This window comes from Nocardia sputi, from assembly GCF_023501985.1.
On sequence record NZ_JAMFLC010000002.1, the window covers coordinates 230687 to 345354 of the forward strand.

The 114668-nt window shown below is 68.0% G+C and carries 113 protein-coding genes, 1 tRNA gene, 1 other RNA gene and 2 pseudogenes (1 of these 117 cut by a window edge); 43 read left to right on the plus strand and 74 right to left on the minus strand.

Going from position 1 to position 114668, the window contains the following annotated elements; genetic code table 11:
• The 3 genes in view from lspA to M8859_RS03630 are tightly spaced (each overlapping or abutting the next) and all read right to left on the minus strand, a layout consistent with a single transcriptional unit that may run on beyond the window.
• Positions 1-130, minus strand: the start of a protein-coding gene (gene lspA / locus M8859_RS03620; protein WP_249643811.1) for a signal peptidase II. The gene continues 365 nt to the left of window position 1, outside the view; the window shows 130 of its 495 coding nt (coding positions 1-130); its start codon is at positions 128-130; its stop codon lies beyond the left edge, outside the window.
• Positions 127-2097 carry a heavy metal translocating P-type ATPase gene (locus tag M8859_RS03625; RefSeq protein ID WP_249643812.1) on the minus strand — a complete coding sequence of 657 codons (1971 nt, stop codon included), beginning with the start codon at positions 2095-2097 and terminating at the stop codon, positions 127-129. Before M8859_RS03625 ends, lspA begins: the two co-directional genes overlap by 4 nt.
• Entirely contained in the window at positions 2097-2510 is a 414-nt protein-coding gene (locus M8859_RS03630; protein WP_249643813.1) for an ArsR/SmtB family transcription factor, read from the minus strand. Before M8859_RS03630 ends, M8859_RS03625 begins: the two co-directional genes overlap by 1 nt.
• An 87-nt stretch (positions 2511-2597) precedes the next feature.
• On the opposite strand from M8859_RS03630, the gene M8859_RS03635 reads away from it, so the two are divergent.
• The 4 genes from M8859_RS03635 to M8859_RS03650 all read left to right on the plus strand — a co-directional run bounded on the left by M8859_RS03635 (position 2598) and on the right by M8859_RS03650 (position 8740).
• Positions 2598-4118 carry a DHA2 family efflux MFS transporter permease subunit gene (locus M8859_RS03635; protein WP_249643814.1) on the plus strand — a complete coding sequence of 507 codons (1521 nt, stop codon included), beginning with the start codon at positions 2598-2600 and terminating at the stop codon, positions 4116-4118.
• 54 nt (positions 4119-4172) lie between these two features.
• A complete protein-coding gene (locus M8859_RS03640) occupies positions 4173-6395 on the plus strand; it encodes an MMPL family transporter (RefSeq protein WP_249643815.1) in 2223 nt (740 codons plus the stop codon).
• A 205-nt stretch (positions 6396-6600) separates the two neighbouring features.
• Positions 6601-8520, plus strand: a complete 1920-nt coding sequence (locus M8859_RS03645) for an N-acetylmuramoyl-L-alanine amidase (protein WP_249643816.1) — start codon at positions 6601-6603, stop codon at positions 8518-8520.
• A 37-nt stretch (positions 8521-8557) separates the two neighbouring features.
• The gene (locus tag M8859_RS03650; protein ID WP_249643817.1) at positions 8558-8740 is read left to right on the plus strand and encodes a hypothetical protein; all 183 of its coding nucleotides are present in this window, start codon (positions 8558-8560) and stop codon (positions 8738-8740) included.
• A 19-nt stretch (positions 8741-8759) separates the two neighbouring features.
• Here the strand turns inward: M8859_RS03650 and M8859_RS03655 are convergent, their stop codons facing one another.
• From M8859_RS03655 to M8859_RS03675, 5 genes are all read right to left on the minus strand, one after another.
• The gene (locus tag M8859_RS03655) at positions 8760-9566 is read right to left on the minus strand and encodes a cytochrome c biogenesis CcdA family protein (RefSeq protein ID WP_249643818.1); all 807 of its coding nucleotides are present in this window, start codon (positions 9564-9566) and stop codon (positions 8760-8762) included.
• The gene (locus M8859_RS03660; protein ID WP_372492840.1) at positions 9563-10216 is read right to left on the minus strand and encodes a TlpA disulfide reductase family protein; all 654 of its coding nucleotides are present in this window, start codon (positions 10214-10216) and stop codon (positions 9563-9565) included. The genes M8859_RS03655 and M8859_RS03660 overlap by 4 nt, the downstream gene beginning before the upstream one ends.
• Complete coding sequence (locus M8859_RS03665) at positions 10213-10707, minus strand: TlpA family protein disulfide reductase (RefSeq protein ID WP_308221161.1); 495 nt, start codon at positions 10705-10707, stop codon at positions 10213-10215. The genes M8859_RS03660 and M8859_RS03665 overlap by 4 nt, the downstream gene beginning before the upstream one ends.
• A gap of 368 nt (positions 10708-11075) precedes the next feature.
• The gene (locus M8859_RS03670; RefSeq protein ID WP_249643910.1) at positions 11076-11750 is read right to left on the minus strand and encodes a DsbA family protein; all 675 of its coding nucleotides are present in this window, start codon (positions 11748-11750) and stop codon (positions 11076-11078) included.
• Between the two features lie 412 nt (positions 11751-12162).
• Positions 12163-12780 (minus strand): methyltransferase family protein, encoded by a 618-nt coding sequence (locus tag M8859_RS03675; protein WP_249643821.1) that lies wholly within the window; start codon positions 12778-12780, stop codon positions 12163-12165.
• 128 nt (positions 12781-12908) lie between these two features.
• On the opposite strand from M8859_RS03675, the gene M8859_RS03680 reads away from it, so the two are divergent.
• The 13 genes from M8859_RS03680 (at position 12909) to M8859_RS03740 (ending at position 22818) form a co-directional block, all read left to right on the plus strand.
• Positions 12909-13298 (plus strand): ArsR/SmtB family transcription factor, encoded by a 390-nt coding sequence (locus tag M8859_RS03680; RefSeq protein WP_249643822.1) that lies wholly within the window; start codon positions 12909-12911, stop codon positions 13296-13298.
• A complete protein-coding gene (locus M8859_RS03685) occupies positions 13295-15259 on the plus strand; it encodes a heavy metal translocating P-type ATPase (protein ID WP_249643823.1) in 1965 nt (654 codons plus the stop codon). The genes M8859_RS03680 and M8859_RS03685 overlap by 4 nt, the downstream gene beginning before the upstream one ends.
• On the plus strand, positions 15256-16017 hold the full coding sequence (locus M8859_RS03690; RefSeq protein WP_249643824.1) for a helix-turn-helix transcriptional regulator: 762 nt from the start codon (positions 15256-15258) through the stop codon (positions 16015-16017). The genes M8859_RS03685 and M8859_RS03690 overlap by 4 nt, the downstream gene beginning before the upstream one ends.
• A 43-nt stretch (positions 16018-16060) precedes the next feature.
• Positions 16061-16981 carry a sterol desaturase family protein gene (locus M8859_RS03695; RefSeq protein ID WP_249643825.1) on the plus strand — a complete coding sequence of 307 codons (921 nt, stop codon included), beginning with the start codon at positions 16061-16063 and terminating at the stop codon, positions 16979-16981.
• A gap of 45 nt (positions 16982-17026) precedes the next feature.
• Positions 17027-17374: a DUF3703 domain-containing protein gene (locus tag M8859_RS03700; RefSeq protein WP_308221154.1), complete on the plus strand. Its 348-nt coding sequence runs from the start codon at positions 17027-17029 to the stop codon at positions 17372-17374.
• A gap of 72 nt (positions 17375-17446) precedes the next feature.
• The gene (locus tag M8859_RS03705) at positions 17447-17848 is read left to right on the plus strand and encodes a MerR family transcriptional regulator (protein WP_249643826.1); all 402 of its coding nucleotides are present in this window, start codon (positions 17447-17449) and stop codon (positions 17846-17848) included.
• The gene (locus M8859_RS03710; protein WP_249643827.1) at positions 17845-18885 is read left to right on the plus strand and encodes an alkylmercury lyase family protein; all 1041 of its coding nucleotides are present in this window, start codon (positions 17845-17847) and stop codon (positions 18883-18885) included. The genes M8859_RS03705 and M8859_RS03710 overlap by 4 nt, the downstream gene beginning before the upstream one ends.
• Positions 18886-19013: 128 nt before the next feature.
• Positions 19014-19391, plus strand: coding sequence for an ArsR/SmtB family transcription factor (locus M8859_RS03715; protein ID WP_249643912.1), 378 nt, complete (start codon positions 19014-19016; stop codon positions 19389-19391).
• The gene (arsB, locus tag M8859_RS03720; RefSeq protein WP_249643828.1) at positions 19388-20488 is read left to right on the plus strand and encodes an ACR3 family arsenite efflux transporter; all 1101 of its coding nucleotides are present in this window, start codon (positions 19388-19390) and stop codon (positions 20486-20488) included. Before M8859_RS03715 ends, arsB begins: the two co-directional genes overlap by 4 nt.
• On the plus strand, positions 20485-20907 hold the full coding sequence (locus tag M8859_RS03725) for an arsenate-mycothiol transferase ArsC (RefSeq protein WP_249643829.1): 423 nt from the start codon (positions 20485-20487) through the stop codon (positions 20905-20907). The genes arsB and M8859_RS03725 overlap by 4 nt, the downstream gene beginning before the upstream one ends.
• 30 nt (positions 20908-20937) lie before the next feature.
• Positions 20938-21606, plus strand: coding sequence for an arsenate reductase ArsC (locus M8859_RS03730; RefSeq protein WP_249643830.1), 669 nt, complete (start codon positions 20938-20940; stop codon positions 21604-21606).
• Between the two features lie 13 nt (positions 21607-21619).
• The gene (locus tag M8859_RS03735) at positions 21620-22030 is read left to right on the plus strand and encodes an arsenate reductase ArsC (RefSeq protein ID WP_249643831.1); all 411 of its coding nucleotides are present in this window, start codon (positions 21620-21622) and stop codon (positions 22028-22030) included.
• Between the two features lie 35 nt (positions 22031-22065).
• On the plus strand, positions 22066-22818 hold the full coding sequence (locus tag M8859_RS03740; protein WP_249643832.1) for a hypothetical protein: 753 nt from the start codon (positions 22066-22068) through the stop codon (positions 22816-22818).
• Between the two features lie 25 nt (positions 22819-22843).
• On the opposite strand, the gene M8859_RS03745 is transcribed toward M8859_RS03740, so the two are convergent.
• Positions 22844-24817: a heavy metal translocating P-type ATPase gene (locus M8859_RS03745; protein ID WP_308221155.1), complete on the minus strand. Its 1974-nt coding sequence runs from the start codon at positions 24815-24817 to the stop codon at positions 22844-22846.
• Positions 24818-24910: 93 nt separating this feature from the next.
• Between M8859_RS03745 and M8859_RS03750 the strand changes: the two genes are divergently transcribed.
• Entirely contained in the window at positions 24911-25273 is a 363-nt protein-coding gene (locus tag M8859_RS03750) for an ArsR/SmtB family transcription factor (RefSeq protein ID WP_249643833.1), read from the plus strand.
• 97 nt (positions 25274-25370) lie between these two features.
• Here M8859_RS03750 and M8859_RS03755 read toward each other — a convergent pair whose 3' ends face one another.
• The 3 genes from M8859_RS03755 to M8859_RS03765 are packed head-to-tail and all read right to left on the minus strand — an operon-like array spanning position 25371 to position 28201.
• Complete coding sequence (locus M8859_RS03755) at positions 25371-26453, minus strand: flavin-containing monooxygenase (RefSeq protein WP_249643834.1); 1083 nt, start codon at positions 26451-26453, stop codon at positions 25371-25373.
• Positions 26450-27679 (minus strand): MFS transporter, encoded by a 1230-nt coding sequence (locus M8859_RS03760; RefSeq protein ID WP_372492841.1) that lies wholly within the window; start codon positions 27677-27679, stop codon positions 26450-26452. The genes M8859_RS03755 and M8859_RS03760 overlap by 4 nt, the downstream gene beginning before the upstream one ends.
• A gap of 15 nt (positions 27680-27694) precedes the next feature.
• A complete protein-coding gene (locus M8859_RS03765; protein WP_249643915.1) occupies positions 27695-28201 on the minus strand; it encodes an ArsI/CadI family heavy metal resistance metalloenzyme in 507 nt (168 codons plus the stop codon).
• Between the two features lie 96 nt (positions 28202-28297).
• Between M8859_RS03765 and M8859_RS03770 the strand changes: the two genes are divergently transcribed.
• A complete protein-coding gene (locus tag M8859_RS03770) occupies positions 28298-28657 on the plus strand; it encodes an Rv2640c family ArsR-like transcriptional regulator (protein ID WP_249643835.1) in 360 nt (119 codons plus the stop codon).
• Positions 28658-28725: 68 nt separating this feature from the next.
• On the opposite strand, the gene M8859_RS03775 is transcribed toward M8859_RS03770, so the two are convergent.
• The 30 genes and pseudogenes from M8859_RS03775 to M8859_RS03915 all read right to left on the minus strand — a co-directional run bounded on the left by M8859_RS03775 (position 28726) and on the right by M8859_RS03915 (position 56520).
• On the minus strand, positions 28726-29136 hold the full coding sequence (locus M8859_RS03775) for a GNAT family N-acetyltransferase (protein WP_249643836.1): 411 nt from the start codon (positions 29134-29136) through the stop codon (positions 28726-28728).
• A gap of 76 nt (positions 29137-29212) precedes the next feature.
• A pseudogene (locus M8859_RS37495) lies at positions 29213-29341 on the minus strand (GNAT family N-acetyltransferase); the annotation flags it as partial.
• Positions 29342-29587 carry a hypothetical protein gene (locus M8859_RS03780; protein ID WP_249643837.1) on the minus strand — a complete coding sequence of 82 codons (246 nt, stop codon included), beginning with the start codon at positions 29585-29587 and terminating at the stop codon, positions 29342-29344.
• Positions 29588-29656: 69 nt separating this feature from the next.
• Positions 29657-30157, minus strand: a complete 501-nt coding sequence (locus M8859_RS03785) for an AAA family ATPase (RefSeq protein WP_249643838.1) — start codon at positions 30155-30157, stop codon at positions 29657-29659.
• Positions 30154-30729 carry an NUDIX domain-containing protein gene (locus M8859_RS03790; RefSeq protein ID WP_249643839.1) on the minus strand — a complete coding sequence of 192 codons (576 nt, stop codon included), beginning with the start codon at positions 30727-30729 and terminating at the stop codon, positions 30154-30156. Before M8859_RS03790 ends, M8859_RS03785 begins: the two co-directional genes overlap by 4 nt.
• A gap of 420 nt (positions 30730-31149) precedes the next feature.
• Positions 31150-32079, minus strand: a complete 930-nt coding sequence (locus tag M8859_RS03795) for a hypothetical protein (RefSeq protein WP_249643840.1) — start codon at positions 32077-32079, stop codon at positions 31150-31152.
• Positions 32080-32094: 15 nt separating this feature from the next.
• Entirely contained in the window at positions 32095-32940 is an 846-nt protein-coding gene (locus M8859_RS37190) for a DUF4913 domain-containing protein (RefSeq protein WP_249643841.1), read from the minus strand.
• Entirely contained in the window at positions 32937-34790 is a 1854-nt protein-coding gene (locus M8859_RS37195; RefSeq protein ID WP_249643842.1) for a type IV secretory system conjugative DNA transfer family protein, read from the minus strand. The genes M8859_RS37190 and M8859_RS37195 overlap by 4 nt, the downstream gene beginning before the upstream one ends.
• 40 nt (positions 34791-34830) lie before the next feature.
• On the minus strand, positions 34831-36075 hold the full coding sequence (locus M8859_RS03810) for a hypothetical protein (RefSeq protein ID WP_249643843.1): 1245 nt from the start codon (positions 36073-36075) through the stop codon (positions 34831-34833).
• A 23-nt stretch (positions 36076-36098) separates the two neighbouring features.
• Positions 36099-36932 (minus strand): hypothetical protein, encoded by an 834-nt coding sequence (locus M8859_RS03815; RefSeq protein WP_249643844.1) that lies wholly within the window; start codon positions 36930-36932, stop codon positions 36099-36101.
• A gap of 204 nt (positions 36933-37136) precedes the next feature.
• Positions 37137-38072: a hypothetical protein gene (locus M8859_RS03820; protein ID WP_249643845.1), complete on the minus strand. Its 936-nt coding sequence runs from the start codon at positions 38070-38072 to the stop codon at positions 37137-37139.
• A 48-nt stretch (positions 38073-38120) separates the two neighbouring features.
• A complete protein-coding gene (locus M8859_RS03825; RefSeq protein WP_249643846.1) occupies positions 38121-39422 on the minus strand; it encodes a hypothetical protein in 1302 nt (433 codons plus the stop codon).
• Complete coding sequence (locus tag M8859_RS03830) at positions 39419-39958, minus strand: hypothetical protein (RefSeq protein WP_249643847.1); 540 nt, start codon at positions 39956-39958, stop codon at positions 39419-39421. The genes M8859_RS03825 and M8859_RS03830 overlap by 4 nt, the downstream gene beginning before the upstream one ends.
• The gene (locus M8859_RS03835; protein ID WP_249643848.1) at positions 39955-40620 is read right to left on the minus strand and encodes a hypothetical protein; all 666 of its coding nucleotides are present in this window, start codon (positions 40618-40620) and stop codon (positions 39955-39957) included. Before M8859_RS03835 ends, M8859_RS03830 begins: the two co-directional genes overlap by 4 nt.
• The gene (locus M8859_RS03840; RefSeq protein WP_249643849.1) at positions 40617-41765 is read right to left on the minus strand and encodes a C40 family peptidase; all 1149 of its coding nucleotides are present in this window, start codon (positions 41763-41765) and stop codon (positions 40617-40619) included. Before M8859_RS03840 ends, M8859_RS03835 begins: the two co-directional genes overlap by 4 nt.
• 68 nt (positions 41766-41833) lie before the next feature.
• Entirely contained in the window at positions 41834-42394 is a 561-nt protein-coding gene (locus M8859_RS03845) for a hypothetical protein (protein WP_249643850.1), read from the minus strand.
• Between the two features lie 364 nt (positions 42395-42758).
• Positions 42759-44462, minus strand: a complete 1704-nt coding sequence (locus M8859_RS03850; protein WP_249643851.1) for a putative type IV secretion/conjugal transfer ATPase — start codon at positions 44460-44462, stop codon at positions 42759-42761.
• Positions 44459-45931: an SCO6880 family protein gene (locus tag M8859_RS03855; protein WP_249643852.1), complete on the minus strand. Its 1473-nt coding sequence runs from the start codon at positions 45929-45931 to the stop codon at positions 44459-44461. The genes M8859_RS03850 and M8859_RS03855 overlap by 4 nt, the downstream gene beginning before the upstream one ends.
• The gene (locus M8859_RS03860; protein ID WP_249643918.1) at positions 45928-47385 is read right to left on the minus strand and encodes a TrbL/VirB6 family protein; all 1458 of its coding nucleotides are present in this window, start codon (positions 47383-47385) and stop codon (positions 45928-45930) included. The genes M8859_RS03855 and M8859_RS03860 overlap by 4 nt, the downstream gene beginning before the upstream one ends.
• Entirely contained in the window at positions 47382-48191 is an 810-nt protein-coding gene (locus M8859_RS03865) for a DUF8175 domain-containg protein (protein ID WP_249643853.1), read from the minus strand. Before M8859_RS03865 ends, M8859_RS03860 begins: the two co-directional genes overlap by 4 nt.
• Before the next feature lie 13 nt (positions 48192-48204).
• Positions 48205-48822 (minus strand): DUF8175 domain-containg protein, encoded by a 618-nt coding sequence (locus M8859_RS03870; RefSeq protein ID WP_249643854.1) that lies wholly within the window; start codon positions 48820-48822, stop codon positions 48205-48207.
• A 12-nt stretch (positions 48823-48834) separates the two neighbouring features.
• Positions 48835-49071, minus strand: a complete 237-nt coding sequence (locus M8859_RS03875) for a hypothetical protein (protein ID WP_249643855.1) — start codon at positions 49069-49071, stop codon at positions 48835-48837.
• Positions 49065-49895: an alpha/beta hydrolase gene (locus M8859_RS03880; protein WP_249643856.1), complete on the minus strand. Its 831-nt coding sequence runs from the start codon at positions 49893-49895 to the stop codon at positions 49065-49067. Before M8859_RS03880 ends, M8859_RS03875 begins: the two co-directional genes overlap by 7 nt.
• Before the next feature lie 101 nt (positions 49896-49996).
• The gene (locus M8859_RS03885) at positions 49997-50284 is read right to left on the minus strand and encodes a hypothetical protein (protein WP_249643857.1); all 288 of its coding nucleotides are present in this window, start codon (positions 50282-50284) and stop codon (positions 49997-49999) included.
• Positions 50281-50943 (minus strand): CpaE/TadZ family protein, encoded by a 663-nt coding sequence (locus tag M8859_RS03890; RefSeq protein ID WP_249643858.1) that lies wholly within the window; start codon positions 50941-50943, stop codon positions 50281-50283. The genes M8859_RS03885 and M8859_RS03890 overlap by 4 nt, the downstream gene beginning before the upstream one ends.
• Positions 50944-50948: 5 nt before the next feature.
• Positions 50949-51674 (minus strand): DUF8176 domain-containing protein, encoded by a 726-nt coding sequence (locus M8859_RS03895; RefSeq protein WP_249643859.1) that lies wholly within the window; start codon positions 51672-51674, stop codon positions 50949-50951.
• Between the two features lie 108 nt (positions 51675-51782).
• Positions 51783-53258, minus strand: a complete 1476-nt coding sequence (locus M8859_RS03900; RefSeq protein WP_249643860.1) for a cutinase family protein — start codon at positions 53256-53258, stop codon at positions 51783-51785.
• A gap of 24 nt (positions 53259-53282) precedes the next feature.
• Entirely contained in the window at positions 53283-54404 is a 1122-nt protein-coding gene (locus M8859_RS03905) for a lipase family protein (RefSeq protein ID WP_249643861.1), read from the minus strand.
• Positions 54401-55639: a cutinase family protein gene (locus M8859_RS03910; protein WP_249643862.1), complete on the minus strand. Its 1239-nt coding sequence runs from the start codon at positions 55637-55639 to the stop codon at positions 54401-54403. The genes M8859_RS03905 and M8859_RS03910 overlap by 4 nt, the downstream gene beginning before the upstream one ends.
• Positions 55636-56520 (minus strand): hypothetical protein, encoded by an 885-nt coding sequence (locus tag M8859_RS03915; RefSeq protein WP_249643863.1) that lies wholly within the window; start codon positions 56518-56520, stop codon positions 55636-55638. Before M8859_RS03915 ends, M8859_RS03910 begins: the two co-directional genes overlap by 4 nt.
• Positions 56521-57190: 670 nt before the next feature.
• Here M8859_RS03915 and M8859_RS03920 point away from each other — a divergent pair.
• A complete protein-coding gene (locus tag M8859_RS03920) occupies positions 57191-57931 on the plus strand; it encodes an MmyB family transcriptional regulator (RefSeq protein ID WP_249643864.1) in 741 nt (246 codons plus the stop codon).
• Between the two features lie 985 nt (positions 57932-58916).
• Here the strand turns inward: M8859_RS03920 and M8859_RS03925 are convergent.
• Together M8859_RS03925 and M8859_RS37200 are read right to left on the minus strand one after the other, a co-directional pair.
• Positions 58917-59540, minus strand: coding sequence for a GNAT family N-acetyltransferase (locus M8859_RS03925; protein WP_249643865.1), 624 nt, complete (start codon positions 59538-59540; stop codon positions 58917-58919).
• 294 nt (positions 59541-59834) lie between these two features.
• Positions 59835-60428: a restriction endonuclease gene (locus M8859_RS37200; protein WP_249643866.1), complete on the minus strand. Its 594-nt coding sequence runs from the start codon at positions 60426-60428 to the stop codon at positions 59835-59837.
• Positions 60429-61154: 726 nt separating this feature from the next.
• On the opposite strand from M8859_RS37200, the gene M8859_RS03935 reads away from it, so the two are divergent.
• The 4 genes from M8859_RS03935 to M8859_RS03950 all read left to right on the plus strand — a co-directional run bounded on the left by M8859_RS03935 (position 61155) and on the right by M8859_RS03950 (position 65391).
• Positions 61155-61727 carry a hypothetical protein gene (locus tag M8859_RS03935; protein ID WP_249643867.1) on the plus strand — a complete coding sequence of 191 codons (573 nt, stop codon included), beginning with the start codon at positions 61155-61157 and terminating at the stop codon, positions 61725-61727.
• Between the two features lie 430 nt (positions 61728-62157).
• Complete coding sequence (locus M8859_RS03940) at positions 62158-63219, plus strand: CHAT domain-containing protein (RefSeq protein WP_249643868.1); 1062 nt, start codon at positions 62158-62160, stop codon at positions 63217-63219.
• A gap of 721 nt (positions 63220-63940) precedes the next feature.
• A complete protein-coding gene (locus M8859_RS03945; protein WP_249643869.1) occupies positions 63941-64123 on the plus strand; it encodes a helix-turn-helix domain-containing protein in 183 nt (60 codons plus the stop codon).
• A complete protein-coding gene (locus M8859_RS03950) occupies positions 64123-65391 on the plus strand; it encodes a tyrosine-type recombinase/integrase (RefSeq protein ID WP_249643870.1) in 1269 nt (422 codons plus the stop codon). The genes M8859_RS03945 and M8859_RS03950 overlap by 1 nt, the downstream gene beginning before the upstream one ends.
• 74 nt (positions 65392-65465) lie before the next feature.
• Here M8859_RS03950 and M8859_RS03955 read toward each other — a convergent pair.
• The 9 genes and pseudogenes from M8859_RS03955 to M8859_RS03995 form a co-directional block, all read right to left on the minus strand.
• A tRNA-Ala gene (locus tag M8859_RS03955) sits at positions 65466-65541 on the minus strand.
• Between the two features lie 515 nt (positions 65542-66056).
• A complete protein-coding gene (locus M8859_RS03960) occupies positions 66057-66758 on the minus strand; it encodes a DsbA family protein (protein WP_159921079.1) in 702 nt (233 codons plus the stop codon).
• A 433-nt stretch (positions 66759-67191) separates the two neighbouring features.
• Complete coding sequence (locus tag M8859_RS03965; protein ID WP_159921077.1) at positions 67192-67692, minus strand: type VII secretion system-associated protein; 501 nt, start codon at positions 67690-67692, stop codon at positions 67192-67194.
• 38 nt (positions 67693-67730) lie between these two features.
• Complete coding sequence (locus tag M8859_RS03970) at positions 67731-68678, minus strand: hypothetical protein (protein WP_159921075.1); 948 nt, start codon at positions 68676-68678, stop codon at positions 67731-67733.
• Positions 68679-69281: 603 nt separating this feature from the next.
• Positions 69282-70523, minus strand: a pseudogene (locus M8859_RS03975) (MFS transporter); the annotation flags it as partial.
• Positions 70513-72156: a phosphoglucomutase (alpha-D-glucose-1,6-bisphosphate-dependent) gene (gene pgm / locus M8859_RS03980; RefSeq protein WP_159921071.1), complete on the minus strand. Its 1644-nt coding sequence runs from the start codon at positions 72154-72156 to the stop codon at positions 70513-70515. The gene pgm and the pseudogene M8859_RS03975, both read right to left, overlap by 11 nt.
• A gap of 47 nt (positions 72157-72203) precedes the next feature.
• On the minus strand, positions 72204-72503 hold the full coding sequence (locus M8859_RS03985) for a fluoride efflux transporter CrcB (RefSeq protein WP_159921069.1): 300 nt from the start codon (positions 72501-72503) through the stop codon (positions 72204-72206).
• Complete coding sequence (locus M8859_RS03990; protein ID WP_249643871.1) at positions 72500-72862, minus strand: DUF190 domain-containing protein; 363 nt, start codon at positions 72860-72862, stop codon at positions 72500-72502. Before M8859_RS03990 ends, M8859_RS03985 begins: the two co-directional genes overlap by 4 nt.
• A gap of 745 nt (positions 72863-73607) precedes the next feature.
• Positions 73608-75107, minus strand: coding sequence for an MFS transporter (locus M8859_RS03995; RefSeq protein WP_195069393.1), 1500 nt, complete (start codon positions 75105-75107; stop codon positions 73608-73610).
• 117 nt (positions 75108-75224) lie between these two features.
• On the opposite strand from M8859_RS03995, the gene M8859_RS04000 reads away from it, so the two are divergent.
• Both M8859_RS04000 and M8859_RS04005 read left to right on the plus strand, forming a co-directional pair.
• Positions 75225-75905, plus strand: coding sequence for a TetR/AcrR family transcriptional regulator (locus tag M8859_RS04000; RefSeq protein WP_159921063.1), 681 nt, complete (start codon positions 75225-75227; stop codon positions 75903-75905).
• A 54-nt stretch (positions 75906-75959) separates the two neighbouring features.
• Positions 75960-77258, plus strand: a complete 1299-nt coding sequence (locus tag M8859_RS04005; RefSeq protein ID WP_159921061.1) for a D-arabinono-1,4-lactone oxidase — start codon at positions 75960-75962, stop codon at positions 77256-77258.
• Positions 77259-77285: 27 nt separating this feature from the next.
• Here M8859_RS04005 and M8859_RS04010 read toward each other — a convergent pair whose 3' ends face one another.
• On the minus strand, positions 77286-78032 hold the full coding sequence (locus M8859_RS04010) for an SIR2 family NAD-dependent protein deacylase (RefSeq protein WP_159921059.1): 747 nt from the start codon (positions 78030-78032) through the stop codon (positions 77286-77288).
• 111 nt (positions 78033-78143) lie between these two features.
• Here M8859_RS04010 and M8859_RS04015 point away from each other — a divergent pair, with 111 nt between their 5' ends.
• The 3 genes from M8859_RS04015 (at position 78144) to M8859_RS04025 (ending at position 80342) form a co-directional block, all read left to right on the plus strand.
• Positions 78144-79055, plus strand: coding sequence for an oxygenase MpaB family protein (locus tag M8859_RS04015; protein WP_159921057.1), 912 nt, complete (start codon positions 78144-78146; stop codon positions 79053-79055).
• A gap of 414 nt (positions 79056-79469) precedes the next feature.
• Positions 79470-79883 (plus strand): arsenate reductase ArsC, encoded by a 414-nt coding sequence (locus tag M8859_RS04020; protein ID WP_159921055.1) that lies wholly within the window; start codon positions 79470-79472, stop codon positions 79881-79883.
• Positions 79884-79937: 54 nt separating this feature from the next.
• Positions 79938-80342, plus strand: coding sequence for a VOC family protein (locus M8859_RS04025; RefSeq protein ID WP_159921053.1), 405 nt, complete (start codon positions 79938-79940; stop codon positions 80340-80342).
• On the opposite strand, the gene M8859_RS04030 is transcribed toward M8859_RS04025, so the two are convergent.
• The gene (locus M8859_RS04030; protein WP_249643872.1) at positions 80270-81097 is read right to left on the minus strand and encodes a helix-turn-helix domain-containing protein; all 828 of its coding nucleotides are present in this window, start codon (positions 81095-81097) and stop codon (positions 80270-80272) included. The genes M8859_RS04025 and M8859_RS04030 overlap by 73 nt on opposite strands.
• A 90-nt stretch (positions 81098-81187) precedes the next feature.
• On the minus strand, positions 81188-81682 hold the full coding sequence (locus tag M8859_RS04035) for a hypothetical protein (RefSeq protein WP_159921049.1): 495 nt from the start codon (positions 81680-81682) through the stop codon (positions 81188-81190).
• A gap of 562 nt (positions 81683-82244) precedes the next feature.
• Between M8859_RS04035 and M8859_RS04040 the strand changes: the two genes are divergently transcribed.
• A complete protein-coding gene (locus M8859_RS04040; RefSeq protein WP_159921047.1) occupies positions 82245-83183 on the plus strand; it encodes a threonine/serine dehydratase in 939 nt (312 codons plus the stop codon).
• A 105-nt stretch (positions 83184-83288) separates the two neighbouring features.
• Positions 83289-83837, plus strand: coding sequence for a thioredoxin family protein (locus tag M8859_RS04045; protein ID WP_159921045.1), 549 nt, complete (start codon positions 83289-83291; stop codon positions 83835-83837).
• Here the strand turns inward: M8859_RS04045 and M8859_RS04050 are convergent.
• Positions 83818-84573, minus strand: a complete 756-nt coding sequence (locus M8859_RS04050) for a DJ-1/PfpI family protein (RefSeq protein WP_443678223.1) — start codon at positions 84571-84573, stop codon at positions 83818-83820. The two genes, M8859_RS04045 and M8859_RS04050, sit on opposite strands and share 20 nt — an antisense overlap.
• A gap of 165 nt (positions 84574-84738) precedes the next feature.
• On the opposite strand from M8859_RS04050, the gene M8859_RS04055 reads away from it, so the two are divergent.
• A complete protein-coding gene (locus M8859_RS04055; RefSeq protein WP_195069396.1) occupies positions 84739-85254 on the plus strand; it encodes an ester cyclase in 516 nt (171 codons plus the stop codon).
• 62 nt (positions 85255-85316) lie between these two features.
• Positions 85317-86246, plus strand: a complete 930-nt coding sequence (locus M8859_RS04060; RefSeq protein WP_249643873.1) for a hypothetical protein — start codon at positions 85317-85319, stop codon at positions 86244-86246.
• Positions 86247-86257: 11 nt separating this feature from the next.
• Here M8859_RS04060 and M8859_RS04065 read toward each other — a convergent pair whose 3' ends face one another.
• Positions 86258-87436, minus strand: coding sequence for an MFS transporter (locus tag M8859_RS04065; RefSeq protein WP_159921037.1), 1179 nt, complete (start codon positions 87434-87436; stop codon positions 86258-86260).
• 83 nt (positions 87437-87519) lie between these two features.
• Here M8859_RS04065 and M8859_RS36765 point away from each other — a divergent pair, with 83 nt between their 5' ends.
• Complete coding sequence (locus M8859_RS36765; protein ID WP_159921035.1) at positions 87520-87960, plus strand: MarR family winged helix-turn-helix transcriptional regulator; 441 nt, start codon at positions 87520-87522, stop codon at positions 87958-87960.
• A gap of 20 nt (positions 87961-87980) precedes the next feature.
• Here M8859_RS36765 and M8859_RS04075 read toward each other — a convergent pair whose 3' ends face one another.
• Both M8859_RS04075 and M8859_RS04080 read right to left on the minus strand, forming a co-directional pair.
• The gene (locus M8859_RS04075; RefSeq protein ID WP_195069398.1) at positions 87981-88595 is read right to left on the minus strand and encodes a dihydrofolate reductase family protein; all 615 of its coding nucleotides are present in this window, start codon (positions 88593-88595) and stop codon (positions 87981-87983) included.
• Positions 88596-88676: 81 nt separating this feature from the next.
• Positions 88677-89639 (minus strand): GlxA family transcriptional regulator, encoded by a 963-nt coding sequence (locus M8859_RS04080; RefSeq protein WP_159921031.1) that lies wholly within the window; start codon positions 89637-89639, stop codon positions 88677-88679.
• Between the two features lie 154 nt (positions 89640-89793).
• Here M8859_RS04080 and M8859_RS04085 point away from each other — a divergent pair, with 154 nt between their 5' ends.
• On the plus strand, positions 89794-90249 hold the full coding sequence (locus M8859_RS04085) for a hypothetical protein (RefSeq protein ID WP_249643874.1): 456 nt from the start codon (positions 89794-89796) through the stop codon (positions 90247-90249).
• Positions 90250-90252: 3 nt separating this feature from the next.
• On the opposite strand, the gene M8859_RS04090 is transcribed toward M8859_RS04085, so the two are convergent.
• The gene (locus M8859_RS04090) at positions 90253-91158 is read right to left on the minus strand and encodes a universal stress protein (RefSeq protein ID WP_195069399.1); all 906 of its coding nucleotides are present in this window, start codon (positions 91156-91158) and stop codon (positions 90253-90255) included.
• 84 nt (positions 91159-91242) lie between these two features.
• A complete protein-coding gene (locus M8859_RS04095; protein WP_159921025.1) occupies positions 91243-91638 on the minus strand; it encodes a hypothetical protein in 396 nt (131 codons plus the stop codon).
• A 282-nt stretch (positions 91639-91920) separates the two neighbouring features.
• On the opposite strand from M8859_RS04095, the gene M8859_RS04100 reads away from it, so the two are divergent.
• The gene (locus M8859_RS04100) at positions 91921-92829 is read left to right on the plus strand and encodes an EamA family transporter (RefSeq protein ID WP_249643875.1); all 909 of its coding nucleotides are present in this window, start codon (positions 91921-91923) and stop codon (positions 92827-92829) included.
• A 19-nt stretch (positions 92830-92848) separates the two neighbouring features.
• Here M8859_RS04100 and M8859_RS04105 read toward each other — a convergent pair whose 3' ends face one another.
• Positions 92849-93736, minus strand: coding sequence for a helix-turn-helix transcriptional regulator (locus M8859_RS04105; RefSeq protein ID WP_159921023.1), 888 nt, complete (start codon positions 93734-93736; stop codon positions 92849-92851).
• Between the two features lie 101 nt (positions 93737-93837).
• Here M8859_RS04105 and M8859_RS04110 point away from each other — a divergent pair, with 101 nt between their 5' ends.
• A complete protein-coding gene (locus M8859_RS04110; protein ID WP_159921021.1) occupies positions 93838-94587 on the plus strand; it encodes an SDR family oxidoreductase in 750 nt (249 codons plus the stop codon).
• A gap of 118 nt (positions 94588-94705) precedes the next feature.
• Here M8859_RS04110 and M8859_RS04115 read toward each other — a convergent pair whose 3' ends face one another.
• The 5 genes from M8859_RS04115 to ssrA all read right to left on the minus strand — a co-directional run bounded on the left by M8859_RS04115 (position 94706) and on the right by ssrA (position 100768).
• On the minus strand, positions 94706-95572 hold the full coding sequence (locus M8859_RS04115) for an alpha/beta fold hydrolase (protein ID WP_159921019.1): 867 nt from the start codon (positions 95570-95572) through the stop codon (positions 94706-94708).
• Between the two features lie 106 nt (positions 95573-95678).
• Entirely contained in the window at positions 95679-96860 is a 1182-nt protein-coding gene (locus tag M8859_RS04120) for an MFS transporter (RefSeq protein WP_159921017.1), read from the minus strand.
• A gap of 287 nt (positions 96861-97147) precedes the next feature.
• Positions 97148-98041, minus strand: coding sequence for an aminoglycoside phosphotransferase family protein (locus M8859_RS04125; protein ID WP_249643876.1), 894 nt, complete (start codon positions 98039-98041; stop codon positions 97148-97150).
• 342 nt (positions 98042-98383) lie between these two features.
• The gene (locus M8859_RS04130) at positions 98384-99571 is read right to left on the minus strand and encodes a helix-turn-helix domain-containing protein (RefSeq protein ID WP_195069401.1); all 1188 of its coding nucleotides are present in this window, start codon (positions 99569-99571) and stop codon (positions 98384-98386) included.
• Positions 99572-100397: 826 nt separating this feature from the next.
• Positions 100398-100768, minus strand: a transfer-messenger RNA (tmRNA) gene (gene ssrA / locus M8859_RS04140).
• 433 nt (positions 100769-101201) lie between these two features.
• Here ssrA and M8859_RS04145 point away from each other — a divergent pair.
• Positions 101202-102515: an ABC transporter substrate-binding protein gene (locus M8859_RS04145; RefSeq protein WP_159921009.1), complete on the plus strand. Its 1314-nt coding sequence runs from the start codon at positions 101202-101204 to the stop codon at positions 102513-102515.
• Positions 102516-102525: 10 nt separating this feature from the next.
• Positions 102526-103824, plus strand: coding sequence for an ABC transporter substrate-binding protein (locus tag M8859_RS04150; protein WP_159921007.1), 1299 nt, complete (start codon positions 102526-102528; stop codon positions 103822-103824).
• A gap of 230 nt (positions 103825-104054) precedes the next feature.
• On the opposite strand, the gene smpB is transcribed toward M8859_RS04150, so the two are convergent.
• From smpB to recQ, 4 genes are all read right to left on the minus strand, one after another.
• Positions 104055-104528 (minus strand): SsrA-binding protein SmpB, encoded by a 474-nt coding sequence (smpB, locus tag M8859_RS04155; protein WP_159921005.1) that lies wholly within the window; start codon positions 104526-104528, stop codon positions 104055-104057.
• 56 nt (positions 104529-104584) lie between these two features.
• Positions 104585-104827, minus strand: a complete 243-nt coding sequence (locus M8859_RS04160) for a WLR motif membrane protein (protein WP_159921003.1) — start codon at positions 104825-104827, stop codon at positions 104585-104587.
• Positions 104828-104894: 67 nt separating this feature from the next.
• Positions 104895-105974: a metallophosphoesterase gene (locus M8859_RS04165; RefSeq protein WP_159921001.1), complete on the minus strand. Its 1080-nt coding sequence runs from the start codon at positions 105972-105974 to the stop codon at positions 104895-104897.
• Between the two features lie 73 nt (positions 105975-106047).
• Positions 106048-107922, minus strand: coding sequence for a DNA helicase RecQ (gene recQ / locus M8859_RS04170; RefSeq protein ID WP_240679451.1), 1875 nt, complete (start codon positions 107920-107922; stop codon positions 106048-106050).
• Between the two features lie 197 nt (positions 107923-108119).
• On the opposite strand from recQ, the gene M8859_RS04175 reads away from it, so the two are divergent.
• The 3 genes from M8859_RS04175 to M8859_RS04185 all read left to right on the plus strand — a co-directional run bounded on the left by M8859_RS04175 (position 108120) and on the right by M8859_RS04185 (position 111762).
• The gene (locus M8859_RS04175; protein WP_249643877.1) at positions 108120-109106 is read left to right on the plus strand and encodes an NHL repeat-containing protein; all 987 of its coding nucleotides are present in this window, start codon (positions 108120-108122) and stop codon (positions 109104-109106) included.
• A gap of 517 nt (positions 109107-109623) precedes the next feature.
• Positions 109624-110511 (plus strand): hypothetical protein, encoded by an 888-nt coding sequence (locus M8859_RS04180; protein WP_500797148.1) that lies wholly within the window; start codon positions 109624-109626, stop codon positions 110509-110511.
• 366 nt (positions 110512-110877) lie between these two features.
• On the plus strand, positions 110878-111762 hold the full coding sequence (locus M8859_RS04185; RefSeq protein ID WP_195069405.1) for an alpha/beta fold hydrolase: 885 nt from the start codon (positions 110878-110880) through the stop codon (positions 111760-111762).
• Between the two features lie 357 nt (positions 111763-112119).
• Here M8859_RS04185 and hisN read toward each other — a convergent pair whose 3' ends face one another.
• Together hisN and M8859_RS04195 are read right to left on the minus strand one after the other, a co-directional pair.
• Complete coding sequence (gene hisN, locus M8859_RS04190) at positions 112120-112905, minus strand: histidinol-phosphatase (protein ID WP_159920991.1); 786 nt, start codon at positions 112903-112905, stop codon at positions 112120-112122.
• 58 nt (positions 112906-112963) lie between these two features.
• Positions 112964-113560, minus strand: coding sequence for an NADPH-dependent FMN reductase (locus M8859_RS04195; protein WP_159920989.1), 597 nt, complete (start codon positions 113558-113560; stop codon positions 112964-112966).
• Positions 113561-113703: 143 nt separating this feature from the next.
• On the opposite strand from M8859_RS04195, the gene M8859_RS04200 reads away from it, so the two are divergent.
• Positions 113704-114564 (plus strand): helix-turn-helix transcriptional regulator, encoded by an 861-nt coding sequence (locus M8859_RS04200; RefSeq protein ID WP_195069406.1) that lies wholly within the window; start codon positions 113704-113706, stop codon positions 114562-114564.
• The last annotated feature ends 104 nt before the right edge of the window (positions 114565-114668 follow it).

The window sequence follows — 114668 nt, forward strand, 5'->3', positions numbered from 1 at the left end:
TGCGGTCCCCGGTGAGGCCGCGCTCGGCCCAGGCTTTCAGGCCCAGGTCGAGCGCGGCCAGCACCGCCACCACGGCGGCCGCCGCGGTCAGGCGCGTTCGAGCCGTCAGTGTTCGCGCGGCCGTTGTCACGCCGATGTTCCCGCCGTCGCAGGCTCTGGCAAGGGTGCCGACCGGCCGGCGGGAGTTGTTGCCAGTTGCTTCGTGCGTCCGGCGCGCACGCCGTTGGCGATGACGACGATCTCGGCGAGTTCGTGCACCAGCACCACGGCGGCCAGGCCCAGGATGCCGAACAGGGCCAGCGGGATGAGGATAATGATCAACCCCAACGACAGGCCGACGTTCTGCAGCATGATGGCTCGGGCGTGGCGGGCGTGACCGAACGCTTGGGGCAGGTGGCGCAGGTCTTCGCCCATGAGCGCGACATCGGCGGTTTCGATGGCGACGTCGGTGCCCATGGCGCCCATGGCGATACCGAGGTCGGCGGTGGCCAGGGCCGGGGCGTCGTTGACGCCGTCGCCGACCATGGCGGTCGGGCGCTGGGCGCGCAGTTTCTCGATCAAGCGTGCCTTGTCCTCGGGGCGCAGTTCGGCATATACGTCGTCGATGCCGACCTCGGTGGCCAACGCTGTTGCGGTGGTGTGGTTGTCACCGGTGAGCATGGCGACCTGGTAGCCGTCGCCACGCAGCCGGGAGATGACCTCAGCGGCTTCGGGGCGCAGTTCGTCACGCACAGCGACCGCCCCGATGACACGGCCGTCGTCCTCGACCAAGACGGCCGTCGCCCCGGCGGCCTGCATACGGGTCACCTCGGCGGCCAGCGTGCCCGCGTCCAGCCAGCCCGGACGGCCCAGCCGGACCGAGCGGTCGTCGAGGCGACCGGTGAGTCCGGCGCCGGTGACTGCCTCGACGTCGGTGGCAGCGTCGACGTCGTCGACGGCGGCGAGGATCGCTGCGGCGAGAGGATGTTCGCTGCGCGCCTCCAATGCGGCGGCGACAGTGAGCACGTGCTCGCGGGTGACGCCGTCGATGGTGGCGACGTCGATGACCACCGGCCGGTTGGCGGTCAGTGTGCCGGTCTTATCGAGCGCGACGGTACGGACCGCGCCGAGCGCTTCCAGCGCCGCACCGCCCTTGATGAGCACACCGAGCTTGCTGGCCGCGCCGATCGCGGCCACGACGGTCACCGGTACGGAGATTGCCAGCGCGCACGGGGAGGCGGCCACCAGGACGACCAGCGCGCGTTCGATCCACACCACGGGATCCCCGAGCAGGGCGCCGATTCCGGCGATGAGCGCGGCGGCGATCATGATGCCGGGCACCAACGGTTTGGCGATACGGTCGGCCAGGCGTTGGCCCGCGCCCTTGCGGGACTGCTCGGCCTCGACGATCTTCACGATCCGCGCCAGGGAGTTGTCGGCGGCGGTGGTGGTGACCTCGACCTCGAGCACGCCGGTGCCGTTGATGGAACCGGCGAACACCTCATCACCGGGTCCGGCCTCGGTGGGCACGGACTCACCGGTGATCGCGGAAACGTCCAGCGCGGTGCGCCCGGAGGTGATGAGGCCGTCGGTGGCGAGGCGTTCACCGGGTTTGACCAGCATCCGGTCCCCGATGCGCAATTCGCTGGGATGGACGGTGGTTTCGGTGCCCCCGCGCAGCACGGTCGCGGTGTCGGGGACGAGCCCGAGCAAGGCGCGCAGCCCGCGGCGGGTCCGCGCGATCGAGTACTCCTCGAGGCCCTCGCTGACCGAGAACAGGAACGCCAGCATCGCGGCCTCGCCGACCTCACCCAGCGCGACGGCACCGATCGCGGCGATGGTCATCAGGGTGCCGACACCGATCTTGCCCCGGGCCAGTCGTTTGAGAGTGTTCGGGACGAAGGTGTAGGCGCCGGCCAGCAGTGCCGCCCACTGCAGCACGGTCGCCGCGAGGTCGGGTCCGCCGGTCCAGCCGAGGATCCAGGACGCCACCAGGAACACACCGGACACAGCCGCCCAGCGCAGTTCGTCGACCTGCCAGAACTTTTCGGGTTCGTGTTCTTCGGCGTCTTCGCCGGTGGTCGGTTCGTCGTGGCCGCAGCCACAGGCGTCGCTCATCAGGCGTTCTCCTTCGAATCAATGCTCGTCATCGGGGTCTCGATCGCGGGGGTGGTCGGGGCGGGGGTGCCGTAGTTGGGGCACAGCGCGACCGCCTCGCCCGTGGCGGCCAGCAGGGTCTCGGCCGCGGCGAACAGGTCCAGCAGTTCCGGGCGCGCCAGGGCGTAGAAGACCTGGCGGCCTTCGGGGCGTCCGGTGATCAGCTGACAGTCACGCAGACAGGCCAGGTGCGAGGACACCGTGGACTGCGGCAGCTCGAGCGCACGGGTCAGATCGACCACGCGGGCCTCACCGTGGGCAAGGTGGCGCGCGATCGCCAGCCGGGTGGGGTCGGACAGGCTGTGGAACAGGGCCACCGCACCGGCGAGCTCGTGGCGCGCCGACGCGTCGACCGAAGGGCTTTTCATCGACATGACCCGATGATAGCCTACGAACCAGATTGATCGGCAATAGTTGATGACAACGATCACAATCGATTCTTTTTCACTCGGGAGGACACCATGGACGGGTCGCGTAATCACCGATGGTGGGCACTGGGAGGCCTGCTCATCGCGGTACTGACGGTCGGATTCGACATCACGATCATGAACGTGGCCCTGCCCACGATCGCCACCGAACTACAGGCCGACACCGCGCAGCTGCAGTGGATGGTCAACGCCTACGTGCTGGTCCTGGCCGGGCTGATGCTGGTGTGCGGAGCCCTGGGCGACCGGTACGGCCGAAAACGGCTACTGCTGGTCGGGCTGGCACTGTTCGCGGCCCCCTCCGCAGCCGCAGCATGGGCCGATACCGCAGGACTGGTGATCGCGGCGCGGGCGGTGATGGGTGTCGGGGCGGCGATCCTGCTGCCGGTCGTGTTCGCCGTGCTGCCAGTGCTTTTCCCACCCCACGAACGCGGCCGGGCGGTATCGCTGACGGTGATGGGCGTCGGAATCGGTATCCCGCTGGGCCCGATCCTGGGTGGCTGGTTGCTCGACCACTTCTGGTGGGGATCGATCTTCCTGATCAACGTGCCCATGGCGGTACTCGCCATGGCCGCCCTTGCGGTGCTCTTGCCCGAATCCAAGGACTCGACACCGCGGCGGCCCGACCTGCTCGGCGCGGGGCTGTCCACTGCCGGTTTGCTCGGCCTGGCCTACGGGCTGATCGAGGCCCCCGGACGTGGCTGGAGCGATCCGATCGTGGTCACGGCACTGATCGCCGGGATCGTGCTGCTGGCCGGGTTCATCGTATGGGAACGACGAGCACGTGACCCGATGATCGCATTGGGCCTGTTCGGGCAGCGCCGCTTCCTCGGCGGCAGCCTCGCCGGAGCCCTGGTCACCTTCGGCATGCTGGGCCTGCTGTTCGTAATCCCGCAATACCTGCAACTTGTCGGCGGCAACGACGCGTTCGGCACCGGGTTGCGGCTGCTGCCGATGATCGTCGGGCTGGTCCTGGGCGCACCGCTGGGCGAGCGAGCCGCCGCGGCCCTCGGCTACCGGGTGCCGGTGCCCGCCGGACTGGTAATTCTCGCTGCCGCGCTGGCCATCGGCGCGAGCACCGGCATCGCCACCGGGTACGGCTTCGTCGCCGCCTGGCTCGCCGCGGCCGGGTTCGGCATCGGCCTGGCGCTCTCACCGGCCATGGACGCCGTGCTCGCCGACCTGCCGCCCGAACACGCCGGGTCGGGCACCGCGATCACCATGACCCTGCGCCAAGTCGGCGGGGTGCTCGGCGTCGCGCTACTGGGAAGCGTGCTCGCCCAGGGCTACACCGACCGACTCGATGTCACCGCGCTGCCAGCTCCCGCCGCCGACGCCGCCCGCGAGTCCCTCGCCGCCGGCCTCGCCGTCGCCGCGCGACTGGGCCGCCCCGAGCTCGCCGACGCCGCCCACCTGGCCTATCTGCACGGTATGAGCCTGGTCCTGCTCACGACCGCGGCGGTCGCCGTCCTGTCTGCTGTCGTGGTCGCCGTGGTCCTGCCCCGACGACCCGCATCCGACACCGCACAGGCCAGCCGCGCCTCGGCGGCCGGCTGAACACACTCACCGACCCGGGCCCCGCTCCCACGACAGAAAGAGTCGAACATGCGCATGAGCGAATTGGTGGAGTCGGTCGGCTCCACCACGCCCCCACAGCCGGTCTCGCTGCTGCATCGTTGGGGGGTGGCGATGGCCCGTCACCGGCGCCCGGTCCTGATCGGATGGGCGATCGTGCTGGTGGTGTGCGCGCTGGCCTACCCCGCCCTCGAAAGCCGCCTGACCGGCATGGATTTCACCGTACCCGGGTCGGAATCGGCGCACGTGGACCAGATCATGGCCGCCCACTTTCCCCAGTTCGGTGCCGAACAGGACGTGATCGTGTTCGACTCCCCGGACAGTACGGTCGACAGCCCGGAGTTCCGGAGCACGGTCGAACGCACCATCGCTGCGGTGCATCAGATTCCGGGTGTGCGCGGCGTGATCGACCCCTACAGCGGACTCGGCCAGATCGCCCCGAACAACCGGGTGGCCATCGCACTGGTCGGCATCGACGGCGACATGGCCCAACGCGCCGCCATCGCCAAGGACCTGCAACAAGCGATCACCGCCACCGACACCGGCGGGATCAACGCTGCGATGACCGGGTACTCCCCGGTCCAAAACGACGTCACCGACATCCAGAAGTCCGATATGACGCGCGCGGAGATGATCGGTATCCCGGTGGCGCTGATCCTGCTCGTCCTCGCACTCGGCGCCCTGGTCGCCGCGCTCGTCCCGGTAGCGGTGGCCTTGGCAGGGCTGCTGCTCGCCGCCGGAGCCATGTTCGCCCTGACCGGCGTCACATCCTTCGACGCCCTGGTCTCGGCGATGGCGACCATGATCGGGGTCGGCGTCGGGATCGACTACGCCATGTTCATCGTCAGCCGCTTCCGCGAAGAACTCGCCCACACCGGTGTGACCGGCCGCGACCAGCACACCGCAATCGCTGACGCGGCCGGCCGGGCATTGGGCACCGCCGGGAAGACCGTCCTCGCCTCCGGCGTCATCGTCATGATCTCACTGTGCTCGCTGATCATCATCGACGCCCCGGTCTTTCGCGGCATCACCCTCGGCGTCGCACTCGCGGTCATCGCCACACTCCTGGTCGGGCTGACCCTGTTGCCCGCGCTGCTGGCCGAACTCGGACCCGCCGTCAACCGCGGGGCGTTGCCCGCACGGTGGCGGCCCGCCGAAACCCTCGGCGACAATCGCTTCACCACCAGCGCATGGGCGCGATGGGCGCGCACGGTGATGCGACGACCAATCATCTTCGGTGGTGTCGCCGTAGCGATCCTGGCGCTGGCGGCCGCGCCGCTACTCGGCATCCGCTACGGCCTGGACATGGGCACCAGCGCGCTCGCAGACACCCCCTCCGGCCGCGCCAACACCGCCCTGACCGCCAACTTCCCCGCTGGAGCGCTGGCACCGGTCGACCTTGTGGCCACCTCCGTCGATGACGGGCCCCTGACACCGGCCCAGACCGCCCGGGTCGGGCAGTACCTGGCCGAGATCGGTCGCGATGACCGCGTCGAGGCCGTCTTGCCACCACAGCTTGCCGACGGACGCCTGCTGGCCGCCGTGGTGCCCGCCGTCGCGTTCGACTCCGCCGAGGCCGACGCCCTGGTGCGCGACCTACGCGACACATCTGTCGGATACGCAAGCGCCGACGGTCCGGTCATCCGCGTCGGCGGCCCCACCGCCGAATTCGTCGACTTGTCCGAGGAGATGAACCGCAAACTGCCCTTCGTCGTCGCCGGGGTACTCGCCGCCTCGCTGGTGTTCTTGCTGGCCGCTTTCCGCAGCATCGCCCTGCCGGTCAAAGCGATCCTGATGAACCTGCTCGCCACCGGCGCCGCCCTCGGCATCACGGTCGCGGTATTCCAATGGGGTATCGGCGAAACTGTCCTCGGCTTCACCAGCACCGGCTTCCTGCAGGTGTATCTGCCCACCGTCGTGTTCGCCGTGCTGTTCGGGCTGTCGATGGACTACGAGGTCTTCCTCATCCGCCGCATGCGCGAATACTGGGACACCACAGGCGACAACACCCACGCCGTAGCCGCCGGTATCACCCACACCGCCCGCCCCATCACCGCCGCCGCGGCCATCATGATCGCAGTCTTCGGCAGCTTCATCACCGCCGACGTCCTCGAACTCAAACAAATCGGTTTCGCCCTGGCCCTGGCCGTCGCAATCGACGCGATCCTCGTCCGCCTGATCCTCGTCCCCGCCCTGATGCGGCTGTTCGGTCGCTGGAACTGGTGGCTTCCTACCCGCAGGCCCGTGAATCGCATTTGATGGCTCGTCGGGGCCGTTCGACCATCAAGAGGGGCCTGACACAGTCGTGAGGTAGCCACAGCACAGTTCCGGCTACCTCACGACAGGCCGTCACGAAGATTCACATCCGTGATGGAAGTTACTAAAGTGGCTGGTGGTGTGGGCGGTGTCCCGCATGGAGTTCTCAAGCTGTTCGTAGGTCGACCTGCTGAGAAGGAATGGCTACATGCCGGATCACCGCCCGAAAAAGTCGTACCTGCTGCCGGTGGTCGTGACGCTGGCCGTCGCCGCGCCGTTCGCGGCCCTTGCGCCCGGGGACCGAAGCGACCACCCAGCAACGTTGCGCAATCATACGGCCACACCTGTCCAGCTGGCCGAGGTCGGTCTCGCCGCCACCGCCGAGGTCGTCGTTCCCGTGCGCGATCTCACCGGCCTGGACCTGCCCGACCTCCGCGAGCTACCCATGCCCGCGTCGATCCCCCTACCGATCCCATTACCGCTCCCACCGGACATATCACTGCCTGACCAGAACGCTGGCGCACCTTCGGCGTCCGGCACCGTGCCCGGCGACCCGGGGCCAGGATCTATCGCAGACCCGACAGACAACACCCCAGAGGCAGCGCCGGTACCCGCTGACCAGGCCGACCGGTTCGGTGCACCGGTCAGAGAAATCACGCGCGACGAACCTTTCAGCATGGTCGCGCTCACCGCTGCTGACCTGCAGGCCACCACCGCTAAGATCAGAGCTCGCCACGCCGACGGTAGCTGGGGACCCTGGTACGACGTCGAACCCGGCGAATCCCGACGCCGCGACCACACACCGGAGACCAAAACCGGCAGCATGCCCGTCTACGTCGGCCACACCAACGCCATCCAGATCCTGCTCACACCGCCACCAGGCGCCACCGAGCCCATAGCCAGCGCACCGGCCGGTCCCGACCAGTCCCCGCAGCCGGGACCGGTCGCGCCACCATATGCTGCCGATCCGCTCCAGCTCTCGGACATCTCGGCGGTATTGATGGACCCGGGCCACGCCCCCAGTGACGCCACCCTCACCGCCACAGCCATCGCAGCCCCCCACGGCACGAGCCCCAAGGTCATCACCCGCCAGCAGTGGGGTGCCGACGAATCGCTGCGCTGCGAAGACCCCACCTACGACGACATGCTCGGCGGCATCGTCGTCCACCACACCGCCGGCAGCAACGACTACACCCGCGAAGAATCCGCGGGCATAGTCCGCGCCATCTACACCTACCACGCCCAAACCCTCGGCTGGTGCGACATCGGCTACAACGCCCTGGTCGACAAATACGGACAAGTCTTCGAAGGCCGCTTCGGCGGACTCGACCGCCCCGTCCAAGGCGCCCACACCGGCGGATTCAACGAAAACACCTCCGGTATCGCGTTGATGGGCAACCACGAATCCGAAGCGCCCACCGACGCAGGCATCCAAGCCCTCGGCACATTCATCGGCTGGCGCGCCCGCATCGCCGGCCTGGACCCCCTCGGCCACACCACCATGTACTCCGAGGGCACCGAATTCACCGACTACGCACTCGGCGAAGCCGTTGAGCTGCCGGTCGTGTTCGCCCACCGCGACGTCGGCAACACCACCTGCTCCGGCGACGCCGCCTACGCCCTCATGGACCGCATCCGCACCATCGCCGCCGACACCCACACCCCCGCACCAACGAACCAGGCCCCCAACGACAGCCGATACGACACCGGCACCCCACCCCCAGACACCACCCCACAGGCCGAGTCCGGCCTCAGCACGCTCGCCGCCCTGACCGCCCACCTGCTGGGCATGGTCGACAACAACGACATCGCCCGCCACTGGTCCAGCGAAGGCGGAGCCGACGGGCCCCTCGGCGCCGCCATCTCCCCACCACTGCCCACCCGCGACGGCCAGCAATACGTCCGCTTCGTCCACGGCCACGCCTACACCGCCCCCGGCAATCACGTCTACGAAATCACCCCACCCTTCCTCGACCACTACCTCCAGCTCGGCGGACACAACGGACCATTGGGCCTGCCGCTCAGCAACGCCTACCCAACACCCGAAGGCCAACGCATCGACTTCCAGCACGGAACCCTCGTCCACAACGACACCGGCGACATCGCCACCACCGTAGGTCCCCGATGAGGCATCACGCCGCGGCATCCAGCCACCCGACCATCCCGTGACGATCGCCGATACCACGCTCCACCGCCGGCCCTGTCGGGAAAAGGATGTCGCGCGCCCGCATTCGACACCGGTCTGTGGCGACGATTTCCACGAATACACCGGCCTCACCGAACAGTATTCCGACGGGCACACCCTCATCGAGCAGATCTGCGACTACGCGCCGACCTCGGATGGCTGACCTCACTGCGATGCCCAGGTCATATCGGGAGTACCACCGCGGTGACGAATTCGTTGCGCAACCAGCCGATGAAAAGTGCCCAGGCGCCGCTGATCAGGGCTGCGCCCACCAAGACGAGCATGACTCCGCCAGCGATCTGGATCGTCCGGGCGTGCCGACGCAACCAGCCGATTCCACGCAGTGCTTTCGCAGAGCCGAAGCCGAGGACGATGAACGGCAATCCGAGTCCGAGGCAGTAGGCGATGATCAGCACCACGCCCCGTGCGGCAGTCGTACCTCCGGTTCCCGCAGCGACCGAGAGCACCCCGGCGAGTGTAGGTCCCAGACACGGGGTCCAACCCAACCCGAACACTCCGCCCAGCAGCGGCGCTCCCGCGAGCGAGGAAACCCGCATCGGGGCGGGGCGGGTGTCTTTCTGCAATGCCGGGATGAACCCGACGAACACCAGCCCCATCACGATCGTGATCACCCCACCGATCCGCTGGAGCAAGCCCTCGTGGAGTCGCAGCACTCCGATCACGCCGAACACGGAGGCGGTGGCCAAGACGAAGACCACGGTGAAACCGGCGACGAACAACGCTGCCGCCCCTGCGACCCGCCACCGGTCTCCGAAGGAGTCCCGCTCACATGAGGGGACGTTCGGAGCGGTACTGGCGCCGGAGACACCAGCGAGATAAGACAGATAACCGGGTACCAGTGGCACCACACATGGTGAGGCGAACGAGACCAGACCGGCAAGCATGCAGGCGGCGAGCGCCAGTAATAGCGGCCCGGTCGCGGCGGCGGTCTGGAAACTGGCACCGAGTCCCTGAGCGAGTGCCGTCATTGTTCCGCCGCCACGCGTTCGATCACCGGTTGCAGATCCTCGGCCAGCAGGGCACGCAGGAATACCGCTGCCACCCGGTGCTGTCGATCCAGGATCAGAGTGGAGGGGATGACGCTGGTGGGATAGCCGCCGCCGAGTGCGATCAGCGTACGCATCGAGGGGTCATAGATCGACGGATAGCCGACCTTGTAGGAGATGACGAAATCCTGCGCTTTTTCACGCTGGAGGTCGCGGACATTTATCCCCAGAAACTGAACTCCCATGTTTTTCGTGGCCGCATATACGCGTTCGAGGTCGTCGGCCTCCGCGCGGCATGGCCCACACCATTGGCCCCACAGGTTGATCACCACAACCTGCCCGGCGTAGTCGGCTACCGACACCGTCTTGTCCTCGGCCATGAGATCGGGCCCCGACAGGATCCCGATCTTGCCGCGACTGGCCGGCGGGTCGTAGAAAATATCGGTCTGCCCACCCGGTGATACGAACTCGAATGTACCGCCACCGGTGGCGACCGAATCCGAACCGGAAGCGCAACCGGACACAGCGATCACCAAGCATGCACACAACGCGAGCACGGTGCCCCATCGGGGTTGCCGAAGACGTGTGCGAATCGACTGTGGAGGTACTCGGCCGCCAGGCTGCTGGATCATCGGGTCACCTCACTGATCGCGGCACGAACCTGAGAGGGATCGCCGAACACAGCCGGTGTGGTGATACGCGTGACCGAACCATCCGGCTGGACAAGGAAACTCAGCGGCAACACCGCGGGCGCGGACAACGCCCTTCGTACATCACCGGTATCGATGAACGACGCATATCCGACGCCCAGACCGGTCAACAGCCCGAGGGCAGCGACAGGGTCGTCTTGCACGTTGATCCCCACCACACGGACCGAATCGGGCTCGTTCGCGTACGCATCGAGCGCAGGGATCTCTTCCCGGCATGGCCCGCACCACGACGCCCACAAATTGATCAGGGTCGGCTTCCCGCTCAGCGCGGCTGCCAGATCGACCGATGCCGCCGATCCCAGGCACCGCACCGGGGCGCCACGCAGGGGCGCCTCAGCGGGTGGCGGCGCAGCGGGAGTAGGGCACGGCCTCAGGCGCTCAGCGCCTGCAAGGCCGGCCTCGGGAGCATCCATGAGAGTGGCTGCACTCGACGTCACACCCGGTTCCGGAGACTGGGTCCCGGACGAGGTCGACTGCGGCCAGACCGCCACGAGCAGCGCCCCGATCACGACTACGGCAATGACCAGCCATCGAGACGCAGACCGCACGGGTGATTCCTTCTTCGCGGTTGGGCAGGAGCAACGACCAATCTACTACACATCGTAGTAGTACGCTCCTGCCGCCCCTTGTCGCTGTGGTCTACATCGGACAGCCGCGCTGCGCCTTCACTGCACGCCGCGCACCTTCAGGCCTCGATGCCATCTGCTCAAACGCTGCCCCACGGAAAAACCACGTCTACCTGCCCGCAGCGGGTGGACCGCCCCGCCCGGCCGGACCCTCGTCAGCCGAGCGCGGCGTCGAGGGCCTCGGCGAGATCTTCGTAGCTGTTCGCGGTAACCATTTCGTCATTGACAAAGAAGGTGGGGGTGCCTTGCACACCCAGGGCGATACCGTCGTCGAAGTCGCTGCGTACTCGATCCAGGGTGGCAGGGTCGTTGTAGGCGGCGTCGTAGGCAGCCGGGTCGAGTCCGAGGTCGGCAGCGAAGCCGCGGAAGACCTCGTCTGCGGGGACACGTTGCTCTCCCCATCCGGCCTGCGTCTCGTACATGCGCTGATACATCTGCTCGAAACGGCCCTGTTGGGCAGCAGCTTCCACCGACCGCGCGGCGCGTTCGGCGTTGAAATGTGAGGGAATCGGGAAGTAACGCACCACAAAACTGACGCGGTCACCGTATTCTTCGCGCAGCCGCTCGACCAGCGGATAGGCCGCCCGGCAGGCTTCGCATTCGAAGTCGAGGAACTCGACCAGCGTCACCCGGCCGTCTGGGGCGGTCGATAGCCGATGACTGTCCGGGCGCACGGCCGACACCGGCGCGGCACTCGACTCACGATCAGGCCTCGCGCCCTCGTCGTCGCGGGCGGCGGTGACAAGTACCGCGGTCACGACTACTACGAACACGGCGGCGATCGTGGTCAGGATCCGCAGTTTGCGCCGGGAGCGCACCGGAGAAGTCATGGCGTCACATTCCAGCTGAAGAGGACAAAACGGATAGCACGCCCACACGGTACCCGCACTGGCTCGACCGCCCAATCGGGGCAGTGGTGACTCGGCGGCCATTTCATCGGACAGGTCCACGAATTCGGCGGTGCTGCCACCGATGCGGATTTCGGTTCCCGCCTCGGAAATCGGTGGCGGCGCCAGCGAGAAGGTCACGGATGAGGTTGGTGACATCTTTTGTCACCTTGCCCGGCTGACCTGGTGTTCGTGGAACCCCGGGTGCCACCGGGATCCGGCGGACCGGTCGGGCCGGCGGCGGCGTTGTCCACGCCGGCGCGCTGAGCCCGACAGGACATCCACCGCGGGTGCGCGACAACCTTTTCTGACAAGCCCCACGCCCGAGCGTGGTCGTCGCCGTGACCGGCGGCGGTCACTGCCGGATCGGTCGTTTGCGACCCACGCTGGGCAGGAATCGGCCCACTCGGGCCGTGTAGTCGGTGTAGGAACTGCCGTGGACCTGGTGCAGGTAGGGTTCTTCGACTGCGCGGACCTGCGCCTGCACACCTGTCAGCAGCAGCGCGTAGCCGGCGACCGCGACCGGGTTGGGCACCATCAGCGCCAGCCCGGCGAAGGTGACGAGCATGGCGGTGAAGATCGGGTTGCGCATGTAGGCGAACACCCCGGTGGTGACCAAGTGGGTGTGTTCGGTGTCGTCGACGCCGATGCGCCACGAGGTGCCCATCGCCAGCTGCGCGGCGAAGGTCGCCGCCACACCCGCCACGGCCACGACCACACCGGTGACAGTGACGGCGACCCGGTCGGCGAGCGGGATCGGCGCCAGCCCGGCCAGGTCGGCCAGCGGTCCGGCCAGGCCGGTGATCAGGCCACCGGTGACGAATCCCCAGTGCGCCCACCACTGCACCGATCCGGGTGTCGGGCGGAACTGCCGGATTCCGGTGTCGCCGGTGCGGCGGCGCTGGATCAAAACCCGTGCGCCTCCGGCTACCAGCGCGAACATCGCGAATACGAGGAGTGCGGCGATGGCCATCACCGTTCACCCCGCCCGCTCGTGTCGGTCTGCGCGGTTGCTGCTCGTCCATCCATCATCGGTATCGCTTTCTCTCGATGGGATCGCCGAAACACGATTGATCCCGGATTTCACGCTATCATCGTCTTATGGCGATGAGTAGTGGTGATGGATGCCTGGCCGGTGTGGAAGGCCTGGATCCGGCGGTGGCGTTGTTCCACAGCCTCTCCGACGGCACACGGTTGGCGATCGTGCATCGGCTGGCCGCCGGTGAGGCGCGGGTGTCGGATCTGATGGCCGGCTTGGGGTTGGCGCAGTCCACGGTGTCGGCGCACGTGGCCTGCCTGCGCGACTGCGGTCTCGTTGTAGGCCGTCCGCAGGGCAGGCAGGTGTTCTACAGCCTGGCCCGCCCGGAGTTGATGGACCTGCTGGCCTCCGCCGAGACGCTGCTGGCCGCGACCGGGAACGCGGTGGCGTTGTGCCCGAACTACGGCACCGACTCCACCCCTGCGGATACGAATGCGGAGGTGCGGGCATGAGTGACGCGTGTGGCTGCGGCGACGACGAACCCCCCGGCAACGGTGACGCGGAGGAACGCGAACCCGAAAAGCTCTGGGAGGTCGGCGAACTGCGTGCGGCCGCAGTGGCCGGGGTGCTGCTGGTCGCGGCGCTTGTCGTCGGCTGGAACGGCGGCCCGCACCCGGTCGAACTGGGCCTGGAGATCGCCGCCCTGGCCGTCGGCGCCTACACCTTCGTCCCGTCCACGCTGAAACGTTTGGCGAAGGGCAAGATCGGGGTCGGGACGCTGATGACGATCGCCGCGATCGGTGCGGTGATCCTCGGCGAGGTCGGCGAAGCCGCGATGCTGGCGCTCCTGTTCTCCATCAGCGAAGGCCTGGAAGAGTACGCGGTCGCCCGCACCCGCCGCGGCCTACGCGCCCTGCTGAACCTGGTACCCGACCGGGCCACCGTGCTGCGCGACGGCACCGAAACCGTCGTCGCACCGTCCGAATTGCGGATCGGGGACCGGATGCTGGTCCGCCCCGGCGAGCGGCTGGCCACCGACGGTGTGATCACCGAAGGCCGCAGCGCGCTGGATGTTTCGGCGATCACCGGCGAATCCGTGCCGGTGGAAGCCGGGCCGGGTGCGGAGGTGTTCGCCGGGTCGATCAACGGCACCGGCGCCCTGACCGTGGAGGCCACCACGACCGCTGAGGACAACTCCCTGGCCCGGATCGTTCGGATCGTGGAAGCCGAGCAGGCCCGCAAGGGCGAAGCCCAGCGCCTCGCGGACAAGATCGCCAAACCACTGGTCCCCGGGATCATGGTCGCCGCGGCCGCGATCGCGGTGATCGGTGCGGTGTTCGGGGATCCGGTGGTGTGGATCGAACGGGCGCTGGTGGTGCTGGTCGCGGCGTCGCCGTGTGCGCTGGCGATCTCGGTGCCGGTCACCGTCGTCGCGGCGATCGGTGCGGCGAGCAAGCTGGGTGTGCTGGTCAAGGGCGGCGCCGCCCTGGAAGCGATGGGCAAAGTCCGCCAAGTCGCACTAGACAAGACCGGAACCCTGACCGCGAACAACCCCGCCGTCGTCGAGATCGCCGCGGTCGACGGCGTCGAGCGGGAGCGGGTGCTGGCGGTCGCGGCCGCGCTGGAATCGCGCAGCGAGCACCCCCTCGCCCGGGCGATCCTCGCCACCGCCGGCACCGTCACCCCGGCCACCGAGGTCGAAGCCGTGACCGGCGCCGGTCTCACCGGCCTCATCGACGGCCGCCCGGTGCGGTTGGGCCGTCCGGGCTGGATCGAGGCCGGGCCACTTGCGGCGGACGTGGAACGCATGCAGCACGCCGGTGCGACCGCGGTCCTGATCGAAGACGATTCCCGGGTGACCGGGGCGATCGCGGTCCGCGACGAACTGCGCCCCGAAGCCCGCGAGGTCATCGCACGCCTGCACGCCGGCGGAGCGCGGGTGTCGATGCTGACCGGCGACAACACCCGCACCGCCCAGGCCCTGGCCACCGAGGCCGGGATCGATACCGTGCATGCGGATCTGCGGCCGGAGGACAAGGCTCGTATCGTCGGCGAGCTTCGGCAGGGTCGGTTTACCGCGATGGTTGGGGACGGCGTCAACGATGCCCCTGCCCTGGCGACCGCGGATCTGGGGATCGCGATGGGTGCGATGGGCACCGATGTGGCCATCGAAACCGCCGATGTCGCGTTGATGGGTGAAGACCTGCGGCATCTGCCGCGTGCGCTGGATCATGCGCGTCGGGCTCGGTCGATCATGTTGCAGAACGTGGGCTTGTCGCTGGCGTTGATCACCGTGCTGATCCCGCTGGCATTATTCGGTGTTCTCGGGTTGGCGGCGGTGGTGCTGGTGCACGAGCTCGCCGAGATCGTCGTCATCGCCAACGGCGTCCGCGCCGGCCGCACCACACCCCTTCCCCCGGCACCGAGCCCGGCGGCGAAAACCGCACCCGCGCTCGCCGGATCACCGTCATGACCACCGCCACCGCGTCACCGGCCAGCCCTGCCGTGGCGCGGTGGCGTGGCGGGGTGATGTTCACACCGGGGTTGATGGCGTTCACCGGCCGCATCGGGGACGCCGCCGCCCACGCGCACGCCGCGGTGCAGGTACTGTTCGTCGCCCACGGCGCACTCACCCTCACCGACACCGCCGGCCGCACCGCGGCCGCCGGTGCGGCGATCATCCCGCCCGGCGTCAGCCACCAGGTCAGCGCCGAACCCGGCACCACCGGATTCATCGCGTTCCTCGATCCCGACAGCACCACCGCGCACGCCGCGGTCTCACGGCTGCGCGGTCTGCCCGCTGATCAGGCCGACAGCTGGGTGGCCGCCGCCCGACCGTGCCCACCGATGCCGCCGGTCGTCGCGGTGCGGCGGCGAGCGCATCCGGTGGTGGCCGACGCGCTGCGGGCTGCGGCCGAGTGGCCGGGCGGTCCACCCACCCTGGGTGAACTCGCTGCCCGGGTGGGGATCTCGGGCAGCCGTCTGTCGCATGTGTTCACCGCACAGGTTGGTTTGCCGTATGCAGCGTGGCGGCGCTGGACCCGCCTGCACCAGGCATTCGGTGTCGTGCGCGCCGGTGGTTCGCTGACCGAGGCCGCCCACAGCGCCGGGTTCGCCGACAGCGCACACCTCACCCGCACCTGCCGCGAACTGATCGGCATCACCCCCACCGAAGCGCTGATCGCCACCGGCTGGCGCCCCGAACCCGCGGACCACACGAAAGTCGGCTGATTTCTTCAAGCCCACACCCCGGCCCGGGCGCGAGGCTGAACCCATGTCCACGCTCGCCCGTCCACTCATCCGCTACGGCTATGCGCCGTTCATGCTGCTCGGCATCAACGGCATTGGGATCGCCCTGGCCGCCACCGGCGCCAACAAAGCCTGGCTGATCGCACTGCTCGCCATCGCGGTCGCAGTGTCGTTCACCGCCGAACGCCTCCTGCCCTACCAGGACTCCTGGAACACCTCCCACGGCGACGCCGGCCGCGACACCGCCCACACCTTCGTCAACGAAACCCTCATCCTTGCCAGCGTCGCCGCCATCCCCGCACTGGCCGCCCTGGTCCCCGGGGACGGGATCTGGCCGAGCGGTTGGCCGTTCGTCATGCAGGTACTGGTTGCGGTCCTGGTCGCCGACCTCGGGATCACCCTGGCCCACTACGCCAGCCACAAAATCGGGGTCCTGTGGCGGTTCCACGCCGTGCACCACAGCGTCACCCGCTTCTACGGGCTCAACGGCCTGATGAAACACCCCCTGCACCAAACCATCGAAATGACCGCCGGCGTCACCCCACTGCTACTCGCCGGAATACCGGTCCCGGTCGCCGCGGCCCTGTCGCTGGCCGTGGCGGTGCAACTGCTGTTGCAGCACTCCAACGCCGACTACCGCGTCGGACCGTTCAAGTACGTGCTGGCGCTCAACGAGGGCCACCGCTTCCACCACCTGAAATGGGCCGGCATCGGCGACGTCAACTTCGGGCTGTTCACCCTGATCTGGGACCACCTGCTACGCACCTACAGCTACGACCCGCACCGCCGCTTCTCCAGCGCTGATCTCGGCATGGCGGCCAAACCCAACTATCCCGTGGCCTATCTGGCCCAGCTCGCCGAACCCTTCACCCGCCACGGCGCCTGCGACTTCACCCCCGACACGATCAGCACGTCGGATACCGCCGCACAGGTCAAATCAGTCTGACCACCGATCTCACCGGACACTTCAACCATTCGAAAGGAACCTGCCGTGCCGACCATCCCGCCCGCAGCCCGCGCCCGCTACCACGAGGAAATGCACGCGGCGAAGACCACACCCGACACCGAACAGCGCTGGGTCCATCTGGAACGCGCACATATCCTGTCCCAGCCCGACCCGTGGCTGCACACCCGCAACCACCTCGCCATGCTCGCCCTCGCCGTGCGCCAGCGCGACCGCCGCGAAGCCCTCGGCCAGGTCGTCCGGATCATCGTCGCCGCACCCGGATCCCTGGCCGGCCTCGCCCCCGAAGGCAACACCGGCCGTGCCCGGGTCGGATTGCGCGAGACCATGCCGATCCCGCCGGAGCTGGCCGACCTGCTGCGAGCGGGCGCATAAATAGCCGGAAAACGGTTGCATCCAGGACGAACCTTGACTCTGTATGTAGGTACAGGGTCGAGAATAAGGAGCATGCGAACTGGTGAGCTGGCCTCTCGGGCCGGTGTCAATGTTCAGACCCTGCGCTACTACGAACGGCGTGGACTCCTGGCGCAACCGGAGCGGTCACCTGCGGGTTACCGCCGCTACCCCGAGAACGCCGTGGACGTGGTCAGGTTCGTCAAACGGGCCCAGGAGCTGGGCTTCACGCTCGATGAGATCGTCGAACTGTTACGGCTGGCCGACGGCGGTCCCGACGACTGCGACACTGTCCGCGCACTCGCCGAATCAAGGGTCGCCGAGATGCGACGACGGATCACAGACCTGCACAACATGCAGCGCGCACTGACCGAACTCATCGCAACGTGCGAGTTGCCCCGCGCTCACCGATCCTGTCCCGTACTGACCGCACTACACGAAGGACCACACTCGTGAGGCTCGATATCCTCCAGGTCCCAGACTGCCCCAATGTGGCGGTGCTCGAACAACGCCTTCACGAGGCCACCGCCGGTCAACCGATCACGCCGGAGATCACCCACCACATCATCGACGACCCCGAGCAGGCCGCTTCGGCCGGCATGACAGGCTCACCCACCCTGCTGATCGACGACCGCGACCCTTTCGCCACACCGGGCTATGCCCCCAGCTTGTCCTGCCGCCTCTACCCCCAAGAGGACGGCGGACTCGACGGAGCACCCTCGGTCACGGCGCTCCGCGCCGCTTTGAGGTCGAACTCGGCCGACGGTGGGCAACCCACGGACGATGCACAAACCGGGTGCTGCTCCCCGTCCGCCGCGGACTCCGCCGCCGCGCTGAGCATCTGGCGTGCGGCCGCACAACCGGCAGACCCTACGGAAAAGGCGGTGCATCAGGACATCCTGCGGTTCTTCGCAACCAGCGGCCGCGCACCGACCGCCGCCCAATTGGCCGAGACCCGCGCTGTGCACGCCGTGCCGATCGAGCAGGTTCTGCGCCACCTCCACGACGCCGATGTCATCCGTACCGACACCGACGGGCTCATCGTGGCGGCGTATCCGTTCTCCGCCGCTCCCACCCCTCATCGGGTCAGAATCGCCGGCGGCCCCACCGTCTCCGCGATGTGCGCCGTAGACGCACTCGGTATCGGCGCGATGCTCGGCACGCAGGTCATAATCACCACCACCGACCCGGTAACCTCCGACCCGATCACCATCACCGCCGACAACCAACTCGCCACCGCGCAGCCGGCCACCACGGTCGTGTTCGTCGGCGCACAAGCCGGCCTGGGCCCGTCTGCCGAAACCTGCTGCAGTCACCTCAACTTCTTCACCGAACGCCGCACCGCCCAGAAGTGGGCGGACGATCACCCCGGCGTCGACGGCGATATCGTCGAACTTCCTGACGCCCACCACCTCGGCACCGCGATCTTCGGCCACCTCCTCGAGCCCTCGAGCAGTCCGAGGTTGCCGCACACACCCGACACACCGATCTGACGGCAGCAGTGGCCGGAGACCGGCACAGTGCGATATCGCCGCGCGGCGAAGCGATAGACGGTTGACCACGCATGACGTTCACCCAGACTTCACTTGCCTTCGGGATAGATATTCGTCAATATCGATGTATGTCTAAACCGCAGTTGCCGGTGATACCGGTCGAATCCTGCCACCCCGCCCCACGGGTGCGGGAACCTCTGACAGCGGAGGCCGCAGTCGAGCTGGCGGCGGTGTTCAAGGCACTGTCGGACCCGATACGTCTGCGGCTGTTGAGCTCGATCGCGTCGCGATCCGGGATGGAAGCCTGCGTGTGTGACCTGTCCGAGGGCATCGACCTCACCCAGCCGACCATCTCCCACCACCTGAAAGTGCTGCGCGAAGCAGGGCTGCTGACCAGCGAACGCCGCGCATCCTGGGTGTACTACCGGGTTGTCCCGCAGGCGTTGGCACGGGTCTCCGATGCGCTGCTGCTGGAAAGCGGCGAGGCCGCCGAGGTCACCGCATGAGTACCACCGACACCACCACGGCCGCCGAGCAGGGCGTGGTCGGCAAACTCTCGACGTTGGATCGGTTCCTGCCGGTGTGGATCGGCGTGGCCATGGCCGCCGGCTTGTTGCTGGGCCGACTCATCCCCGGCCTCGGCGACGCCCTCGCCGCAGTGGAGATCGACGGAATCTCGCTGCCGATCGCGATCGGCCTGCTGATCATGATGTACCCGGTGCTGGCCAAGGTCCGCTACGACCGCCTCGACACCGTCACCGGCGACCGCCGCCTCCTCATCGGGTCGCTGGTGCTGAACTGGCTGCTCGGTCCGGCGTTGATGTTCGCGCTGGCATGGCTGCTGCTGTCCGACCTCCCGGAGTACCGCACCGGACTGATCATCGTCGGCCTGGCCCGCTGTATCGCCATGGTGATCATCTGGAACGACCTCGCCTGCGGAGACCGCGAAGCCGCCGCCGTGCTCGTGGCGTTGAACTCGATCTTCCAGGTCATCATGTTCGCCGTGCTGGGCTGGTTCTACCTCTCGGTGCTACCCGGATGGCTCGGCCTGGAACAGACCACGATCGAAGCCTCACCCTGGCAGATCGCGAAATCGGTACTGATCTTCCTCGGCATCCCGCTGCTGGCCGGATACCTCACCCGCCGATTCGGCGAACGCGCGAAGGGCCGCGACTGGTACGAGACCAGGCTGATTCCGCAGATCGGGCCGTGGGCGCTCTACGGGCTGCTGTTCACCATCGTGCTGCTGTTCGCCCTGCAAGGCGACCGCATCACCTCCCAACCCCTCGACGTGGTCCGCATCGCGGTACCGCTACTGGCCTATTTCGCCATCATGTGGGGCGGCGGCTACCTCCTCGGCGCTGTCATGGGCCTCGGATACAAGCGAACGACCACACTGGCGTTCACCGCGGCGGGCAACAACTTCGAACTCGCCATCGCGGTCGCGATCGCCACCTACGGCGCCACCTCCGGGCAAGCCCTGGCCGGTGTGGTGGGTCCGTTGATCGAGGTCCCCGTCCTGGTCGCGCTCGTGTACGTGTCGCTGGCGCTGCGGAACCGGTTCCGTACCTCCGCAGCGGTAACCGAAGTGGAGTCGCGATGACCACGGCCCCGACTGTGTTGTTCGTCTGTGTCCGCAACAGCGGAAAATCGCAGGTGGCGGCCGGGCTGATGCATCAGGCTGTCGGCGGCCAGGTCGTCGCGCTCTCGGCGGGCACCGACCCGGGCACGAAGCTCAACGCATTATCGGTAGCCGCACTCGCCGAAGTCGGGGTCGACATCAGCGGCGAAGTCCCGAAACCGGTCGACGCCGAGCTTCTCGCTGCCGCCGGACTCGTGGTCATCCTGGGCCGCGAAGCCCAACTCGACGTCGCGCCCAGGGTGCGGATGCTGCGGTGGGAGACCGACGAGCCCTCGCAGCGTGGGATCGAGGGGATCCAGCGGATGCGGCTGGTCCGCGATGATATCGCCGCCCGCGTCCAGGCCCTGGCCGCCGAACTCAGCTCACCCGTCCAATCCTGATTCATCCTTCTCGAGTATCGGACAACGGATATGACCGAATCGCCCCTCCCCGCTACCGCGTTGCGTGCGGATTTGAGTATCGACCAGCATGTGGCGTTGAAAACCGCTGCGACCCGGCTGCAGCGGGAGTTCGACGGTACCTTCGGTGTGGAAACGATCGAACGGTTCCTGCATTCCTCCTACGAGCAGTTCGCCGGCCGCGCCACCATCGTCAACTTCCTACCCCTGCTGGCTGAACGGTTCGCCCGCCAGCGCCTTCAGGCTCTGGCGAAGGTGGAAGGGCTGACCCATACCGGCACCCCGACCGTGTTGTTTCTGTGCACCCACAACGCCGGCCGCTCCCAGATGGCGCTCGGCCTGTTCACCCACCTCGCCGGCGACCACGCCATCGCTTGGTCCGGGGGCAGCGAACCCGGCGACGAAATCAATCCGGCCGCGGTCGCGGCGATGGCCGAGATCGGGATCGACATCACCGGCGAGTACCCGAAGCCGTGGACCGAAGAAATCCTGAAAGCCGCCGACGTCATCATCACCATGGGCTGCGGCGACGCCTGCCCTGTCTATCCCGGCCGCCGGTACGAGGACTGGGACCTGCCCGACCCCGCCGGCCTCGACGTCGCCGCGATCCGCCCGATCCGCGCCGAGATCGAAACCCGCGTGCGTGCGCTGCTCGCCGAACTCGACGTCCCCACCGCCTGAAAGGCCCCTTGCTGTGACCGATAAGCCGAGTGTGTTGTTCGTCTGCGTCCACAATGCCGGACGCTCCCAGATGGCTGCCGGATTCCTCACCCACCTCGCGAGCGGGGCGATAGAAGTCCGGTCGGCAGGCAGCGCGCCCGCCGAACACCTGAATCCCGCCGCAGTGGAAGCTATGCGCGAGGTCGGGATCGATATCACCTCCCAGGCCCCGAAAATCCTGACACCGGATGCGGTGCAGTCCTCGGATGTGGTGATCACCATGGGCTGTGGCGATGCCTGTCCGGTGTTCCCGGGCATCAGTTACCGCGACTGGGATCTGGAGGATCCGGCCGGTAAAGGTGTTGAAGCGGTGCGCCCGATCCGCGACGAAATCCGCGCCCGGGTCGAGGCACTCATCGCCGAGCTGCTGCCCGCCCACGCCTGAACCACATCCAGCCGACCACGGTCGAGGTAGAAGCGATGGCCGCCGCCAGGTTCGCACCAAGTCTCGGTGCTCGGGCGGCAACGCGATATCGCGCGGAGTTGCTCGGCACCGGGGTGGTGATGGCTGCGCCGGTGACGGGCTGGTGGGTGGCGCAGCTGGCCGGTCCAGGCCATGCCCCGGGCCGCGCTGGGCTCACTGCGGTCGTGGCAATCGCGGTCCTGGCCCTTGGCACCGGTTTGTTCCGGAGCCGGGCGCCGCAGTGGAATCCGCTGCTGACGGTGGCCGATGCCCTACTGGAACGCCGCCACAGTCTCACCGGCCCCCAGCTCGGCGGTCATCTCCTCGCCCAGGTAGGGGCAGCGGCTGCCGAGGCCGGTGTGGTGGTCGCGGGGTGCCTGGTGGTCGGGATCACCCCACCGGCGGTTCCCGCCCCGAACGGTGCGAACGCCGTGAGCGAGATGACCGCCGCCGCTGCGGCGGTCATCTGCTTCTTCGGCACCACCCGCACGCCTACGCTGAGAATGTCCGCAGCCGGTGCCAGCGCACTGGCTGCCGCGGTGTTCTTGGTGTCGGGGGCGGGTTTCCTCGGCAACCCGGCTGTAGTCGCGGGCGCGGTCGTACTCGGACTCGGTCCGGCGCCGGCGTTGGTAATCGTGGTCTGTCAGCTGGGTGGCTGCCTCGTCGGCTACCGGGTCGCCATCGCACTATGGCCCGAAACCGGCCAGCGCCTCGACGCCCTCACTTCTCCACCCGGGCGGGCCGCTACGAGTTCTCGGCCGGGGCAATGATCGGGACGAGAGTTTCGGGGCGGGGTTATCGCATTGCGTCGGCGCGCTGCCACGCTGCTGAGCGCAGCAGGCGTAGCCCGTTGAGTCCGACTATGACGGTAGAACCTTCGTGTCCGGCCACACCGAGAGGCAGCGGGAGATGCCCGAGCAGATCCCAGAGCACCAGGACGGTCATAAAGGATGCGGCGACGATCAGGTTGGCGATCACGATCCGGCGGGCCCGGCGCGAGAGTGCGATCACCGCCGGGATCGTGGTGAGGTCATCGCGCACGACCACAGCGTCGGCGGTCTGTAAGGCGAGGTCTGACCCGGCGCCGCCCATCGCGATTCCCACGTGCGCCGTGGCCAGTGCGGGCGCGTCGTTGATACCGTCGCCGACCATGGCGATCCGGGACCCGTCAGCTTCGAGGTCCCGGACCGCTGACACCTTGTCGCCGGGCAGCAGGCCCGCACGCACCTCGGTGATCCCGGCCTGTGCGGCGAGCCGGGTGGCGGTGGCAGGGTTGTCGCCGGTGAGCAACACCGGTGTGGTGCCGGTTATTTCGGTGAGCGCGGTGATGGTGGGGGCGGCTTCGGGACGTATCTGATCGGTGAGGCCCAAGACCGCGATCGGTGTGTGTTCGCAGAGCATGACGACCGCGGTTCGCCCGCCCGCGTGGATCTCCTCGGCGGCTGTCGCCGCGGCTTGTTCTGCGGAGGTGCGCCGCGAAGTCAGCAACGCCGCCGGAGACCCCACACGCACAAAATGGCCCTCTACCAGCGCGGACACACCGCGACCGGGTTGGGCGGTGAATTCGTCGGCGACCGGCAGCGACAGGGCGCGGGAGCGCGCGGCGCGCACGATCGCGGTGGCCAGGGGGTGTTCGCTGGGATACTCGGCGGCCGCGGCCAGCCGCACGATGTCCTCTACGGTGAAGTGTGTGTCTATGGTGCGGACCTCGGTGAGTTCGGGGGCGCCGCGGGTTAGGGTGCCGGTCTTGTCGAATGCGACACGGGTCGTGCTGCCGAGTTTTTCCATCACCACCGCCGACTTCACCAGGACACCGTGGCGTCCGGCGTTGGCGATCGCGGCCAGCAGCGGCGGCATCGTCGCCAACACCACCGCGCAGGGGGAGGCGACGATCATGAACGTCATCGCCCGCAGCAGCGAATCCCGTAACTCCGCACCCCACAGCAGCGGGATCACGAACACCGCGATCGTGGCCGCGACCATACCCACCGAGTAGCGCTGCTCGATTTTCTCGATGAACAATTGAGTCCGGGCTTTGGTGCGGCCGGCTTCCTCGACCAGGCCCGCGATGCGGGCGACGACGGAGTCCTGCGCGCGGCGCTCCACCCGTACCCGTAGTGCGCCGGTCCCGTTGAGGGTTCCGGCGAACACCTCGTCACCGGCGAGTTTGTCCACCGGCAGAGGTTCGCCGGTGATGGTGGCCTGGTCGACCTCGCTCGCCCCGCCCACGACACAGCCGTCGGCGGCGATCCGGTCACCGGGCCGGACCAGGATCACAGCACCGACCGCCAGGTCGGCGGCGGCGACGGTCTGCTCACCTCCCTCGGGAGTGAGCAGGGTCGCGGTATCCGGCGCCAGGTCCAGCAGCCCACGCACGGAGTCCTCGGTGCGGGCGGTGGCCAAGGCTTCCAGCGCGCCGGAGGTGGCGAAGATGACGATCAGCAGGCCACCGTCGAGTACCTGGCCGATCGCCGCGGCGCCGATCGCGGCGACGACCATCAGCAGATCGACATCCAAGGTCTTGTCCCGCAACGCCCGCAGACCCGCCAGCCCCGGCTCCCAGCCGCCGGTGGCATAGCACGCCAGATACAACGCCCACCACAACCATGACGGTGTATTCGCCAACTGTGCCGTCAATCCCAGCAGGAACAGCACCAATGATGCTGCTGCCCACCGTATTTCCGGAAGGTCGAACAGCCGGGTCCGGCGTGCCGCCACCGGGCCGGGGCCGATGGCGGGGCGGCTGGGCGCGGCGATGGAGGAAGTCACAGGGAGCCTCCGGAGATCGGGGAAGGAACCACCCGACAATAACAGAACATATGAAGACGTCTTCATGAACGCCTGTGGGATACACTCCACGACATGGGACACGGTGTCGAAGGCCGCGACCGGCCGGTCGCACGGTTGCAGCCCGACGCCGCCGCCCATGTGGCCACCACCTTGCAGGCGCTGGCCACCCCGAGCCGGTTGTTGATCCTCACCGAGTTGCGGCAGGGGCCGCGCCCGGTCACCGAGCTCGCCGAAGCCGTCGGCATGGAGCAATCCCTGGTCTCACACCAACTACGACTGCTACGCAATCTCGGCCTGGTCACCGGCACCCGCGCCGGGCGAAGCGTCATCTACAGCCTCTACGACAACCACGTCGCCCAACTCCTCGACGAAGCGATCTACCACAGCGAACACCTGCGCCTGGGCATTGCGGATCGCCCTGAAACCGCAGGGTAAACCTCGCCCGATATCTCTCTGCGCCGCAACGACTACGCGCGGCACTCGATCCAGAACACGCCCGCCCGGCGCAGCGTACCGGCGGGCGCATCCACCCTCAGCGCACGTACTCACCTCGTCTTCCGGGCGCAGGAGACAGTCGCCGCACCAGATACGCCGCGTCCCGGCCGACGCCGCGCAGCGAGTTCGACGACGGAGTGCGCTGCCACTCCACCCCGAGGAACCCCAGCCCCGGATGCGTGAGCGACAGTCCCCGGCATTGCTGCGGGATCCCGGTGTCGGTGAGCGCGCCGGTTCCGGCGAGGTAGGGCAGGTGCGGGCGGTAGCCGGTGGCAAAAATGACCGCGTCCACCGGGGTGCGGGTGCCGTCCGGCCACACCACCCCTTCGGAGGTGAAAGTGGTGAACACCTCCCGCTGTTCCGGCTTCCCGGCGGCGAGGGCGGCACGGTAGCGGCCTGCGTCGAGCACCGGCTGCGTCGGCGCGTCCTTCACGATCCGGCCCAGCGGAGCTGCGTCGAATCCGGTGACGGTGAACCAGAAATGCACATCCCGGCCCAGCGGACGTTGCGGCACGAACTTCACCGGCGCCCTACTGGCCAGCACGACCTCGGCATGTTCGGCGAGTTCGGCGGCGATCTGGACCGCGGAGTTCCCGGCCCCCACCACGATCACCCGCTGGTCGGTGAACTCGGCTGGGCGGCGGTACTCGCTGGCGTGCAGTATCCGGCCACCGAACTCGTCTCGGCCGGGCACGGTGGGCACGTGTGGGGAGCCGAACGATCCCGTTGCCGCGATCACCCGAGGCGCGGTGAACACCGCACCGGACGCGGTGGTGACCGCGAATCCCTCACCATCGGTGGAGGCGACGGCCTCGACGGGTGTGCTGGTGCGGATATCGACATCCAGGGCTGCGGCGTAGGAGCGCAGGTAGTCGATCACCTCGTCGCGGTGGGGATACCGGTCCGGGCCACCGGGGAACCGGCGCCCGGGCAGGGCGCTGTAGCGGGCCGGGGAGAACAGGGTCAGGCTGTCGTAATACCGCGGCCACGACCCGGCCGCCTCCGGCGAGGCTTCCAGGATCGCGGTGGTCAGGCCCGCGGCGGTGAGGTGGTGGGCTGCGGCGAGGCCGGATTGGCCGCCGCCGACGATGACCGCGTCGTAGGCGTATTCGCTTGTCACAACATTTCTTTCTTCGAAATAGGGATTCCGGTGAGTGGCGCGATCATCGCCGCGACGGCGGCGACGGCGCCGAGGATCAGGTAGGCGTGGGCGTAGCTGCCGGTCCATGCCGAGAGCACGGTGCCCGCCCACGGGGCGAGCGCGGACACGATCACTACCGGCGCGGACAGCAGGCCGTTGAGGCGGCCGTAATGGGTGGCGCCCCAGCGGTCGGTGATCGCGGTGGCCTGGATCAGCGTGAAGATCCCGCGCACCAGCCCGGCGCCGATCGCGACCGCGACCAGCACGATCACCGCCGACACCACTCCGAGCAGCGCGGTCGAGGCGGCGAGCGCGACCAGCACCAACACAGTGCGGGTGGTGACACCGGTGTAGCGGGCCAGTGGTAGATACCCGATCCGTCCCAGCACCTGTCCGGCGCCGCCGAGCCCGAGCGCGGTCGCGGCCAAGCCGGGGCTGAAGCCCTGCTCCTGGAGCAGGGCGACGAGGTTGAAGATGCCGGCGAAGCTTGCGAACGCGGCCAGGCACATGGTGACGACCAGCGCGGCGAAGCGCGGACTGCGCGCGATCTGCGAGTGGTCGGCATGCGCGGCCTCGGTCGGCGCCGGTGGTTGCGGCCATACCACCCGCAACCCGAACCAGTGTGCCGGGATCGTCAGCACCGCGAGGACCACGGCGAGAACGAGATAGGTGGCGCGCCAATCGGTGTGCGCGTCCAGGGCGGCGGTGAGCGGCGCGAACACCGTGGACGCCAGCCCGCCGGCCAGGGTGAGGATCATCAGCGCAGTCACGCTCTGCGGCCCCCACCAGCGGGTCAGCGCCGCGAACGCCGGCGGATACAACACCGCACCCATCGCCACCCCCGCCGCGAGCCAGCCGAGATAGAACACGGCCAGGTTCGGTGCCGCCGCGATCGCGACCAGCGCTGATACACCGAGAACCGATCCGGCGGCCATCACCCGCCGCGGTCCGGTCCGGTCGATGAACGCGCCGACCGGGATCCCGGTGAGCGCGGTCGCGAGCTGGCCGAGCGAGAACGCGGCGGTGATCACCGGCGCGGACCAGCCGGTATCGGTGGTGATCGATACCGACAACACCGGGAACGCGTAATACAGGATTCCCCAGCTCGATATCTGGGTCAGGCACAACACCGCCAGCACCCGGCGGCGCCCCGCCCGCGACAACTCACCTACCGTTGCCGCGGGCGCGGTCTCCACATCCGTCACGCCGAAACCGGGCCTCTACTGAGCGGCAGCGGCCGGGGCGCAACACGCCACGTCCGACTCGATCTCGGCCTCCGAGGTGGAAACGTCGGTGCCGCAGCACGCCTGCACCGCCTCGCCGTCGTCCTTGCCTGCGAAGCGGGGTTCGGTGCCGAAGTGCTCGGTATCGGCCAGCACGGTGTAGACCTCCCACCGCTCCTGATTCGGTCCGGTTACCCAGACTTTGTCCTGGGTGGCGAAGCAACACGTGGTCGCGATCTGCTCCTCGGTGAACAGACCGGCGTCCGACAAGCGCGCGATCTCGGCGTGCACTTTTTCCGAGGACTCCACCTCGACACCGAGATGGTTCACGCTGCCGCCCTGGCCCGGGTTCTCGATGAGCACCAGCTTCAGCGGCGGCTGCTCGACGGCGAAGTTCGCGTAGCCGGGCTTGCGCTTGGCCGGCTCGACTCCGAACAGGGTCGAGTAGAACTCGACGGCCTGCTCCAGATCGTCGACGTTGAGTGCGAGCTGAACACGTGACATCATGACCACCACCTGTGTGACATATATCGAAGAGTTGACAGCGCCCAGTGTGCCACCTTTTCGACATAAGTCAACATCGTAGGTAGGATGGATTTCATGCCCAAAGCACTGCCCGTCATCGACATGACAACACCCCTGTGCTGCCCACCGGTGGCCGCCGGCCCGGTCGACGACGAAGCCGCCCTGCACGTCGCACTCCGGCTCAAAGCACTGGCAGACCCGGTCCGGGTGAAACTGATGTCACTACTGCTGACCAGCCCCGAGGACGGACGCAACGGCGGCGAACTCGCCGACGCGGTCGGGCTATCCGAATCGACGGTCAGCCACCATCTCGGCCAACTTCGCAAAGCCGGGCTCGTGAACTCCGAACGCCAAGGCATGAACGTCATCCACCGCGTCCACCGCGACGCACTCTCCGCACTCTGCGTCGTCCTCGACCCCAATTGCTGCCGATAGCCAGCACCAACACCGCTATTGCAGTAGCAAGCCGAGACTGGCCTGTCCACAACACCTGTGGCGAACTGCTACAGTCCAGCCAAAGCTGCTGAGCTGCGGAAAGATACCTCCAAGGTACGGAACCACCCCGCGACCCCCAGAGAAGCCACGGCATACCCGATATGCCCACCCCAGCCCGCCAGCTCATCGGTCAGGACATGGCGAATATCACTGCTGCCGACCAGCGCACCGGCGGCGTCCTCGGCGATGAAGAACGAGAACGGCACCCGACCGTCGCCGGTGCCGACCGTGCGGGCGGCCTCGAGCCAGTCTAAATAGTCCTGCCAGGGCATGTCTTCCTGGTAGTCCTTCGCGAAGGTGAATCCGCCGCGATGAAACGCGCGGCGGAGCGTGCGGAACGCCTGTTCGTCTCCCTTGTACAGAGGTCGCAGCCGCAGCGCCGGGCGGGGGCCGGTGACCGACCGAAGCGGCACTGTCATCTCTATCAGCACTTTCCCGCGCGCGGTGTCGATCGACCGGGTGCCCAGTTTCGACGAGCTGATTGCGCCGGTATAGGTTTCGTGCGGGTTCGTTGTCGTCGAGGACTGACAACCGCAGGTTCGGGTGCCCGTCGACGCGCGCCCAGTCGAACGCGGCGCTCAGCAACCGGTCCGAGATCCCGGTTCCGCGGGCAGCCGGAGAAATTCATACCGAGACGACTTCCGCACCAGCCTCACCGCCGCGCACGGCGGCGGGTCCGAGCACAGTGTCGTGCTCCTCGGCGACGAACATCACCCGAGTCCGGGTCCAGCACTTCCACTGGTCGTCGCTCCACGCCAGTGCCTGCTCGTAGGTGCTGGAGAAGGTGTCTGCAGGGCTACCGGCGAGTGCGTCGAGCCGCGCTGTCCGGGCTGTCGGCCAGTCGTCGGCAGTAAGGCGGCGCACGATCATGTACAGAATGATCAGGACTCACTGCACCAGCGGCAATTCAATATTGCCTGCAACCCCGGTGTGTGACCGTCAGTCGGTGGCGAGGATGTCGGTGTGGATCCGCTCGATGATGGAATCGCGGCTCCAGCTGGAGTCGATGCGGACCTCCTCAACGTGGGACAGGGGTTGCCAGCCGTGATACCACTCGGCCATCTGGTCAGGAGGAATCGTTGCGGCCTGCGGCCGGCCCGCATGGCGAGCGAGCGTTTCGTCGAAGGCGAGGTCGAAGCCATAGTGCAGTGCACAGCCGGCGGCGTCGGCGAGGCGGTGCAGCATCGACCCGTATCGATCGGCGTCGAGGATGCCTTCCACGATCGTCACCATCCCACGGGCCAGGCACAGGGTCGCGATGTGTTCGATCAGCTCGATATTCCACCCGCCTGGCGCGTCGCGCTCACGGACTATCTGCCGCCGCACTACATCCTGACCGACGACCGCGCAGTGGCCGTGCTCGAAGCGACGTTGGAGGCCGGCGGCGACGGTCGATTTGCCCGACGCTGAATTACCGCGGATGACGACCAGCGTGGTCATCGAGCGGCAGCGGGTTGGATGGCGCTGTCGAGCTTGCGGATGAAGCGTGGGAGGTGGGGATCGGTGCCCGGCAGGCCGTGGGGGTCGAGGTCCCACCAGCGGCCCCCGTCGAACTCGGCGGGATCGAGGTCGTAGTTCCGGGCCCGGTCACCCCGAGCGACATGCCACAGAGAGATATCAACATGGCCAGCGGTGGGGCCGACGGTGGGAGTCACGGTCAGGAACAGGGGCTGATCCCCGACGACATCGAATCTCGGGTCGAACCCGAGTTCCTCGCGCGCTTCCCGCCGCGCCGCAGTGCACGGGTCTTCGCCGAGTGCCAGGTGCCCACCCATCGGGAGTTCGAGACCGGATTTGCGGTGTCTACCGAGGTAGATGCCGCGCTCGGCGGGGTCGACCAAGACCACGTACGCGACCAAGTGCTGCGGTGGAGTCGCCGGTGGAACCCGCCGGAAGATGTCATCGGTTTGGGCGAGCCAGGCCAGTGCCTGCTCGATGTGTTGCTGTTCGACCTCGTCGATCGACGTGATCGCGGCAACAAGATCAGCGATGGCTGCGGTGGCGGGCTCCATGTCCCGCGAGCATAACGACACCTTGCGACATCTGAGAAGAACCTCCCTTTTCGAAGCTTCCAGCCTCCGTTCACAACCTCGGGCCAGCCAGCCGATGCACGGCCGGGGCAGGTGGCCCGATCGCCCGGCAGAGCCGTCACGTGCCGGGCGATCGTCGCTCCCTCCGATCGCATCCGCGCGCGCCATCGGTGTGGAACCCTTGCGCGGTGCCGCCGCCATGCCGACAGTGTTGCCGGTTTCTCGAGACACCGACGAGCGCGCACGGTCGCCGGTTAGTGCGGGGCCGTCCGCGTCAGGATTAGTATTCACGTTGCGATTCAGCATGTGCCGCGCCTGCCTGGGTGGGGTCGGCCCAGGTGATGGTGCGGTGCGTAACACGCTGCGGGGCGCGCGGGTCCGTGTGACGGGTCCGGCTGGCGATCACGGTTCGTGTCCGGCATCGAGGGTGGGTGAGCCCGCAGGGCGGGGGGCAGGTTCGGTGTTGGTGAGCCAGGCGCCGGGTTCGTGGGGCCGGTCGGTGGCCGAGGCCTGGTGGGGCTCGTCCACGCCGGGCGAGTCCATGGCGTCGATTGCGGCGTCCATCGCACGCCCGGGGTACTGGCCCTGGTTCTGGGACAGGAGTTGTTCACAGTGGTGGAGGGTGCGGAGTTGGGGTATCAGGGTCGCGGGGGCCGGGATCGGCTGGTTGTCGGTAGTGATGCCGGCGGCGGCTAGGACTTCGGCTTGCTGTTTGTAGCTGCTGGTGTCTTCGCGGGCGAGGCTGCGCCAGCGTTGGGCGAGGATCTCGGGGCCGGTGGAGGCGAGGGTGGAGGCGACGGCGGTTTTCCAGTCGGGTGTGCGGCCCCAGACGCGGCGGATTTCTGTGGTGTCGCTGGTGAGCAGTGCGGTGACGGCGGCGGTGCGGGTCCACAGGGCGCGCAGGTTGCGGTCGAATGCGGTGGCGGTGCCGGCTTCGCGGACGGCGCCGATGTGGCCGTAGCCGACCGCGGTGGCGATGTGCTGGCGGAGCCGGAGCGCGTCGGTGGTGAGGGCGGCCAGTAGGTGGTCGCGGTCGACGGGTGGTTCGGGCATGCGCAGGTACAGGTCCGGACTCCATCGGCGGCCTTTCCCGGCGCGTTCGCGGACGTGATCGAGCCAGGTTTGGGGGACACCGCCGGCGAGGGCGGCGTTTTGGAGTTCGTGGCGTAGGACGGCGTTGCGGTGCATCTTCTGATACATCCGCGGTGCGGGTGGTTCACCGAATCGTTCGCGTTCGGTTTCTCGCATCCGCATCTGTCGCGCGGTCACGGTCTGGTTCTGTAACCAGCGCAGGACTTTCGCCTGTGCGGGGGTGGGCAGGATCGGGGGCATCGCGAGCACTCCGGGTCATGGCCGTAGGGCGCGGAAGTCGGGGCCGAAGCCGAGCCGGTCGATGGTGGTGTCGGTGGCGAACCAGGCCGGCGGGATCGGTGCGGCGGACAGGGTGCCGGGGTCGTTGTGGCGGGTGGGTGTGCAGCGGTGCAGGGGGCCGGTGGCGGCGTCGAGGATGTATTTCATGTGGGGGTCGATGTGGCGGACGAACAGGGTGCTCATGGTGGTTCCGTCCGGGGCGGTGAGGGCGGCTTCGAAGGCTTTGTGCAGGGCGGCGAAGCGGACCACGACCGCCTGGTGGCGCCACCATTGCCGGCACCAGGTGTAGTGGCCTTCGCGGTGGTCGGCGGCGATCCGCAGGGCGGTGACCGGTAGCAGCCAGTCCTCGACGAAGTCACTGTGGTGCGGGTAGCGAGGTGGCTTCTTCCTCTCCTGCTCCCCGCTCTCGTCGCCCGTCGTTGGGGGGAGGGCGGATCGGTGGAACCATCGGTCGGGGACGGGGTCGAAGGCCAGTGTCAGGGTGTCGAGGTGGCGGGCGCGGGTGCAGCGGTGCAGGGGCCCGTTGGCGGCGTCGAGGATGTAGTTCATGTGCGGGTCGATGTGGGCGGTCAGCAGGGTGCTGACGCCGTTACCAGCGCCGGAGCGGCGGGTGGCTTCGAACGCGGCGTGCAGGTGCGCGATGCGGACGGCGACGGGGCGATGTGCCCACCATTGCCGGCACCAGGTGTAGGTGCCCTCGCGGTTGGCTTCGGCCAGCCGCACACTGATGGTGGGAAACAGCCACCGGTGGGCGAAGTCGGTGAAATGCCCGAACACCGGCGGCACCGGCCGTTTTCCGGTGCCCGTGCTCGATGCGCTCACCGGGAGTCACTCCCACCTTCGGGCAGCACCGCGGCCTCGGCGGCTTTCTCGAACAAGGCCAGAGAGGTCCGGATGTCAGGGGCGTATTCGGTGTCCTGCCACCAGATCTTGCGGACCAGGACGGGGCCGTGGCCGGGAAGCCGTACCAAGGCGCGGTCTTTGGGGAGTGCAGCGAGCAGGGAGATGTCGAGGATGGGTTCGGAGCGCCAGGACAGGCTGCGCTGCACGCCTTGGTAGCCGTGGCTTCGGGAGCGGTCGGCAACATCGTGCGGGCCGGCCATCTGCGACCAGTGCTGTAGGTAGTCGACCGCGGCGATCCCGCCGCCGTAGACCTCGATGGACTGGGCGCGCATCGTCGCCAAACCGTTCACGCCCCACAGGTCTTCACCCTGTTCCAGAACCTGGAGGATGGTGATGAGGATAATGCCGCAGCCGCCGGCGTAGGTGTAATAGGAGGGGAGTTCACCGATGCGGGCGCAGTTGGCGGCCTCGTCCAGTACGGCCAGCAGCGGTACCGCGAGGCGTCCGTCGGTGCGGGCACGGGCGGTGTCGAGGGCGGCTTCCAGGATTTGACCGACGAGCGCGGAGGTAAGCGGGGTGGCGCTGTCGTGACCGGCCATCGACAGCGCATACAGGGTGTCGGTGGAGCTGACGAACTGTCGCGGTGAGAATTCCGGCAGCAGGTGGGTGGGGGCGAGCTCGATGCGTTCGACCGCGGTCACCGTCTCCCCGGTCTGTGGATCAGCGTGTTCGGTGGCTTTGATGTCGTGGCGGCGTGGTGGCGTGACCATCTGCGCGTATCCCATGTCCGACAAGACGTTGAGGAACCGGCGGGCCATGTCGTAGAGACCGTCACGCTGGCGGGCGTAGAGGCCTTGGCATTCGGTGATGCGGTCGGCGGGGCGGTGATGGCCGTGGTGGCGCAGGATGACGATGGGGGTCTCGTCCTGGTCGTGGCCGAGCCATTCGGCGACATGCAACAGATCCCCGCCAGCGATGGCGGCGGCGAACATATACAAGGCGAGGAGTTCTTGGGCGCCGCCGTCGAAGTAGGAGTCGACCCGCGCGTTCGCAGCTTGGGCGGCGGTGCCGGTGGAGGCCGAGACGAAGAATCCGGCCAGTTTGCGGGCAGCGGGCAGACTGGTCACCTCGGCCAGCAGGTTGACCCAGAACCCGCAGACGACTTGCCCGGTGACCGCTTGCAGGTCGCTGACCCAGATCTGGCCGCGATGTCGGCGCCCGTGGACGGTGTGCCGGTACAGGTCGGGCTTGTTGCTGGTTGCCAGACACGGGCCCCATGCGGCCAGCACCGCGGGGATCGCCCACGCCATGGTTTTACCGGTGCGGGTGCCCGCGGCGATGGTAACGCCTAGTTCAGCGGGCACATGCAATCCGATGCCGCTGATAACCGTCCGCCCCAACGGGGGCCCGGGCAGTGCGCGGGTGTGCTCGTCGGCGTCGCGCAGCAGTCGTTGGTTCGCGTCCAGGTTGTCCTGGATACGGGCCATGCGGATCTCACTGGGACGCTGCATGGTGCGGGCCGCGGCGTCGATTTCGCTACCGCCTGCCCAGATCCGTCGCGCCACGATCACGGCCATGACGACGAGGGCGGTGAAGAGCGCGGCGGGGACGGTGGCTTGCCACGGCCACGACCGTTGCCCGAACACGACTTCGGCCAGCGCGGTGACGGGGTTGGCGGTGACCGGACGCCCGGCAACCGCGTTGCCGATGCTCAGTGCTGCCCAGGCGGCCAGACCGGCGAGCAGCCCGGCCAAGGCCAGGGCGAGCAGGGTGGTTTCTTCTCCCATGCCGCGGGTGGTGCGGCGGCGGGTTTCTCTTGTCGCGAACACGGATGAACCTCCAGTCGGTGAGGCGCCGGCGAACGGCCGGCTAGAGGTGGAGGTCGACATCGCGGCCCAGCGACGGCACCGGGGAAGTCGCGGGGGTGTCGGTGTCGTCCCAGAACTCGGCACCGAGTTCGGTGCCGGGGAAGGCCGCGTCAACGGCGTCGCTGATCGCCGCCCCTCCCCCGTCCGCGCCGCCGACCGTGAGCCCCTGCGCGGTACCGGGTGCGGGCGCCTGCTCGACAGCGAGGTCGTGAGACAGGTCGCTGCTGCCGACGCGCGGGCCGACGCTTTCGGCGCGGGCGTGATCGCGTTCCTGGATCAGGTAGGCGAGGCGACCCATCCCGGGACTGCCCGGCCGATCGCTCCAGTAGGTGCCGTCCAAGCCGGCGTGGTAGGCCCCGTCGATGTCGGCATCTGCGGCGCCGGTGCCTGCGGCCGCGGTCCGCGCCGAGCGCATAGCGGCTATCAATGATTCCAGGCGCCCGATCTGGTCCTGGTCGGCGTCGAGGGTTCCTTCCCAGCGGCCGACCAGGCGGGTGTGTTCGGCGGTCAGGTCCTGCAGTTGCCGCAGCGCGGCGATCTGGCGGCTCAGGGTCTCGATGTCGCCGCTGTAGTCGTAGCCGATGGGTGCGGTACGCCGATCCGCCGGCAGCAGCGCGGCGCGGGCCTCGGCGCCGGTATCGAGATCCCCACGCGCCCACTCCTCACCGAGCAGCACGTCGGTCCGGGCGATGACCGCTTCGACCTCGACCATGCTCGCCAGATTCTTCGCCCGCCCGCCCAGGGCCCGATCGAACGCCGTCGCCCGCTCGGAGGCCTCAGCGGCCGGCGCATGCCTGCGCTCCCTAGTTGCGCCGCGATCCCGCCATGGGGCCGGGTCTTGCGGGTACCAGCGAGCCTGGTCCCGGCCGGACCCGGTGATCCCGGCCTCGAGGCGTTCGGTGATCAGGCCGGTGTCGCGGAGTGTCCGCCAGGTCGGGTCGTTCTCGTGGCTGCCGGGTGGCAGGGCGGCGGTGAGCTGCTCGTAGGTTCTGCGGGTGACTTCGGGCCGGTGTTTCCATCGGTCCGCGGTGGTTTGCAGTTGCTGCCATACTGCCCGCCACTGGGGTTTGGGGTGGGTTTTCCATTTCGCGGCCAGCCCTTCGGCGGTCGCGGTCCGTTCGGCGGCGATCTCCGGGGTGGCGCTGTCGGGAATGACATCGCGTGTGAGCCAGTAGTAGTGGGCGAAGTCAGCGCGTAGCCGGGCTTGAGCGCTTCCCAGTCCGGCGTAGTGGTCGGGGTTTGTCATCCCTGTCGCTCGGGAGAGCCGGCTCACGGTCCCACCTCCGGACCGGCCTCGGAACCTGGGGCCCGGCCGGGTGCCGGGGTCCCGTCGTGGGGGGCCCATGCACCGGTGCCGTCATCGAGCGCCTCGATCGCCGCGCCCATCTCCTGCCCGGACTCGGCACCGGTCCCCGCGGAGGCAGGGTCGGTGTCGATGTGGTTTTCGGCGGCCTGGTCGCGGAGGGCGTTCATCCAGTGCGGCAGCGGTGCCGGGGTGCGGTCGACGCCGGTTTCCCACCGGTAGTCCTCCACCACCGACCATGCCTGGGCGAGGTGGCTGTGCTCGCGGTCGAGGCGTTGTTCGAGGTCGCTGATCCGTCGGGCGTCGCGGCTGGTTTGGGTGCCGAGTTCGGCGATCGTCTGTTTCTGGGCGTCGATCAGGTCGTGAGCCTGCCGAAGTTCCTCGGCGAGTTGTTCGATCCGACCCAGATAATGGTGGCCGGGACCGTGGATCCACGGAGTGCCGGTTTTCCCGGCAGTCTCGGCGGCATCGATGTCGGCGAGAGGGACTCCTTCGCGGTCGGCATCAAAGCGTGCCCCGTTCAGCGCGTTGAAGGTCAGGTCGAGGCGCGCTTGTTCGACCTCGGTCAATGCCAGATACGACCGGCCTCGGCTCAAGCGGGCGGACAGCGCGGACAGGTTCTGGACCTCGCGCAAGCACGATGCGTGGATGCTGTCCTGACGCGCCTGCAGGCGGTAGTCGTGGTCGATGGGGCCGCGCCGCAGCGCATAGGGGATCGCGGCCGCCTGATACAGCTCGCGCAGCTGCTGTTCCCGGTCCGGTCCGGCCGGTGGCGGGTTGTCGAAAGGAGTGTCGGACATCGTTTCTCGTTCCTCGTGGTCATGAGGTGCGGTCCACCGGCCCGTGCAAGGTGTTGCGGCCGGGGATTGTTCGGATGTCCCCTGAAAAATGTGGTTGAGGGTTGACCATCGTGGCCGGTACCCGCGGCCACAAACGGTGATGGTCACCGCATTCGCAAATTAATGGAGTTCGTAGAAGTGCGTTGCCGCTGTGTCGTCAGCGGGTCAATAGCCGAGGCCGTGCTCGGGTCCCGGCGTGGCCGGTGCGGATGCGGTGGGGTCGGTGTCCCATTCCGACCCGCTCCCTTCCGGCATCATCGCTTCGACCGCGGCACCGATCTGCGCGCCGCCGCCATCGGGCGCCAGATGCTCGACGGCCGGGTCGCTGAATTCGGCGCGCATCATCAACGTTGCGCGGTCCACCATCTGCTGTGGCAGTGGGGGCCGCGCCCACTGCACCGACGCGTCTGCCGGGCGCTGCGGTAGATACGGCGGCTTGCCAACAGGATCGGCGGCGGCCCACCGATGCCAAAAGGTCGCCAGTTCGTGATCGGTGAGGCCGCTGACCGTGGCAGCGTGGAAGCGGTGCACGTCCATCGAACTCCACAGTTGTGCGCCTTCGTCGCGGGTGAGCGCGGCGGCCTCGGACAGGGCGGTGATCCGCTCGTGCAAAGCGTTCATGTTCTCCGAAAACCGTCCCACCGCAGCCGGGTTCACCTGGTAGGGCCACCGGCCACCGGCGACCCGGTCGGCGTGTGCCGCGGACAGGGCGGCCATATGCTGCATCTGCCACAGGTCGGGGGCGAGCATGTCCACGCACCATTGCTGGAGCTGGTTGGCGCGGGCCGGCATATCCGGGGCCGGGATCTTATCCCTGGGCAGCGCCCCGGTGGCGCCGAGTTCGCGGGCCGCGGCGATCCACCGCAGCGGCACCCCTGCGGTCCAGGCAGCATGTTCGGCTTGCTCACGCTGCGTGGTCAATTCGTCGAGACGGGTGCGCCACGCTTCCACTGGAGGGCCGTCGATCTCGGGCCGGTCGAAAACCCGCTCACCGGCTTTCTCGATGCGGGCGTGCTCGGTCGCCAGCCGCTGCACGCGTCTGAGCATGCTCGCCTGCCACGCCCCTACCCGGTCCGGGACCGGCCGATCAGGTGTCGTCACTTCTCTTCCTTCCTCTTCTCTTGTGATGTGGTTGCGGCCGTGGGATGTTCACCGCCCCGGCCCCACGTCCGGTCCCGGGGCCGGCCCCGCAGAGGGGGGAGGTTCGGGACCGAGATCGAATCGGAGTTCGCCCGCGGAGACATCGGTCAAGCCCGCGGCGTCGAGGACGTCGGCCACCGGCACCGATCCCGGCGTCACCGGTTCCGGGCCGAGTCCGGCGGCGTGTTCGAGGTAGGCCCCGGTGGTCAGTTCCTTGGTCAACGCGAACACCGCGTCGGTACCCACACCGGCGGACCCGACGCCGGGACCGGTGATCTCGGTGTCGGTGACGACGACATCCGCGGGATCGATATCGATCACAATCGGCTCACCCGCCTTCGCCCCCTCGTGGAGGCTGCGCGGTTCCGCGCCGGTGTCTGCGATGAATCGCTGCTGGTAGGCGTCGGCGTGGGCGGCATGCTGGTCCGAGAGGCCGGCGGCTCCGGTGGCCGCGGCGTACGCCGCGCTCGACGCAGCGGCAGCACCGACATCCACTACGTCGATGAGCAAGCCGGTCAGCCACGCCGTCCGCCGATACACCTCTGCCAGAACCCGCAGATACCAGCCATCCTGATCCTGCGCGGCCCGGGCAGCGCCACCTCCCCCGACACCGGCGGAGGTCGCACCCGGGCCCCCGCCAGCACCGACGTCGGAAGTCTCGGAAGCCTCCGCGGTCCCCATCCTCCTGCCACCGGAGGCGGTGTCGGTGTCACCCGCCTCCCCGGTGGGGTCGGCGGCCCTGCCGCTGGAGGACTCGCCGGGGCCGGAGCCATCGATATCGGTGAGAGTGTCGGTGAATCCGGCAGTGCGGCGGCGGATGTCGATGAGCAGTTGTTTGTATTCGACATCCAGGTCGTGCAGGGTGTTGTCGTGGGTCTCGCGGCGGGTGTAGCCTCCCATCCGCGCCTGATGCAGTTCGCGGTTCTGGTCGCCGGCGACGCGCTCGGACTCTTCCCGATTGCGTTGATTGGTTCTCGCACGCTCGATCTGCTCGCTTTTGAACTTGGCTTCCAGGTCGAACAGATCTTCGGCACGGCTGTTGCGGTCCTGGACCTCGGTGAGCCGGGCCTGGTTCAGTGCATGCTCGTCGGCGGCCTTCTCCACACCGGTGTTCACCCGCACCTGGTGCTCGATGGATGAGCGGTATTCCTTGGCCTCGGCCTGGCGGACGCGTTGCTCGAATTCGGTGCGGGAGCGGGCTTCACCGCCGCGGCGTTGCAACAGGTTCGTCATCATCGCCGCGGTTTGCATCGACTGGATGAATCCGGTGCGGATCGCTTGACTCGATTCCTCCACCGGATCGCCGCTCACGCCCGCACCCCCAGCCCTGAGAGCAGCCACGGTCCGCCCGAGATGCGGGTGGCGCCGGCGTAGACGGTGAACGCGACCGCCGGCTCCTGGGCCGAGTGTATGCGGACCGCGAGGACACGATCGGCTGTTGCGGCGGTGTCGGCGGGGTGGTCGTCACTGGTGACCAAAACGTTCGTGGTGATCGGCGTCTGCTGGTTACGCCATCGTTGCCATTGGCTGGTGGTGATCGTCGCCCATGCTGCGGCCGCCGGTTCGGCCTCTGTCGCGAAGCGATCGTGCAGAAGGGGACGGGCACGGGTGAACGCGGCGCGGGGGCCGGTGTCGCCGGCGGGCCGGTAGTCGAAGATCGCAGCCACCGCGGCCTGCAATACCGCTTCCGCCGAGCACGGGTCGATGTGCTCGTAGGGGGTGGCGAACCCGGCGGCCGGGCATACGTCGTCGCGTTCGGTTTGGTCGTGGGCCGGGATCGTGCTGCATCCGGTGGCGGCGAACGCGGCCACGACTACCGCGGCGGCGATGAAGGTGGTGGGGTTCATAGCGGGTCCTGGTGTTGGTGGAGGGTTGACAGGTCGCAGGTGTGCCAGTCGACGACGTCGGTGTCGTGGCTGTGTTCGGCGGCGGGATTGTGCAGCGCGGTCACCGTCGTTTCGAGCAGGAGCGCGGCGGCCAGTGCTTCGCGGTGCAGGGCTTGCTCGTCGAGGCCGCGGCCCCGCGCCAAGCGGAGATCCACGGTCGCTGCGTCGGCACCGAGGTGTTCGCGGGCGCGGCCGGCGAGCCAGATCGCGTGCTGCGCCGAGATCTGGGCGGCGTCGATCCCACCGAGCCGGCTGGGGAACCGGTCACGCCAGATGACCTGCCCGTCACCACGGCACACGGTGAACCCGGTCAGCGTCGCTGCCGACCACACCCTCAAACGGGGCCCGCACCGTGCCGCGGCAGCTACCCGCTGTGCTGTGTCGCGGTCGGCGTCCTCGACCTGGCGCAGGCCGTCGTAGTCGATGCCGCCGATATTGAGCAGCGCGTCGACGAACCGGTCGAAGCTGTGGGCATCGGTGAACCGGTGCGCGGCCGCGACCCGGTCGAATTGGTCAGTGTGGGTGAAGGTGTGCAACTCGCGGAGCCGGACCCGCACCACCATCTCCGGGGTCACCGCCGCCCGAGGGATATACCGGCGCAGACGATTCGGGGTATCGTTCATGCTTGCCGTCCCCTCGGTCCCGGCTCCGGGCTCTGCCCGCGTTCACCGCCGCCGGGTGGGGTATAGCGGCGCACGTCCATCTGCTCTCCCGCCCACCCCGACAGTGGTGTCACAGTGACGTTCTGACCTGTGGTGGGGGCATGGAGGAGGAGATCTTCCCCATACTCGTCACGGCCGTAGTAGATCCCGACATGATGGGAGTCCGAGCTCCCGGGTGAGGTGAGAAAGATGAGGTCGCCGGGTGCCTTCCGGTCGAACGGGATCGCCTGTGCGCTGGGGTGGTCCTGCTGAGCTTGGGTGTAGTGCGGGAGCCAGATCTGGCCCTGGGAGGCGTGGTAGATCGCATACAGGGTGAGCCCTGAGCAGTCGAATCCACCGTCGGTGGGGCCGTGGGTGTCCCCGCCGCCCCACACATACGGGAAGCCGAGCCAGCGCTCGGCGTGCTCGATGACCGCTCGCCCGAACTCCGAGTCCTGCGCGGTCAGCGGGGCCCCCGACCCGGACGCCCCGCACCCCGGCGCCGCGCCGCCCTGCGGCCCGGGTGCTACCGGGCCCGGGTCGATATCGGCGAACATCGCATACAGGTGCCGGGCCAGATCCAGCTGTGTGACATAAGCGTTCGGGGCAGAACGTTCGATCGTTTGCGCCAGTTCCGCCGGTGACATCTGTGTCACGGCAGCCCCCAAGGCCGCGGCGCGGTCGTAGAACCAATTGATCTGGTACACCGGGTTCATCAGCGTCGCGATGCCGACCTCACCCCAGATGCTGACCCGCATTTGATGGGGTCCGACCGAGTCGTGGTCGGCGCCGATCCCGTCGTTGGCGTAGTTCAACGACTCCGGAACATTGGCATTGGCGAGGTTACGGAAACTCGATTCAGTGGCCTGGGCGGCCAACTCGGCCACAATCACCGTCTCGGGCATCCCCCGCCGGATACCGATGACGACACCGTCGCGGGCCAGCCGCAGCTGCGATTCCGACAGCCCGGCCACCGACGCGCCCGTCTCCCCACCCATTCCGGCCGCGGCGGAGGGGGCCATGGCGCAGGTGACCGGGTCGTCGACGGCGACCAAGAGGATCAGCAGCAGAAGCACCACCACCGGGATCCCGATCGTGGTGGCAGCCACCGTTTTCGTCGCGTCCATCGGCTACCGTCTCGCCGCATCGTTTCGCCACGAACCTCCATCACCTGCGGGTGCACGCACCACCGGGTTCATAGCTCGGGTCCGTACTCCGTGCTCGGCCCCGGCGGCAGCAGCAACGGATCATCGGCGGGATCAACGGTTCGGGAGTCTGAGCCCTGCCCGGTGACCGTGTCCGCGATCAGCTGGTCCATCCCCGCTCCGCCGCGGAACTCCGGCGTGTCTGCGGTGTGCTGGCGCGCCCCCGCTGGGTGTATGGCGGGCGTGCCCGGGTGGCTGCCGCTTCCACGCATCCTCGCGTGCAGTTCCTCGATCGTGGCCCGGACGTCGGGTTCCAGCAGTGCGATACTGCCCGCGGCGTCTTCTTCCATGGTCACCGCCACCGGCCCGTACCAGCCGCTCGGGTGCCGGTAGCCCAGCCAGGCGAAGACCTGATACGCGAGCGGGTTCGGGGGCAACTCCGGGTCTGAGAAGGTGTCGGCGAACCAGGCACGCGCCCGTCCCATACCTTGCGTGCCCAAGTCGGGCACATGAGCCCGGATGGCTGCCCGCACCCCCTCGCCGGGAGCGAAGGAACCGTAGACGACCGTGCCATCCGGGTGCAGTACGACAAAGTCGGCATCGCGGCTCATCGACTCACCCCCTGCGCAGCAGACACGTGACCGGACTGCCTCCCGGCAGGCATCACAGGAACCGATCCCTCGGGCACGACATTGCAACCGGAGACACCGACCAGGCCGGCTCGTGTCGGCTCGGGTTCCCGAGTTGCACTGCAGGGTCGGTGATGACCGCGTCGATGGTTCACGATGTATCTCATCGGAGAGTCCCTTCCGGTAAGGTTGCTTGGGCCCGCACGCAGTACTGCGCGATGGACCCCGGGGCCCAAACGCACGAGAAGCGCTGCTGTCGCGCCGGACGGGTTCTGTCCCGCCTCCGCGACACCGGCAGCCGGGGTGCGCACGGCGGGACAGGCACGAAGATCTGCCGCATGCCGATTCACCCGCCTCCGCTGCCGGGCAGGTTGTCGAACCGCCGGTTGGTGTTGTGGATGTCAGCGCTGCGCTCGGCGGGGGTGAATTCCAGGCGGAACGGCAGTCCGGGTTCACCGGATTCCCCGGTTTTCAGCAGGAAACAGCCCACCCCGGGCGGGGTGTCAGCCCGGGTGGGGTCCAGATCATCGTCGCTGGGCGGACGGGGCGCGGCCCAGGAAGTGACCAGAAGCTTTTCGGTGTCGGTGATGCCGACCGCGCCCCGGAGGCGGTCGATCTCGTCAGGACCGACGGGACCGATGATCTTGGCGCGGGCGCGTTCGAAGAAACCCAGCGCTTTGGCTTGCGCGGCCGGTGAATCGAACGCGGACAGGTCTTTGACGGTGTGCGAGCACATGATCAGCCCGGTGCCCAAAGGCCGGTTCAGCCGAGTCAGGGCATCGACGCGATCGACCATGAACTCCCCCGCGCCCAGTACTCGCCAGATCTCGTCCATAACGACCTCGAACACTCGCGGTGCCGCGAGGCCGGCGTCGGTAAGAGCATGGGCGGCGGCGACCGCGCCGAACCCGTCGGACCAGCACACCATCAACACAGCGGCGAGCAGTTTGGTGTCGCCTTCGGGGATACGCGACACATCCACACACACCGCCGGCGACGCCAGATCCAGACGGGTGGCGGTCGGTCCGTTGAACACCGCCCCGAACGGACCCTCGACCAGAGCCCGCAGCGACCGCCGCAACGTTTTGGTGCTTACCCGGTAGGCGGCGGTGTCGTCTTCCTCGGCGAACCGCAGCAGCCGCTCGGCCCCGGCGGAGATCACCTCGAGGAGATCGGCCAGCAGCGGCGGCCGGTCGTAGGTGAAACCGCCAGCGGGGCTGTAGAGTTCGCGGAGCCCGGCGGCGAGCAGGGTTTCTTCGTAATCGGCGACCCGTGAACCGCGGACCAGTTCGATCAGTCCGGCCACAATCTGGACCTGCCCGGCTTCCACTCGCGCGGCGATGCGGCGCCGCTGATCGGGATCGGACAGTTGGTCGAGAATCTGGCCGAGCGCTCCGACATCGAGGGGGTTGATCGTGCCGTGCCCGTAGCCGAGTTCGACCACCTGACCGCCGAGACGCTCCACCAGATCGCGGTAGTCGGGTTTGGTGTCGCCCAGACACAGCACGGTCTCTCCCGCAGCGACCGCACCGGTCACCAGCCTCCGGATCAGCGAAGACTTACCAAAACCGTTCAACGCCAGCACGAACGCGATCGGGGAAGTGATGAACCCTTTCAAGAACCACGACATCGGGTCGAAATGCACCGGGGCGCCGGTGATGTAATGCGCGCCGACCGGGGTTCCGACGGTCGGGGCACTCGCCCCAACAGCGAACGGCCACAACCCGGCGACCTGCACCGTGGTCGACCGCCATTCCGGCATCCGCGACACCACCGACGCGCGGCCCCCACCGACACCGACATACCCACGGTCGGACGCCGAGGCCAACGGCCGCTCGAAACCATCATCGGCAGCGCGCAGATCGCGGCCAGTGGCATTGGCCCGGCGGTGATCATCACTCGACAGCCTCAACCGAGCCCACCACCCGCCGATCCCCGGCCGTGATGCGGCGGTTTCGGTCTCGGCGCGCGCTGTCGCGGTGAGCACCCGCACCCCCGCAACGACTTCGGTGCGAGCCGGCCGCGCCGTCTTCGCTTTTCCGCTGGTCACATCGATACCCCCTTGGAGACCGACGCGTGCTCGGGCAAAATTAGCCCGATCCCCAGCGATGCCGCGAACGCCGCGGCCTGGCTGCCGTAGCAGCGGCGCACCCCCAGTCGGGAAGCCGCGGCCATGCCCTGCACCGAGGCCTCGATACCGGGCAAGTCGGCGTCGAGGTGGTCGGTGACGGTGACCAATAGTCCGAACCGGGTCAGCCCGGCGCCGCGGGCCTGCTCGTCGCGGGCAGCGCTGGTGTTACCGACCCGGATCCGTGCTGCGGCCGAGGAGATACCGCGTTCGGTTTGCTCGGCGGCGACCGCGTCCCGGAAATCGGAATCGACCAAAGTGGTGGCCTCAGCAGCCGAATGCAACCGGTAGATGATCGCGACCCGTTTACGTGGCACGTCCGCACGTGCGCGCAGCAGCTCCTCGAGGACGTTCTCCATCGCCGCCCCGCGCGGGGCGGCGTCCATCTCCCAGGTAATCGACCGCGCCCCGTCGTGCACGTAATGGTCCCACCGGTCGACGTGGGCGAGCGGGCCCACACTGTCCCAGGACTGGGTGTCTGTGATCGAGGGGCCGGCGGTTTCCACGTCGCGCTGGGCGGCCAAGTCGTAGCGGGTGCGTACCAAACCCAGCACTTCCCACGCCCGCAGCGGGGTCGCCGGCAGCCCGGCACGCGCCAGCTGGGACAGCACTCCCTGGAGGCGTTGCCCGATTTCGCGGGCCTGTTCGGCGGTGTCGCGGCGGATGCGGCCCCGCCCGATCGCTCGGTAGGTGACCGCGACTCGGGCCTCGATCCGCACCCCGACCCCGCCGGTGTCGGCGGCGGCCTCTCGCATCACCGCCCGCGCGTACTCCGGAGCGTTCGGCCGCACCAGCCGCGCGACTTCCCGGGCTTGTTTGAGCCGGGTCTCGACCACGTTCTCCAGGACCGCGGTCACGGCAACGACTTCCCCTCCGCGGGACTGTGCGGCCAGGAATTGGCCGTAGCCTTCCACCCAGGCGTCGATCCGGTCCTGATCGACCAGTTCCTTGCCGCGTGGCACCACCCGCAGCACTACCGTGTAGTGGTCGCTGCGCGCGATGTGCAGCATCGCAAACCGTTTCCCGCCCGGGGTCTCATACTCGGCTAGTCGTGAATCAGCCAGCAGCCCGGGCAGTTTGGCGATACCTGGGATTTTCGCGAAGCGACCGGCCCGGTAGATGTGCTCGCCGCGGGCGCGGGCGGCAGCGAACTGGGCCCGCAACAGCAGCAGTTCCCAGCCGGTGCGCCCACCCCGGGTGACTGCGAGCGGGGTGAACACCACCGCTGCGATCGCCAGCAGTGTCCCCGCGACCGGCAGCGAGCGAGTGAGCATGAACGTGACCATTACCGTGATGATCAAGCCCAGCCCGAGCAGTGAAACACCCCAGGTGAGCCCGAAAAACCCTGCTGATCGCGGTTTCTCCCACCGCCCGTAGACGCGTGTCGTCACCGTCGCACCTCCCCCGGTCCCAGCGCATTCGGATCCCACTGATCCGCTGCCGCGTCGCGGGTGTGGGAATCGATCGCCGATACACCGCGCTGTGCGGCATCGGTCGCTGCTTGGGCGGCCATGACCGCGGCACCCGCCGCGCCGGCACCGGCGCTCGCGCCACCCGCACCACCCGCGGACCCGGCCGTGCCTGCTCGTTGCGCACCTGGGGCTTTCGCTCCACTACCGGAGCGCGCGCCACCGGTGGTCCCGGCGGAGGGCGGCGCGCCGCCCGAGCCTCCGCCGCCACCGGCTCTTCCCCCGCCCGATCCCGGGCCGCCGGAGCCACCTCCGTCGCCTATCGGGCGTCCCCCGCCGCCGCCTCCACCGGAGGGGCCGGGCGCCGAGCCGCCGGACTGTGTTCTCCCGGGAGAGTTCTCGCCTTCAGTGACCTTGCGGCCGTTGGAACGGCTTCCGGTGGAGGACATCGCGATGCCGACGGCGCCACCGGCAAACGCTGCGGCGGCGCCGCCCCCTCCGCCGAGGACCGAGACTGCGGGTGCGACCAGCCGGATCAGCGCCGGTAGTACGATCACCGACAGGATCATCAGCAGCAGCCCGAGAAGAATCAGATGGGGATCTTCGCTGCGGCCGGCGGCGGTGAACGCGATCGCATACACCAGAGCTCCGACCGGTTTCCACAGCACGAACGCCAGCGACCAGCTCAGCAGCTTCTTATAGGACTGCGACCCGGGTCCCGTACCTGACGCCGCGGCAGCCAGTGGGATCACCGCCACGGTCACGATCAGCAGTACCTGGCGGGTCACGAGCATGACCAGTTGCACCAGCATGCTGATAATGCCCAACAGAGCGAGAACCAGCATGACACCGATGCTGATCGTGCCCAATCCAGCACTACCGGTCGTCATCTGTATCTCGGTCAGCCGCTTCATGGCACCGTCGAAATCGCCGCGGGTGGAAGTGAAGATGACCCAATTGGAGAACTCGTCTCCGGCCCGGGTTCCGGCCGTGATCACCGCAGCGAACAACATCGATGCGAATACCGCACGCACCAGCATCACGAAGGTCTCCTGCGCCTCACCGGCCACACCACCGCGTTTCGCCAACGCCAAACGTGCTGCGGCAAACAGGACTCCCGCGGTCAGGAGCAGCACCTGTAGTTCGGTGGTGTAGCCGCGGATATCGGCCAGCACCGTGCCGGGTCCGCCTCCGGCAGTCGTCAATTCCGGTGACGGGAACGCCGTCCACCAGGTCAGCACCACCCGCGCCACCTGAGCGAACCCCTCGACGAACTCCCCGGCCAACTTCTCCATCGCCGAGGTGGCGACCTCGGGTAGTACCGCGCCGCCGACGTCGCACGCCACCGACGGGAGCCCGGGCAGGTCGCAGACATCGGGTACCGGAAGCTGTGTCCGCCCCACACCGACCGCGGCAGTTCCTGTGAGCGAGGTCATGGCGACACCTTCCAGGACCCGAATCCGGTGAGTGTGTAGACCGGTGCCGGTGGGCCCCATAGTGTTTCGAGGTTGTCGACGCGCACTTTCCAGTCGCCGTCGACCCAGACCATCGGCCAAGTGGAGACGGCGTAGCCGTCGCGGCTTTCGAGGGCGAATTCGACGACGGCGAGGTCGGGTTGGTAGCCGGGCCGGATACGGACGCCGTCTGGCACGGTGACATAGTGGGCAGCCTCAGGCGTGCCGGCGCGGGATCGTGCGAAGCGGTCGAGCAGGGGTTGTCCGCCGCCGTAGAAGCGGTCCGACACGGCTCGCTGCCAGATTCCTTCCGGTGCGGCCAGGGCGCGTGCGAGTGCGTCCGCCGCCGATAGCGCTGCGCCTTGCGGGGTCCGGCTGAATCCGGTGGCGATGCCATCGGTGATCTGAGCAGGGCCGTCGCTGCTCGATATCGGGGCCGCCGCGCCACCCCAGATCCGCTGCCACCGCAACCCTGCCGGAGCGGCGGTCAGATAGTCGGTCCCGACCGGATCCGGGCGCGCCGCTGGGTTCTGGGCCACCACAACTCCGGCGGAATGGGCCGGGACTTCGAGGCGATTGCCGAACAGGTCGGTTGTCGGAGGCTCAGTGGATGGCGTCGCCGGTTCAGGGGTGCCCGAAGGTGCCGGCGCGGTCGCATCAGGCTCGGTGGAGGCGGTGTCGGTGCGGGCCTTGTGTGGATGGTCGTAGGTGAGGGTCCAGGTGAAGGCGCCGATCACGACGAGTGCGAGGAAACTCGACAGTGCGATCAACAGGCGCTTCGATGTCACAGCGTGGTTCTCCTCATCGGCGTGGGGTGAGGGTGGTCAGGTCGTGGGGCGGGGCGGTGATGGCGGTGACCGGGCTTTCGGTCGGGTTGTGGGGTACTTCGAGCCGCCAGTCGCCGGTGTGCCACACGACCCGGGTGCTGTGGCGGGTGGCGGAGTTGTCCGGATGGATCGCGTAGATCTGCACGTCGGCGGCGGTGTCGGTGTAACCGTTAATCCGGTAGCCGAGGATCTTCGGCGGTCCCTCGGTGATCGGGGCAGTGATCGAGATCTGTGCCCGGGTAGTGGCCCAGGCGTCGCGTCCCGATCCGGGTGCCAGCATCTGCTGCCCCACGCGTGGCCACTGGGTATCGGTGGCCAGCGTCATCCGCACGCTGGCGTGGATCGCCGCGAGCGCGGCTCCGGCGGGGTTTCGGTCGAAGCCGGCCGCGGCCGCGCCGTCGATGCGGTCCGGTCCCTGGTCGGCGATCGGCAGGTCGACGCCGTGGAATATCTCCCAGCGCAGGCCGCTCGGTGACTGCACCTCCGAGGTCGGTGGTGCGGTCACCGGCCCGGGATCAGGGCCACTGCAGGCGGCCAGTGTTGCCGCGCACAGCATGCCGGTGATCAGAGCTAGCAACGATCGGCGTTTCATCGTGGCGTGTTCCTATCCGTTGGGCAGGACGGCGACCGCGATGGCGCTGGCCGACCCGATGAGTGCGGCTCCGAGCAAGGAACCGAGGAGTCCTTCGATGCCTTCCTCCCGGTACAGGCGCACGCAGAGCTGGCCACCGACCCAGATCAGGCGGGCGATACACGCCAGCAGCACGCACCAGGCCAGCCAGCCCAGCAGCTGAGTGATCGGGGTGAGCACCTGTGGAGGTAGCGGTTTCGCGGTCACCATGGCTCGCCTCCGTCCTGGAGGTGAGTGCGGTAGGCGACCTCAAGGGCAGCCAGGATCGGCTGGCTCGCCCGACGCGGGTCGACGTAGGGCAGGGAGTGCCCGGCGCCTGGCACGCAGTCGTAGTCGGCCCATACCCGCTCGGCCAGGGCTTGGCACCGGCGCGGGGGCATCAAGGGGTCCAAGGTGCCGGTGAGCATCCAGGTCGAAATGCAGCGCCACACGCTGACCGTGGTGTCGGTCAACGCAGGGATGCCGTAGGTTGCCGCCACCGACGCCCCATGGCTGACGTGGATACGGTCGGCGACCGGGTCGTTCGCTCCACGCCACGGCCGCCCGGAGGTCCTGGGGGTCCGATAGAAGTGGTTCAGCAGTTCGTCGTGCACCCGCCGTGCGGGATCGACAGGGATCGTGGGGAATTCGAGCGCTGGGTTGAGCAGCACAATGCCCGCGACGGTGCGTGCCCGGCGTGGATATTCCCCCATCCACGACAGAACCAGCCGGGCCGCGGCCGAGTGTGCGACCACAACAATCGTTCCTCCGACCTGGTGCAGGACCGCATCGAGGTCGCCAGTACCGCTCACTGTGAGGGAGCCGCTAGTGGTGTGACCGGCTGGGCGTTGGTGGTAGGTGACTTGGCTGATGCGTCCGTCGAACTGGGTGTGCAGGTGGGCGGTCAGCGGCCCCCAGTAGCCAGGACTGGTGAACGGGTTGTGTAGGTAGACGATCGTGGCCGGACCGGTTTCTGGTCCCAGGCGTAAGACCGAGAGGCGGGCGCCGCCCGCCGTGGTGATGGCAGCCCGGTGCAGGTCGGGGTGGGTGATCATGCGAGTCCTTGGAAGATCAACGCTTACGTCCGAGGCCGAGGGCGCGCTGACCGACCTGTGACGCAGTGAGGAAGCGATAACTGGGACGGTGCGGGAGAGTCTCATCCGCCGCCTCCGTTGACGACGGCGTTCATGATGGTCCCCGCGCTCGTGGCGATGATTCCGCCGACAAGCGCGGCGAGGATGATCTTGGGGGATTCGACCGCGCCGCCGTGGAAGCGTTCCCACCCGAATTTGCCGCCGGCATAAATCAGGGCGGCGATCCCGGCGAGCATGACTAGCCACGACAGGTAGTTGACGAGGTTGACCAGCTGCAGCGAGCCCGGTGGGGTGACCGGGGTGATATGGATCTCTTGAGCGAATACTGCGACCGCAGCGATCGTGGTCATATCTGGTGCTCCTGGTCATCACGAGGCGGATGCGATGCGTCGGCGCGGGTGGCGGCGAGCCGGCTGATCAGGTCGGCCCCCACCCGATGGACGTCGGCGGGCACGGTGTCGATCAACCGGGCCCGCCGCGACGGAGCCGGGTCGAACGGGGTGTAGGAGGCGAGTTCGTCCAGTTCGCGGACGATCAGTTCGTCGTGCCAGCCGATGCGATACACCTGGGGAACCAGGTCGGTGACGGTGGCGGCATAGCGACGCACCGCGGCCGGTGTGGCACCTGGCCGGGCGGCGGTGAGCACCAGCCCGAGTACTGAGATCCCGTCGGGGGCGAATCCGGCGTGCCATTCACGCAGCCGATCCGCCGCGGCGGTCAGGCCCGGGATGCACAGGCGGGCGGCGAGGACGACCTGCTGGGTGGTGCGCGGGCTGGCAGGCCACGCCAGGCCGGTGTCGGCCGCGGGTGCCCACCAGCGGGCCAGGGTCGACGTACCGGCGCCGCCGTGGGCACCGAGCACGGCGAACAGGGGCGCGTGGGGGCCTGTGGTCGGCAACGGTTTCTCGCGCAACGGCGCCCGCCGCTGCGGGGGTGGGGCTGTGACGGTGCCCGGGTCCATGCCGCGGCCGGAACCGCGGGGCGGGCGGGGTTGCAGGGCGCCGGTCATGGTTGTCAGGCCCGCTTCTGGATGTTGGTGATGAGCATCCGGTTCTCGTCGCGGCGGACGTTGATGACCTGCAGGTAGTCGCGGCGCTGCCCGCTGGGGTGTATCTCGACCAGGTGCACGTCGGCGGCAGTGTCGGCGATGGGGGTGATCGCGACGCAGTGGCGGGTACCGGCCGGGATGGAGGCGATCCCGGCGGCCAGCATGTGCGGGTCCAACCCGGCCTCTGGGCCGGTCAGGCGCAGCGCCGCCGCCGCGTCGCGCGTGGTGTAGTAGGCGTGTTCGAACGCCGCGATTACCCCAGTCACCGTGGCGGCGTCACCGTCGTTGTCGGTGACGAGATCGCCGGTCAGTCCACGACATGCCTCAGAGCGCGCGAAGGCCGTGGAGGGTGTCGCAGAGGTGAGCGTGGGTGGCGCAGCGGCGGTCATGATGGGCAGTTCCGGGGTGGTGGTGCCGCCGTGCAGCGTGAGCACCCCGCCGCCGATCAGGATCGCCGATCCGATCAGGCTGGCCGCCAGCGCAATCCGGGCCCGGACCGGCATGCCGTGTCCTGAGCCGGCGACCGTTTCGGGTTCGGGTGGTGAGACCGGGATGTGTGGTTCGGCCACGGCCGTATCGAGTGCGTTGTCCGGGTTCTCTTCGTGCCGGCGGGTGAGCGGGATGGGGTCGGTGGTGTCGAGCCAGTCCCACCCGTGGTCGGTGCAGGGCTCGGTGTGGCTGTTGGTGGGCATCGTGTTCACCTCCTTGCGATGTCGGGTAGGGCCCTCCGGAAGGACGTCAGGGGACAGGTCAGTGGATCGGGTACCAACTCCACTCGGGTTGCGTCCTTCCGAAGGGGTTCAGGGGCCGCCGCTGCGTCCGGGTGCCGCCGGCGTCGAGGGCACCGACGTGGTGGTGGGAGCGGGGGCTTGGGGTGTGGGTGTTGCCGCGGCGAGGTCGGTGGCCAGGGCTGTGAACCAGTTGGCGACGGCAGTGAGAGGGGATGCTCCGTCTGCCGTGGCTGTGGGGCTCTGGTAGGAGCCGTGGCGGCCGACGGTGTCGCTGTAGCCGGCGGTGCTGGCGACCTGGTAGAGCTCGCTTTGGTCGGTGATGTTGGTGGTGATTGCGTCAAAGGCTTCGTTGGCCCACCGGCTCGCGGTCTGCGGGGGTATGAGTTGCACGACCGCGCCGGTGAGTTTGGCGCCCAGAACCGCGGCTGCCGCCCACGGGTTGGCCATCCCGACGGTGGCCAGTTCGGCGATGGTGGCCGGGGTGAACACCGTCCTCGCTACGGTGATCACCGCGTTGAGGCCGATGCCGCCGAGTTTGAGTAGTGCGGTCAGCGCCTCGTGTGGTCCGGGCAGTTGCGCGCCGGGGGCCGACGCTTCGGCCAGGCGTTGCCCGATCGTTTTTTGCGGGGAGTAGGACAGTGTGTCGAGGGTGGTGCCGGTCAGGTCCTCATTGATCACGTCCACCGCGGTGGTGAATACCGTGGCCGAGAGTGCTTGTGCGATCGTGGATATCGCGGCGATCGGGTCGCGCAGGTCCGAGCGGGCAGCGATGTTGGCGATCGTGGTGGCCAGGGTTCCGCCGACCGGGGTGTCGCACGTGGCGTCGCCGGGGACGCACAGGTCGGCGACCCGCCCCGTTAATGCGCCGTAATCGCTGGCCGGGCTGGCGGTGCCGATGCCGCCGCCGGTCAGGTTCGGGTTGTGCAGGGAGATCTGCGTGACCGCCTGGCCGGTCGTGCCCGGCGCCGCCGCCGGGTGGGTGTCGCCGGGGCGGCCCGGCAGGGTCGAGGTGCCCGGGGCGCGGCCGGGGTGGGCCAGCAGTGCGATGCCGGCAACCCGGTCGGCGGGCACGCCTGCGTCGCCGCGGCCGATGCGGTGGGCGAATTCCGAGACCGCGACCGCGCCTTGGGCATAACCGGCTGCGGCGATCTGGGTGTCCGGGCATCGGTCCAGGACGTCACTCGCCCGGGTGAGCAGGTTCTCGGTCGCGGCGGTGATGGCCTGTTCGTATGGCAGGGCAGTGCCGTGGGAGTCGTCACCGTACGGGATGTAGGCACGCTGGACGGTGTCGCCGGAGTCGGCGAGCAATGGCCCGAACACCCGTCCCAGCGCCCCGCTGTCGCTGTCGGTCGGCGCGGCCGGCGAGGATTCCTCGCCGCCTTGCACTCCGAACACATACAGGTTCGGGCACCGTGCGCCGACCGCGTTGGGGTCAGTGGGGGCTGCCGACACCGTCGCCGTGGTTGCGGCAACAGCGGCCACCACGACCAGGACCGTGCGCAGCAGCATCCTGGACACGGCCGAGGAGAGGGTGGCGGGACTCATCAGGTGTCACCTCTTTCGCAGGGGTCAGGCTGAGGGAAGGCGGGGCTGTCCGGGCAGGTGGTTGAGGTCGTCGGCGAGCTGGTCGAGGGCATCACCGGAGCCGGCTGCGGCAGCGCCGATATGCCCGGTGTCGTAGTCCCGCCAGGTCGCTTCCGCACCCATGAGGCGATACTCGGCGTAGAGCTGCTGTCCCATCTCCACTGGGATCAGCCCGTCGCTGCTGCCGTGATAGAGATGCACGGGCACTGTGGGGACTTCGACGCCGGTAGATTCGGCGGTCAGCACGAACTGCCACTGCGCGTCGTTCCACGGGTCCGGGCGCATGCACCAAGCCGTCACACGCTGGTCGCGGAAGCCCTCGAGGATCGCGCCGGCATTCGAACCGGAGGCATTCGCCATCGCGGTCGTCCCGGCGCTGGTGAATACGCGGTCGACATCCAGGTACGAGTAGGCGTGTCTCAGCCCGGTCAGCCCGGCCAGTACCAGGCCGGACCAGGGTCCGCCGTCGAGGCGGGCTGCCAGACTGCCGGGGTCGGTGACGACTGCTCCGGCGGCGACCCCGCGCAGGTCCAATGTGGGGGCGTAGCGGGGCTGGGTTTCCGCGGCCCACACTGCGGCCCGTCCGCCGTCGGCGTATCCCCAGATCACGCACGGCGCTCCGGCGGCGTCCAGGTCCGGGATCGTGCGCGCGGCGCGGGCGAGGTCGAGCACGTTGTGGGCGGCGTCGGTACCGGCCAGGAATGTGTGAGGTCCCAGACCGGTCAAGCCCAGGCCCAGGCCGTCGGGCACCGCGACGATCCAGCCCCGCTCCAGCGCTGCGGCCACGGCCCGTAGATCCGGGTCCGGTTGCGGATCGGTGAACAGCTGCGAGGGCGCGCATCCGCCCCCCAGCCCACGGAACGGTGGGCAGTACACCGCGACCGCCGGATCCGCGCCAGGTCTCGGCGGCGCGATGACAATGCCCGAAGCCGGGATCGGGGCATGGCGCCCGGTATGGGTCGCATACACCACCTGCCAGGCCTGATGGGGCCTGCCGAGCGTGGGCACGATAGTGGAGCGGTAGCGCAAGATCGCACCGGGCCGCACGTCGAATCCGACAGCGGGGGCGGCGTAGAACGCGTCAACAGGACGGTCGTCGAAGGTCATGCTCGGCTCCCATGCAGATCCTGGGCCAGGGCGGTCAGCCACGCGATGCCGGAATTCAGATGCCCGCCGACCGCGTAGTCGGTGTGGCGGGACACGGTGTCGCCGTATCGGATCCACACCGCGGGGTCGAGCAGGGCTGCGTTGTCGGCGATCAGCTGTCCCCACGCCGCCGACAGATCGGCGGCCAGCCCGGGCAAGGTGGCGACCGGGTTCGCCGCCACCGTGGCCACGACCGCACCCCAGCGGGTATTCGCCGCCGCGGTATCGGCCGGCGCCGGCTCACGCTGGCGCGGGTCGGCGGCGTCGATCAGCCGCTTCGCCAACGTCTTTTCCGGCCGGTAGCTCACGGTGCCATCGGCGAGGCGGATGTCGTGCACCAGCACAGTGGTCCACGCCTGTCCCAGCGCAGCGGACAGGACCGCGCCCACGGAGTCCACCGCGGCGATCGGGTCGCGCAGGTCGGCTTGGGCCGCGATCAACGCGCCGAGCCTCAGTAGCGCCGCGTGGTCGGGGGCCGAGCACGCCAGGTCTCCCTCGACGCAGATGTCGGCGACCCGGCCCGTCAAGGCACCGTAATGCGTTTCTCCGCCCGCGATCCCGCCACCGTGTGGCTCGGCGGACGCCAGCCGTACCCCTGCCACCGCGGCACCTGCGGTCCCCGGGGCGGGATCGGGCGCGGTTTGCCCGGGCCGTCCCGGGAACACCGGTGACCCGGGCGCGCGGTCGGGGTGGGCATACAGTGCGATCCCGGCGATCCGGTTCGCGTGCACCGGGCCCGCTCCCGCGCCGATATCGTGCGCCAGCCACGACAGGGCTTGCGCGCCTTGGGAATATCCGGCTCCGGCGAACATTGTGTCCGGGCAGGCGGCAGTGATCCGGCCGATCTCGGTGTCCAGGCGCTGGCGGGCCTCGGTCACCGACACCGCATACGGAGCGGTGCCGCCGCCGGGTACCGCGCCCCCGAACCCGGCCGAGTACGGGATGTAGGTGCGGTCCGCCGCCCCGGGGGCTGCGGCCAGGACGGGCGCAATCAGCGCCCCGATCACACCGGTATCGGTTTCCGGGTCCGCGGCCGGGGCGGATTGGCCGGTTCCTTGCACCCCGAGGACATGCAATGGTGCACAACCGCCGGCGGGTTGCGCGGAAGCCGCGCCGGTGGCGTTGAGGGCGGTGCACACCGCCACCGCTACGGCCGCCGCGGTCGCGGCGCGGGCCTTGGTTGTCACGGCGGTCACGGCTGCCCGACCCCCACACCAGCACCGAACCCGGCGCCCACCGTGCCGGCCGCGACGGCACCGACCGCGGCAGCGGGGACACCGGCGACCACCGCGCCAACCGCCGCGCCGACGGCGGTGCCGAGGGCGGTGCCGGCGACGCCGGAGGTGACCGTGCCGACCACTGGGACCGGCACCACCGTGCCGAGCGCGGCGCCGGCGATCCCGCCGATCGTGCCGCCGATCAGCCCGCCGACCACGGCACCGGCCGCGGCGGCGGGCACGCCCGCAGCGACGGCTCCGGCGGCGCCGCCGACCGCGGCACCGGCCATGGTTGCGCCGGCTACCCGGTCCGAGCGGCCCGCGGGGATGCCGACCGAGTCCAGCGCGGTCGCGACCTGGGCTTCGGCGTTCGCGGCGACGTCGTTAATGGTGTCGCGGGCTTCCGGCGGCAGCCATTGTGGGCTCGGCGCCTGCCATTGCCCGATGCGGATCGTGTTCTCCGGCGGTTCGATCGGCGCGACCGTCGGCACGGGTTCGGGCAGATGCAGGCCCTCGACCCGCACCGGCGCTACTGGCTCCTGCGGTGGTGGCGCGGGCCGCGAGGGCGCGTTGCGCACTTCCGGTGGCTGCTCGTAGTACACCGGCGGCTCCGGAGCTGGCGGGGGTGGAGGTGGGGGTGGGGGTGGGGGTGGGGCGGAGGTGCCGGGCTGGTCGGGGCTGGTCACCCCGGGCTGGTCGGTGATCGCCGCGGGTCCGACACCGGCGTGGGCGGTGCCGGTGGCGGCCAACGCCATCGCGATCGGGATCGCTCCGGCGAGCATGATCAGGCCGCCGCGGTGTGCTCGACCTGGACCGGGCCGGTATTCGAGATGATCGGTGATTTTCACGGTTTCGGGCATGCCGAATGCACCCTTCGTCATGAAGGAAGAAAGAACGGGGAAAGGAATGGATGCGGGGAATGTCCCGCTCCGGTGCCTCCCGGCCGGGGAAAAGCCGGGAGGCCGTTACTCGGGGAGTTTTCCGATCAGACGAATGACAGGACGAGCCACAATGCTTGCGAGGCGACGGTAAGAAAATTCGACGCCAAGATCAGTCCGTCGTTTATCCAGCCCATCACAATGTTCGGATCCAATGCAGTTTTCCTTTCTGGATGTCGTACTGGCATCACCATCCAAACCACTGAACATGTTGGTGCGCTATAGGTCGGGGTCCCTCTTTTTTGCGTTAACGCAGGCCCGCGCGACTCGGTCCGCCATGAACACATGGGGTTTCGGGAAAATTTCCCACAACTCGAGGGAAATACAATTTTCGAATAGCCACAGCAGGTCCGAACAACCGGCGCAGGCACCGCCAGCACCTGGCGGCTATCTCACCGCGAACGAACGTCAAAAATCCCACTTGCCGGTGTATACCGTGTCTGGTAGGAACAAAATCGACTCGGGGGCTACATTCAAGCGCGACTCCGCGCATCATGGTGCGCGGGCGCGAGAAGGGGGGGTTTCCGCTTTGCCCCGGAATCCCGCACGTCCATTTTCGTCCACACCGACACTACGAATCCTTCCGCCCACATTGGGTGGCACATGCCTGGCCTTTCGCAAGGCACGCAACCTCAGTCGCAGCGACGCCTACGACATCCACGGGGTCAGCCAGTCCTATTTGTACGATATCGAACACGACAAACGCATCCCTACCCCTGCAACATTGGACCGGCTGATCGACGCCTACGACCTCGACAGCAGACAATCGCAGTACCTGCACGAACTGCGCCAACCCGCACAAGACCTACCCGGACTCGACCAACTCGCCCACCGGCTACGAGGTCACCCTGGCCTGATGCACCACCTCGAGCACCTCACCGCCGGCGACGTGCTCGGCGCCTATGTTGATCCGCTGCACCATATCTTGGCCTGCAACGACCTCTTCCGCACCGCGTGGCCGGGGCTGGGAGAGACCGATTCGATACTGTCCTGGATCTTCGGGGAAGCCGCAGCACCGTCGGCACCCGACCGCACTCGGGAAGCCACTAAGACCGTCGCCATCACCAGAATGCTGACCGGCCGCTACCGCACCAGCACCCAAACCAATACGCTGCTGCACCAACTCAGCGACCACGGCGAATTCACCCGCCGATGGCGCTCGTCCATCGACGTCGCCGACGGCCGATCCCCCGACGACCTGCTGTACCGTCGCCATCCCGACACCGGCGACCCGCTCTCGTTCGCCATGACCATGAGCAAAGTCCACATCATCGACCACGTCTGGCTGCTCACCCTGCTGCCTATCCCCCGCTCGGGACCGGCGAACACCTGACCGTCACCGACTGCTGTTGTGCGCCAGGCCTCACTGCCTGGGGCACAACGCTTTCGGCCGGGCTGGCGGGCTGCCGCACACGCTCGTTTCGATTCCCGACCTCGCATCTCTGCGCTAACGCTCCGGACACACGCAGGCACTATGCGGCGGGGACGCGCCCATCCCCGCCGCGCTGCTGTGTCGATCATCGGCGCAACCGGAACCGGCGCCGCACCGTAACCACCCTTCCACTACCACCACCCGAACTGGCATACAGAACCCGCCGCTCAGCCGCTTCCGGCCCGGCACTCCCAGGGGAATCACAGCCATCGATCAGCTAACCCACGCACTGCCGCACGATCCAACTCGGTCCTGACCGGCATCCCAGGATCAGCCCTCACCTCAGGGCAGATCGATCGGCTTCCCGCCCATGAGGCGATACTCGACCAGACGGCAGATTGTTCAGGCTGTCCATAGGACACCGACCGAAATATCGGCCTGCCCGCTCCTCCAGGGCACACATATCAATGTGAACGCAATTCCTCGATCGCACCATTGCGTCAGTTCCACGAGAGTTTCTAGCGGACCTCTACCGCCCTACGGCGGCTGACAATCCCCAGGCCTCGACAACCCCACAACAACGATCCCGCCGACGTGCACAACGGAATTCGATGCCGCGGTCTTCGGCCCGTCTCCGGCAGTCTGTTCCCAGCGCCGGTTCTCGCCGGGCTCATCTCGACGAAGGCTCGGGTATTCCCGTGGCTGTTTCTGGTTCCTCGGCGACCCATCCAGACTGAGTGATCCGGATACCTGGCCGCGAGGTCGCGGAGCCGCTGGAAAGCCCATTCGTCGAGTGCGTCGCTGAGTACGAACAAGAGATCGTCGTCGGCCGGGTCGCTGAGGTTGATGGTGATGCGGTATCGGCACTGAGCATTGAGCATTGAGCATTGAGCATTGAGCATTGAGCACGATCCACGCCGCGTGGGCGGCCCGGATCCGCGGCTCACTACACGAGCGGACAGCGCATCATCAATGCCGCGCACCGGCACAGTGTGCCGCACACAACGCACGACATTCCCGATGAGGATTCGTCCGGTAGCCAATAATCGGCGATAGTGCCGACAGGCACGAACCCGTTGCGAGCCAGGACCCCGGCGGACTGGTGGGGTGTTCCCGACAGCCAGGAGGCAGCATAGATCGCGGTCCATCGCCGGCGTCGACCGAACTGCACGCATGCACGAACCAAGGCGTTGCCGATCCCGTCCCTGCGGACTCCGGGAGCGACCACCACCGATCCTAGGCAGCCGACGGATTCACCATCGGCGTAGACGAACCCAAGCGTGGCAAAGGTTCGGCGGAAGTGCTGTCGCATACCGTCATCGGCGCACGACACGGTCGCCACCCCGGACAGGAGCGACTCGTCACGGTGCACGATGAACACCGCAGATGTCGGCGCCGCCGCCACCACACGCAATTCGCTTTCAGCGATATAGCCGGTGCCGAACTCGGTGTCGAACAACTCCACCGCCGGCGCCACCCACCATGACGACCGGTCCAGCATGCCTCGCTCGATCCCGACCGCGTGCATCGGTTCACCAGCACCGCTCATCGCAACCGGGTCATCGACCATCGCCGAGCGAACCTCCTCTGCGCCTTCATTCTCCGACGCTACCCACTACCCGCTCCCCGACGCGACAGATTCGGTATCCGCAGACACTGCGGGAGCCGGGGAACCGCTCACCACAAAACCTGACGGCGCCGAGCCCGAAAGCACAGAGAAGGACCGCGGCCTCGACCATGCGTCACCGCCAGGGAACACGGTGGCCGTGCCCTGCACAGCCACGTCCGTCGAAAGACAGGCTCGCGTCGTCATGGTCGACCATCAGCGTTCTCGCAGTGCCGGAGTGGGTCACACACCCAGGGCTCAAGTCCACGGCGCGGGGATCGTGCCCGCATGCCATTGCGCCAGCGTGACGTTGTCCACCAACCGGATGCCGGTACGGTCGGCGGTCTGGCGGGCCGAGCGTGTGAAACGCGATGTCGTGACCAGTACTGCGACGTCGTAGGTGTGCCAGGTGCTGATACCACCGACGAACTGCTGCATTTCCCGGTCACCTACCGCACGGTCTATGTAGTAGCGCTTGGCCTGCACGATCAGCCGCCGTCCATCGGCGGTGACCGCAACGACATCGGCGCCACGGTCTCCCGCACCTCCGCTGACCTCGACATCCGTGCACCCCGCAGCCCGGCACAGCGAGGCCAGCGCATGCTCGAACTGTTTGTCGTCCATCGAGTGGAACGGCAGCACCGCACGCAGATGATCCTGGTCGCGCTCCAACCGGCGACGCCGCAACCGATGCCGAGCGTAAAACGCGGCGCCCACTCCAGCGATCACCATGATCACCGCAGCGATGATGACCGCAATGTTGTCGCGAGCGAACTGTACGGCCGGCACCCCGACGATGCCTGCCATGCCCACTGCGCCGGAATTGAGCGAGCGGCGACGACGTCTACCCACCTGCACTCCCCTGATTCCACGGACCCCTGCGGTGATCGATCAGGATGACTGTAAGCCAGGACACTGACAAAGGCCGGTGAAACTGGTCGCGTCCCTCCGGTTTTCAGCCATCCTCGATTCCTGGGCATGTCCGGCACCGGCACGTGTGCCACCTCAACCACCACGGCCGCGGACGCGACCGCCGCTTGACCTGGCCAGCGCCGTCGAAATCACCCAAACCCGCTTCGATCTCGCGCACGACTGCGCCGCCGACATCGTGCCTGATCAAGGTCATGTGCGGTCCGTAAAAGGCGCGAATCAATCCTGCCCACGGTCAGCATCCCATGGGTTGATGGCTGGCCCGATGTCAAGGACAGGAGTATGCCGTGTCAATTTCTCTCGGCGTTATTCGTCGCTGGTTGAGCTATGTGCCCGACGATGCCCACATCGCTGTCGACGAGGGCGGGCTCACCCTGATCGCGTTCGCTCCGACCAGGCACGAGCATCCGGCGTACACGGAGGTCGGCAGCCACGACGAAGGCGGTGACTGCTGCTACCGCCGGACAGAGTCGGCGACAGCCGATCGGTACCCCCGGGACGCCCAGAGGTTGAGCGGGGCCCTGCGCGCCGGGGAAGGCGGCAGCTCACCGCTGACTGTGAGCGCTGTCAATGTGAAAAGTATGGGCGGGCAACCTATTACGGTGCTCGCTCTCCTTGTTGGGAGGGTAAATCTCGATGGAAAGCACCATGGCCTCTGCCCTGTCGTCGGTAGAGAAGCTGCTGCCGGGGACGGACGAAATACTGGGCTGGCTGGGGGAGGTATTCGAACGCATCGACTGGGCCGAGGAAGAGATCCAGGCCGCGCAGAAACGCCACCCTGGACAGGCAGCGCGGGTATGGCACGGGTTCTCGCTGTTGCAGCCCACTCATCAGCGGGTGGAGTACCAACTCCTGTTCCGGGCGCACTGCCGCGAAATCCTGGATCGGATCGCGGCCAGCAAACCGACGCAGCCGGGGACGGCGGCGGAAGTGTTGGCGGCATTGTCGGAGGCGTCGATGCAGGCCCCGTTGAACACCGAATCGGTGGGCTTGTACTTCCGGATGTGGCGGGCGGCGGGGCTGCCGCCGCTGGAGGACAACGCCCGCCAGCTCGGGCATTACGAGGCGATCGCCGGTTCCCGGATCGATGACCTCGAGGCGGAGTCGCGGCGTCGGTTGACCGCGCCGGATCGCAGGTTGGGGGCGATCACGTGCGAGGGCCGGCATCATGGGGAGCCGGTAGTGTGTGAGTTCGCGCTGGCAGTAATCGAGGCAGCCTGAACCGGCCAGCAAGGAGCTCGGTCCTGCATCGCGGTGCGAGACCCTGCCGAGTGCTGGATGTAATCAATGCCGTGACCGCTCTTCGTCCTGCCACCCCCGGCCGCGCGAATCAGATTACTGGTAACCCTGACTTCCTCCGCAACATCGGATTCCCCGGGGGCCAGCTCGGCGCATTCGTCCAAACTTTCTGACCTTCGCTGCCAATTCACGGCTTCGGACGTGCGCGCCATCGAATTGCACATGTAGCCGACGCGGCAGCCGCAATGTTTGCGAATCGTTAGCGAAACGAAGTTTCGAGGCGATTGTTCATGCTTGCAACCAAGCCCCAGAAGGGCTGCACTGCCAGGTGACGAGCGTGTCGGAGCCGTGGAGTAGCGTCGCGTCGCCCGGATGTTGCCGGGCGTGACATCTCGGGCGAGGAGCCATTCGAATGAGCGCTAGTCAGTATCGGAACCAGCTCAATACCAAGCGGAAGCAGCGAATCGACGCTGAGAAGAAGGCAGGAGAGTTCCGGACGAAAGAGTCGAGGAAGCGGGCCGAGGCCGCATCGGCGCGTCTGTCGGCATCGAAGGCCAACAGCGAGTCGACGGCGAAGCTCCGGGTCCGCGAGGCAGAGCGCAAGGACAAAGAGGCCGAAACTGCTGGTAAAGAGGCTGGCCGTTGGCAAGAACGGGCCATCACCTATGCCAAGGGCGAGGCCGATCTTCAGGGCAAACTGGCGAAGGCCGAGAAATCGGAGGCCGATGCCGCCGAGCTCAGACGCAAGAGAGAGGAGCAGCGCGCTCAGCGTCTGGCCGCCGGACGACAGGCTGAGCTCGAAACCCGGCTCGCCGACACGGAATCGGCGGTCGATTATGTCCTTCGGCAGCTGCCCGCTCCCAAACCGGAGAAGCTGCGCCTGCTCATTCTCGGGGCAGCGTCAGCTGGTGACCTTCGGGTGGGTCGTGAAGCAAAGCGCATCCGGGTGGCGGTCGAATCGGCTCTTCACCGCGATCAGATCGAATTCGACCTCCGCCCTGCTGCGACGACCGCTGACCTGCTGGACGGGATCACCAAGTTCCGTCCTCACGTCGTCCACTTCTCCGGTCACAGCAGCGAAGACTTCCTCGTGTTCGAAAAGGACCGGGATGAACTTCATTCCGGGTTGGGAGTTACTGCCGGAGCGTTTTCCCGGGCGATCCAGGCAACCGACACTCCACCGCTGCTCGTGCTGTTGAACTCCTGCAAGTCCGCCGCCCAGATCGACGACCTCGTTGCCGACGTCGTGCCATTCGCGATCGGAATGGCGGACGAAATCGATGACGGCGACGCGATCAACTATGCCGCGCAGTTCTATGCGGCGATCGCGAACGGTCAGTCGGTCAATGCAGCCCATCTGTCCGGGCGGGCCGCGCTCGAACTCGCGGGTTTGGATGGGGCCGACCTGCCGACGCTTGCGTTCGCGACCGATGTCGACCCGAGCGTGACGATCCTGGTCGAATCCATGGAATAGCGCGCCTGTGAGCCGCCAGCTGCCCGGTCATTTTCCGCGGTCCTCCGGCCGGGCGAACCCGCCGAGTCGGGGGTAGGGCGGCGCGGTCGATGTCCGGCAACGAACCGCAGCCGCCTGCCGCCGCTCACCCACTGACCGTGACTTCGACGTGCTCGGGTCGCGAGCACTGAGCCACCGCCACCGGCCTGCGTCGCCATCAGATGTCGACTGGCGCCCCTCACACGACACGCCGTGTCGCCGGAAAATTCTGCACGGATCACCGGAGCTTTACGCATCGTGTGTGACCTGCGATGACCGCATCGCCAGCGGGGCATTCGCGGCGATGTGCGCGCACGGGAGTCGCGTCGGTATCGCGGTTCGGCTTTCATGGAATCGGGACAGGTCAGTGGACAGCACGCAAAGGCGGCTGCCGCATGCAGATGATCCTGATTCCTTCTACCCACCGGCTCCGGGGCGCCGATTCCCACCCGTGGTATCGAGTTCTTCGATCGCACCGCGAGACCCGCTCCGTGACGGCCGGTCTGACCGACGGCGTTCGCGGTGTCGGTCGTCTCGCTCACCATGGTGACGGCCTCATCCGGCCACTGGCTGCGCCGCCGCCTCAGCCGGTGCACCTGGCGTCGCCCGCCACGATGCCTGGACACCCACAGTCGTGTAATCCATTCACTACCGGGAACTTTCGGCAGGGCGCAGCCCAGACGAACTCGGTAGGCGGTCCGCGATGACCGAGCATCCGTTCATGACCGTCCAGGAAGCCGCGGACGTGCTGCGGGTCTCCCGCTACAGCATCTACCAGCTGATCTGGTCGAACAAGCTGCACTCGGTCACCGTCGGCCGCTCGCGCCGGATCGTCCGCGCATCCTTCGACTCCTACCTCGCCGAACTGATCGAAAGGGAACAGTAATGTCCAAGAAGAACACCGCCCGCCGCCGGAAGAACCCGAATGGCTCCGGCAACATCAGTGCCCGCCGCGACGGCCTCTACGAGCTGAAACTGTTCGTCACCGCCGCCGACGGCACCCGCAAACGCATCAGTGTCTACGGCGATACCTGGGAAGAGGCCGATGCCGAACGCACTCGTCTCAAGGAGATGGAGCGGCGCGGTATCCCGGTGGAGGTCACCGCCATGACCGTCGCCGAGTACATGTCCCACTGGCTGAACGAGATCGTCGGGCCCTCGATCCGGCGCACCACCTACGCCACCTATCGAGGCGACATCCGTCTGCACATCACCCCGGCCTTGGGCAAACGCAAGCTCAAGGCGCTCACCGTCCAGCATGTCCGCGGATTCATCAACGGCCTGCGGACGAAGTGCCAGTGCTGCTTCCAGGGCAAGGACGCCGCCCGCCGCAAGCCCCGCTGCTGCGCCAAGAAAAATCCCGAATGCTGCGGTGATGTGCTCTCGATCAGTTCGATCCGCCACGTCCTGCGGGTACTGCGCGCCGCGCTGCAGGACGCGGTCGACGACGAGGTCCTCGCCCGCAACGTGGCTCGCTCGGTCCACGTTTCCGGCAGCGACAAATCCACGGTTCGCCGGTTCACCCGGGCCGAGGCCACCCGCTTCCTCGCCGCCGCCGAAGACCATCGCCTGCACGCCCTGTGGGCGGTGGCGCTGGCCCTCGGATTGCGGCGCGGGGAAGCACTCGGCCTGACCTGGAGCGACGTGGACTTGGCAGGCCGGCGGATCACCATCCGGCAGGCACTGCACCGCATCGACGGCAGCCTGCAGCTCACCCCGGTCAAGACCGACGGATCCAATGCCACCCTGCCGCTGCCGGCGCCGCTGGTGCCGATCCTGCGCGAGCACCAGCGTAAACAGGGCGAGCAGCGGTTCGCCGCCGGTGACGAATGGCAGGACTCCGGACTGGTGTTCACCACCGAGCTCGGTCGCCCGATCGAGCCACGCAACGTCAACCGCATGTTCGCCCGCCTCTGCGAGCGAGCCGGCGTTCCGCGCCTGCGGGTGCACGATCTACGGCACTCCTGCGCGACCTTGCTGTTCTCGATGGGAGTGGACGCCGCGACCGTGCAGCGGATCCTGCGGCACAGCTCCATCAGCGTGACAACAAACACATACATGGAGGTGATCGAGTATGTGCAACGCGACGCCGTCGACGCCCTGAATCCCCTGTTCAGCGGGTCTCACGACGGATCTGCCGGATATACGGAATAGCCCGTTGTCGTAGAAGGTGTCGTAAATTGTGACCGATACCCGCCAAATCGGGCATATCAAGCGAACATAATTCCTGGTGGAGCTAAGGGGACTCGAACCCCTGACCCCCACACTGCCAGTGTGGTGCGCTACCAGCTGCGCCATAGCCCCTGGTTGGTTGCGCTTCGGACTTCCCCGCCGCGCCTGAATGAAGTTACACCAACGGTGTGTCGGCGACCAAATCGGCTCGATTCGGGGGTGACAGGCGGGGGTGAATGAGCCTATAATCGAACATGTGTTCGAAGCAGGTTGAATCGTGTGCTACGGGACGGTGACCGGTTGGGGCGCTCGGAATGGGTAGAGCAGATGGGGTTGCTGGTTTGTCCATTCCGAGAGTCCGGCGAGCCGGCAGGTCTCGCGGCAGCGGTGTGACATCTCGAGGTGCGGTCTAGGGACAGGGGGCCGGATCGCGCCGTCGAGTGCGGGGGCCGGGCGGCGGCAGGTGGAGCCGTTGCCCGGCCCTAGGCCAACGGAAGAACTCGGTGGCCGGCGATCCCGGGGGCTGGGGATGTCGGGTCGCGCCGTCGAGTGGGCCGGAACGTCGATTTGGTGGAGTCGGCGTTCCGGCCCTTCCGTTCGATGTCTGGCCGACTGGGCCGCAGACGGGCGGCGTAGACGACCGCCGATCAATCGGTGAGCCCGACCACCCAGTTCTCGTCGCCGGTGTCGACCTTGCTCGTGCCGTCGAAGACCGAAGGCGTGGCCGCGGAGCCGCCCAGCGCCTCGCCGAGCGCGGCCGTCTGCGCCATGGCGGTGGTGCGCGCGAAGTCGATCTTGGCGCCGGTCGTGATGCATTGCCGCACCGGCTCGGAGGCTCCGGCGTCGCGGGCGATCGCGGCGAGTTCGTCGTTGCTCAGGTCGGCGCCCCCTTCGCTGGGACGCTTCGTGGTGAACAGGTCGGTGTGGAACTTGGAGTAGACCGGGCCCGAACCCGCCTCGGCGACACATTGGTTCGCGGCGACAGCACGGGTCGAGTAGTCCTTGCTCCGGGATCGCGCGTCGAGGAAATTCACCAAGCGGTAGCGCACCGCGAGCGCGCCCTCATCGATCCGCTGCGCGAGCTCTTGACCGTAGATGTGCTCCAAACTGCCGCAGCCTGGGCACAGCGGGTCCTCGAAGACCTCGATGGTCTTCTTCGCGTCCGGGCGGCCGAGCAGGATCGAACCGTTCTGCTCGAGCATCGAGTGCACCGCCGGTTCCCGTACCGAACCGTAACCGTCGTTGCGAACGGCCGCTTCGTCCCGCCCCCATCGCATCGCCGCGATGACGATCAATACGATCAGCGCGAGAGCGACCGCGCCGAGCGCATAGGTGGTCGCACTGGACATCGGCCGTGGCGTGTAACTCGAACGCGATTCGCTCACAATGACACTTTGCCGCAACCCCTCGTCCCATCCGCCGCCGGGCCACGCATCCCGATCCGACGCCGACTGCGCACACGAGACGACACCGCACAGCCCACCCAGTGTGTCCTCGGATCAGGTGAAACCAGCCCGACCGCCGCATCGGGGACGACGGCCCTGCGGCGTTCCGGTTGGTCGAAGTCCTTCCACCAAGCGGTTTGAGTGGGTCCACGCCGACCAGGTTAGAGCGCCAGGAAATCGCTGACTGGCCGAAATCGGGCGGATTCGGCGTGAAATTGCTGTCTGTGCAACCCTGCCTGGGCCATCACCGGCTTCCGGTCTGATGAGGCTCGTTTGTCCCGTGACCGTTACGGTGCCTTGATTCGGGCATCGTGCGGTACGCCGATCAGGAGTTCGGCTACCGAATTGCCTCGGTGGTGAGTCGGAACTGGTGCTCGCTACCAGGGTTGAACAAGACGTCGATCCCGGCAGGGATCACCTCTGGCAGTTGAGCGCCGAGGATCGGCCACCAGTGCGGCACGTTCAGTCGTTGCTTGTGGACCTCGGCAGTGACGACGAGTGCACAAGTCACGTCGTCTGGTGCGGGGGCGATGCACAGCTGGTCCTGGCTGTCGCATGCGAGTTGAACCACGGTATTGCGCAGGGTTGGGATGATCTGGTCGCTGCAGTCGTCTCCGTTAGCGATCAGTCGTAGCAAAGCATCCATCGGGTCGGTCGGGGTCGAGTCGTTGCGAGGGATATAGCGAGGGTTCGACTGGAACGGACCGAGACTTCCGTTCTGGTCGAGCCGCCAGCCTCCGACGATCACCTCCACAGGTGGATCGCCTGATGGGTTTTCGGTTTGCCATGTCGGGTCGAGAAGGACGAACCAGTCGTCTCGCCGGACAGCGCCGGGCATTGGTTCCACTATGAGGACCTCTCAGTGCTCTGCTATCACTATGGACTGGGATTACCTGGACTCGGAGGGGAGAACTTTTCGAACAGGGGGAGGGGGTTGCCTGCGTCGTCGTAGTGCTGCACAACCGCTAACTGGGAGAGATCGTCCTGTGGCTTGGGCAAGATCACATCTCCGGTAGCGCCGTATATATTGCCCGTAGCGCCACCGTGCTGGTGGAGATTTTCGGCGGCTGCCCGGGCCGCTGAGCCACCTGGCAGCCCCGTCTCGATTGCGGATTCGCACGAAAGCATCACCACGCTCGCGCCGGGGTTGGTTCCCGCCGCTTGTGTGAAATGCTTGTCGACCATCAGCAGCCGAGCGTAGGTGTCGCCGTCGAGGTGCACATTTGTCCATTTCGGTCGCAGCCACGAACCCTTGTTGACGCTGACGACGAATTGCTCTGGGTTGGCATGGGCCCAGGCATAGATCGGCAGCCTGCCGGATGTCATGACATCCTCGAGCCAAGGTGCGTTCTGTAGTTCCCCGAAATCGAACCAGCGTCCTGCTTCGCCAGTTGGAGACGGGATCTCGTAGGCGGGAACCACCATGAAATCGCTGCCTTTCGCCTTGATCCCTCCCACATCCATCTCGGTGGAGGCCCAGGCCGTCACCAACTTCTCATCGCTGGGTTTGCTGGGAAACGCGGTGCCGATCACTCGGCCGTCGGCGCCCTTGAGCGGGATGCTCTTCACCTGACGGGGCGTGAACGACACCATCTTGCCCTCACCAATACCGGCGAATGTGCCTGGCCCCGACCCACCTCTCCCCTCGAGATTGGAGCGCGCGATCAGCAGGCCATTGTCCGCGTCGTGCGAGGTCAGTCGCCCAACGTTGTCCCCTGCTACGTGTGCAAACGACCCCCAGCGGTCAGCGACAGCTCCGGTTGCCCGCCCAAGCGTGGCAGCGATACTGTCGGCAACCCGAGTCAGCAGCACTTGGGCACGCATGGTTGACCTCCAATTCCCGGTCTCGCTAGGAGCACAACCCGATACCCTTGTCTCGCGCGCACCAGTGCATCGCCAGACTCATACTGTCCACAGCATGAGCAGCAATCAGCGACCGCATCCCCAACTCTGGGAATAGAAGCTCTTGCCGGGTCTCTGACTGTGTGACAGCCCCGGTGTGACGGTGTCAGATGGCTCCCCCTTGCGCCGCGCCGGGCGGGTTGCGCCTCAGATTCAGCGTGTTCGGCGGGTACGTCGCTGCACCCGCCGACGTGTGCGGCGAGACATCGGCCACCCTTCGGGGGTCGGAGATTCCTGGCCATTAGAGTCGGCGACCGCGATGCCGGGCGCGGCTACCATCGGCCTGACGACGCCTGAGGTACCGCGGCGATCATCTGTCACGGCAGCGGAACGACCCGCTGGATCCTCGGCCTCCCCTACCGCTTCACCCGTAACCGGTTCGGGACGATCAGCCACCGTGCGATCTTGTTTCACGTTTTCCCGGCGATCACCCGGTGCACCTGCCTCCGCCACGACCGGCGCCGGACTGTCGGCTACCGGCGCGCCCGACACCTCGTTCACTGCTCGATCGATCCCAGCCGGTCGGCGTTCGGCATCGTCGGCGCCCCCGGACCGTTCGGACGGGATCTCCGCATGGACGGAACCGCGACGCCGCAGCGGCTCTGGGACCACGGCCCACACGAGTGCGGCGACCGCGAGGAGAGCGCCGGTCACGCCGAGCGCGAGCCCGTAGGACACCTGCTGGGCGAGGGCTCCCACGGCGACCGGCCCGATGACGGTGCCGAGGTCGGCGGCCATCTGGAAACCGGCCAGCACCGGCCCGCCGCGCGCATTGGGCCCGATGATGTCGGCGACGGCAGCCTGCTGAGTGGGCGTGAACATGCCCGAACCCAGCCCCGCCACGAAGGAGGTGGCCAGCAGCCAGGGCACGTCGGTCGCCAGGCCGAGCCCCGCCGTGCCCGCCGCGCACACCAGCGAGCCGACGATCACGAACGGTTTTCGTCCCCACCGGTCGGACAGTCGCCCCGAGGCGAACAGCACCGCGACGTTGCCCGCGGCGAACACCGTCAACGCGACACCGGCCATTCCCGGGGCCTGGTGCAGCACCTCGACGACGAGCAACGGCACCAACGCCATCCGGACACCGAACACGGCCGCCCCGTTGGCGAAATTCGACAGCAGCACAGCCCGGTACTCCGGCCGCGCCCAGCCCTCCCGGAAGGACATCATGCGCACCCCGCCGACCGGCTCCGGCGCGGCCAGTTCCGAATTGCGCAGACTCAGGTAGACCACGACGCTGACGAGCGACAACGCGACCGCGTAGATCACGAACGGCCACCGCAAGCCGAGCCCGGACAACCCGCCGCCCACGAGCGGCCCACTCACCGAGCCGACCAGGAAGCTGGTCGACCACAACCCGGAGACCCGGCCGCGCTGTTCGGGCGGCGACATCCGGATGACCAGCGCCAGCGACGACACGGTGAACATGGTCGATCCGATACCGCCGAGCGACCGCAACACCATGAGCTGCCAGTAGCTCTGGGCCAGCGCGCTGGCGCCGGTGGACAACGCCACGATCAGCAGCCCGCCGAGGTAGACCGAGCGCTCCCCCAGCCGCTGCACCAGCCGCCCGCTCACCGGCGCGAACAGCAACCGCATCAGAGCGAACGCGGAGACGATCGCCGAGGCGGCCGCTACGCCGACGCCGAATCCGCGCGCGAACTGCGGCAGCACCGGGGCCACCAGGCCGAACCCGATGGCGATGACGAACGCGCCCCCGACCAGCACCCAGATCTCGGTGGGCAGGGGCTTGGATCTATCGGTCACCGGACAGCGCCTGTCCCACCAATTCCTCCGCGGCTGTCTGCACCTCGGCGAGGTGCTCGGGGCCGTGGAACGACTCCGCGTAGATCTTGTATTTGTCCTCGGTGCCGGAGGGGCGAGCGGCGAACCAGGCGTTCTCCGTGGTCACTTTGAGGCCGCCCAGCGGCGCGCCGTTGCCCCGCGCCCTGGTCAGTACCGCGGTGACCGGCTCCCCGGCGATCTCCTTCGTGGTGATCATGTCCGGAGTCAACTTCGCGAGCAGCTCTTTCTGTTCCACGGTGGCGGGGGCGTCGATCCGCGCGTAGGCGGGGCTGCCGTAGCGGCGTTCGAGTTCGACGTAGCGCGCCGAGGGGCTCTGCCCGGTGACCGCGGCGATCTCACCGGCCAGCAGGGCGAGCAGGATGCCGTCCTTGTCGGTGGTCCAGACGGTGCCGTCCATCCGCAGGAACGACGCGCCCGCGCTCTCCTCGCCGCCGAATGCCAGGCTGCCGCTGAACAACCCCGGGACGAAGAATTTGAACCCGACGGGCACCTCGTGCACGTCGCGGCCGAGCACGGAGACCACCCGGTCGATCATCGACGACGTGACCGCGGTCTTGCCGATCTTGGTCAGCGCGTCCCACCCCATCCGGTTGGCTACCAGGTACTCGATGGCCACCGCCAGGAAGTGGTTCGGATTCATCAGCCCGCCGTCGGGCGTGACGATGCCGTGCCGGTCGGCGTCGGCGTCGTTGCCCGTGGAGATGTCGTAGTCGTCCTTGATCGCGATCAGCGAAGCCATCGCGAAGCGCGAGGACGGGTCCATCCGGATCTTGCCGTCGCTGTCGAGCGTCATGAACCGCCAGGTGGGATCCACGAACGGGTTGACCACCTCGAGTTCGAGGTCGTAACGCTGGCCGATCTCCTCCCAGTAGTCGACGCTGGCGCCGCCCATCGGGTCGGCGCCGATGCGGATGCCCGCGCCGCGGATCGCGTCCAGATTCAGCACGTTGGGCAGGTCGTCGATGTAGTGGTCGAGATAGTCGTAGCGTTCCACGCCGGTGGCCAGCGCTCGCTCCAGCGTGGTGCGCTTGACCTGGGCGAGGCCGTCGCGCAGCAGCTCGTTCGCGCGGGCGGCGATGGCGTCGGTGGCCGTGTTGTCGGCCGGGCCGCCGTGCGGGGGGTTGTATTTGAAGCCCCCGTCGCGAGGCGGATTGTGCGATGGGGTGACCACGATGCCGTCGGCCTGGTGCTTGGCGCCGCCCCGATTGTGGCGCAGCACCGCGTGACTGAGCGCGGGCGTGGGGGTGTAGCGGTCGCGTGCGTCGATCACCGCGGTCACGTCGTTGCCCGCGAGCACCTCTAGCGCGGTGGTCCAGGCGGGCTCGGACAGCGCATGGGTGTCCCTGGCCAGGTAGACCGGTCCGGTGATGCCCCGGGTGGCGCGGTACTCCACGATCGACTGGGTGATCGCGAGGATGTGCGCCTCGTTGAAGGCGCCGTCCAGGCTGGAGCCGCGATGTCCCGACGTTCCGAACGCCACCCGCTGGGCCGGATCCCGCGCATCCGGGGTACGGCTGTAGTACGCCGTCACCAGGTGTGCGATGTCTTCCAGATCGGTGGGACGCGCGGGACGCCCGGCTCGATCGTGGGCCATGCTCGGGTCTCCCTTCCGTATCGGCTGTGCCCGGCTCGTCATCAGGATCATGTCCACGACCGCCCGGTCACCGCCGACCCCACGGCCACGTCGTTCACGTCGGCCACCAGCCGGAACATCTCGTAGCCGTACATGCTGAACGTGGTCGGCACGGTGCGGAAGCCTGCTTTCGCGGCGGCGAGCGGCCGATCGCCCGCCGACGCGCCGCTCAGATTCCCGAGCCACGCCGAACCGACAATGGTAACGGCCGTCGTGCGCGGCGGCACAGGCGAGGCGAAACAGGCTGCTACCGCATGGTCTACGGCAGACCCGGCGCGAGCACCCGGCTTGACCCGCGGTCTTCTCATCGCTCACCTTCCTGCCACTGGTCCACCGGCGCCGATGTGACGTTGACCGAGGTGAAAAGTTCGGCATTGCGTTCGACGAAGGCGCGCAGGCGTTCCGGCTCGTCGACCAACACCGGCATCAGGGGAAGGTGGTCGGCGATATCCAGCATCCGGCTGGTGTGGACATGCGCGGACGCGCCGTACCCCTCGATACCGCGCCACACGCTGGCGCCCGCCAGACCGGTATCCCTGGCCCGGCGCACGATCTCGTGATAGGCGGGCGTGTGCCGCCACAAGTCGTCCTCGTCGAGCAGCCCGGTGAGCTGTGCGGCGGGCCGCCATCGTCCCACCGTGGCAGCACCCGCTTGCGAACCACCCATTGCCTGACCCCCTTCCGTCGTGCCGTTCCCGTCGATCACCGAGCCGAACCAGGTACACACACCGTGCCATGCCCGCGCCGGGCTCGAACGTCCCGGCTACGCCACCGCCACCCCCCGGGGCGGACGAGCGCGGGGGGCACCGCGCCCGGTCCGAGGAGTCTACGAACCTCGCGGGTGGGATGGTGAGGGTGGTGCGACCGCGGGGTACGCCGAGGCAGGGAAGGGTGTTCAGCAGTCTCTTGGCTACCCACACCACAGCGGTCGGAATCATCGAGGTTCCGATTGCAAAGCATCCCATGACATTTACCGCGTAGGTCGGATAAGAGACCGTTCACCTCTGCGCGAGACCGGGTCGAGCGCAATGCCGATGGCGTTCAGCAAAGCTCGGCGCGTCCACTTATCTCGTATTTTGCACAAAAAATGGGGATTCGGGGGCGCTTTGCCGTGCACGGCGGACCGGCGCCGCGTGTCGTGCCCGATACGAGCGGCATGGCACACAGCCGCGATCAACGCCACCGCGCACGCGGAAAGACGGTCGTCTGACAATGGGGCAAGCCGCGCGTAGCCGCTGATTGGCAATCGGACAGCCACGGAGCTGGACCGGCGTTCCGAGGAGGCTTTCTCGCTCGCGTGCCGGCGGAACCCGGCGGCTCACCATCGAAGACGGCGGCCGCCGCTCCTGCGACGAGGTCGCGGGAGCGGCGGCGGCTCTATCGGGGACCGGATCGGCTGTGCCGCAGCCGGGTCAGTGGGCGAGCACCGGCTCCCCTTCGGCGGGCGCGGGCGCCGTGCTCGGCATGAGCACCGCGGTGAGGATGCCGCCCGCCACGAAGATCGCGGTGGCCCACCAGAAGCTGGTGGTGTAGCTCTCGATCGCGGACTGCGCGATGGTGAGCGGGTCCGGCTTGCGGGTGGACAGGTAGTCGGTGGCCGCGGAGGCGGCGATGGTGCTCAGCAGCGCCGTACCGATCGATCCGCCGACCTGCTGGCTGGTGTTGATCATGGCCGAGGCCACGCCCGCGTCCTCGTGCTGCACGCCGGAGGTGGCGCCCTGGAAGGCGGTGGCCATCGCGCCGCCGAGGCCGAGGCCCAGCAGGATCAGGGCGGGCAGGATGTGGGTGGCGTAGCCGGTGTCCAAGCCGATCCGGGTCAGCCAGGCCATGCCCGCCGCCGCGACCAGAAAACCACCGCTGACCAGGATTTTCGGCCCGACCTTCGGCAACACCAGGGACGGGGCGGTGGTCGAGGAGACCACCATGGCGGCAACCATCGGCAGGAAGGCCACGCCGGTCATGATCGGCGAGTAACCCAGCGTCAGCTGCATGTAGTAGGTGAGGAACAGGAAGATCGCGAACATCCCGATGCCCATGACGAACACCGTCAGGTAGGAGGTGCCGCGCATCCGGTCGAGCACGATCCGCACCGGAAGCAGCGGGTGCGCGACCCTGGTCTCGAGCCACGCGAACACCGCGATCAGCGCCGCGCCACCGAACAGGAAGGCGAGGGTGACGCCGTTGGTCCACCCATCCGATTCCGCGTGCGAGAACCCGTAGACGATGCCGAACAAGCCCGCGGTGACCACGACCGTGCCGGGGATGTCGAGCTTGGGCCGCTCGGTGCTCGCGTGCTTGGCCAGCAGCAGCACCGCGCCCACCAGGGCGACGGCCGCGAAGGCCAGGTTCACGAACATCACCCAGCGCCACGACGCCCATTCGGTGAGCGCGCCGCCGAGCAGCAGGCCGATCGCGCCGCCGGTGCCCGCGACCGCACCGAAGATGCCGAACGCCTTCGCTCGCTCGGACGGTTCGGTGAAGGTCACCGTGAGCAGGGCGAGTGCGGCGGGGGCGAGCAGCGCGCCGAAGACGCCCTGCCCGACACGGGAGGCGACGAGCATCTCGAAACTGGTGGCCGCGCCGCCGATCGCGGAGGCGACCGCGAAGCCGACCAGGCCGACGATGAAGGTGTTGCGCCTGCCGAACAGGTCGCTGAGGCGTCCACCGAGCAGCAGCAGGCTGCCGAACGCCAGCGCGTAGCCGGTGACCACCCAGGAGCGGTCACCGTCGTCGAAGCCGAGGTCTTGCTGCGCGGCGGGCAGCGCGATATTCACCACGGTCGCGTCGAGCACGACCATGAGCTGTGCGACACCGAGGACGGCGAGCACCCACCACCGCAGCGCGTGCGAGCCGCGCCGGCCACTTCCGGTGTGCTCGGGGGCGGGTGCCCCACGGTCGATCGCGGTAGTCATGTGTCCCCTTTGTGTCGAGCATTGATCCGGAGGGTGTTCCTCCACTTAAACGTAGAAGCTACCATGAGAACGGAGACACTGCCTCCGGTTAATCCCGGATGTTGATAGAATGAGGATGTGAATCACGCCACGGTCGCCTCTCCACCTCGGCGCCTGCGGGCCGATGCCGCACGTAACCAGCAGCGGATCATCGCCGCGGCGCGCGAACTGTTCGCCGACCACGGACTCGAGATAACCCTCGACGACGTGGCCGAGCGCGCCGGCGTCGGCGTCGGCACGGTCTACCGCCGCTTCGCGAACAAGAAGGAACTGATCGTCGAGGTCTTCGATCAGAACCTCAACGATTTCGCCGACGCGGCGGACGCCGCCTACCGGCACCCGGACCCCTGGTTCGGACTTGTCGAATTCTTCGAGTACGCATGTCGGCACATGGCCAGCAATCGCGGGTTCAGCGAGGTCATGCTCGAACTCGAGGACGACGAGACCGACCGCTTTGTGGTCGTACGCGATCGTATCAAGCCAACCGTGACCGCCATCTGCGCACGCGCCCGCGACGCGGGCGTGCTCGCCGATGGCATCGAGCCCTCGGACTTCTTCGCGCTCGTGCACATGGTCGACGGCCTCGCCGAGTTCGCCAGGCCGGTCAATCCCGATGTGTGGCAGCGGTATATGGCCATCATGCTGAACGGTTTGCGCGGCGACAGCACGCCGCGTCGGCATCTCGACGTTCCCCCGCTGACCGACGAAGAGGTCGAGCACGCCAAGCAGCACCTGACCTGCGGCTGGCGCAAGCGGTAGCGAAATCGAACCGTAAGTAGCGCGCGTCACGTTCGCTCCCGTAGAGTTGGTCATGTGACCAACTCGTGGGTGAACTGGGCAGGCGATCAACAGTGTGCGCCCGCGATCCTCGCCACACCGCGCTCGATCGACGAAGTGGCGGGCCTGCTCGCCGCCGCCGAAGCCGACGGCCGCACCGTGCGCGTCGCGGGCGCGGGCCATTCCTTCACCGACGCCGTCCTGACCGACGGCACGCTGCTGAACCTGGCGAAGCTGAACCGCGTGCTCGACGTCGACCGGGCCGCCGGCCTGGTGCGGGTGGAGGCAGGCATCAGCCTCAACGCCGCGAGCACCGCCCTGCACGAGCACGGCCTCGCCTTCCCGAATCTGGGCGACATCGATGTGCAGACCGTCGCCGGCGCCATCGCCACCGCTACCCACGGCACCGGCGCGGGCTTGCAAAACCTGTCGGCCGCAGTGCATTCCGTGGAGCTGATGGCCGCCGACGGAAGCCGGGTCGAGTTGAACGAGCAGACCGACCCCGAGGGCTGGCGGGCGGCGCGGGTCAGCATCGGCGCGCTGGGCGTCGTCACCGCCGTGACGCTGCGGATGGTGCCGTCCTTCGTGCTGGAGGGCATCGAACGACCGATCCCGGTGGAGGACGTGCTCGCCGACCTGGATTCGTTCCTCGACGGCAACGAGCACTTCGAGTTCTACATGTTCGCGCACAGCCCGCTGGCCATGACCAAGCGCAACAACCGCGTGCCGCTGCCCGAGCAGCCGCGCCCCAAGGCGGTGGACTGGTTCGCCGACATCCTGATGTCCAACTATCTGTTCGACCTGCTCTGCAAGGTGAGCCGCAGCAGGCCGCGCCTTGCCCCCTTGATCCAGCGCAGCGCCGCCTACGCGGGCAGTTACCGGCGTCAGGTGGACCGTTCCTACCGGGTGTTCGCCTCGCCGCGGCTGATCCGCTTCACCGAGATGGAATACGCCGTCCCGCGCGCGCATTCCGCCGACGCGATCCGCGAGATCAAGGAAGTGGCGACCCGCTTCGACACCCCGATGCCCATCGAGGTGCGGTGGGTCGCGCCCGACGACGCGTTCCTCTCCCCGGCGGGCGGGCGCGACACCTGCTACATCGCGGTGCACCAATACCGCGGCATGGATTTCGAGCCGTACTTCCGGGCGTGCGAAGCGGTTTTCGACCGCTACCAGGGACGCCCGCACTGGGGCAAACGCCACTTCCAGACCGCGGCGACCCTGCGCGAGCGCTACCCCGACTGGGATCGGTTCGCCGAGGTGCGGCGACGTTTCGACCCGAAAGGACGTTTCGCCAACCCCTACCTCGATCGGGTGCTCGGCCCGGTGGGCTGAGCCCGCGGGGACCTCATCGCGGTCCGGTCACTCCGCGAGGATTTCCGCGACCAGGCGGGGCACGGCGGTGCCGATGGGTTCGCGAATGATCTCGGTGGCCATGGCGTCGTATGGCGTCGGCTCGGCGTTCACGATGACCAAGTCGGCGCCGTTCTGGACAGCGATCGAGCACATCGAGGCGGCGGGCTCGACTTGCAACGACGTCCCGATGGCCAGGAAGATGTCGCTCGTCTCGGCGGCGAGCGAGGCCTCGACCATGGTGCGGCGGTCCATCTGCTGACCGAACATCACGGTGGCGGACTTGAGAATGCCACCGCAATCCGGACACGGCGGGTCGGGCTCACCCGCGGCCACCCGCTCCAAGGTCGCGGCCATGGAGGTCTGGTAGTCGCATTCGATGCACACCACTTCGAACATGTTGCCGTGGATCTCGATCACCCGCTCCGGCGAGGAGCCCGCTCGCTGATGGAGACGGTCGATGTTCTGCGTGATGATGGTCACCGGCCGCCCGGCCCGTTCCAAGTCGGCGAGGGCGTTGTGCGCGGCGTTCGGCACGGCTCGCCAAGCCGGATTGTCCCGGCGCGCGAGCCACGCGCGTTCCCGTAGACCGGCGTCGGCCACATAACTCTGATAGGTAGACAGCAATTCGGCGATCGGGTCTTTCGTCCAGACCCCGCGCGGGCCGCGGAAATCGGGAATGCCGGAATCGGTCGAGATGCCCGCGCCCGTGAGCACCCCGATCCGGCCGGTGCGACTGCGCCAATCGGTCGTCATATCCGCACAGCCTAGGGGCAGCGAGAGAACCGGCGCTCATGGATAGACGATGAGAGATTATTAGCGTTATCATCTCATTGTATTGAGTTCGGCCGATCAAGGGAGATCACGATGACCGCGTCCGTCGTACGCGAATCCACCGGCGCGCGAACGCTGCCGCCCCGCCGCCCGATCGAACCGGGTACCCAGATGTGGGACCAGACCGGACTGGTCACCTTCTCCCTCACCGCGGGCTCGGCCTTCCTGCTGCAGACCATGGAGCCGACCATCTCCGCGGTGGTGGACGAGTACTCCACCTTCCGTACCGATCCGATGGGCCGTGCCCTGCGCAGCCTGGCGTCGGTGATGATGTGGGTCTACGGCGGCGAGGAGGCGCTGGCCGAGGCCGACCGGCTGCGTGAGCTGCACGCCTCGCTGAACACCACCGACGCCGACGGCGTCCGCCACACCGCCCTCGCCAGCGGCCCGTGGGCCTGGGTGCTGCACACCGGGACGTTCGCGTTCACCGAGAGCGCCAAGTACTTCGCCCGCCGCCCGCTCACCGCGGCGGAGAAGGAGGCGTATTTCCAGGAGACGTTGCAGCTGATGCGCAATTTCTCGGTGGCGCCCAAGGAGATCCCGGCCGACTACACCGAATTCGAGAAGTTCTTCGAAGACACCGTCGCGAACCGTCTGGTCGCGACCGACACCGCACGCGACTACCTGCGGGTGATCCGCTCCGTCGCTGCGCCCGAGCAGCTGCCGCGCGCGCTGCATCCCGCGTGGAAAGCAGCGGTGGCGCCGATCGGCCGGCTCCAGCACTTCGTCACGGTCGGCACCACACCCGAGGTCGCGCGGCAGAAGCTCGGGCTGACCTGGACCGCGGCCGACGAACGCAAGCTTCGCGTGCTCGGCTGGCTGATCGCCCGCATCGTCCCGCTGCTGCCGGAGCGGTTGCGTTACTTCCCGATCGCCTACGAAGCACGCCGCCTCGAGCGCGACCGACAGCGGCTGCGCAAGATGATCGACCTGCGTCCGATCTGATACGCCCCCCAGTCCGTTCCCCGGCAGCGCGGGGACAGCCGGCCGGGGCAGACAACCCGCGAGGCCGCTGACTCGCCGAACCCCGGTCGACCCGCGTCGACCGGGGTTTCGCCGGTTGCGGGCAGGACGTGCGGAAGGAGTTTCATCGCTGGCTCACACTCCCGCACTACCGTCGGATCCTGTCCCCGCTCGACGGCAAAGGTGCCGCAAGCACTGGGCGACAAAGGATTCGAGCCTCTGACCTGCGGCCACCGTACGGGCGCGCATGCGGAAGCACGGCGCGACGTAACGATTGGCGCCGCGCTGGTATACGTATCTCATACGCTACGACAGCGTTTCGGCTCCCCCATGCCGGACGGCCGGTCCGGCGGCGCGCACACTCATGCTCCACCTTGCACATCGAAAGGCGTTCACATGTCCCACAAGCCCAGTGTGCTGTTCGTCTGCGTGCACAACGCGGGCCGCTCGCAAATGGCCGCCGGGTTCCTCACCGCTCTCGCGGGCGACCGGTTCGACGTGCGGTCGGCGGGCAGCGCTCCGGCCGAGACCCTCAACGCCACGGTGGTGGACGCCATGGCCGAAATCGGCATCGACATCTCCGGTCGCAACCCCAAGCCGCTCACGATGGACGCGATCGGCATCTCCGACGTGGTGGTCACCATGGGCGTCGGCGACGCCTGCCCGTTCTTCCCCGGCATCAGCTACCGCGACTGGATGCTGCCGGACCCCGCCGATCAGACCATCGACGTGGTGCGCACCATTCGTGACCGCATCCGCATCCTGGTGGAGAACCTGATCGCCGAGCTGGTCCCCGCGCCGGCACGCTGAGTCCTGTCCGATTCGTTCAAGACGCCACCGGACGCCGCTGCCTACGCTGCCGGTATGACACCCCAACTCGACGTCATCGGCATCGTCGTCAGTGACATGTCCGCTTCGGTGGCCTTCTATCGCCGTCTCGGGCTCGACTTCCCGGAGGGCTCCGAACAGGAAGGGCATGCCGAGGCGGCGCTGGCCAACGGTCTGCGGCTCGCTCTGGACACCGAAGCCGTCATCAAGTCCTTCCACACCGAGTGGACGCGGCCGACTTCCGCGGGCCGGATCGGCATCGCTTTCCGCTGCGCCGATCCCGCGGAGGTCGACGCCGTGTACGCCGACCTGGTGGACGCCGGCTACCAGGGCGAGCTGAAGCCGTGGGACGCCTTCTGGGGCCAGCGCTACGCGGTGGTGCTCGACCCGGACGGCAACGGCGTCGACTTGTACGCCGCACTCCCGGCCGCTTCCGGATAGCCAGGGCGAGCACGCCGGGATCGGGCGAGCAACTCCCGCATCGGAATGCCCGCCAGCGCGCGCACCTCACGCGACAGGTGCGCTTGGTCGGCGAACCCGGTCAGGGCGGCGGTTTCGGCGAGCGGCACGCCGCTGCGCGCCGAGGCCAGCGCGCGTTGCATGCGCAACACCCTGGCCAGGGTCTTGGGGCCGTAGCCGAACGCGTCCAGCGAGCGGCGGTGCAGGGTGCGCTCACCGAGCCCCACCGCGTCGGCGATCCCGGCGACAGGCCGGCCGGCGTTCAGCGCGCCGACCACCCACCGCATGAGCGGATCGGCAGGCTCGGCGTCCGCCGCTCGCCGCAGCACGAACCCTTCGAGCGCCGCCGCCGGGCGGTCGGCCGCCTCGAGCCGACCGACCAGCGACCGGACCACGGCGGATGGCCAGAGCTGGGCCAGATCGATCCGCTCATCCCGCACCTCGCGCGCTGGAACGCCGAGCAAAGCGGGCGCGGTACCCGGGAAGAATCGGATGCCGACGTACGCACCGCCCGGCGAGGTCCCGGGGTGGTGAGCGCGGGTGTCCGGCCCGGCGACGATCAGCCGACCGTTCATCCAGATCAGATCCATGCACCCGTCGGGCAGCACCGGCAGCACCGGCAGCACCGGCAGCACTGGCAGCACCGGCAGCGCCGGACCGCGACCATCGACGGTCTTGGTCCACAGCACGGCGCCCTCGTACCGGGATGGCCGCTCCCGGTAAGCGACATCGTCCATGTCGGCGACGCTACGCCAGACTACCGACGAACCGCGGCCGCCCGAGCGCCCATGACCCCGCGACCGCCCGGCGGATCGGCGCAGGCAGGATCAGCGCTGCGGTGGAGCGATCGGGACGATCTGCCGCGGCACCACTCGGAGGTACGGATCAGGATGAGCCGCCGCGATCTTCGATTCCGGGTCTTTGCAACCAACGGTGACGTCGCTGTTCGGCGCGGAGGAGAACGTCCACACCGTCACCCATTCCGTCCCGCCGAACGTCTCGGTCTTCTTCGCGTCCGACGAACGCAGGTCTTCATTCCGGCCAGAACTGTCGGTCACCGTGCAGCGAATGCCGTTGGCGGACTGCCCCCATGCGGCTGGAGCCCGGATATCGAGCACCACATCGGCGGGTACCGGGACTTTCTTGACATCTCCCAGCAAAATCCTGATACCGCCGTCCGCCTGCTCGTGCTCGTGCACCGCGGTGGTCGTCGCCGGAGCGCCGGAAGCGGTAGCGGCGCTCGACGAGGCCGGTTCCCCACTCACCGACGTGTCGTCGGAACACCCGGACACAGTGGCGGCGACCAGCGCGGAAATCGCCATCCAGCTCAGTTTCACACCTCAGACCTCTCGTCGCGCCCGCTCACCAGGCGATTGGTTCGGACCAGCCAGGCACTGAGCATGACAACGGAGAAGAGGAAAATCTCGGATACACGCCGATAAACTGGCAATTGGACCGCAATCGCCCGAAACCTCCCCGAACAGAGGGAAATAAGGTTGAATTATCGACCCGCTCGACCGCGCCTGTATCCGTGCGGGTAATCTGTTTGCGGCCGAGGGGTTCTCATATCGCTGCGCGCGGCCCGCAGCACTTCCGGCCGACCACTGCATGGGCGGATGGGTCGCACTGCTCGATCGCTCTCCACGACGACGGGAGCAACCGAATCATCCGATGTTCACCTGGAGCGGCGCCGACCCCTGCGGCCGGAGAGTCGGAAGGCTTGCTCCCGCGATCACCGGGTCCGCATAGTGTGTCGGTAGGCGATCATCCGCGAATGGCGAGAGCAACGCTCGACGGCGGCCCCATAGCAATCCTGCCCACCCTGGACCGCCGCACCGGCATGAGTACCGAAGCGGGCCGCACGCCCGTGTCCCGAGGAGCTTTATGGAACTGACCCACAGCGACGTGAAGGCCGCGGCCGGACGGGTGACCGGGCTGGTCAGACCGGTCTCCGTGGCACAGGCGGACAACACGGGCCGGCTGTGGTTCGCGCTGGAGTTCCTCCAGCACACCGGAAGTTTCAAAGCGCGCGGTGCGCTGAACTTCTTGCTGGCCCATCGTGAGAACCGCACGCTCCCGGGAGTGGGCGTGACGATCGCCTCGGGCGGAAACGCCGGCCTCGCCTGTGCGTGGGCGGCCCGCAGTCTGGGCATTTCCGCCACGGTGTTCCTGCCCACCACCGCACCACGCGTCAAGGTGGACCGGCTCGCCTCCTACGGCGCTGATGTCCGTCTGGTGGGAACGCAATACGCCGACGCGCTCGCGGCCAGCCGCGAATTCGCCGATTCCACCGGCGCCCTGCTCTCCCACGCTTACGACAACCCGCTCATCGCCGCGGGCGCGGGCACGCTCATGACGGAGATCCACGACCGGATTCCGGACCTCGGCGCCGTGGTGGTCGCGGTGGGCGGAGGCGGGTTGTTCTCGGGCGTGGCCACCGCCGCCGATCACCACGGTGTCCGGACCGTCGCCGTGGAACCCGCCCGCTGCCGCGCGCTGCATGCCGCCATCGCGGCCGGAAAGGTCGTCGACGTGGCGGTCGACTCGGTCGCCGCCGACTCGCTCGGCGCGCGCCGCGCCTCGGAGATGGCGCTGACGGCCGCGCGGCGCTACGAGGTGGACTCGGTGCTGGTCGAGGACGCCGCGATCGTCGCGGCACGCCGCGAGCTGTGGGAAGAGCGCCGGCTCGCCGTCGAGCACGGCGCGGCCACCGCGCTGGCGGCGATACTCGGCGACGAACCCGCCTTCCGGCCCGCGCCGGGTGAGCGGGTATGCGTGGTGCTGTGCGGGGCGAACACCGATCCCTCGGATCTGGCCCCCTAGGGCAGCCGCCACGCCGATCGACGGCCCATCAGCGTATTTCCGACGAATCGGACGACACGGCGTTAGGCTCCCGCTGTCCTCTGCGATCCCGACGGAAGGCACACCATGGCACATACCTCCCACATGGTTCCCATCGGCACGCCGCTACCCGACTTCTCCCTTCCCGATCTCGACCAGCGCGTCTATTCCCGGGACGACTTCGCGGGCGGGCCCGGTCTGCTGGTCGTCTTCGCGTGCAACCACTGCCCCTACGTCAAACACATCGAGGCGGCGCTCGGCGAACTGGTCGATTCCCTGCCGTCCATGCCGACCGTAGCCATCTGCACCAACGACGCGGCCACCTATCCGGACGACGCGCCGCTGCGGCTGCGCGACCAAGCGATCCGCGCGGGCTGGACCTTCCCGTATCTCGTCGACGAGGCCCAGCACGTGGGGCGAGCCTTCCGCGCCGCCTGCACGCCGGACTTTTTCCTCTACGACGCGAAGCTCGAACTCGCCTATCGCGGCGCCTTCGACGAATCGACACCCGGGAACGGGAAACCGCTGACCGGGGACGACTTGCGCAGGGCAGTCGAAGCCGTGCTGGCAGGCGAGCCCGCCCCCGAACCGCACCGGCCGAGCATGGGTTGCTCGATCAAGTGGCGGGACGCCTGAAGCTTTTTCCTCGTTCGCGCACGCGTCGAATCGCGCTGCGCCACGCCAGCCGCGGCACGGCGGCCGACAACCTGGCGAACTCCCCGAAGCCACCCGGCTCCGCCACGGTACGAACCTGCGCGGCAATGGCGGCTCGCCGAACCTCGCGCGATGCCTTGCTGACATGACCGGCGTCGTAGGGCGGTTGCGGGTCGTACTCGATGATCAACTGAGCCGTTTGCGCCTGCCGCGCGCCGAAGGTTTCCCCGACCAGCCACAGCGCCAGATCGATGCCCGCGGACACCCCCGCGGCCGTGATCGTCTTTCCGTCGCGCACGATCCGTTCGTCCGGTCGAGCGTCCGCTCCGAGCGCACGCAACGCGGACTGCGCCAGCCAGTGCGTCGTTGCCGGCCGTCCGGGCAACAGTCCGGCTGCGGCCAGTACCAGCGCACCCGTGCAGACCGAGGTCGTCCAGAGCGTGCCCTCGTGCGCTCGCCGCAGCCAGTCCAGCAGCGCGTCGTCGACCGCGGCTGCCGCCGAGCCCGGACCACCGGGAACGAGCACGATATCGGGCGCGGGCGTCTCATCGAACGAATGCGTGGCGCCCAGCAGCAGCACCCCGCTGTCGGTGGCGATCGGTCCCGGCTCGTGCCAGACGAAGCGGACCTGCGCCCCCGGCGCGAAGCGCAGCACCTCGTACGGGCCGATCGCGTCGAGCGCGGTCATCCCCGGATAGGTCACGATCGCGATCCGCACCGGCTTGCCCGGTACGCCCTGCTCGAATCCGGTCATCTTCGCCCCCTGTTCATCGGGCATCTCCGCGAAGAAGAGATGCCTGGAGTCTCATTGTGCCGAACCGGTGTCGATCTCCGCCGCATGAGCCATGCTTGGCGCCGACCCCGCTTCCGGAAAGGATCATCGATGACGAATCCAGAGGACCCGGGCTCGGTCGCGCGTCGTTACGTCGAGGCGATCGGCGAGCAGGACTGGGAGACCGTCGCGGACTGCTGGCGGCCGGGCGCGCTCGACGTGTTCGTCGGCATCGCCGACCTGCGCGCTCCGGACGAGATCGTGGCCTACTTCCGCGATGTCCATGTCGCGGTTCCCGACCTCACCGTGGACATCCTCTCGGTCACCGCGCAGGACGAGCGCGCGGTGGTGCACTGGCGCATGCGGGGCCGGTTCGACGGCACCGTGCCGCTGATCGGGTTGGCGCCGAACGGACGACAGCTCGACATCCTCGGCACCGACGTGTTCGTCGTGCGGGGCGGGTTGATCGAGTCGAACACCGCGATCGTCAACGGACTCGACCTCGCCCGCCAGCTCGCCGTCCTGCCTCCGCCGCACTCGATCGCCGAGCGAGTGCTGTTCGGTCTCGCCAATTCGATTGCCCCACTGGGCAAAGCGATCCGCGCCCGGAACCGTCCCGGGAAGTAGCCCACCGCTGCCGAGCGGGCCGCGATGAGAGACACTGGTGCCGACACCGGGGATCGAAAGGGGTGGGGACGTTGGCGACGATCGTCCTTGTACACGGCATCGCGCTGGAACAGGAATCGGCTGACACGTTGGAGGCGCGCTGGCTGCCCGGACTGGCGGGCGGAGTGCGAAATCACGGCGCCCCCGAGCTCGCGGACCGGTTGTGGCGCGACAATTCCCCCGGGGACCTGTCGACCCGCATGGCCTTCTACGGCAATCGGTTCCTGGTCGAAGGCGCCCAGGGCACGGGCGCCGAACTCGACGACGCGCAATTGGACTTGATGGAGCAGCTCGCCGCCGAATGGCTCGCGACGGCCGCCGCACACGCGGGCGACGAGCGTGATCGGGCGACCGCCCGCCGCCTGGGCACTCCCCCGCCGCCGGGTGCGGTGGCGCAGGGAGCGCAGGCTCGACTGCGGCCTGCGCTCAACGCGCTGATGCGGTTGCGCTGGTTCGCACCGTTCGGCTTCGGATTGGCGCAGAAGTTCGTCATCCGCGCGCTGTCCCAGGTCGCCCGGTACTTCACCGACGACGAGGTGCGGGAGTACGCCCAGCGGCAGGTGCTCGACCAGGTCGGTCCCGACACCCGCCTGGTCATCGCGCACTCGCTCGGCAGCGTGGTGGCCTACGAGGCGCTGCACCGCACCGACCAGCCGGTGACCCTGCTGACCATGGGCTCGCCGCTCGGTCTGCGCACGGTCGTGTACGACCGGCTGCGCCCGCAGCCGAGCACCGTGCCGAAAGCGGTGACGCACTGGCACAACTTGGTCGACGAGGACGACCTCGTTGCGGCGCATCTCGACCTCACTCCGTTCTTCCCGCCGTATCCCGGCGGCGCCGTCGTCCCGGTCACCGAGCAATCCTTCGACAACGGCGCGTCGCCGCACGACTCGACCAGCTATCTGATCAAACCGGTCACCGGCGGCATCGTCGCGAAAGCGCTCGGCCACTAGCGGCTCTCGAATTACCCTGTGAGCGCGATGGTTTCACTGCTCGAACCGACCCGGCGGTCGCGCCGGAGCAGGTACACCGCGAGTACGACGCCCAGGCCGGTGAGTGCCGCGCCGACCAGGTAGAGCGACCGCAGACCCGGCCCGTCGGCGAGGACCCAGCCGCCGATCCGGCCCGCGCCCGCCGCGGCGAGCTGGAATCCCGACGCGTTCACCGCGACGGCCAGGGTCGGCGCGGCCGTGGCCGCGGCGACCACCCGGGTCTGCATACCCGGGATGATCGCGAAGGCCAGCGCACCGAGCGCGAAGATCAGCGGCGCGACGAGGATCCTTGTCCCACCTGCCGTCCAGAGCAGGACCAGCACGATGGCCAGCGCCACGAGTAGCGCGGTCACCGAGGGCAGCAGCGCCCGGTCGGCGAGCTTGCCGCCGAGCTGGTTGCCGACCACCGCGCCGCAGCCGTAGACCAGCAGCAGGATCGGCACTGCCCCGGCGGGAAAGCCGCCGACCTCGGTGAGCAGCGGCGCGATGTAGGTGAAGACCATGACCACGCCGATGTTTCCGACGGCGGTGAGCGCCAAGGCCCAGAGCACGTCGCGATCGGTGAACACACGCAGTTCCCGCCCGATAGAACCGGCGGCCGACCCCGGCGAGTCCGGCATGAAGCGCAGCACCAAGGGAAGCGCCAGCGCTGCGCACAGCGCCACGGACGCGAAAGTCGCTCGCCAGCCCAGACTCTGGCCGATCGCCGCGCCCAGTGGCGTACCGAGCACGATGCCCAGATTCATCCCGAGCGCCACCCGCGCCACCGCCGCGGCTTCGGATCCCGGCCGAGCGGTCGACACGGCCGTGGCGATCGCGACCGCGAAGAAGGTGGCGACGACGGAGCCCGCCGCACCGCGCATCACGAGCAGCACAACGTAATTCGGCGCAAGCGCCGAACCCGTATTCGCCAGTATCGACACCAGCACCAACCCGATGACCAACGGCTTGCGCGCCACCCGCGCGGTCAGCACGGTGACCACCGGACCGCCGACGACCATGCCGACCGCATACGCCGTCACCAGCGCGCCCGCCGCGGCCACCGAGACGGCCAAGCCGTCCGCGACGTCGGGCAGGATGCCCGCGATCACGAATTCGCCGGTGGTCAGGGTGAACACGACGAGCATGAGAGAGAACACCGCGGACCGCATCACACGCCTTCCAGATAGTTCTAACTATAATGATTTGAACTAGAACTATCACAGTTCGAATCGAAGACGCTAGACTCGGAGCAATGACGCGGCAGCCGGACCCCGTGGTGGACACCGAACTCGACCGCGACGTGTGCAAGCTGGTGCACCGGTTCACCCACCGGCTGGACGTGCACGTCCGCCGCGTCGCCGAGCAGCTCGACCTCACCCCTTCGCAAGTGATCGCCCTGCGGGAACTGTCCGAGGCGATCACCGCCAGGGAGCTGGCGGCGCGAATGTCGTGCGAGCCGTCCAACGCGACCTTCGTGCTGGACCGGCTCGAGCAGCAGGGCTTGGTCCGCCGCGAGCCGCATCCCACGGACCGGCGCGCGAAACAAATCGTGCTGACACCGGCCGGTCAGCGGCGGCGCGACGACGCGCTCGAATTACTCGGCGCCAACTCACCCCTGACGGCACTGACCGAAGCTCAGCAAGAGGCCCTGCGCGACCTCTTGCTCACCATGGCCACCGATACCGAGGGCTGATCGAGACCCGCCCCGCCTGGCTACCGAACACTCTGCGAGAGATGCGCTTTCGCGTCCTCGTAACCCCCTGCGGGCGCCGCCTCGTCGCGGGTGTAGACCAGGTGCAGCACACCGGTCTCGAAGGTCTGCGACGACAGCAGCCGCAGCGGAATCGTTTGGGCGCCGTCCTCGAACAGACGCTCGCCTTTGCCGACCGCGATCGGGTGCACGAGCAGGTGCAGCTCGTCCAGCAGGCCCACGGCCAGTAGCTGACGGACGACCGAGACGGAGCCGCTGATGCCGATGTCGCCGCCCGGCTCGTTCTTCAACGCCGTCGCCGCCTCGATCAGGTCGCCGTCGATCACTTCGGAATTGCGCCAGGTGAAGTCGAGATCCTGCCGGGTCACCACGATCTTGCGCGCATCGCCCAATTTCTTGGCGAACACCGCGTCCGGGCCACCTGCCTGTTCGCGCTCCGGCCAAGCACCCGCGAAGCTGTCATAGGTCCTGCGGCCGAGCAGCAGCGTGTCGGCGGCGCCGAGCTGGGCGTCGACCGCCGCGCCCATGGCGTCGTCGAAGTAGGGGAAGTGCCAGTCCTGCGGGTCCTCCACGACACCGTCGAGGGCGACGAACAGACCTGCGGTGATTTTCCTCATTCGCGTTTCTCCTGGATCAATGCTGCGGGTGTTGTCGCTTGATCCGACGGGACAACGCGCGCGAACTCATCGGTGGGCGCGCTATCCGGCTGGTCTCGTATCGGAGCCGTGGAAGGCGGCCCGATAGCTGTGCGGACTCGTCCCCACCACCCGCTTGAAGCGGTCGCGGAACGCGGTCGGCGATCCGAAACCGACTTGGCCCGCGATCCGGTCGACCGGGTGGCTGGTGGCTTCCAGCAGATACTGGGCCTGCCGGATACGGGCGCGCAGCAGCCACTGCAACGGTGTGGTGCCGGTGTGCTCGCGAAAGCGGCGATTGAGCGTGCGAGTGCTCATTCCGGCGTGTGCGGCGATGTCGTCCAGGGAGAGATCCCGCGCCGAGTTGTCCTGAATCCACCGCAGCACCGGTTCCAACGCCGAGCCGCGCGGCGTCGGCGGCTGGTCGTGCACGATGAATTGCGCCTGTCCGCCTTCGCGCTCCAGCGGGACGACCGCCGCCCTGGCCGCGTCGGCCGCCGTCGCCGAGCCGTAGTCCCGGCGAATCATGTGCAGGCACAGGTCTATTCCGGCGGCCGCGCCCGCCGAGGTGAGCAGCGATCCGTTGTCCACGTACAGCACCTCGGCGTCCACCTCGATGTCCGGGTGGCGGGTCGCGAGTTCCGCGGCGGCGAGCCAGTGGGTGGTCGCGCGGTGGCCGTCGAGCAGTCCGGTCGCGGCCAGGATGAAGGCGCCCGAACAGATCGACGCGATGCGCGTGCCCGCGGCCGCCGCCCGGCGCAGCGCGTCGATCACCTCCTCCGGCACCGGCGAGTCCAGGTCGGCGCAGCCGGGTACGACGATCGTGTCGGCCTCGGTCAGCGCCTCGAGCCCGTGCAGCGCCCGCAGCGTGAACACCCCGGCGTCGACTGTCGATGTGGCCGCGCAGACCAGTACGCGATAACCGGGCCTGCCGTCGGGGAGCCTCGTCCGTCCGAACACCTCCAGGGGCGTGGCAAGATCGAACGCGATCACCTTGTCCAGGGCGAGTACGGCCACGGTATGCATGGCGAAAGCGTATTCATCCGGTCACTTCCAGCCAATACCGCCTGTCTGGCGTTCCGTTCGATCTCCGCAGCTCACAGCACTTGGCGAGAAACGACCGCTATATGGCACTTTCGCCAATTTCGCTCCCCCGCCACGCTGACTAGTGTCGACCGCCGTGACGAAGTTCCTGCTCTCGGTCCACATGCTCGCCGTGATCATCGCCGTCGGCCCGGTAACGGTCGCGGCCAGCATGTTCCCGGCCACCACCCGCCGCGCCCTCGCCGCCACCGCGACCGGCCACGATCCCGCCGTCCTCGGCACGCTGCATCGCATCTGCCGGGTCTATGCCCTGTTCGGCGTGCTCGTCCCGACCTTCGGTGTGCTCACCGCGCTCAGCCTCGGCGTGCTCGACGACGCCTGGCTGGTGGTGTCGATCGGGTTGACCGCGGCCGCGGCGGGCGTGCTCGCACTGCTCGTGCTGCCCGGGCAGCAGAAGATCCTGGCCGACCTCACCGGCACCACTCCGGCGCTCATCCGCCGTCTCGCCATGGACACCGGGGTGTTCAACGTGCTGTGGGCGGTGGTCACCGTCCTGATGATCGTGCGGCCGGGCTCGACGACCGGAGCGTGACGCTCAGTCGGGCAGGTAGCGGACCGCCATCGTGACATCGCGCACGATCATGATCGGGCACGCCACCGACAGCAGCAGGGCCTGGCTGGTCGAGCCGAACAGCATGCCGGCGAACCCGCCGCGGCCCCGGCTGCCGACCACCAGCAGCTGGGCCTGCTCGGAGCGTTCGAGCAGAGAGCGCTCGGGCCGGTCGGTCACGATCTCGCGCCTGATCAGCACCTCGGGGAAACGCTCCTGCCATCCGGCGAGGCTTTCCGCGAGCACGATCTGCTTCTCGGTGTCTACCGCGAGTTCGGCGCTCACCGTCGGCATTTCGATGCCGATCCACACATGCAGCGCCAGCAGGGGCACACCCCGCGCCGAAGCCTCCCGTAGCGCCGCTTCGATGGCGGGTTCGCTGATCTCGGTGCCGTCCACCCCGACGACGACCGGCCGCTTCCTGGCTTCCTCGGTGAGCGGCGCACCCTCTCGGACCACGACCACCGGGCAGTGCGCCCGCCGCGCCAGCGCCGCGCTGACCGATCCGAGCAAGGCACGTCGCACGGTGCCGCGCTCCCTGGTGCCGACCACCGTCAGCCTCGCCCGGCCGGTGCGGTCCAGCAGCGCCGGCCCGGCCGGCTCGTGCACCAGCTCGGTGCTTACCTCGACGTCGCGCAGAGCGCGGACGGCGATTCGCGCCTCCTCTGCCGCCGTGTCGAGCACCCAGCGCCCGTGGCCCTCCAGCCGGGCATAGTCGGTGCTGGTGAGCGGTTCGGTGATGCCAGGTCCGTAGTCGGCGACCGGGTCGAGCGCGTGCACGAGGTGCAGCGGCGCCCGGTGCTGCGCGGCCGCCTGCGCTCCCCACGCGACCGCCGCCGCCGATCCGGCGGACCCGTCCACACCGACCACGATCGGCCCGTTGCTTCGCATGCTCACGTCCTTTCACGCCGAAAAGATCGAGCCCCGCACCACCGCGCTCGACCCTACCGGCGCGGCGGACCGGAAGGGTCGCCGTCAACCGCCGAGAACGGCGCACGCGTAGCCCAGGTGGACGCCTTGGCCGACCCTGAGGTCGATACTCGCCACGTACGGCGTCTCCGGCTGCTGCACGGCACTGATGGTGTGCGGTCCGGGCGTGGCGGGCACCCAGTCGATCAAGGCGACACCTCCGGAGGGGCGGACCACGCCGAACGGAATACCGTTGTCGTAGAAGACGACCGGCGTGATGCTATCGGTCAGGGTGGCTCGCGCGGTATAGGTGCAGCCCGTCCCGTAGTTCGTCACCAACCCGAAGTTGATATCGGGATACATCTCCACCTGGGTAACCGTGGCCCCAGCCGAGGGGTGGCCACCCAGCACGACCGCCGCGGTGGCTACGATCGCCGCTACCGCACCAACTCGTATCCGCATTCCGGTGGTCCTATCGTCGTGAGTCGCTCTTCTTCGAACGGGCGCGGGCAACGGTCGCCGGCGCGATGTCTAGATCCTCACTCCCGTTCGGTCTCGGCGGGGTGCGAACCGCCGAATCTCGACCACGCCGGGACACGAATCGGGCGGCTTTCCACGCCGCCGCCGTACGGCAGGGGACCGGCGTGGCTACGACGACCTCCGCCCCGAGTGCCGTGTGTTCGGTCGTGTCGTCCCGGCGTGGTTGTGTGTCCGAAGGTTTCCTACAGGCGACGGAGGTGCGGAGTGGTCGCGATCGACTTCGAGCGGATGGTGCGCGGGGCCAGGCCGGTTTCGGTCCGGCGTTCGATCGCCGCTCAGGGGCTCGGTGGCGTGCCGCCGACGATACTGGTGCTGGCGGGCATCGTCAGCGTGCAGGTAGGCGCGGCGGTGGCCAAGCAGCTGTTCCCGGCTACCGGCGCGGCCGGTGCGGTCACATTGCGGCTGGTCTTCGCCGGAATCGTCCTGCTGGTGATCTGGCGCTCGTCGCTGCGGGTGGCGCGTGGCGCACTGCCCGTGGTGCTCGGGTACGGGGCGGTGCTCGCGTTGATGAACCTCTCGTTCTACGCGGCGATCGATCGGATTCCACTCGGCATGGCGGTGACCATCGAATTCCTGGGACCGCTCACGGTCGCACTGGCGGGCTCGCGGCGCTGGAGCGATCCGCTGTGGGCGGTGCTTGCCGGGGCCGGAGTGCTGCTGCTGACCAGGGCGGACGGAGACGTGGACTGGGTCGGGGTGATGTTCGCGCTGGCCGCGGCGGCCTGCTGGGCGGGTTACATCTTGCTGAGCGCCGCCCTCGGCGAGCAGACCAGCGGCGGCGGCGGGCTGGCGCTCGCCATGGCATTCGGCGGGCTGGTGATGTTGCCGGTCGGCGTCATCGACGCGGGCGCCGCGCTGTTGCGGCCCGGCGTGCTGGCCGCCGGATTCGCGGTGGCGATACTGTCGTCGGTGCTGCCGTATTCGGTCGAGCTGGAAGCGCTGCGGCGGATGCCGCCTCGCGTCTTCGGCGTGCTGATGAGCCTCGAGCCCGCAGTGGCGGCGATCGCGGGCCTGGCCGTCCTCGGTCAGGTCATGACTCTCGGGCAGTGGGCGGGCGTCGCGTGTGTGGTCGCCGCGTCGGCAGGTGCGACACGGACCGGAGCGAAGGATTGAATCGGCGGTCGGGCGCGGCTCAGCTCCTCTGCCGGGAGGAACCGGATTGCCCGGCGTCACGGTGCTCGTCGCGCGCGGTATCGGGGTTGTCGGCGATCAAGCTGCCGAGCAGGGCAAGAGAGCGCTCGGAGGGCGATCCGGGCTCCGCGTGGTAGGCGATCAGTAGCTGACCCGGCGCGCCGTTGACGCTGAACGTCTCGTAGGACAGGGTCAGGTCCCCGACCACGGGGTTACGGAAATGCTTGACGCCCGCGGTCTTCGCGCGGACGTCGTGGCGCGCCCACAGCTGCCGGAATTCCTCGCTCTTCAGCGACAGCTCCCCCACCAGTGCGGTCAAGCGCGGATCGTCCAGGTCGGCGCCCGCGGTCGCCCGCAGGCTCGCGACGGTGTCGGCCGCGATGGTCGGCCAATCACCGTAGATGTCGCGCGCCTCGGGATCGAGGAAGACCATGCGCACCTGGTTGACGCCGGGAACAGAGCACGAATTGACCGCCGCGGCCAGCGGATTCGCCGCCAAGACGTCCAGATATCTGCCGAGCACCAGCGCGGGGGTGTTCGGCCAGGCGTTCATCAGGCGGACCAAACCCGGTGCGACGCGCTCGGGCTGCCGAGGGGCCTTCGGCCGACGCCCGGTGGGGCGCGCCAGTTCCCGCAGGTGCGCCGTGCCCTCCTCGTCGAGCGCGAACACCCGCGCCAGCGCGGCGATGACCTGTTCGGAGGGGTGCCTGTCGCGCCCCTGTTCCAGGCGCACGTAATAGTCGGCGCTCACCCCCGCGAGCAGCGCGATCTCCTCGCGGCGCAGCCCGGCGACCCGTCGCTGGCCACCGCTGGACATCCCGAAATCTTCCGGTCGGACCAGCTCACGGCGCGCGCGCAGGAAGGCGCCCAGTCGATTGTCGGAATCCATGGTTCGAGGGTAGGTCAGCCGCACCGGGCCTGGGTGGCCCCGCGACTACCAGGAAGTCCGCAGCCTGTCAGGCGAGCGGGAAAGGCCGGAAGGTAGTGGACATGACGAACAACCTTTCCGGCCGCGTCGCGGTCGTCACCGGAGCATCGAGCGGAATCGGCGCCGCGACCGCGCGGCAGCTCGCGCAGCAAGGCGCCGAGGTAGCGCTGTTGGGCAGGCGCAAGGATCGCATCGAAGAACTCGCCGCCGAGATCGGCGCGAACGCGGTCGCGGTGGTCGCCGACGTCGGTGATCAACAGTCCCTGCGAGACGCCGCCGCCACCGTGCGGGCGGCGTTCGGGCCCGTCGACCTGGTCGTCGCGAACGCGGGCGTCATGCTCGCCGCGCCGTTCGAATCCGCGTTGACCGACGAGTGGGACCAGATGGTCGGCACCAACATCACCGGCTTGCTCTACACCGCGAGAGCGTTCATCGACGACTTGCTCGCCGCCGCGACCGAGGACAAGCCGGCGGATCTGGTGCTGGTCGGCTCGATCGGCGGGCACACCGTCTTCCCCAACTACGCCGTGTACACCGCCACCAAGGCCGCGGTCGCGCACCTGACCCGCAACCTGCGGGCCGAGTTCGGGCCGCGCGGCGTCCGGGTCAAGAACATCGAACCCGGCTTCGTCGGCACCGAACTCGGCGCGGGGATGCAGGACGAGCAACAACGCGCCGGGCTGGAGGAGTGGCGCACGGCGATAAAGATCCTGGAATCCGCCGACATCGCCGACGCGATCGCCTACACCGTGGGCGCGCCCCGGCACGTCAACATCGCCGAACTGGTCGTCGTCCCGACCCAGCAGGGCTGATCACCGACCTGTCCGTTGGAACGGGGCATGCCCATACCTGGGCATGCCCCGTCTGAATTCCGCGCGGCGCTCGGTTTCGCTCGAGCGAAAACGTCGGCCCGGCTCGATCTCCCGCCGGTCAGCCGAGCTTGCGGGTGAGGAAGTCGCGGATCAGTGCGGCTATCTCGGTGCCGTGCGTTTCCAGGGCGAAGTGGCCCGTGTTCAGCAGGTGCAGTTCGGCGTCCGGCAGATCGCGCAGGTAGGAGCGGGCGCCGTCGGCTCCGAAGATCTCGTCGTGCTCGCCCCAGGTGATCAGGACCGGAGGCCGGTGCTCAGCGAAGTACTTCTGGAACTCCGGGTAGAGATCCAGGTTCAGCTTGTAGTCGGCGAAGAGCTGGAGTTGGATCTCCTTATTGCCCGGCCGATCCAGGTAGTGCTGATCCAAAGTCCAGGTGTCGGGGCTGATCCACGCCAGCCGATCGGCCGGCACACCGTGCGTGTACTGCCATCTCGTGGCGTCGATTTCGAGCAGCTTACGCACCTCGGGCTCGTGTGCGGCACGGTCGTTGGCGTGTGCGAACAGCACCTCCCAGAACGGGGTGAACCCCTCCAGGTAGGCGTTGCCGCTCTGGGTGATGATCGCGGTGACGCGATCCGGGTTGCGGGAGGCGATGCGCAGTCCGATCGGTGCGCCGTAATCCTGGATGTAGAGGGCGAACCGCTGGACACCCAAAGTGTTCAACAGTTCCAGGGTGATCTCGGTGAGCTTTTCGAAGCTGTAGTCGAAGGCGAGCACGGACGGCATGGCCGATTGCCCGAATCCGATATGGTCCGGCGCGATCAGATGATAATCTGCGGCCAGCTCCGGCAACAGATTGCGGAACATCGCCGAACTCGTCGGAAAGCCGTGCAGCAGTACGACGGTCGGCTTGCCGGGATCTCCCGCCTCGCGGTAGAAGACCGGCAGACCCTGGATCTCGACGGTGTTGTGGCGCACTGTGTTCACTGTGTTTCTCCTGGTTGTACTTGATCGAACGGACAGTTGGGGTCGGTCGCAGGCAACAAGAACCTCGGCGAGGTCGGCGTAGCAGCGGTCCGAGCACCGATCGGGCTCAGTGCCGGGCACGGATCGTGGACGGTCGGGCCGCGCTGGTGAGGAGTTGGGTTTCGGGTTCGCGCCCCGGGACGACCAGTAGCGCCGCGGCGACACTGAAGACCACACCCAGTGCGAAATATCCTCGGTAGTCGCCGGTCTGAGCATGGATTCCACTGGCAACCGCCAGACCGGCGGCCGCGGCGAGCTGATGGATCACCCACGCTGGAGCCAAGGTTCGGCCCATCCGGGCGGGGTCGAGACCGCGGGTGATGATCGCCATGGTCAACGGGATGACCGGAAATGAGGCCGCGCCGAAGACCACCGCGACTGCGATGAGCACGCTCGAACCGGGCACGAAGACGGCGAGCGCGAGCGCGATCACCCGCATCCCGTACAGGATCCGCAGCAGGACCTCTGGTCGATACCAACGCTGCAATCGCGCCATCGCCGCCGAAGTCAGGCCCGCCGCCAATGCCGCGACAGCCACCAGGCGACCGGCACCGGCGATCGACCAGTCGGTCTGGACCGCATGTTCGGGCAGCATCAGGACAACCACGTAGAGGGTCGCCGAATGCAGGCCGAAAGAGATCAGCACACGCCCCCGACCGGCCAACGACTCGGCCCGCAGTGCGAGGCCGCGGATATTGTCGGCGGGCAGCACCCACCACAGCACAGCGGTGACCAACAGCCCAACGCCGCCGAGAAGTGCGTAGGTAGCCCGGACACCGACGGGCTGGAACAACGCCGTGGCAATCCACGGACCGATCAACTGCCCCAAGTTGATCCCCACCGCCGCCCTGGCGAGCGCGGGCCCGACCTGATCCCCCAGCACGCGTCCGATCATGGTGGTGACCGCGAGCGTGGACGACGAAGCGAACCCGATCCCGCCGAGGAACACGTAAGCCGTGACGAATTCCCACGTCGTACGCACCACCGCCAGCACAAGATAGCTGGCCGAGATCAGCATCAGACCGCCGATCAGCACCCGCTTCGCTCCGACCCGATCCAACAGGCCACCGACGAACGGCTGGGCCAGCCCTGTCACCGTGGTGCCGAGAGCGGCGGCGATGGCCAGCGCCGTGGCACTCACCCCGTACGAGGCGGCGGTGGGCGCGAAGAACACTCCCATGGAGAAGTTCAGTCCGAACGACACCGTCATAGCCGCCAGGCCTGCCCAGCCAACCTGTTCGCGCCGCATGCACCACACCACCTAAACCATCTAAATGACTTTCAGTGGTTAAGAATGCATGCGTGTCACTAACCTGTCAAGATTATATAGACGGTTAGTCATGAGGAACGTGCTCAGCCCGCACGGCAACATCCCGCCCGCGACCGGCATATCCGACGAACCTCACCTGGACGAGGTGAGCGCCCTTCCAACGGCGTCGATCAACGACCGATGACCGCCGCCATCACACCGACCGCGGAGACCGAGCCGCCGCCCCGCCGAACGAACTCGGCGCGGCGATGACTTGGAGATGCCACCTAGCCGAGATCCGCCCAGCCAGGCCAAGGCCGCATGCCCTCGTCGCCGCGGATGTATGCGAGACGGCGCAGCGCCTGGCGCTGGTAAGCCGGGTCGGCGGTGGCAGCATGCATCGACCGCAGCGCCATCTGGAACTCCTGGATGTCGCGCAACAGGTAGAACCCATCCCAGCGCATCACGTCGCGGCCATACCCGGCGCAGAAGTCCGCGTACTGCGAAACGGTGATCTCGGCTGCCGTCCAGCACTCGATCGCCGCGGGCACCAGATCCCATTCCGGCGGGCCGATCATCGCCCGGCCCGCACCTGTCAGGATCACATCCCCGTCGTGGGCGACTACTGCCACGCTGTCGACCCAGTCACCACCCTGCACCACCGACCACGGCATACCCTTGGGCAGCGCCTTCCACCGGCCGCGCAATTCCTCCAAGTGTTTGGTCAGCCAGCGCCGATCGTCCTCGGACACGGTCCGCGCGGCGGCGATCTGCTCCTCGACCCGCGCCAAGGGTGACATCCGGCGTAGCTCGAACCCCGGCAGCGGCAGCCGGTGCAGCCGCCCCAGCGCCCTGGCCACTTCCGCGGGCGTACCGGGGCGATGCGGCGGCAGGTCGTGCCAGAAGGTCACCGGGCAGCCCTCGACGACCACCGGCTGCGGGATATCGGAGACGACGCGCAGGGCCGACACCCCGCAAGTGTCCAGCCAGCGAGCCACGGCGACTTCCCGCCCGGTCGCGTGCTTTTGTCCGCGCCCGCCGATCCGCACGACGATCCCGTCGCGCAGCCGGTAGGCGCCCCGCATTCCCAGCGACTCGGCATCGCTGGCATCGATGCCGACGCTCACACAGGCGGCGCGCAGAATCGACCGCATCCCATTGCCCGCAATCCCCGCGGTCATGTCAGCCTCCCAAGCCCCCCACTCCCACTTTGGGAGCAGTAACCCATCTCGGCCTCGAGCTTCATGGCAGCCATCCAGATACCGGGGGGCTAACACCCCATTTTCCCTGGTAAATCGACATTACCCCCGACATTCCACCCCAGTCAGCAATCAAACAGAAAACATCCGATTCGCCCGAATTACCCGCTTTGTCGCCGCAGGCGGACCGAGCGGGAACAGACCCATGTGGACTACCCAGGCAACACCGGGGTCGCCCGAGGCGGGGTCGTCGAGCCGAGGCGCGGAGCCGCCTCCACACGCTTACGCAGTGACACCAGGCGCACGGCCGGCGCCCGAATCAGCTCAAATCTTGACGTTGGCCCACTTCGCGAACCGGACCAGGGTGTCGGTTCCGCGGCGGGCGTGGGCGAGCACACGGACGGTCTCGTGCACCTGCGGGTGGTTGCGCGTGAGCCCCGGCGCGATCCGGCGCGCCTGATCGAGACTGGTCAGGGCACGATGCCTGTCCCCGTGTAGCAACCACGCGCGAGACACGTCGATCCAGTGATGCCCGGCGCGCGACGGCGAGACCGACGCCGGTAGCCGAATCCCCTCGGCGCGCGCCACCGCGGTCGTGCCATCGGACAACTCGACGGGCACCGCGACCGAGTGGATCGCGACGTTCGGCAGATGGAACCCCGTTCCGTACTCCTGGTACGAGGCGGAGCGGATCGCCTCCCCGATCCGGCGCGCTTCCCGAAGGTGCGCGTCGGCGGTGTCGGCGTCGAGCGCGCGAGCCGAGAGAATCGCCCCCCGCAGGTGCAGCGCACCGCGCACCGCGAGGACTTCCGGCGTGGTGGGCAGTCGTTCGCTGGCGGCGTGTGCGCGCTCGATGATCCGCATCCCACCGGTGTATGCGCCGGAATACAGCAGGATCAGCGCGCGGTGGTATTCGGCCGCGATCGGCCACGCCGGGTCACCACCGCGTTCAGCGGCCCACACGCAGCGCTCGGCGGCCAGCCCCGCGAGGTCGAGGTAGCCGTACCGGTAGGCGACCGACGACGCACTGTTGTAGGCGTAGGCGAGCGTCGAATAGATCGTCTCCAGACGCTGCCCGGAAGGCTCGTCGCTCGCAAGCATGTGCAGACCGTGGATCACGTCCGGAAGTTCGGCGATGTGGTCGCCGTACCGCCCCCGACGCCTGCTCTCCTGAACCCGATGCAGTGCCGCGGTCAGCTTTTCCAGGGTGGTCGGCGCGCTCAGGGGTTCGTCGTTGAACGCCAGAATCTTTCGGCGCATCTCGCGAATGGTGGCGTGTGCCCCAGCATCCTCGCGCGTCGGAGTGTATGGCTGCCCGGTCAGGTCTTCGATGTTCACCCCGAGGGCGCCGGCTACGGCCGCGATGAACGCGGGCGAGGCGGGGCGGGCGCTTCGCTCGACCTTACGCAGCAGCGATACCGACACATTCGCCTTCTGCGCGAGCTGTAACTGGGTGAGCCGAGCGAGCTTGCGCGCCCTGGCCGTACGTTCCCCCACCCCGGCATCGTCCATGCCCCCACGGTGACACACGATGTGCCGCTTCGCATGGGTTCACCCGGGCCAAGGTATCCACAGGCCCCGACGTCGGTTCACCCCTGATCCCCAGCGTCGGATGCCCCACCGACCACACTTCCACGCGCCGAAGGGTCACCGAATGACCACAGAGCTCACAACCATCCTCATCGTCATCGCCGCCCTCGGCGGACTGCTCATCCTGGTGTTCTGAGTACTGCCGTGGCTACTCGAGCTGGGCGACGATCCGGATGAGTCGGTACCCGCGCGCGAGATCTTCGAGCGACTGGAGGACGAGCAGCGATGACCGCGCCGGACGATCAGGAGGAGGGGCCGTACGGGTGGCTCGAGCGCCCCGACGGAATATGGCACATGGTCGAGGAGCGCGGAATCCTGAGCAAGCCGTTCAAGGCGGTCGATGGCCGCGCAGTCCCGGTCGAGGAGAGCAAGGAATGGGTCGAAAACGAACAGCATCCTGATCTCGGAACCCGCCGGGTTTCGAGGGCGAAGCTCTTTGAGGTTGTGCAGAGCGCTGGACTGTATCCGATCGACCAACGGCCTACCCAGCTCCGGTCCACGCTCAGCCGGAAGTCTGCCGCACAGCCCACGGGCGGCTGGTGTGCCACTACGGAAGGCCCGTCCTGGCAGACCGAGCCTTCCGTAGTGGAGCTTGCGGGAACTTACTGGAACCATGACCGCCCAGCGCGACCACGGATACGGGGGTCCGGGGGCGGAGCCCGCCGGGCGGGGCGTGGGGGTTGCACCCCCATAAAACACTCAGCGGAACGAGCGAGGCCCATGCCCTCCATGGGCATGGGCCTCGCACTCGTGGAGCTGCCGGGAATCGAACCCGGGTCCTCCGCCGCGTCTTCAGGGCTTCTCCGTGTGCAGTCCGCTGTGCCTCTACTCGGATCTCCGGGTCCCGCGAACAAGCCCGGATGACGATCCCAGTCGCTGTTCGATGTCCCGTCCTACTCCGCGACCGAGTAGGACGGTGAGCCCTCTAGCTGATGCCGGCACCGGAGCCGAGGGCATGCCCCGGGCCGACAGAGACGCTCTGCTGGTTAGGCAGCGAGAGCGTACTCGCGCTGATGAGAATCGGCGCTTAATTGGTTGCAACGACGCTTACGGTGGTCTCTTGCCTGCACCGACACGCTTCCCCTGAATCTACGTACGCAGTCGAAACCGTTCAGCCCCGTACGCCCCGGCACCTTGCCGGGCTGTCCATGTTAACACCGCCGGAAGCTCGGATCATCCCGATTTTCGGTGGTGGCGGTCGCCACATCCGCTGCTTCCGGTGGACACATCTCGTCGCCGAGAAGGCCCAGGTCGGCGTATGTACGTCGCGGCGTCGAACCTGACCTGTCGTGGAGAACCGAGGAACATCCTCCGCGGGCCAATGGACCATCGGCACTCCGGGGGCTGAGCGGGCGTACCCGCCGACGACCTCCCGCACCGCGAGCCGAAGCACGCCGCAAGCACCGTTGACGATCACCGCACGCGCGGTACCCGCCCCTTCCCGGATGCTGGTAGCCGATTCTCCGGGCGCGACGACGAAGCCGACTTACACTGCACGAGCCGTACGATCGGCTCTGAGCAGCGGATCTCGAATTCAGACTAAGGAAACACTTTGGCAGTTCGCACCATTCGGAACAGGTTGCTGCGCTTGTCCGCCCTCACCGTCATCGCCGGACTCGTCCTGGCCGGGTGCTCCACCGTGCGAGGCGAATCGAACCGGACCTCCCACCCGGGTGTCACCGCCGACCCGTGTCCCAACGCGATCGACTCCCGCAAGGGTTGTATCTACCTGGGTGTGCTGTCCGATCTGACGAGCGGGCCGTTCGCCGCGCTGGGCAAGGACATCCAGCACGGCCAGCTGGCGTTCTGGAAGGCGGTGAACGAAGGGGGCGGGATCGGCGGCAAATACGAGGTGGACATCGCCACCCACACCGAGGACACGAACTACGATCTGCAGAAGCACGCCGAGGCCTACCGGCGGATCGAGCCGCACGTCCTCGCGCTCGCGATGAGCTTCGGCACCGTGCAGACGCAGAAGGTGCTTCCCGAGATGGATGCGGCGAACATGGTCGCCATCGCCGGAACCCTCTGGTCGGGTTGGCAATTCGAGAACAGCGACAAGGGCCTGCTGCTGGAGTCCGGATACTCCTATTGTTCCGAGGCCATCATCGCCCTGGACTGGCTCGCCGAGCACGTGGCGAAGCCGAATTCCATCGCGACGGTCAGCTATCAGGGCGATTACGGCGGCGACTACTCCACCGGCGCGAAGAAATGGGCCTCCGCCAACCGCGTCGACATGGTGGCGCAGATCGACACCGAGCCCAACACTCAGATAGGCAATCAGGACGCCGCGGTCGCCAAGATCCTGAACGCCAGAGCCGATCTCGTGCTGCTGGCCACGGGGCCCGCGGAGGCGGGCGAGATCATGGGCAAGGCGGCACTGGCCGGTTTCCCGGGCAGGTTCCTCGGCTCGGGCCCGACGTGGAACGGTGGCCTGCTGAAAAGCCCGGCAGCGACAGCGATCACGGCACGCTACAACATGACCTCGCCGCTGGACGGCTGGGACGGTACCAGCGCGGGCGCGAAGAAGGCCAGGGCCTCGGCGACCAGGGAGCCATCCACCTGGGGTTACAGCGCGGGCTGGATGTTCTCCTACCCGATGAAGGCGCTGCTCACCCGGGCGGTCAACGAAGACAAGCTCAACCGTGCGGGCGTACGCGAGGCGGTGCACGGCCTGCGCGTCGACTACGAGGGCGCGATTCCCGAATACATCTACGGCGCGGCCAAACCCGACCTCACTCGGCAGCGAGCGGTCATCGAAGTGCCGGATCAGACCGCGCCGCTGGGCGCGAAGACCCTGGCGGCCGAATACCACGGCCCGACTCAGGACCGCATCACCCTCACCGAGCCCTGCGTGCAGCCGTAAGCGAGCGAACATGCTTTCACACCGTAATTTCCGTCGGCTGCTTCGTCTCGCGGCCGCTCCCCTGGCACTCGGTCTGGCGCTGACCGGCGGATGTTCGACCCCGACACCCACCGCCGCACCGGGCGTCACCCGCGAACCCTGTCCCCACGCGATACACCGCGACAAGGGCTGCATCTACTTGGGCGTCCTGTCGGATCTGAACAACGGTCCCTTCGCTCCGCTCGGAAAGTCCCTGCAAGAAGGGCAACTGGCGTTCTGGAACGAGGTGAACAAGCAGGGCGGCATCGGCGGGTACGAGATCGACATCGCGACCTACAGCCGCGACACCGCCTACGACCCGCGCAAGCACGCCAAGGAATTCGAGAACGTGGCGCCCCATGTGCTGGCTCTCGCTATGAGTTTCGGGACCGCGCAGACACTCGGCGTTCTGCCCGAGATGGACGAGGCGAACCTGGTGACCGGCGCGGGCACGCTCTGGTCGGGCTGGCAGTATCGCTCCACGGACCGCGATCTGGTGCTGGACGACGGTTTCTCCTACTGCACCGAAGCTGTGCTCGGGCTGGACTGGTTCGCGCAGAACCACTATCAGCCGCGCACGCTCGGCGTGGTCGCCTATCGCGGCAACTATGGCGGTGACTACGCCAGCGGGGCGCTCAAGTGGGCGTTGGACAATGGCGCGACAATCAACGCGCGGATCGACACCGGGCCCAATACCGAAGTGGGCAATCAGGATTACCCGGTCGCCGAGATCATGGCCGACCCGCCCGACGTGGTCCTTCTGGCCACCGGACCGGGCGAAGCCGCCGAGATCGTCGGCAAGCTGGCGAAATCCGGCTACTCGGGCCGTTTCCTGGGGTCCACCCCCACCTGGAACAACGCGTTGCTCGAGACGCCTGCCGCGCCCGCGCTCACGGCCCTCTACAACTACACCTCGCCGTTCGACGGCTGGGACGGCACGAGCACCGGAGCGCAGCGCGCCAGGAACGCCGCGCCGCGCGAACCGACGAATTTCGGTTACAACCTGGGTTGGGCGATCTCCTATCCGATGAAGGCGCTACTGACCAAGGCAGCCGAGACGGGCGAATTGGACCGCGCGACGCTGCGCAAGGCCCTCGCCGGGCTCACCGTCGATTCCGAGGGAATGGCCGCGCCCCAGGTCTATGGGCGGGAAGAACCCGACGTCGCGGCGCAGCGCGCGGTGGTCAACGTGCCCGATCCGTCCACTTCGCTGGGTTCGCGCACGGTGGTCGCCGACTACCGCAGCCCCACACTGAAGCGCATCGCGATGCGCGAGCCGTGCACACGATGATCTGCTATCGCAGGGCGGTCGTCGCGGTTCGCCGCGCGGCCGCCCGGGCTCCCTGGCGGCCGTCACGGTGAGCCGGACGACTCCGGCTGCGAGGCGCTGCATGAGCAGCGGCCGTAGTCCGGAGTTACGTGGTGATCTTCGCGTCACGTCGTCCGGCGACTCCGGGCTCACCGGTAGCGCTTCGACCGGCGCGAAACCCGCGATAGCGAGCAGGCCGGGTCGCTCGCCGGTTATCGCATGCCTTTGACCCGCCGTCCCAGCTCGCGGGTGACCTCTCGCTCGGCGGTGCGCCGGGCCAAGTCTTGGCGCTTGTCGTAGTCCTGCTTGCCCTTGGCCAGCGCCAACTCGACCTTCACCTTGCCGTCGGAGAAATACATCGACAGCGGCACCAGCGTCTGGTTGCCCTCCCGGGACTTGCCGACCAACCGCTCGATCTCGCGCTTGTGCAGCAGCAACTTGCGCACCCGGCGGGGCGCGTGGTTCGTCCAGGTGCCGTGGCTGAACTCGGGGATGTGCAGCCCACGCAGCCACACCTCGCCGTTGTCCACCGTCGCGAAGGCGTCGACCAGCGAGGCCTTGCCCTCACGCAGGCTCTTCACCTCGGTGCCGACCAACGCGATCCCGGCCTCGTAGATGTCCAGGATCGTGTAGTTGTGCCGCGCCCGGCGGTTGGTCGCGATGACCTTGCGCCCCTGTTCCTTCATAACGGTCCACTTTAAGTGACCCGGCAACCGGATTATTCCCGCAGGTCGCCGACGCGCTACCCGCCTTGGCGCAGCACTATGTAGAGAGCGAGGACGGCGAGGAACGCGACGAGCAGCGCCACCGTCGACATCCGCGGGACGCCGGACCGGTGCGGCGCCGGGCGGCGGCGCAGCCACACGCTCTCTACCGACGGATCGGTCCTGCCGCGCACGTACGGTGGCGCGTCCGGGGCCTCACCCCCGATAGAGCCGGTTGAAACTTCGTCGTCCGCATCGCTGGAACCCTCACCCGGTGCCATAGCCTGCACGGTAACCGCCACGACGGCGACACGCCGCAATTACCGCTAGGCGCAATGGAGTTGGAACTCAGCCCAAGCGCCGCCGGAAAACCTCGGTGGACCCACCGGTCGCCAGGTCGACCGTGTGCACGCCCAACTCGGCCCGGCCTTCGGTGAGCTCGAGGATCATGAATCCCAACTCGTGATAGGTCTCGTACAACGCGCTGTGACCGGCACTCGCGGCAAGTCGCGGTTCGGGGCCGACGGTCTTCGCGGCGGCACCGGACACGATCTGCCTGGTTCCCTTCGACGCCGCCGTGGGTTCGAGAACCTGCAGCGAGTGGTCGTGGCCGGACAGAATGAAGTGGCACCGGCCGACCACATGGTCTTCGATGAAGCGTTGCACGTGCACGCCGTTGATCGGCTCCAGCGACAAGCCCTCGTAGCGGCCTGCGTCGCCATGCGGGCCGTTGCTCAGGTAGGGCTGGTGGGTGCAGGCGATCTTCCACGTGGCGGGCGACTCGGCGATGGCGCGGTCGAGCCAGTCGCGTTGCTCGTTCATGAACTGGCCGTCGACCGCCCAATAGGGCGAGAACACCGGCGGCACGTAGGCGGCCAGCGGATTGACGTCGAGAACGAAGAACTCGACGACGGGGTCGGGCTCCGGGATCCGCACCGAGTAGTAGCGGCTCGGCATCCACCAGCGCCGCGAGACGGCGTGGTACTCCACCTCCGCGTTGCCGCGCAGCAGCCACCCGCCGTCACCACCGAGCACGGAGCTGTTGTCGTGGTTGCCCAGCACCATCAGCCACGGGAAATCCAGTCCGGCGTTGGGGTTTTCGAATTTGTCGGCGAACTGGACATCGGCCGCGTCGACGGGACCGTGCTCGTAGATGTTGTCGCCGAGGCCCAGGGCCAGCGAGACCGGCTCACGGCCGTGACACGCGCGCATGGCGTCGGCCACCGCCCACTGGGCGCGGGCGCCGGTGCCCGCGTCGCCGGTCAGCAGTACCCGCACCCGGCGCTCGGTCGGGAAGGGGAACTTGCTGACTCCCTCGGCGACCGGCACCGCATGCGCGGGCGTACGGCCGACCAGCGTGGCCCCGGCCGCGAGGGTGGCGGCGCCGACCAGGAATTCCCGGCGCCCGATCGTCTCGCCCGCACTCACATGTCCTCCAGGGTATTCGGCGGTCCTGCCCGGCGACCATCCTCGCCCATCGGCGATCCGCGCGGCGGAGGGCTCATGCCGCTGTGAGCACTTCGAGCACCTGTTCCCCGTATTTCGCGAGTTTGTTCTCGCCGACACCGCTGACACCGCCGAGCTCGGCCAGGCTGGCCGGCTTGCGTGCCGCGATCTCGCGCAGGGTGGCGTCATGGAAGACGACGTAGGCGGGAACGCCCTGTTCCTTCGCGGTCGCCGCGCGCCATTCGCGCAGCTTCTCGAACAGCGGCAGATCGGTCTGTGTGAGGTCGGCGGCGGCCGCCTTGGCGGCCTTCGCCGCCCGCGCGTGCTTGATCGCGCGTTCGGGCTCGCGGCGCAGGAGCACTCGGCGACCGTCGAACAGCACTTCACTGCTGGCCTCGGTGAGCGTCAACACCCCGTAGTCGCCGTGGACGGCCAGCAGCCCATGGGCCAGCAGTTGCCGCACCACCCCGCGCCATTCCGTGTCGCGCAGGTCGGTGCCGACGCCGAAGACTTTCAGCTCGTGGTGGTCGTGCTGCAGAACCTTGGGATTCTTCTTGCCGAGCAGGATGTCCACGATGTGGCCCGCGCCGAAGCTCTGGCCGCGTTCCCGCTTCAGCCGCAGCACCGCGGACAGCAATTTCTGCGCGGCCACGGTGCCGTCCCAGGATTGCGGCGGGGACAGGCAGGTGTCGCAGTTGCCGCAGGGCAGGCCGGGCTCGCCGAAGTAGGCGAGCAGTTGGGTGCGCCGGCAACCGACCGTCTCGCAGAGCGCGAGCATCGCGTCCAAGTGCAGCTGCAGCTGGCGCCGGTGGGCGGCGTCGCCCTCGGAGGCGTCGATCATCTTGCGCTGCTGCACCACGTCGTTGAGGCCGTAGACCATCCACGCCGTCGAGGGCAGCCCGTCGCGGCCGGCGCGGCCGGTCTCCTGGTAGTAGCCCTCCACCGATTTCGGCAGGTCGAGATGGGCGACGAAGCGCACATCGGGCTTGTCGATGCCCATGCCGAAGGCGATGGTCGCCACGACGACCAGCCCGTCTTCGCGCAGGAAGCGCGACTGGTTCGCCGCACGGGTGCGATTGTCCAAGCCGGCGTGGTACGGCACCGCGGAGATGCCGTTCTCGGTGAGGAACGCCGCGGTCTTCTCCACCGAGTTGCGCGAGAGGCAGTAGACGATGCCCGCGTCTCCCGCGTGCTCGGTGCTGATGAATTCCAGCAGCTGACGGTCGGGACGGTTCTTCGGCTCGATCCGGTACTGGATATTGGGCCGGTCGAAGCTGGACACGAAGCGGCGGGCGCCGCCGAGATCGAGACGTTGGATGATCTCGTCGCGCGTCTTCTCGGTAGCGGTCGCGGTCAGCGCGATCCGCGGCACCTCCGGCCATCGCTCGTGCAGCATGGAAAGGCCCAGGTAATCCGGCCTGAAGTCGTGACCCCACTGGGACACGCAGTGCGCTTCGTCGATGGCGAACAGCGCGACCTTGCCACGATCCAGCAGTTGCGCGGTCGAATCCAGGCGCAGCCGCTCCGGCGCCAGATACAGCAGATCGAGCTCGCCCGCGACGAACTGCGCTTCGACGGTCCGCCGCTCATCGGGGTACTGGGTGGAGTTGAGGAATCCCGCGCGCACGCCCAGAGCGCTGAGCGCGTCAACCTGGTCCTGCATGAGAGCGATGAGCGGTGAGACCACCACACCGACACCGGGGCGCACCAGAGCGGGCACCTGGTAGCAGAGCGACTTGCCGCCGCCGGTCGGCATGAGCACCAGCGCGTCGCCGCCGTCGATCACGTGCTGCACGATCGCGCGCTGGTCGCCGCGGAAGCTGTCGTAACCGAAGACCCGGCGTAGAACATCTTGCGCCGCAACGGATCCGGAGTCCGAACCGGAAGCGTCTTCGATCGCCACAGTCGCGAAATCATCGGGGGGAGTCACCCGGCCCATCCTACGAGCGCTCGGCCAGGGCGGTAGGGGTCCGGTTCGGCGTTCGTCCTGCTGAACCGCCGAGTTCTCCACATGTGGACAACCGAGAAAGGGTGTGGTGGATCACGGCTCGCTGACCTCGAATTTTCTCCGCTCGTGCGGAAATATCAGGCCTTCCCGCTCCATCAAGCGCTGTTATGTTGTCGCTCATGGCAACAGGGAGAGGGATCCGGGCGCGTGCGGCGATGCTCACCGCCGCCGTGGTCGCCGGAGTCGCCGGAGTCGCCGTGGTCACCGGGGCGATGCCGACAGCGCGAGCGGAGACATTTCCCACGATGTGCTCGGACGGCTGGGAGACCACGACAGTCGTCGAAGGCGTCGGCAATCTGGAGAATCTGGATTCCGACGGGCAGGGCGGTTTCTACGTCACCGGGCTGATGGACGGCTACCTGGCCCACGTCGACCGTGCCGGACGGATGGAGAAGCTGGTCACGGACGTGCACCGGCCCGCGGGCGTGCGCGTCGCGGGACGCTACGTCTACTTCCTCACCGGAGACGGGCTCAGCGAACCGCCCGGCACACTCCAGCGCTACGACACCGAGACCGGGGCGGTGCGCGTCCTGCTGACCGGGCTGAACGGGCCCAATGGTCTGCTGTTGCTGCCGGACGGCAGCCTGCTGTTCACCACGATCGGGCTGGGCGGTCCGAGCGGGATCTCCCGCTACTGGCCCCAGACGAGCGAGTACGAGCGGGATTGGGCGATCCTGCCGCCTTCCAACGGCCTCGCGCTGGCCGCGGACGGCGAATCGGTTTACGTCGACACCATGACGCTGCAGATACTCCGCGTCCGACTCGATGATCCGTCGCGTCCCACGGTCGTCTCCGGCATCCCGGACCTGGTCGCCCTGCCCGACGATATGGAGGCCACCCGAGCGGGCGCGCTCTTCGTCGCCGATCACGTCCTCGGCGCCGTCTACCAGGTGGATACGAACACCAGGGCCACGTGCGCGATCATCACCGGCTTGATCAAACCCGGCCCGCTGCGCGACCCGCCGGACGGCGCGACTTCGGTCCGCATCGACCGCGACGGGAATTCCTGGGCGCTGTTCGTCACCAGCATGGACGGCTCTCTGCGCCGCCTGCGCCCACCAGCGGGCATCGATCTGACTCCAGCGACTCCGGCGCGGGCGGGATAGACCGAAAGGCATTCCAGGAACGCGCAGCATCTCCGACATGAACCGCCGCGCGATCCGCGAACGACGCCCACGAGCGCCGCGGACTCCAGCTGCGCAACGCCGACAAGGTGAAGGTGCGCCGGTACGGCAACGCCGTCACCCCGCCAGTGGCGGAAATTCTCATCTCCGCGCTCGTCGAGGCGATCACCGGTGAAGGGCTCGACCGCTGAGTCAGCAACGGACAGTGGTCACTTGCCGCCTGATCCGCCGACGGCTGTCGGCCCGTCGGCGACAATGCCTCTCGTGGGAAACCTCGCGACATCGGCCTAATGGGCCGACAAGGCGGCCGGAACGGCGGAATCCGTACGCAACCACTGGGTCCGCGCGCGGACTACCCCGTCTGTGGGCGACCGGTTGAGTGGCAGGGTGAGCGCAACGTATCAGTGGTGGGAAGTGCCTACTGTGGGCAGGAGGCCGGGTTGCGGTGAGGGTCGGCTCGGCTGGACCGACCGGGCTTTGAAGAACGGTTGGTGGCGCGATGGGTTTCTACGACTGTAGTTGCATGATCACCGGTGTCAGTCTGATGCCTGTTGACGCCACCCTGGTCGTGCTTCAACGCGTCGGCGGAAACTACCTGCCGATCACGCTGGGCATCGCGGGCACCTACGACCGACTCGGCGGGATCGACGGCGTCCGCGAGGACCTCGATACCGAACTCGTTGTGCGCTACTTCCTCGACCGGTATCGCGACGGCAGATTCTTTGCAAAAGATCAGACCAGCACCTTCGACGGTGACGCACTCACCTCCGACAGCCACATCGAGGAGCTGCTGCAGCTCATCGAACGCACCCACCTGGCAATCGAATACGACAACATCCCCGCGTCGACCGTGCTGGACGGCGACATGGTCGTCTTCGCATTGATCGCGCAACCTGTCTGGGATGCCATCGTCGACAGAGCCCCTGTACCGGACCGGTCACCGGAGCGTCAGGCCGAGCGGGTCTTCGGCCCGGCATCGACAGCCGCCGAGATCTATGAAGGTCGGCTTCCAGAACTGGCGACCTCTCTCGGCCAGCTGGCCGCGGTCAACGACTTCGTCGAAGCCCACGGGCTGCGCTGGGCTCCCGCACCTGAGCCGTCGCAGCGGTACCCGGACGGTTACGGCTACCAACACGGCGACGAAATCAAGGAATTCCTCGACCGGGCCAAACGCGACTATCGGGACGACCCGGTCATTTCGGCTGGCCTGGCCGCCTATGAACAGTCGATCGACTGGGTCGTCGAAGAACTCGACCGGCAAGTCGACGACCACGCCGTGGCACCTCAGCCCACATCCGCGACAGCAGCCGACCTCCTCGAGGTGCCCGTCCACAAGCCGATACAGTATGCAGTCCGTATCCACCGCGACGAGCCCGATCAACCCTGAGTGGCGGGTTCGTAGTCGCGGACGCAGCGGCGGTGTTTGCTGATCCAGGGCTCTCGGGCTTTCGCGGCCCGGCATCCAGGCCGAAGACGATCATCGCGAACGCGCGCCGCCGCGGCCCGCAGCAGGGCACGCTGCTCGGTGGACCGAGGGTGCGGGGGTTGATCGGCTCCACCACCACCCGCGGTGTGGCGGGGGCGCCCAAGCCGAAGCGTGCGTATTCGGTGTGGGTGAGGCTTCGTCGGCGGGAACCGACCTGGGTTCGTGCTCTGGCAGTGCGAACGGCGTCCGGCCCCGGCGAACTGCGGACCGAAACGAAGCCGAGTGTTCACTCGCGAGAATGTCGGTGCCGGTGGCTACTGTGCGAGCATGCGCAGCAGAATTGCCGAGTTCACTTACGACCGTATTCAAGTCGGCGACATCGCGCTGAACGTCGCCGTGGCCGGCTCCGGTACACCGGTCGTGCTCTTGCATGGATTCCCGCAGACACATCTGGCTTGGCGTCATGTCGCCGCCGACCTGGTGCGAGATCACCGGGTGATCTGTCCGGATCTGCGTGGCTACGGTGAAAGCGACAAGCCTGCCGATATACCCGGCGAGGACACCTACACCAAACGAACGATGGCCACCGACATCGTTGAACTCATGCGGTCGTTGGGCCACCCCCGATTCGCCCTGGTCGGCCACGACCGAGGTGGGCTCGTCGCCTTCCGCGCAGGGCTGGATCACCCGGAGACAATCAGCCACTTGGCAATCCTCGACGTCCTACCGGCAGCCGACATGTGGGCCACCCTGCACGGGACCGCAGGGATCTTCGCCTTTCACCTCTACCTGCTCGCCCAACCCGGCGATTTCGCCGAGCGAATGATTCGAGCTGATCCCGAGGCGTTCTTCGGGCACTTCCTCGACACCTGGGCGCACAACCACGACGCGATCCCCGCCGATATCCGTTCCGAATACCTGGACGCCGCCCGCCACGACGACGCGATCACCGCGGTCTGCGCCGACTATCGCGCGAGCGCTTACGCCGACAACCTCCATGACGAGGCCGATCGCCTTGCCGGTCACCGCCTGACCATGCCGGTCACTGCCCTCTGGCAAGACCCCGGCGACCTCGCCCTCCCCTTCGACCCCGAGGCCATCTGGTGCTCATGGACAACAGATCTACGCACCGCGACAGTGAATTGCGGCCACTTCCTGCCCGAAGAGCGGCCCGAAGCCGTCATCGAAGCGGTGCGCGAACTTATCGACTGAGACTCCCGTTGACAGGCGGCCTACTACTCACGACCTTTCCCAGATTGCGAACCGAAAAGAAGCTGGGCCCAGCTCAGTTGCCACCCCGACGATCAGGTGCTTCCACCGGGTGCCCCATGAGCTGGCGGGCGAGCATGGCGTAGCCGACCGCAGTTTCGTCACTAAGGGCCGAACGTGATCGACAGGTGCAGAGGGTCGGCGTTTGTCGACAGCGCTTCTTGGAGAACAAGATCACTGCGGATGTGCTCGAACTTGGACGCCGAGCAGACCCCGATGCCAAGCCAGGTGGTGGACAACACCGACGAAGCGCGAGTACACCGCCCGATGCACGGGCACCGAAACCAGCAGCAAGCGGCGTCAGCCCCGCAGGCGGTCGAGGACGTTCTCGTGGAGCAAACCGTTGGTGGCGATGGCGTCGCCACCATGCGGACCGGGTGCGCCGTCCAGCGCAGAGAAGCGCCCGCCCGCTTCGCGGACGAGGATGTCCAGCGCGGCCAGGTCCCACAGGGAGACCTCCGGTTCGGTGGCGATGTCGACGGCGCCTTCGGCGAGCAGGCAGTAACTGAGGAAGTCGCCGTAGCCGCGCACGCGCCACACGTCGTCGGTCAGGGCGAGGAAATGCTCGCGCAGTCCGCGCTCGCGCCAGCCGGAAAGACTGGAGAACGCCAGGCTGGCCGAACCCAGCTCGCCGACGGCGGAGACCGAAATCGGCTCGGCCACCTGCCCTTGGAAGCTCGACCACGCCCCCGATCCCGCGGCGGCCCACCAGCGTCGGACCAAGGCGGGGGCGCTCACCACACCGACGACCGGCTCCCCGTCTTCCAGCAGCGCGATCAGCGTCGCCCAGATGGGCACCCCGCGCACGAAGTTCTTGGTGCCGTCGATGGGGTCGACCACCCACTGGCGTCCGCTGAACTCGGCGGCCCCGCCGAATTCCTCACCCAGCACCGCGTCGCCGGGCCGGGCTTCGGACAGCACCTGCCGAATCGCCTGCTCCACGGCCAGGTCGGCGTCGGACACCGGCGTCAGGTCCGGCTTCGCGTCGACTTTCAGGTCCAGCGCACCGAAACGGTCCCGGGTGATCGCGTCGGCGGCATCGGCCAGCCGCAGGGCGAGTTCCAGATCGGAGGAGTACACAGCCACACTCCGCACCTTATCGGCCGCCCGGTCGCGCCGATGGGCAGCGGCGCCGACCCGGCACTCATCCCACGGTTTCCAGCGACCGCGCCGCGGCCAACGCGCTCGCCCACCAGTGCAGCTGGTCGAGCAGCGCCGTCGCGGCGGCGGCGGGCTCTTCGGGTTCCAGCAACCGTCCCTCTGCGTCGAAGAGCAGGTAGTAGCGCGGGAACGACACATAGTTGCGGACGGTGTGCGCGTTGAGTTCGTTGAAGATCTGCCGCAGGTGCTCGATGGCCAGCAAGCCACCGGAGGCTCCGCTGTAGCCGACGAAACCGATCGCCTTCGCGTCCCACTGCGTGAAATGCCAGTCGATGACGGCCTTGAGCGAGGCCGGGATGCTCCGGTTGTAATCGGGCGTCACGATGACGAAGGCATCAGCTGCCGCGAGTCGGCGGCTGAGGTCGGTCATTCCCTCGGGGCGCTGCGGATCCGGGTCGAGCGCCGGGGGCACCGCGGGCAACTCCAGGGGGATGTGCGCCTCGGCCAAGTCGATGACGTCCACCTCGAACACACCGTGCCGCCGCGCCTGCTCGGTGAACCAGGTCGCGACGACGGGCCCGAAACGTCCCTCCCGGACGCTGCCGATGATCACCGCGAGCTTCAGGGGGGTGCTGGACATGCTGTTCCTCCTCGGATCACAAAGCGGCCCGGACGAGCCGCGTCAACCCAATCTGCTGTCCGGCGCGCGAAGCAGGGAGACCGCCGTGAGAGTGGTAGTGACAGGGACACCCTTCAGGCGTTTCGCCTTGTTAGGTTCGAAAGGTGAGCGACAACGAACTCGGGCTGTTCCTGCGCACCCGCCGCGAAGCGGTGACGCCCGCTCAGGTCGGCCTGCCCACCGGTCCGCGGCGGCGTACGCCAGGTTTGCGCCGCGCCGAGCTGGCCACCTTGGCCGGTGTGAGCGTGGAGTACGTCACTCGTCTCGAGCAGGGTCGCGACCGGCGTCCCTCGCCCCCGGTGCTTTCCGCGCTCGCGGACGCGTTGCGTTTGAGCCCCGCCGAGCGCATCCACCTGCACAGGTTGACCAAGTCGGTGGACAGCGGGTTCACCTGCATGGGCGACGCGCAACCGCTCCGCGAGGTGCGGCCGACGGTGCGCGCGATCATGGACCGGCTCGAACCCGCGCCCGCCGTGGTGGTCAACCGCCTCACCGAGGTTCTGGCCTACACCGACGGCTACCACCGGCTGATGGCGCCCACCGGCCTCTTCGACGGACCCGACGCCCCGCCGAATCTGGCGCGCTTCGTCTTCCGCGTGCCTGCCGCCAGGGCTTGCTACCCGGATTGGGAGCACGTCGCCGACGAGACGGTCGCCACGTTGAAGCAGGGGCCTTTTCGCGCCGATCCGCACATCGCCGGCCTCGCCGACGAACTCACCGTCACTGTGGGCCCGGTGTTCACCGAGCGGGTGAACACCGTGCCGAGCCTGGCCGCCACCAGCGGTATCACCCGCCTCGCCCACCCCGAGGCCGGTGCCCTGCGCCTGGCCTACGAGTTCCTGGAACTCTCCGCCGACGACGACCAGCGAGTGATCGTCTACCTACCGGCCGACGACGCCACCGCCGCCGCCCTCGACACCCTCACCGGACGCCGCCCGGGGGGACTGCGCGCGGTACCGAACTGACCGGCGCCCTCCAGGGCAGAGCCGAGCAGCCTTCCCGCCGGATATTCGTCCACACCCCCTCGCCAGCCGTTCCCGCCAGGTGCTGTCGGGTGCACCCGGTGAAT

Bases quoted from the DNA above. Each gene is read 5' to 3' on its own strand.
- M8859_RS03690 (WP_249643824.1), top strand. From the start codon at position 15,256: ATGACCACCGCCACCGCGTCACCGGCCAGCCCTGCCGTGGCGCGGTGG.
- M8859_RS03995 (WP_195069393.1), bottom strand. From the start codon at position 75,107: ATGACTACCGCGATCGACCGTGGGGCACCCGCCCCCGAGCACACCGGA.
- M8859_RS03935 (WP_249643867.1), top strand. From the start codon at position 61,155: ATGGCCTCTGCCCTGTCGTCGGTAGAGAAGCTGCTGCCGGGGACGGAC.
- M8859_RS03750 (WP_249643833.1), top strand. From the start codon at position 24,911: ATGGGACACGGTGTCGAAGGCCGCGACCGGCCGGTCGCACGGTTGCAG.
- M8859_RS03660 (WP_372492840.1), bottom strand. From the start codon at position 10,216: ATGATCCAGCAGCCTGGCGGCCGAGTACCTCCACAGTCGATTCGCACA.
- M8859_RS04105 (WP_159921023.1), bottom strand. From the start codon at position 93,736: ATGGATTCCGACAATCGACTGGGCGCCTTCCTGCGCGCGCGCCGTGAG.
- M8859_RS03845 (WP_249643850.1), bottom strand. From the start codon at position 42,394: ATGAGCCGCGATGCCGACTTTGTCGTACTGCACCCGGATGGCACGGTC.
- M8859_RS03640 (WP_249643815.1), top strand. From the start codon at position 4,173: ATGAGCGAATTGGTGGAGTCGGTCGGCTCCACCACGCCCCCACAGCCG.
- M8859_RS04195 (WP_159920989.1), bottom strand. From the start codon at position 113,560: ATGTCCAGCACCCCCCTGAAGCTCGCGGTGATCATCGGCAGCGTCCGG.
- M8859_RS03815 (WP_249643844.1), bottom strand. From the start codon at position 36,932: ATGTCCGACACTCCTTTCGACAACCCGCCACCGGCCGGACCGGACCGG.
- M8859_RS03715 (WP_249643912.1), top strand. From the start codon at position 19,014: ATGTCTAAACCGCAGTTGCCGGTGATACCGGTCGAATCCTGCCACCCC.
- M8859_RS03885 (WP_249643857.1), bottom strand. From the start codon at position 50,284: ATGACCACGATCGCTGCGGTCGCAGTATTCGCTCAAGAGATCCATATC.
- M8859_RS03790 (WP_249643839.1), bottom strand. From the start codon at position 30,729: ATGGAGCCCGCCACCGCAGCCATCGCTGATCTTGTTGCCGCGATCACG.
- M8859_RS03875 (WP_249643855.1), bottom strand. From the start codon at position 49,071: ATGGTGACCGCGAAACCGCTACCTCCACAGGTGCTCACCCCGATCACT.
- M8859_RS03635 (WP_249643814.1), top strand. From the start codon at position 2,598: ATGGACGGGTCGCGTAATCACCGATGGTGGGCACTGGGAGGCCTGCTC.
- M8859_RS03895 (WP_249643859.1), bottom strand. From the start codon at position 51,674: ATGCCCACCAACAGCCACACCGAGCCCTGCACCGACCACGGGTGGGAC.
- M8859_RS03970 (WP_159921075.1), bottom strand. From the start codon at position 68,678: ATGCGTGCCCAAGTGCTGCTGACTCGGGTTGCCGACAGTATCGCTGCC.
- M8859_RS04110 (WP_159921021.1), top strand. From the start codon at position 93,838: ATGACGAACAACCTTTCCGGCCGCGTCGCGGTCGTCACCGGAGCATCG.
- M8859_RS03860 (WP_249643918.1), bottom strand. From the start codon at position 47,385: ATGACCTCGCTCACAGGAACTGCCGCGGTCGGTGTGGGGCGGACACAG.
- M8859_RS04130 (WP_195069401.1), bottom strand. From the start codon at position 99,571: ATGGACGATGCCGGGGTGGGGGAACGTACGGCCAGGGCGCGCAAGCTC.
- M8859_RS03680 (WP_249643822.1), top strand. From the start codon at position 12,909: ATGGCGATGAGTAGTGGTGATGGATGCCTGGCCGGTGTGGAAGGCCTG.
- M8859_RS04015 (WP_159921057.1), top strand. From the start codon at position 78,144: ATGACCGCGTCCGTCGTACGCGAATCCACCGGCGCGCGAACGCTGCCG.
- M8859_RS03675 (WP_249643821.1), bottom strand. From the start codon at position 12,780: ATGGCCATCGCCGCACTCCTCGTATTCGCGATGTTCGCGCTGGTAGCC.
- M8859_RS03695 (WP_249643825.1), top strand. From the start codon at position 16,061: ATGTCCACGCTCGCCCGTCCACTCATCCGCTACGGCTATGCGCCGTTC.
- M8859_RS03880 (WP_249643856.1), bottom strand. From the start codon at position 49,895: ATGATCACCCACCCCGACCTGCACCGGGCTGCCATCACCACGGCGGGC.
- M8859_RS03630 (WP_249643813.1), bottom strand. From the start codon at position 2,510: ATGTCGATGAAAAGCCCTTCGGTCGACGCGTCGGCGCGCCACGAGCTC.
- M8859_RS04125 (WP_249643876.1), bottom strand. From the start codon at position 98,041: ATGACCGCGGGGATTGCGGGCAATGGGATGCGGTCGATTCTGCGCGCC.
- M8859_RS03730 (WP_249643830.1), top strand. From the start codon at position 20,938: ATGACCGAATCGCCCCTCCCCGCTACCGCGTTGCGTGCGGATTTGAGT.
- M8859_RS03945 (WP_249643869.1), top strand. From the start codon at position 63,941: ATGACCGAGCATCCGTTCATGACCGTCCAGGAAGCCGCGGACGTGCTG.
- M8859_RS03665 (WP_308221161.1), bottom strand. From the start codon at position 10,707: ATGGATGCTCCCGAGGCCGGCCTTGCAGGCGCTGAGCGCCTGAGGCCG.
- M8859_RS03925 (WP_249643865.1), bottom strand. From the start codon at position 59,540: ATGGTCGATGACCCGGTTGCGATGAGCGGTGCTGGTGAACCGATGCAC.
- M8859_RS04075 (WP_195069398.1), bottom strand. From the start codon at position 88,595: ATGAGGAAAATCACCGCAGGTCTGTTCGTCGCCCTCGACGGTGTCGTG.
- M8859_RS04025 (WP_159921053.1), top strand. From the start codon at position 79,938: ATGACACCCCAACTCGACGTCATCGGCATCGTCGTCAGTGACATGTCC.
- M8859_RS04045 (WP_159921045.1), top strand. From the start codon at position 83,289: ATGGCACATACCTCCCACATGGTTCCCATCGGCACGCCGCTACCCGAC.
- M8859_RS04010 (WP_159921059.1), bottom strand. From the start codon at position 78,032: ATGACGACCGATTGGCGCAGTCGCACCGGCCGGATCGGGGTGCTCACG.
- M8859_RS04020 (WP_159921055.1), top strand. From the start codon at position 79,470: ATGTCCCACAAGCCCAGTGTGCTGTTCGTCTGCGTGCACAACGCGGGC.
- M8859_RS04095 (WP_159921025.1), bottom strand. From the start codon at position 91,638: ATGCGGATACGAGTTGGTGCGGTAGCGGCGATCGTAGCCACCGCGGCG.
- M8859_RS03685 (WP_249643823.1), top strand. From the start codon at position 13,295: ATGAGTGACGCGTGTGGCTGCGGCGACGACGAACCCCCCGGCAACGGT.
- M8859_RS03785 (WP_249643838.1), bottom strand. From the start codon at position 30,157: ATGACCACGCTGGTCGTCATCCGCGGTAATTCAGCGTCGGGCAAATCG.
- M8859_RS04185 (WP_195069405.1), top strand. From the start codon at position 110,878: ATGCGCAGCAGAATTGCCGAGTTCACTTACGACCGTATTCAAGTCGGC.
- M8859_RS03870 (WP_249643854.1), bottom strand. From the start codon at position 48,822: ATGAAACGCCGATCGTTGCTAGCTCTGATCACCGGCATGCTGTGCGCG.
- M8859_RS03830 (WP_249643847.1), bottom strand. From the start codon at position 39,958: ATGAACCCCACCACCTTCATCGCCGCCGCGGTAGTCGTGGCCGCGTTC.
- M8859_RS04055 (WP_195069396.1), top strand. From the start codon at position 84,739: ATGACGAATCCAGAGGACCCGGGCTCGGTCGCGCGTCGTTACGTCGAG.
- M8859_RS03645 (WP_249643816.1), top strand. From the start codon at position 6,601: ATGCCGGATCACCGCCCGAAAAAGTCGTACCTGCTGCCGGTGGTCGTG.
- M8859_RS03890 (WP_249643858.1), bottom strand. From the start codon at position 50,943: ATGACCGGCGCCCTGCAACCCCGCCCGCCCCGCGGTTCCGGCCGCGGC.
- M8859_RS36765 (WP_159921035.1), top strand. From the start codon at position 87,520: ATGACGCGGCAGCCGGACCCCGTGGTGGACACCGAACTCGACCGCGAC.
- M8859_RS03905 (WP_249643861.1), bottom strand. From the start codon at position 54,404: ATGACCTTCGACGACCGTCCTGTTGACGCGTTCTACGCCGCCCCCGCT.
- M8859_RS04175 (WP_249643877.1), top strand. From the start codon at position 108,120: ATGGCAACAGGGAGAGGGATCCGGGCGCGTGCGGCGATGCTCACCGCC.
- M8859_RS04040 (WP_159921047.1), top strand. From the start codon at position 82,245: ATGGAACTGACCCACAGCGACGTGAAGGCCGCGGCCGGACGGGTGACC.
- arsB (WP_249643828.1), top strand. From the start codon at position 19,388: ATGAGTACCACCGACACCACCACGGCCGCCGAGCAGGGCGTGGTCGGC.
- M8859_RS03625 (WP_249643812.1), bottom strand. From the start codon at position 2,097: ATGAGCGACGCCTGTGGCTGCGGCCACGACGAACCGACCACCGGCGAA.
- M8859_RS03725 (WP_249643829.1), top strand. From the start codon at position 20,485: ATGACCACGGCCCCGACTGTGTTGTTCGTCTGTGTCCGCAACAGCGGA.
- M8859_RS03705 (WP_249643826.1), top strand. From the start codon at position 17,447: ATGCGAACTGGTGAGCTGGCCTCTCGGGCCGGTGTCAATGTTCAGACC.
- M8859_RS03915 (WP_249643863.1), bottom strand. From the start codon at position 56,520: ATGCCCGAAACCGTGAAAATCACCGATCATCTCGAATACCGGCCCGGT.
- M8859_RS03965 (WP_159921077.1), bottom strand. From the start codon at position 67,692: ATGCCCGGCGCTGTCCGGCGAGACGACTGGTTCGTCCTTCTCGACCCG.
- smpB (WP_159921005.1), bottom strand. From the start codon at position 104,528: ATGAAGGAACAGGGGCGCAAGGTCATCGCGACCAACCGCCGGGCGCGG.
- M8859_RS03960 (WP_159921079.1), bottom strand. From the start codon at position 66,758: ATGTCCAGTGCGACCACCTATGCGCTCGGCGCGGTCGCTCTCGCGCTG.
- M8859_RS03780 (WP_249643837.1), bottom strand. From the start codon at position 29,587: ATGATCGTGCGCCGCCTTACTGCCGACGACTGGCCGACAGCCCGGACA.
- M8859_RS03900 (WP_249643860.1), bottom strand. From the start codon at position 53,258: ATGAGTCCCGCCACCCTCTCCTCGGCCGTGTCCAGGATGCTGCTGCGC.
- M8859_RS03810 (WP_249643843.1), bottom strand. From the start codon at position 36,075: ATGACAAACCCCGACCACTACGCCGGACTGGGAAGCGCTCAAGCCCGG.
- M8859_RS04090 (WP_195069399.1), bottom strand. From the start codon at position 91,158: ATGCGAAGCAACGGGCCGATCGTGGTCGGTGTGGACGGGTCCGCCGGA.
- M8859_RS03765 (WP_249643915.1), bottom strand. From the start codon at position 28,201: ATGTCACGTGTTCAGCTCGCACTCAACGTCGACGATCTGGAGCAGGCC.
- M8859_RS04065 (WP_159921037.1), bottom strand. From the start codon at position 87,436: ATGCGGTCCGCGGTGTTCTCTCTCATGCTCGTCGTGTTCACCCTGACC.
- M8859_RS03840 (WP_249643849.1), bottom strand. From the start codon at position 41,765: ATGGACGCGACGAAAACGGTGGCTGCCACCACGATCGGGATCCCGGTG.
- M8859_RS03940 (WP_249643868.1), top strand. From the start codon at position 62,158: ATGAGCGCTAGTCAGTATCGGAACCAGCTCAATACCAAGCGGAAGCAG.
- M8859_RS03655 (WP_249643818.1), bottom strand. From the start codon at position 9,566: ATGACGGCACTCGCTCAGGGACTCGGTGCCAGTTTCCAGACCGCCGCC.
- M8859_RS03775 (WP_249643836.1), bottom strand. From the start codon at position 29,136: ATGACAGTGCCGCTTCGGTCGGTCACCGGCCCCCGCCCGGCGCTGCGG.
- M8859_RS03670 (WP_249643910.1), bottom strand. From the start codon at position 11,750: ATGACTTCTCCGGTGCGCTCCCGGCGCAAACTGCGGATCCTGACCACG.
- M8859_RS04180 (WP_500797148.1), top strand. From the start codon at position 109,624: ATGGGTTTCTACGACTGTAGTTGCATGATCACCGGTGTCAGTCTGATG.
- M8859_RS03990 (WP_249643871.1), bottom strand. From the start codon at position 72,862: ATGGGTGGTTCGCAAGCGGGTGCTGCCACGGTGGGACGATGGCGGCCC.
- M8859_RS04120 (WP_159921017.1), bottom strand. From the start codon at position 96,860: ATGCGGCGCGAACAGGTTGGCTGGGCAGGCCTGGCGGCTATGACGGTG.
- M8859_RS03835 (WP_249643848.1), bottom strand. From the start codon at position 40,620: ATGAACGATACCCCGAATCGTCTGCGCCGGTATATCCCTCGGGCGGCG.
- M8859_RS03985 (WP_159921069.1), bottom strand. From the start codon at position 72,503: ATGAGAAGACCGCGGGTCAAGCCGGGTGCTCGCGCCGGGTCTGCCGTA.
- M8859_RS04160 (WP_159921003.1), bottom strand. From the start codon at position 104,827: ATGGCACCGGGTGAGGGTTCCAGCGATGCGGACGACGAAGTTTCAACC.
- M8859_RS04080 (WP_159921031.1), bottom strand. From the start codon at position 89,639: ATGCATACCGTGGCCGTACTCGCCCTGGACAAGGTGATCGCGTTCGAT.
- M8859_RS04035 (WP_159921049.1), bottom strand. From the start codon at position 81,682: ATGGCGATTTCCGCGCTGGTCGCCGCCACTGTGTCCGGGTGTTCCGAC.
- M8859_RS03770 (WP_249643835.1), top strand. From the start codon at position 28,298: ATGCCCAAAGCACTGCCCGTCATCGACATGACAACACCCCTGTGCTGC.
- M8859_RS04150 (WP_159921007.1), top strand. From the start codon at position 102,526: ATGCTTTCACACCGTAATTTCCGTCGGCTGCTTCGTCTCGCGGCCGCT.
- pgm (WP_159921071.1), bottom strand. From the start codon at position 72,156: ATGGCCCACGATCGAGCCGGGCGTCCCGCGCGTCCCACCGATCTGGAA.
- M8859_RS04030 (WP_249643872.1), bottom strand. From the start codon at position 81,097: ATGGACGATGTCGCTTACCGGGAGCGGCCATCCCGGTACGAGGGCGCC.
- M8859_RS03950 (WP_249643870.1), top strand. From the start codon at position 64,123: ATGTCCAAGAAGAACACCGCCCGCCGCCGGAAGAACCCGAATGGCTCC.
- M8859_RS03795 (WP_249643840.1), bottom strand. From the start codon at position 32,079: ATGCCCCCGATCCTGCCCACCCCCGCACAGGCGAAAGTCCTGCGCTGG.
- M8859_RS03740 (WP_249643832.1), top strand. From the start codon at position 22,066: ATGGCCGCCGCCAGGTTCGCACCAAGTCTCGGTGCTCGGGCGGCAACG.